Annotated in this window: 100 protein-coding genes and 1 pseudogene (2 of these 101 running past the window's edge); 58 read left to right on the top strand and 43 right to left on the bottom strand. The window is 72.1% G+C overall.

Features of this window, described 5'->3' with window-relative positions:
- Positions 1–861: the 3' portion of a hydroxyacid dehydrogenase gene (locus OG897_RS28680; protein ID WP_266661187.1), read on the top strand. 150 nt of this gene lie to the left of the window's left edge; 861 of the gene's 1,011 nt are visible here — the last part of the coding sequence; its start codon lies off the left edge, out of view; the stop codon is at positions 859–861.
- Positions 862–869: 8 nt separating this feature from the next.
- On the opposite strand, the gene OG897_RS28675 is transcribed toward OG897_RS28680, so the two are convergent.
- From OG897_RS28675 to OG897_RS28660, 4 genes are read right to left on the bottom strand one after another with little or no spacing between them, the layout of a single operon-like run.
- The gene (locus OG897_RS28675; RefSeq protein WP_266661185.1) at positions 870–2,357 is read right to left on the bottom strand and encodes an aldehyde dehydrogenase (NADP(+)); all 1,488 of its coding nucleotides are present in this window, start codon (positions 2,355–2,357) and stop codon (positions 870–872) included.
- Positions 2,354–3,520 (bottom strand): hypothetical protein, encoded by a 1,167-nt coding sequence (locus tag OG897_RS28670; RefSeq protein ID WP_266661184.1) that lies wholly within the window; start codon positions 3,518–3,520, stop codon positions 2,354–2,356. The genes OG897_RS28675 and OG897_RS28670 overlap by 4 nt, the downstream gene beginning before the upstream one ends.
- Positions 3,521–3,524: 4 nt before the next feature.
- A complete protein-coding gene (locus OG897_RS28665) occupies positions 3,525–4,781 on the bottom strand; it encodes a glucarate dehydratase family protein (protein ID WP_266661182.1) in 1,257 nt (418 codons plus the stop codon).
- The gene (locus OG897_RS28660) at positions 4,778–5,827 is read right to left on the bottom strand and encodes a 5-dehydro-4-deoxyglucarate dehydratase (RefSeq protein ID WP_266661180.1); all 1,050 of its coding nucleotides are present in this window, start codon (positions 5,825–5,827) and stop codon (positions 4,778–4,780) included. The genes OG897_RS28665 and OG897_RS28660 overlap by 4 nt, the downstream gene beginning before the upstream one ends.
- A gap of 151 nt (positions 5,828–5,978) precedes the next feature.
- On the opposite strand from OG897_RS28660, the gene OG897_RS28655 reads away from it, so the two are divergent.
- From OG897_RS28655 to OG897_RS28625, 7 genes are all read left to right on the top strand, one after another.
- Positions 5,979–6,782 (top strand): IclR family transcriptional regulator, encoded by an 804-nt coding sequence (locus OG897_RS28655; protein ID WP_266661178.1) that lies wholly within the window; start codon positions 5,979–5,981, stop codon positions 6,780–6,782.
- Positions 6,783–6,875: 93 nt separating this feature from the next.
- Positions 6,876–7,691, top strand: a complete 816-nt coding sequence (locus tag OG897_RS28650; RefSeq protein WP_266661176.1) for an NAD(P)-dependent oxidoreductase — start codon at positions 6,876–6,878, stop codon at positions 7,689–7,691.
- Between the two features lie 66 nt (positions 7,692–7,757).
- Entirely contained in the window at positions 7,758–8,582 is an 825-nt protein-coding gene (locus OG897_RS28645) for a hypothetical protein (RefSeq protein ID WP_266661174.1), read from the top strand.
- A 107-nt stretch (positions 8,583–8,689) separates the two neighbouring features.
- Positions 8,690–16,933 carry a type I polyketide synthase gene (locus tag OG897_RS28640; protein WP_266661172.1) on the top strand — a complete coding sequence of 2,748 codons (8,244 nt, stop codon included), beginning with the start codon at positions 8,690–8,692 and terminating at the stop codon, positions 16,931–16,933.
- 74 nt (positions 16,934–17,007) lie between these two features.
- Positions 17,008–17,538: a DUF6314 family protein gene (locus OG897_RS28635; protein ID WP_266661170.1), complete on the top strand. Its 531-nt coding sequence runs from the start codon at positions 17,008–17,010 to the stop codon at positions 17,536–17,538.
- A gap of 28 nt (positions 17,539–17,566) precedes the next feature.
- Positions 17,567–18,262, top strand: coding sequence for a response regulator transcription factor (locus tag OG897_RS28630; protein ID WP_266661168.1), 696 nt, complete (start codon positions 17,567–17,569; stop codon positions 18,260–18,262).
- Positions 18,263–18,267: 5 nt separating this feature from the next.
- Positions 18,268–19,404, top strand: a complete 1,137-nt coding sequence (locus tag OG897_RS28625; protein ID WP_266661166.1) for a sensor histidine kinase KdpD — start codon at positions 18,268–18,270, stop codon at positions 19,402–19,404.
- Positions 19,405–19,423: 19 nt separating this feature from the next.
- Here the strand turns inward: OG897_RS28625 and OG897_RS28620 are convergent, their stop codons facing one another.
- Both OG897_RS28620 and OG897_RS28615 read right to left on the bottom strand, forming a co-directional pair.
- Positions 19,424–19,963 carry a DM13 domain-containing protein gene (locus OG897_RS28620; protein WP_266661164.1) on the bottom strand — a complete coding sequence of 180 codons (540 nt, stop codon included), beginning with the start codon at positions 19,961–19,963 and terminating at the stop codon, positions 19,424–19,426.
- Between the two features lie 144 nt (positions 19,964–20,107).
- A complete protein-coding gene (locus OG897_RS28615; protein WP_266661162.1) occupies positions 20,108–21,037 on the bottom strand; it encodes an AraC family transcriptional regulator in 930 nt (309 codons plus the stop codon).
- A 100-nt stretch (positions 21,038–21,137) separates the two neighbouring features.
- Here OG897_RS28615 and OG897_RS28610 point away from each other — a divergent pair, with 100 nt between their 5' ends.
- Complete coding sequence (locus OG897_RS28610; protein WP_266661160.1) at positions 21,138–22,052, top strand: MBL fold metallo-hydrolase; 915 nt, start codon at positions 21,138–21,140, stop codon at positions 22,050–22,052.
- A 59-nt stretch (positions 22,053–22,111) separates the two neighbouring features.
- Here OG897_RS28610 and OG897_RS28605 read toward each other — a convergent pair whose 3' ends face one another.
- Entirely contained in the window at positions 22,112–23,560 is a 1,449-nt protein-coding gene (locus tag OG897_RS28605; protein ID WP_266661158.1) for a cytosine permease, read from the bottom strand.
- A gap of 68 nt (positions 23,561–23,628) precedes the next feature.
- On the opposite strand from OG897_RS28605, the gene OG897_RS28600 reads away from it, so the two are divergent.
- Complete coding sequence (locus OG897_RS28600) at positions 23,629–24,273, top strand: TetR/AcrR family transcriptional regulator (RefSeq protein ID WP_266661156.1); 645 nt, start codon at positions 23,629–23,631, stop codon at positions 24,271–24,273.
- Between the two features lie 71 nt (positions 24,274–24,344).
- Positions 24,345–25,970 (top strand): amidohydrolase, encoded by a 1,626-nt coding sequence (locus OG897_RS28595; protein ID WP_266661154.1) that lies wholly within the window; start codon positions 24,345–24,347, stop codon positions 25,968–25,970.
- A 62-nt stretch (positions 25,971–26,032) separates the two neighbouring features.
- Here the strand turns inward: OG897_RS28595 and OG897_RS28590 are convergent, their stop codons facing one another.
- From OG897_RS28590 to OG897_RS28580, 3 genes are all read right to left on the bottom strand, one after another.
- Positions 26,033–27,016: a GNAT family N-acetyltransferase gene (locus OG897_RS28590; RefSeq protein WP_266661152.1), complete on the bottom strand. Its 984-nt coding sequence runs from the start codon at positions 27,014–27,016 to the stop codon at positions 26,033–26,035.
- Positions 27,017–27,329: 313 nt separating this feature from the next.
- Complete coding sequence (locus OG897_RS28585; protein ID WP_266661150.1) at positions 27,330–27,503, bottom strand: hypothetical protein; 174 nt, start codon at positions 27,501–27,503, stop codon at positions 27,330–27,332.
- Between the two features lie 93 nt (positions 27,504–27,596).
- Positions 27,597–28,592: an alpha/beta fold hydrolase gene (locus tag OG897_RS28580; protein WP_266661148.1), complete on the bottom strand. Its 996-nt coding sequence runs from the start codon at positions 28,590–28,592 to the stop codon at positions 27,597–27,599.
- 320 nt (positions 28,593–28,912) lie between these two features.
- On the opposite strand from OG897_RS28580, the gene OG897_RS28575 reads away from it, so the two are divergent.
- From OG897_RS28575 to OG897_RS28555, 5 genes are all read left to right on the top strand, one after another.
- Positions 28,913–29,380: a DedA family protein gene (locus tag OG897_RS28575; protein WP_266661146.1), complete on the top strand. Its 468-nt coding sequence runs from the start codon at positions 28,913–28,915 to the stop codon at positions 29,378–29,380.
- A gap of 65 nt (positions 29,381–29,445) precedes the next feature.
- The gene (locus tag OG897_RS28570) at positions 29,446–29,889 is read left to right on the top strand and encodes a VOC family protein (RefSeq protein ID WP_266661144.1); all 444 of its coding nucleotides are present in this window, start codon (positions 29,446–29,448) and stop codon (positions 29,887–29,889) included.
- A 32-nt stretch (positions 29,890–29,921) separates the two neighbouring features.
- Entirely contained in the window at positions 29,922–31,166 is a 1,245-nt protein-coding gene (locus OG897_RS28565) for a hypothetical protein (RefSeq protein WP_266661142.1), read from the top strand.
- The gene (locus tag OG897_RS28560) at positions 31,150–31,935 is read left to right on the top strand and encodes a hypothetical protein (protein ID WP_266661140.1); all 786 of its coding nucleotides are present in this window, start codon (positions 31,150–31,152) and stop codon (positions 31,933–31,935) included. Before OG897_RS28565 ends, OG897_RS28560 begins: the two co-directional genes overlap by 17 nt.
- A 78-nt stretch (positions 31,936–32,013) precedes the next feature.
- Complete coding sequence (locus tag OG897_RS28555; protein WP_266661138.1) at positions 32,014–32,850, top strand: enoyl-CoA hydratase/isomerase family protein; 837 nt, start codon at positions 32,014–32,016, stop codon at positions 32,848–32,850.
- A 70-nt stretch (positions 32,851–32,920) separates the two neighbouring features.
- On the opposite strand, the gene OG897_RS28550 is transcribed toward OG897_RS28555, so the two are convergent.
- Positions 32,921–33,865, bottom strand: a complete 945-nt coding sequence (locus tag OG897_RS28550) for an SDR family oxidoreductase (protein WP_266661136.1) — start codon at positions 33,863–33,865, stop codon at positions 32,921–32,923.
- 360 nt (positions 33,866–34,225) lie between these two features.
- On the opposite strand from OG897_RS28550, the gene OG897_RS28545 reads away from it, so the two are divergent.
- Positions 34,226–35,239 carry an LPXTG cell wall anchor domain-containing protein gene (locus tag OG897_RS28545; RefSeq protein WP_266661134.1) on the top strand — a complete coding sequence of 338 codons (1,014 nt, stop codon included), beginning with the start codon at positions 34,226–34,228 and terminating at the stop codon, positions 35,237–35,239.
- A gap of 324 nt (positions 35,240–35,563) precedes the next feature.
- Here the strand turns inward: OG897_RS28545 and OG897_RS28540 are convergent, their stop codons facing one another.
- Complete coding sequence (locus OG897_RS28540; RefSeq protein ID WP_266661132.1) at positions 35,564–36,817, bottom strand: phospholipase D-like domain-containing protein; 1,254 nt, start codon at positions 36,815–36,817, stop codon at positions 35,564–35,566.
- Between the two features lie 318 nt (positions 36,818–37,135).
- Between OG897_RS28540 and OG897_RS28535 the strand changes: the two genes are divergently transcribed.
- Entirely contained in the window at positions 37,136–37,609 is a 474-nt protein-coding gene (locus tag OG897_RS28535) for a phospholipase (RefSeq protein WP_266661130.1), read from the top strand.
- Positions 37,610–37,651: 42 nt separating this feature from the next.
- Here OG897_RS28535 and OG897_RS28530 read toward each other — a convergent pair whose 3' ends face one another.
- A complete protein-coding gene (locus OG897_RS28530; protein ID WP_266661128.1) occupies positions 37,652–38,437 on the bottom strand; it encodes a GPP34 family phosphoprotein in 786 nt (261 codons plus the stop codon).
- A gap of 673 nt (positions 38,438–39,110) precedes the next feature.
- On the opposite strand from OG897_RS28530, the gene OG897_RS28525 reads away from it, so the two are divergent.
- Positions 39,111–39,332, top strand: a complete 222-nt coding sequence (locus tag OG897_RS28525; protein ID WP_266661126.1) for a hypothetical protein — start codon at positions 39,111–39,113, stop codon at positions 39,330–39,332.
- Positions 39,333–39,380: 48 nt separating this feature from the next.
- On the opposite strand, the gene OG897_RS28520 is transcribed toward OG897_RS28525, so the two are convergent.
- The 3 genes from OG897_RS28520 to OG897_RS28510 form a co-directional block, all read right to left on the bottom strand.
- Positions 39,381–40,292, bottom strand: a complete 912-nt coding sequence (locus OG897_RS28520) for a phosphatidylinositol-specific phospholipase C (protein WP_266661124.1) — start codon at positions 40,290–40,292, stop codon at positions 39,381–39,383.
- A gap of 123 nt (positions 40,293–40,415) precedes the next feature.
- Positions 40,416–40,979 carry a DoxX family protein gene (locus OG897_RS28515; protein ID WP_266661122.1) on the bottom strand — a complete coding sequence of 188 codons (564 nt, stop codon included), beginning with the start codon at positions 40,977–40,979 and terminating at the stop codon, positions 40,416–40,418.
- 202 nt (positions 40,980–41,181) lie between these two features.
- Positions 41,182–41,961 carry an NAD(P)H-dependent oxidoreductase gene (locus OG897_RS28510; protein WP_266661120.1) on the bottom strand — a complete coding sequence of 260 codons (780 nt, stop codon included), beginning with the start codon at positions 41,959–41,961 and terminating at the stop codon, positions 41,182–41,184.
- Positions 41,962–42,131: 170 nt separating this feature from the next.
- Between OG897_RS28510 and OG897_RS28505 the strand changes: the two genes are divergently transcribed.
- Complete coding sequence (locus OG897_RS28505; RefSeq protein WP_266661118.1) at positions 42,132–43,028, top strand: helix-turn-helix transcriptional regulator; 897 nt, start codon at positions 42,132–42,134, stop codon at positions 43,026–43,028.
- A gap of 66 nt (positions 43,029–43,094) precedes the next feature.
- Here OG897_RS28505 and OG897_RS28500 read toward each other — a convergent pair whose 3' ends face one another.
- Positions 43,095–43,724, bottom strand: a complete 630-nt coding sequence (locus tag OG897_RS28500; protein WP_266661116.1) for a TetR/AcrR family transcriptional regulator — start codon at positions 43,722–43,724, stop codon at positions 43,095–43,097.
- Positions 43,725–44,115: 391 nt separating this feature from the next.
- On the opposite strand from OG897_RS28500, the gene OG897_RS28495 reads away from it, so the two are divergent.
- The 21 genes and pseudogenes from OG897_RS28495 to OG897_RS28395 all read left to right on the top strand — a co-directional run bounded on the left by OG897_RS28495 (position 44,116) and on the right by OG897_RS28395 (position 70,617).
- Entirely contained in the window at positions 44,116–44,286 is a 171-nt protein-coding gene (locus OG897_RS28495; protein ID WP_266661114.1) for a hypothetical protein, read from the top strand.
- Positions 44,287–44,413: 127 nt separating this feature from the next.
- Positions 44,414–47,329 carry an AAA family ATPase gene (locus OG897_RS28490; protein ID WP_266661112.1) on the top strand — a complete coding sequence of 972 codons (2,916 nt, stop codon included), beginning with the start codon at positions 44,414–44,416 and terminating at the stop codon, positions 47,327–47,329.
- Positions 47,330–47,438: 109 nt separating this feature from the next.
- Positions 47,439–48,227 carry a bacterial transcriptional activator domain-containing protein gene (locus OG897_RS28485; RefSeq protein ID WP_266661110.1) on the top strand — a complete coding sequence of 263 codons (789 nt, stop codon included), beginning with the start codon at positions 47,439–47,441 and terminating at the stop codon, positions 48,225–48,227.
- A 191-nt stretch (positions 48,228–48,418) separates the two neighbouring features.
- Positions 48,419–49,702, top strand: coding sequence for a DUF4255 domain-containing protein (locus tag OG897_RS28480; protein ID WP_266661108.1), 1,284 nt, complete (start codon positions 48,419–48,421; stop codon positions 49,700–49,702).
- Positions 49,699–51,675, top strand: a complete 1,977-nt coding sequence (locus OG897_RS28475) for an ATP-binding protein (RefSeq protein WP_266661106.1) — start codon at positions 49,699–49,701, stop codon at positions 51,673–51,675. Before OG897_RS28480 ends, OG897_RS28475 begins: the two co-directional genes overlap by 4 nt.
- 371 nt (positions 51,676–52,046) lie before the next feature.
- Positions 52,047–52,238: pseudogene (locus tag OG897_RS28470) on the top strand (DUF4157 domain-containing protein); the annotation flags it as partial.
- 1,196 nt (positions 52,239–53,434) lie between these two features.
- Entirely contained in the window at positions 53,435–55,027 is a 1,593-nt protein-coding gene (locus OG897_RS28465) for a phage tail sheath C-terminal domain-containing protein (protein ID WP_266661104.1), read from the top strand.
- Between the two features lie 9 nt (positions 55,028–55,036).
- Entirely contained in the window at positions 55,037–55,561 is a 525-nt protein-coding gene (locus OG897_RS28460) for a phage tail protein (RefSeq protein ID WP_266661102.1), read from the top strand.
- On the top strand, positions 55,561–56,307 hold the full coding sequence (locus OG897_RS28455; protein WP_266661100.1) for a hypothetical protein: 747 nt from the start codon (positions 55,561–55,563) through the stop codon (positions 56,305–56,307). Before OG897_RS28460 ends, OG897_RS28455 begins: the two co-directional genes overlap by 1 nt.
- Positions 56,308–57,119: 812 nt before the next feature.
- Positions 57,120–57,407, top strand: a complete 288-nt coding sequence (locus OG897_RS28450; RefSeq protein ID WP_266661098.1) for a hypothetical protein — start codon at positions 57,120–57,122, stop codon at positions 57,405–57,407.
- 1 nt (position 57,408) lies between these two features.
- Positions 57,409–57,645, top strand: coding sequence for a hypothetical protein (locus OG897_RS28445; protein WP_266661096.1), 237 nt, complete (start codon positions 57,409–57,411; stop codon positions 57,643–57,645).
- Positions 57,642–58,304, top strand: coding sequence for a hypothetical protein (locus OG897_RS28440; RefSeq protein ID WP_266661094.1), 663 nt, complete (start codon positions 57,642–57,644; stop codon positions 58,302–58,304). The genes OG897_RS28445 and OG897_RS28440 overlap by 4 nt, the downstream gene beginning before the upstream one ends.
- Positions 58,305–58,312: 8 nt before the next feature.
- The gene (locus OG897_RS28435; protein WP_266661092.1) at positions 58,313–58,609 is read left to right on the top strand and encodes a hypothetical protein; all 297 of its coding nucleotides are present in this window, start codon (positions 58,313–58,315) and stop codon (positions 58,607–58,609) included.
- Entirely contained in the window at positions 58,609–59,718 is a 1,110-nt protein-coding gene (locus OG897_RS28430) for a hypothetical protein (RefSeq protein WP_266661090.1), read from the top strand. Before OG897_RS28435 ends, OG897_RS28430 begins: the two co-directional genes overlap by 1 nt.
- 48 nt (positions 59,719–59,766) lie before the next feature.
- Positions 59,767–60,267, top strand: coding sequence for a phage baseplate assembly protein V (locus OG897_RS28425; RefSeq protein WP_266661088.1), 501 nt, complete (start codon positions 59,767–59,769; stop codon positions 60,265–60,267).
- Positions 60,267–60,596 (top strand): hypothetical protein, encoded by a 330-nt coding sequence (locus OG897_RS28420; RefSeq protein WP_266661086.1) that lies wholly within the window; start codon positions 60,267–60,269, stop codon positions 60,594–60,596. Before OG897_RS28425 ends, OG897_RS28420 begins: the two co-directional genes overlap by 1 nt.
- Entirely contained in the window at positions 60,596–61,015 is a 420-nt protein-coding gene (locus OG897_RS28415; RefSeq protein WP_266661084.1) for a GPW/gp25 family protein, read from the top strand. The genes OG897_RS28420 and OG897_RS28415 overlap by 1 nt, the downstream gene beginning before the upstream one ends.
- Positions 61,012–63,555: a putative baseplate assembly protein gene (locus OG897_RS28410; protein WP_266661083.1), complete on the top strand. Its 2,544-nt coding sequence runs from the start codon at positions 61,012–61,014 to the stop codon at positions 63,553–63,555. Before OG897_RS28415 ends, OG897_RS28410 begins: the two co-directional genes overlap by 4 nt.
- Complete coding sequence (locus OG897_RS28405) at positions 63,552–67,094, top strand: putative baseplate assembly protein (RefSeq protein WP_266661081.1); 3,543 nt, start codon at positions 63,552–63,554, stop codon at positions 67,092–67,094. The genes OG897_RS28410 and OG897_RS28405 overlap by 4 nt, the downstream gene beginning before the upstream one ends.
- A gap of 40 nt (positions 67,095–67,134) precedes the next feature.
- Positions 67,135–69,246 (top strand): hypothetical protein, encoded by a 2,112-nt coding sequence (locus OG897_RS28400; RefSeq protein ID WP_266661079.1) that lies wholly within the window; start codon positions 67,135–67,137, stop codon positions 69,244–69,246.
- Between the two features lie 42 nt (positions 69,247–69,288).
- The gene (locus tag OG897_RS28395; RefSeq protein WP_266661077.1) at positions 69,289–70,617 is read left to right on the top strand and encodes a DUF6519 domain-containing protein; all 1,329 of its coding nucleotides are present in this window, start codon (positions 69,289–69,291) and stop codon (positions 70,615–70,617) included.
- Here the strand turns inward: OG897_RS28395 and OG897_RS28390 are convergent.
- The 3 genes from OG897_RS28390 to ureA all read right to left on the bottom strand — a co-directional run bounded on the left by OG897_RS28390 (position 70,607) and on the right by ureA (position 74,239).
- A complete protein-coding gene (locus OG897_RS28390; protein ID WP_266661075.1) occupies positions 70,607–71,635 on the bottom strand; it encodes an agmatine/peptidylarginine deiminase in 1,029 nt (342 codons plus the stop codon). The genes OG897_RS28395 and OG897_RS28390 overlap by 11 nt on opposite strands.
- Before the next feature lie 56 nt (positions 71,636–71,691).
- Complete coding sequence (locus tag OG897_RS28385) at positions 71,692–73,386, bottom strand: urease subunit alpha (RefSeq protein WP_266661073.1); 1,695 nt, start codon at positions 73,384–73,386, stop codon at positions 71,692–71,694.
- Between the two features lie 169 nt (positions 73,387–73,555).
- Positions 73,556–74,239, bottom strand: a complete 684-nt coding sequence (ureA, locus tag OG897_RS28380) for an urease subunit gamma (RefSeq protein ID WP_266661071.1) — start codon at positions 74,237–74,239, stop codon at positions 73,556–73,558.
- Between the two features lie 284 nt (positions 74,240–74,523).
- Here ureA and OG897_RS28375 point away from each other — a divergent pair, with 284 nt between their 5' ends.
- Both OG897_RS28375 and OG897_RS28370 read left to right on the top strand, forming a co-directional pair.
- The gene (locus tag OG897_RS28375; RefSeq protein WP_266661069.1) at positions 74,524–75,072 is read left to right on the top strand and encodes a TetR/AcrR family transcriptional regulator; all 549 of its coding nucleotides are present in this window, start codon (positions 74,524–74,526) and stop codon (positions 75,070–75,072) included.
- Positions 75,073–75,216: 144 nt separating this feature from the next.
- Positions 75,217–77,409, top strand: coding sequence for an MMPL family transporter (locus tag OG897_RS28370; protein ID WP_266661067.1), 2,193 nt, complete (start codon positions 75,217–75,219; stop codon positions 77,407–77,409).
- Positions 77,410–77,530: 121 nt separating this feature from the next.
- On the opposite strand, the gene OG897_RS28365 is transcribed toward OG897_RS28370, so the two are convergent.
- From OG897_RS28365 to OG897_RS28355, 3 genes are all read right to left on the bottom strand, one after another.
- Positions 77,531–77,782 carry a hypothetical protein gene (locus tag OG897_RS28365; protein ID WP_266661065.1) on the bottom strand — a complete coding sequence of 84 codons (252 nt, stop codon included), beginning with the start codon at positions 77,780–77,782 and terminating at the stop codon, positions 77,531–77,533.
- 81 nt (positions 77,783–77,863) lie between these two features.
- Positions 77,864–79,438 (bottom strand): CdaR family transcriptional regulator, encoded by a 1,575-nt coding sequence (locus OG897_RS28360; protein WP_266661063.1) that lies wholly within the window; start codon positions 79,436–79,438, stop codon positions 77,864–77,866.
- A 154-nt stretch (positions 79,439–79,592) separates the two neighbouring features.
- The gene (locus OG897_RS28355) at positions 79,593–79,874 is read right to left on the bottom strand and encodes a hypothetical protein (RefSeq protein WP_266661061.1); all 282 of its coding nucleotides are present in this window, start codon (positions 79,872–79,874) and stop codon (positions 79,593–79,595) included.
- 404 nt (positions 79,875–80,278) lie between these two features.
- Between OG897_RS28355 and OG897_RS28350 the strand changes: the two genes are divergently transcribed.
- Positions 80,279–81,589 carry a serine hydrolase gene (locus OG897_RS28350; RefSeq protein ID WP_266661059.1) on the top strand — a complete coding sequence of 437 codons (1,311 nt, stop codon included), beginning with the start codon at positions 80,279–80,281 and terminating at the stop codon, positions 81,587–81,589.
- A gap of 11 nt (positions 81,590–81,600) precedes the next feature.
- Here the strand turns inward: OG897_RS28350 and OG897_RS28345 are convergent, their stop codons facing one another.
- From OG897_RS28345 to OG897_RS28330, 4 genes are all read right to left on the bottom strand, one after another.
- Positions 81,601–83,244: an amidohydrolase gene (locus OG897_RS28345; protein ID WP_266661057.1), complete on the bottom strand. Its 1,644-nt coding sequence runs from the start codon at positions 83,242–83,244 to the stop codon at positions 81,601–81,603.
- 91 nt (positions 83,245–83,335) lie between these two features.
- Entirely contained in the window at positions 83,336–84,178 is an 843-nt protein-coding gene (locus OG897_RS28340) for a mycofactocin-coupled SDR family oxidoreductase (RefSeq protein WP_266661055.1), read from the bottom strand.
- Between the two features lie 133 nt (positions 84,179–84,311).
- The gene (locus OG897_RS28335) at positions 84,312–85,310 is read right to left on the bottom strand and encodes a hypothetical protein (RefSeq protein ID WP_266661054.1); all 999 of its coding nucleotides are present in this window, start codon (positions 85,308–85,310) and stop codon (positions 84,312–84,314) included.
- Positions 85,307–87,058 carry a CotH kinase family protein gene (locus OG897_RS28330; protein ID WP_266661053.1) on the bottom strand — a complete coding sequence of 584 codons (1,752 nt, stop codon included), beginning with the start codon at positions 87,056–87,058 and terminating at the stop codon, positions 85,307–85,309. The genes OG897_RS28335 and OG897_RS28330 overlap by 4 nt, the downstream gene beginning before the upstream one ends.
- A gap of 166 nt (positions 87,059–87,224) precedes the next feature.
- On the opposite strand from OG897_RS28330, the gene OG897_RS28325 reads away from it, so the two are divergent.
- The gene (locus OG897_RS28325; RefSeq protein WP_266661052.1) at positions 87,225–88,652 is read left to right on the top strand and encodes a tetratricopeptide repeat protein; all 1,428 of its coding nucleotides are present in this window, start codon (positions 87,225–87,227) and stop codon (positions 88,650–88,652) included.
- A 59-nt stretch (positions 88,653–88,711) separates the two neighbouring features.
- Here OG897_RS28325 and OG897_RS28320 read toward each other — a convergent pair whose 3' ends face one another.
- The 3 genes from OG897_RS28320 to OG897_RS28310 all read right to left on the bottom strand — a co-directional run bounded on the left by OG897_RS28320 (position 88,712) and on the right by OG897_RS28310 (position 91,841).
- Positions 88,712–89,476 (bottom strand): polysaccharide deacetylase family protein, encoded by a 765-nt coding sequence (locus tag OG897_RS28320; protein ID WP_266661050.1) that lies wholly within the window; start codon positions 89,474–89,476, stop codon positions 88,712–88,714.
- A gap of 405 nt (positions 89,477–89,881) precedes the next feature.
- A complete protein-coding gene (locus OG897_RS28315) occupies positions 89,882–90,655 on the bottom strand; it encodes a MerR family transcriptional regulator (protein ID WP_266661048.1) in 774 nt (257 codons plus the stop codon).
- 67 nt (positions 90,656–90,722) lie between these two features.
- Positions 90,723–91,841: a serine hydrolase gene (locus OG897_RS28310; RefSeq protein WP_266661047.1), complete on the bottom strand. Its 1,119-nt coding sequence runs from the start codon at positions 91,839–91,841 to the stop codon at positions 90,723–90,725.
- Between the two features lie 438 nt (positions 91,842–92,279).
- On the opposite strand from OG897_RS28310, the gene OG897_RS28305 reads away from it, so the two are divergent.
- Positions 92,280–92,411, top strand: coding sequence for a hypothetical protein (locus OG897_RS28305; RefSeq protein WP_266661045.1), 132 nt, complete (start codon positions 92,280–92,282; stop codon positions 92,409–92,411).
- A gap of 126 nt (positions 92,412–92,537) precedes the next feature.
- Here OG897_RS28305 and OG897_RS28300 read toward each other — a convergent pair whose 3' ends face one another.
- From OG897_RS28300 to OG897_RS28290, 3 genes are all read right to left on the bottom strand, one after another.
- Positions 92,538–92,693: a hypothetical protein gene (locus OG897_RS28300; RefSeq protein WP_266661043.1), complete on the bottom strand. Its 156-nt coding sequence runs from the start codon at positions 92,691–92,693 to the stop codon at positions 92,538–92,540.
- 200 nt (positions 92,694–92,893) lie between these two features.
- A complete protein-coding gene (locus OG897_RS28295) occupies positions 92,894–93,748 on the bottom strand; it encodes a hypothetical protein (RefSeq protein WP_266661041.1) in 855 nt (284 codons plus the stop codon).
- A gap of 73 nt (positions 93,749–93,821) precedes the next feature.
- On the bottom strand, positions 93,822–94,541 hold the full coding sequence (locus tag OG897_RS28290; RefSeq protein WP_266661039.1) for a class I SAM-dependent methyltransferase: 720 nt from the start codon (positions 94,539–94,541) through the stop codon (positions 93,822–93,824).
- Positions 94,542–94,984: 443 nt separating this feature from the next.
- Between OG897_RS28290 and rho the strand changes: the two genes are divergently transcribed.
- Positions 94,985–96,130 carry a transcription termination factor Rho gene (gene rho / locus OG897_RS28285; RefSeq protein WP_266661037.1) on the top strand — a complete coding sequence of 382 codons (1,146 nt, stop codon included), beginning with the start codon at positions 94,985–94,987 and terminating at the stop codon, positions 96,128–96,130.
- Between the two features lie 178 nt (positions 96,131–96,308).
- Here the strand turns inward: rho and OG897_RS28280 are convergent, their stop codons facing one another.
- Positions 96,309–96,683 (bottom strand): SdpI family protein, encoded by a 375-nt coding sequence (locus tag OG897_RS28280; RefSeq protein ID WP_266661035.1) that lies wholly within the window; start codon positions 96,681–96,683, stop codon positions 96,309–96,311.
- Positions 96,684–96,807: 124 nt separating this feature from the next.
- On the bottom strand, positions 96,808–97,065 hold the full coding sequence (locus OG897_RS28275; protein WP_266661033.1) for a hypothetical protein: 258 nt from the start codon (positions 97,063–97,065) through the stop codon (positions 96,808–96,810).
- A gap of 121 nt (positions 97,066–97,186) precedes the next feature.
- On the opposite strand from OG897_RS28275, the gene OG897_RS28270 reads away from it, so the two are divergent.
- The 3 genes from OG897_RS28270 to OG897_RS28260 all read left to right on the top strand — a co-directional run bounded on the left by OG897_RS28270 (position 97,187) and on the right by OG897_RS28260 (position 99,823).
- Complete coding sequence (locus tag OG897_RS28270) at positions 97,187–97,684, top strand: hemerythrin domain-containing protein (protein WP_266661031.1); 498 nt, start codon at positions 97,187–97,189, stop codon at positions 97,682–97,684.
- 289 nt (positions 97,685–97,973) lie between these two features.
- Positions 97,974–99,047, top strand: coding sequence for an ABC transporter substrate-binding protein (locus tag OG897_RS28265; protein WP_266661029.1), 1,074 nt, complete (start codon positions 97,974–97,976; stop codon positions 99,045–99,047).
- Positions 99,048–99,157: 110 nt separating this feature from the next.
- The gene (locus OG897_RS28260; RefSeq protein WP_266661027.1) at positions 99,158–99,823 is read left to right on the top strand and encodes a maleylpyruvate isomerase family mycothiol-dependent enzyme; all 666 of its coding nucleotides are present in this window, start codon (positions 99,158–99,160) and stop codon (positions 99,821–99,823) included.
- Between the two features lie 25 nt (positions 99,824–99,848).
- Here OG897_RS28260 and OG897_RS28255 read toward each other — a convergent pair whose 3' ends face one another.
- A complete protein-coding gene (locus OG897_RS28255; RefSeq protein ID WP_266661025.1) occupies positions 99,849–100,259 on the bottom strand; it encodes a Fur family transcriptional regulator in 411 nt (136 codons plus the stop codon).
- Between the two features lie 268 nt (positions 100,260–100,527).
- Between OG897_RS28255 and katG the strand changes: the two genes are divergently transcribed.
- The 4 genes from katG (at position 100,528) to OG897_RS28235 (ending at position 107,074) form a co-directional block, all read left to right on the top strand.
- Entirely contained in the window at positions 100,528–102,750 is a 2,223-nt protein-coding gene (gene katG, locus OG897_RS28250; RefSeq protein ID WP_266661023.1) for a catalase/peroxidase HPI, read from the top strand.
- Between the two features lie 523 nt (positions 102,751–103,273).
- Entirely contained in the window at positions 103,274–104,008 is a 735-nt protein-coding gene (locus OG897_RS28245; RefSeq protein WP_266661021.1) for a trypsin-like serine protease, read from the top strand.
- Positions 104,009–104,170: 162 nt separating this feature from the next.
- Positions 104,171–105,589, top strand: coding sequence for a carotenoid oxygenase family protein (locus OG897_RS28240; protein ID WP_266661019.1), 1,419 nt, complete (start codon positions 104,171–104,173; stop codon positions 105,587–105,589).
- Between the two features lie 168 nt (positions 105,590–105,757).
- Entirely contained in the window at positions 105,758–107,074 is a 1,317-nt protein-coding gene (locus tag OG897_RS28235; protein ID WP_266661017.1) for an NAD(P)/FAD-dependent oxidoreductase, read from the top strand.
- Here OG897_RS28235 and OG897_RS28230 read toward each other — a convergent pair.
- Positions 107,038–107,691, bottom strand: coding sequence for a TetR/AcrR family transcriptional regulator (locus OG897_RS28230; protein ID WP_266661015.1), 654 nt, complete (start codon positions 107,689–107,691; stop codon positions 107,038–107,040). The genes OG897_RS28235 and OG897_RS28230 overlap by 37 nt on opposite strands.
- A gap of 186 nt (positions 107,692–107,877) precedes the next feature.
- Here OG897_RS28230 and OG897_RS28225 point away from each other — a divergent pair, with 186 nt between their 5' ends.
- Positions 107,878–108,528 (top strand): SRPBCC family protein, encoded by a 651-nt coding sequence (locus OG897_RS28225; protein WP_266661013.1) that lies wholly within the window; start codon positions 107,878–107,880, stop codon positions 108,526–108,528.
- A gap of 21 nt (positions 108,529–108,549) precedes the next feature.
- On the opposite strand, the gene OG897_RS28220 is transcribed toward OG897_RS28225, so the two are convergent.
- The 3 genes from OG897_RS28220 to OG897_RS28210 all read right to left on the bottom strand — a co-directional run bounded on the left by OG897_RS28220 (position 108,550) and on the right by OG897_RS28210 (position 112,069).
- Positions 108,550–109,254 (bottom strand): 1,4-alpha-glucan branching protein, encoded by a 705-nt coding sequence (locus OG897_RS28220; protein WP_266661011.1) that lies wholly within the window; start codon positions 109,252–109,254, stop codon positions 108,550–108,552.
- A 66-nt stretch (positions 109,255–109,320) separates the two neighbouring features.
- Entirely contained in the window at positions 109,321–111,042 is a 1,722-nt protein-coding gene (locus OG897_RS28215; protein WP_266661009.1) for an acyl-CoA dehydrogenase family protein, read from the bottom strand.
- A gap of 238 nt (positions 111,043–111,280) precedes the next feature.
- Entirely contained in the window at positions 111,281–112,069 is a 789-nt protein-coding gene (locus tag OG897_RS28210; RefSeq protein ID WP_266661007.1) for an SDR family NAD(P)-dependent oxidoreductase, read from the bottom strand.
- A gap of 141 nt (positions 112,070–112,210) precedes the next feature.
- On the opposite strand from OG897_RS28210, the gene OG897_RS28205 reads away from it, so the two are divergent.
- Complete coding sequence (locus OG897_RS28205; RefSeq protein ID WP_266661005.1) at positions 112,211–112,807, top strand: TetR/AcrR family transcriptional regulator; 597 nt, start codon at positions 112,211–112,213, stop codon at positions 112,805–112,807.
- Between the two features lie 97 nt (positions 112,808–112,904).
- Here the strand turns inward: OG897_RS28205 and OG897_RS28200 are convergent, their stop codons facing one another.
- Positions 112,905–113,477: a dihydrofolate reductase family protein gene (locus OG897_RS28200; protein WP_266661003.1), complete on the bottom strand. Its 573-nt coding sequence runs from the start codon at positions 113,475–113,477 to the stop codon at positions 112,905–112,907.
- 188 nt (positions 113,478–113,665) lie between these two features.
- Here OG897_RS28200 and OG897_RS28195 point away from each other — a divergent pair, with 188 nt between their 5' ends.
- Positions 113,666–114,268 (top strand): GNAT family N-acetyltransferase, encoded by a 603-nt coding sequence (locus tag OG897_RS28195; RefSeq protein ID WP_266661001.1) that lies wholly within the window; start codon positions 113,666–113,668, stop codon positions 114,266–114,268.
- 1 nt (position 114,269) lies between these two features.
- On the opposite strand, the gene OG897_RS28190 is transcribed toward OG897_RS28195, so the two are convergent.
- Both OG897_RS28190 and OG897_RS28185 read right to left on the bottom strand, forming a co-directional pair.
- Positions 114,270–114,656, bottom strand: a complete 387-nt coding sequence (locus tag OG897_RS28190) for a hypothetical protein (protein WP_266660999.1) — start codon at positions 114,654–114,656, stop codon at positions 114,270–114,272.
- A complete protein-coding gene (locus tag OG897_RS28185; protein ID WP_323188125.1) occupies positions 114,653–115,213 on the bottom strand; it encodes an RNA polymerase sigma factor in 561 nt (186 codons plus the stop codon). The genes OG897_RS28190 and OG897_RS28185 overlap by 4 nt, the downstream gene beginning before the upstream one ends.
- A 128-nt stretch (positions 115,214–115,341) precedes the next feature.
- Here OG897_RS28185 and OG897_RS28180 point away from each other — a divergent pair, with 128 nt between their 5' ends.
- Positions 115,342–115,343 carry a 2-nt sliver of a hypothetical protein gene (locus OG897_RS28180; protein WP_266662541.1) on the top strand. 505 nt of this gene lie beyond the right edge of the window, so a 2-nt sliver of its 507-nt coding sequence is all that appears in the window; the start codon is cut by the window's right edge — 2 of its three bases fall inside, at positions 115,342–115,343; its stop codon lies beyond the right edge, outside the window.

Raw genomic sequence — 115,343 nt, 5'->3', positions numbered from 1 at the left:
CCTTCCGTGCTCAACCGGGTCGACGTCCTGCTCACGGGGTGGGGCGCGCCCGTCCTGGACGCCGCCCTCCTGGCACACGCCCCTCGGCTGCGGGCCGTCCTCGTCGCGGCGGGATCCGTACGGCACCTGACCACGCCCGCCTTCTGGGAGCGCGGCATACCGATCGTCTCCGCGGCCTCGGCCAACGCCGTCCCGGTGGCGGAGTTCGCCCTCGCCCACATCCTCCTCGGGCTGAAGCAGGTGCACCGCATCGCGCGGGACACGGCGAGCAGCCGCCGCTTCGCACACGACCCCGCGGTGCCGGGCGCCTACCGGTCGCGGGTGGGCCTGTTGGGGCTCGGGCACATCGGGCGGCTCGTCGCGGCCCACCTCGCCCGCTTCGACGTCGAGGTCTGGGCCACGGACCCCGTCGCCTCCCCGGAGTCCGCCCGGCAGGCGGGTGTGCGGCTCATCGGTATCGAGGAACTCTTCGCCACCTGCCACGTCGTCAGCCTCCACGCACCGCTGCTGCCCGAGACCAGGGGCACGGTCGGGGCACGGCTGCTGAACTCCCTCGGTCCTGGTGCGACTCTGATCAACACCGCGCGGGGCGCCCTCGTCGACGAGACGGCCGCGGTGGAGGTGCTGCGCGCCAGGCCCGACCTCACCGCCGTACTCGATGTCACCCACCCGGAGCCTCCGGCCCACGACTCGCCACTCTTCGACCTTCCCAACGTCGTCCTGACGCCCCACATCGGCGGCGCCATGGGCGCCGAACGCAACCGCCTCGGCCTGCTCGTGCTCGACGAACTGAGCCGCCTCGTCCGGGGCCTGCCGCTCCAGCACGCCATCGACCCTGCCCACGCCGCCTCACTGGCCTGAGCCGCAGGTCACTCCGTACGACCTGATCCGCAGGACAGGCCCTGGCGGCGACCGTCCGTACGGCGCGGAAGCTGCCACGGGTTGTCGTCGCGCAGGGCGTCCGGGAGCAGCGCGTCCGGGAAGCCCTGCCAGGCGACGGGCCGCAGGAAGCGCCCGACGGCGGCGGTGCCCACGGAGGTCGACGTCGGCGCGGTGGTCGCCGGGTACGGCCCGCCGTGCTGCTGCGCCCAGCTGACGGTGACTCCGGTCGGCCACTCGTTCCACAGCAGCCGGCCCGCCCGCCCGACGAGCGGGGGCAGCACGGAGCGCACCAGCTCGGCCTCGCTCTCCTCGCCCTGCACGGTCGCGGTGAGTCCCGGCTCCAGAACGTCGAGCAGGCGCACCAGCTCGGCCGGGTCGGCGTAGCTGACCACCAGAGACGCAGGGCCGAAGCATTCCTGGCGCACTTCCTCGCCCGCCGCCAGGAACTGCTTGCCGCTGATGCTCAGCAGGGCCGGAGTGCACCCCCTGCCGTCCTGTACGGACTCCACCAGCGTCTCGACACCCGGCACCGCACGGATCCCGGAGAGCACGCGGGTGTAGCCCTCCGCGACGCGCTCGTTCAGCATCGGCTGGGCGGCTACGGCCGAGACGGCCGCCTTCAGCGTGCCGTCGAGGCCGTGGCCCTCCGGCAGGAAGAGCAGGCCGGGCTTGGTGCAGAACTGACCGGCGCCCAGGGTGAACGAGCCCACGTACGCCTTCGCGACGGCCTCACCGCGCGCGGCGAGGGCACCCGGTGTGACGACGACCGGGTTGACGCTGCCGAGTTCGCCGTAGAACGGGATCGGGTACGGGCGGCTGTTCGCGATGTCGAACAGGGCGCGCCCGCCCGGCACCGAGCCGGTGAACGAAGCCGCCGCGATCCGCTCGTCACGCAGTGCCGTGACACCGACGTCGACTCCGTGGACGACCGCGAAGATCCCCTCCGGCGCTCCGGCGGCGACCAGCGCCTCGTACACCAACGAACCTGTCCGGTCGGACAGTCGCGGATGCCCCGGGTGTGCCTTGAGTACGACCGGGCAGCCTGCGGCCAGCGCGGACGCCGTGTCCCCGCCCGCGACGCTGAAGGCGAACGGGAAGTTTCCCGCTGCGAACACCAGCACCGGGCCGATCGGGACGAGGAGCCGTCGGATGTCGGGGCGCGGGCCCATCGGCCACGCGGCGTCCGCGTGGTCGATCGTCGCTCCGAGGACGTGCCCGTCGTCGAGCTCACCGGCGAACAGGCGCAGTTGGAACGTCGTCCTGGCGAGCTCGCCCGTCAGGCGCGGGGCGGACGGCAGGTGCGTCTCGGCGGCCGCCAGCGCGACGAGTTCCCCGGTCGCGTCGTCGAGTGCGTCGGCCACGGCGGTCAGCCAGGCCGCACGCTCGGCGGGGGTCGAGGCGGCTGCCGGTCGGGCCGCCGCCGCAGCACCGGTCAGCACGCGTTCCAAGGTGGCGGAATCGGTGTCCTGGGTCATGGGTCCTTCCTTCGCGAAGCGTGCGCCGCGCCCGTCGCGGCGCACATGTCCTGATGGCGGCCGGGACCGGCCAGCCCGAGGTGGTAGAGGTGCAGCTCACCGGCACCGGCCTCGGCCAGTTCCGTGACGTGGGCGGACAGGTCGGGAACCGGGCTCGCCGCCACCGCGGTCACGTAGCTGCCGACGTCCACGGTGTGCGGGAGCTGCCGTCGGGCCTGTGTGACGGCGTCGGCACCGGCTTTGCCGGGCGCCCAGTTCGGCAGCACCACGGCGTCGACGTCGGCGGCCGTGGCAGGGGTCAGCCCGGGGAGGGCCCCGGTCGCCCAGGGGTCGGGCGAGCCGTGCAGGACGACCCTGGTGCCGGGTCCGATCGCGGCGAGCACACCGCGCCGGAGCCGGTCGGTGCCCCGCTGCCGGGTTTCGAGGATCGTGGTCCTCAGCCTGTCGGGCAGTGCGTCCCCGGTGGCGGAGGGACCGGCGCTGTCCATCAGGCGGCGGACCTCGGTCCGCAGGGCGTCGCGGACGTCTTCGGGAAGCGCACCGGACGCGGCCCAGCCGTCGGCGCAGGCCGTACAGCAGCACACCGACAGCAGCCGTGCGACGGCGGGAGACCAGACCCCGTCGGTCTTCTCGTGCTGGTGCTGGTGCACCGCGCCGAGTTGGCCACAGGCTTCGAGGACCACCGATGCGAGGTCGAGCCCCGCCAGGCACTCCTCGGTCAGCGTCGCCGCGTACGACCGGACCGCCGGCTGCGACGGGCACAGGGCCCAGGGGTAGCTCTCGCCGAAACAGTTGCGTACGGCGTACTGCGGGAACTCCGCGCCCAGCCGGGAGTTGTGGGTGAGCACGATCCACGCGGCGGCGGGCACCCCGGCCGCGTTCAGCACGCGGACGGCGTCTCCGGCACTGTCGTGAGCCGGAGCCCAGTCCGGTACGGCCGGACGCAACGCGGCGGCGCGCCAGGCTCGCTCCCGTACCGGACGGTAGAGCGCGGCGTGCCGGGCGAGCACCGACGTTCCCGTACGGGACCAGGGGGTGGCGGCGCGGGCGCTGTGGTAGGCCACGGCGACGGCCACTTCGTCGATCCGGAGGTCCCGTACCCGGTCCACGAAACCGGGTGCGTCGAGGACGTCCCACGGATAGGCGTAACCGACTACGCGCACCGCTTCACCACCGTGCCGTGTTCGGTTCGAACGAGGGGACGAAGGTGCGCATGTAGGTCACGTCGTCCCGCTTGGTCCTTCCGCACCGGACGTAGTCCTCGTGTGCCCTGGCCAGCGCGTCCGGGTCCAGCTCGATGCCCAGGCCCGGCCCGTCCGGCACGGTCACCGCGCCGCCTCGGAACTCCAGCGCGCCCGGTGCGACGACGTCGACGTCGCGCCACGGCCAGTGGGTGTCGCAGGCGTACGTCAGATGCGGGGTCGCCGCGGCGACGTGCACCATCGCGGCGAGACTGATGCCGAGGTGGCTGTTGGAGTGCATCGAGAGGCCGACGCCGAAGGACTCGCAGGTCTTCGACAGGGCCTGGGTGTCGCGCAGGCCGCCCCAGAAGTGGTGGTCGGAGAGGACGACGCCGACGGCCCCGGCCCGGAACGCCGGTTCGAGGTCCTCGAAGCGCACCACGCACATGTTGGTGGCCAGCGGCATGCTCGCCTGCTCGGCGACCTTCGCCATGCCTTCGATGCCCGGGGTCGGGTCCTCCAGGTATTCGAGGACGCCGTCCAGTTCGCGCGCGACGCGCAGGGAAGTCTCCACCGTCCAGGCCGCGTTCGGGTCGATGCGCAGCGGGTGGCCGGGGAAGGCTTCGGCCAGCGCGCGGATGCCGTCCATCTCCTCGTCGGGGGGCAGCACGCCGCCCTTGAGCTTGATCGACTTGAAACCGTACTGGTCGATCATCCGGCGCGCCTCGCCGACCAGGGCCTGTGGGGTGAGCACCTCGCCCCAGACGTCCTGTTCGGCGCCCGTGTGCGCTCCGTACTTGTAGAAGAGGTACGCGGAGAAGTCGACCTCGTCGCGCACCCGTCCGCCGAGCAGGTCGACCACCGGGCGGCCCAGGCGGTGCCCCTGGGCGTCCAGGCACGCGACCTCGAACAGCGCGTACACGCTGGCGATGGTCTTGCTCACCGAGAAGCCGCCGGTGAGGCCGTGCTCGTCGGCGAACACCGCGCCGCCCAGGACCCGCGTCACGGTGCGGCGCAGTCCCGGCAGGTCGAACACGTCGTGCCCGGTCAGTTCCGGCAGCACCTTCCGCACCTGGTCGAGGAAGGCCAGGTCGCCGTAGGACTCGCCGAGACCGACCACTCCGTCCTCGCAGCGCAGCTCGATCACACCGCGCAACGCGAACGGCTCGTGCACGCCCATCGCGTTGAGCAGCGGCGGGTCCCGGAACGCGACCGGGGTGAGGACGACGTCGACTATCCTCATCGGCGAACACCGTCCAGTGCGTTCGCTGCGCCCGCTGCGTTCGCTGCGCCTGCTGCTTGCGTCGCGCCCGCTGCTTGCGTCGCGCCCGCTGCTTGCGTCGCGTCGATCGCGTCCAGCGCGGTCAGCAGCGCGTAGCCGTCCTTGACGATCTTCTTCAGGCGTTCGACCTGTTCCGCCCCGGGTTCGACGAGTGGTGGCCGGACGCCGCCGACCCTGTCGCCCCGCAGCCGTGCGGCGGCCTTCACCAGCGAGACCGCGAAGCCCGGGGTTTCGTCCCGCAGCGCCACCAGCGGCAGGTAGAACCCCGCGAGCAGCGCGTCGACGACGTGGTCGTCCCCGGCCGCGAGTGCGCCGTGGAAGCGGACAGCGATCTCCGGCGCGAAGCAGTGGACCGCCGACGAATAGCGGCTCACCCCGATCGCCCGGTACGCGCGGGCGGAGACCTCGGCCGTCGGCAGGCCGTTGAAGAACAGGAAGTCCTCGGCCCGAGGCGCATGCGAGCTGCGGATCGAGGTGACGATCCTGGTCATCAGCTCGACGTCGCCGACGCCGTCCTTGAGACCGGCCACGGACGGGATGTCGAGCAGCGCCACCGCGGACCTCGGGGTGAACGCGCCGTTGGAGCGGTGGTAGACGACGACCGGGACGGATGAGTCGTTCACCGCGTAGCGCACGTGGTCGACGAGGCCGGACGGTGATCCGGACACGAGGTAGGGGGGCAGCAGGAGGACGCCGTCGGCGTTCCCTTCCTGTGCCGCCGCGATCCCGGCCCGTGCCGTCGCCGCGCCGCCCCCGGCGCCCACCCAGACCGGCACCCGGCCCGCGACCACGTCGCGTGCCCTGCGCAGGAGTGCGGCCTGTTCGTCGGCCGCCAGCGCGCTGAACTCGCCGGTCCCACAGGCGATGAACAGCGCTCCGGCACCGGCCGCCACATGTCCCTCGACCGTTTCGGCGAACGCGTCCAGGTCCAGGTCCAGTTCGTGGGTGAAGGGGGTGAGGGGAAACGCGAGGAGGCCGTCGAGCTGGATGGGGGTGTGTGCCGTCAACGTGTCGCTCTTTCGCTTTGAAGGGCCGCCGACTCGTTCATATACATGAACGGAGTTCGTCATCACGTGAAAGATTCATGTAGGGGAATGCTGTTCCGGGACGCTAATGTGGTGGGACGTACGTGTCAACGGCTGGATGGAGGAGCGTCTCGTGCCGCAGAAGGTGGGAACCCCCGCCGGGGGGAAGGCAGTTGAACCCGCGGGAGTGAAGTCGGCGCGGCGCGCCATCGATCTGCTGGAGACCTTCGCGGCCAACGGCGCCTGGCTGTCGCTGGCCGATCTCCAGCTGAGTACCGGATTCCCCAGGTCGAGCCTGCACGGGCTGCTCCGCACGCTGCTCGACGCCGGGTGGCTGGAGGTGGACTCCCCCACCGGGCGATACCGCCTGGGGGTCCGGGCGTTGATCTGCGGCACCGCGTATCTCGACCGTGACCCGGTGGTCCCGTACGCGACGGAAGCACTCGAACGCGTCCGCGAGAAGACCGGGTTCACCGCGCACTACGCCCGCCGCGACGGCGCGCAGGTGGTGTATCTGGAGACCCGGGAGTCGGTCAGGTCCACCCATCTGGTGTCCCGGGTCGGCCGGACCCTTCCCGCGCACGCCACCGCCCTCGGGAAGGCGCTGCTCGCCGAGCTGACGCACGACGAGATCGAAGCCCTGCTGCGCGACCCGCTGACCGCACTGACCCCGAACACGATCACCTCGGTCGAAGCCCTCCACGCCGAATGCGCCCTGACGCGGGAACGCGGCTACGGCGCCGAGGTCGAGGAAGGCGGCCTCGGGGTGCGGTGCGTCGCCTCGGTGATCCCCTACCGGATCCCCGCCACCGACGCGATGAGCTGCTCCATGCCCCTCCACCAGGTCACCGACGACGACGCCCGGCGCGTCGGCGAACTGCTCGCCGAGACCACCGCGGAGCTCGGGCAGCGCCTGCGCCGCGCGGGAATCCGCTGATTCCCCAGCCGATTCCCCGAGTGACTCCCGAGTCACTTCCGAGTCGCTCCCGGGTGATTTCTCAGATGACTTCTCAGAGGAGAGGGAACACCGATGGCAGAACAGCGCGTCCTCATCACCGGCTCAGGGGGCATGGTCGGCGGCCTGATGCGCTCGCGGCTCCGCCGTGACGGCCGGATCCTGCGCCTGCTGGACCTGTCCGACCAACCGGCCGCACAGGCCGGTGAAGCGGTCGAGCTGGTCTCCGCCTCGGTCACCGACCCGGCCGCGATGGCCGAGGCGTGCACCGCTGTCGACGCGGTCATCCATCTCGGCGGGCACAGCCGCGAGGCGTCGTGGGAAGAGATCCTCGACGTCAACGTCCACGGCACCAGAACGGTCCTGGAAGCCGCCCGCGCGGCCGGTGTCCCGCGCGTGATCCTGGCATCCAGCAACCACGCCGTCGGTTTCCGGCGGAACGACGAAGCGGGCGACACGGGCCTGGCCGCCGACTCCACCGCCCGCCCCGACACCTTCTACGGCGTGAGCAAGGCTGCCGTCGAAGCACTCGGAAGCCTCTACCACTCGCGCTACGGCATGGACGTCATCGTCGTCCGCATCGGCTCCTGCTACCCGAGCCCGGTCGCCCTCGGGCCGCGCGGCCTGGCCACCTGGCTCTCCCCCGGCGACGCCGCGCGCCTGTTCGAAGCCTGTCTGGCCACCCCGTCGCCCGGCTACCGCCTGATCTGGGGCGTCTCCGACAATACCCGCCGTATCTACTCCCTCGCCGAAGCGGAGGCCCTGGGCTACACGTCCCGGGACGACGCCGAGACGTTCGCGGACCGGATCACCGCCCCCGCCCCCACCGGCCCCGCAGCGGAGTACATCGGCGGCCCCTTCGTCACGACCCCCCTGGGCGAACCCAACTGACCCCCGCAGGGGCGCGAAGACGTCCATTCCGTGGCGGCCCGGCCTCGTGTCGGACATCCTCGGGGGATGGGTGATCGTGCGAACTTCGTCGTCGTCCGCGAGAGCGGTGAGTTCGAGCTGTACCTGTCGCGGTACGGGGCGGTGGGGATGGACCTCGACCTGCTGGCGGGACCGGCGGAGACGCTCGCGATGGTCAGGCGTCTGCGGGTCGACGACTGGTGGCTGGACGACGTGCACTGCCAGGGGGCGGCGCTGATCGACCTCGGCCGGAGGGTGCTGATGCTGTTCGCCTGGGAGGGGCCGAGCACCGTCATGCGGTACCGGGCGGCGACTCTCGCGTTGTTGCGGGAGGTCTGGGCGGGGTGGGAGGTGCGGTGGCTGTACGACGGCCCGGCCGAACTGCGCGGCTACCTGGGGCTGGACCCCGGAAACGTCCGTCTTCGCGAGGGCGGGCTCGCGGTGGGGGAGGTGATCGAGCCCGGTGACGAGGAGTTGGCCGAACCGGAGCCGATGGTGGCGGTGGTGACGGTCGGCACGGACCGCTGCTACCTGGTGGCGAACGCCGGCGACCATCCGGTCTGCGAGGGGCCTGCCCTGCTCGCCCGGCTGGCGGGCGGGCCGGAGCACGGGGTGTGCCGGGTGTCGGCCGAGGCCGGTGTCCATGTCGATCCGGTACGGCGCCGGATGGGCTGGTGGGTGCTCGGGGCGTCGGCGGAGGCGTACGAGATGCCGCAGCGGTGGCCCGGCTGGACGGTGGAGTTCTGGCAGGACCGCTGGGAGGAGCACGTGCGGGTGGCGGGCGGGCGGTTCCAGCCGCCGCCGGTCGATCACGAGCGCGCGGTGGCGGACGTCCGGGTCGCGGTCGCACTCCGGCGGGAGGCAAGGGGCTGAGAGACCCCCGGGTCCGCGTTTCCCCGAGGTGGATACGGTGTCGGAGTGGGGGCGTGCCGTGGTGCGTTCCGCGGCAAGGCGCTGTGTTCCGTGGCGAAGGGGTGGGGATGGCCGAGGTACGTGACGATCTGATCCGTGCGGTGCCCGGGGTGCTGAAGGCCCACGCGGAGCGCCGGGGGGACAGGACCGCCTTCGCGGACGCCCGGCGGGTCGTGACGTACCGGGAGTTGGAGAGCCGGACCGCGCGGCTCGCGGGTCATCTGGCGGGGCTGGGAGTGCGGCCCGGGGAACGGGTGGCGCTCCATCTGGGCAACCGCGTGGAGTGGGTGGAGAGTTGCCTGGCGGTCCTGCGGGCGGGAGCGGTGGGCGTGGCCCTCGACCCCGGTGCCGCCGAGGCCGAGCTGGCGTACTTCCTCGACGACTGCGGCGCGGTCGCGATCGTCACCGAGGAGGCGTCGCTGCCGAGGGTCGCCCGACTGGCCGCCGGGCGGCCCCGGTTGCGTGTGGTCGTGGTGGGCGGGGCCGGTGGGGGGCTTGCGGGCTCGGTCGCGTACGAGGAGCTGATGCGGACGGAACCCGGCCTTCCGGCCCGTGACGACCTCGGTCTGGACGACCCCGCCTGGATCCACTACACGTCGGGCACCACGGGCACCGGCAAGGGCGTCGTCTCCAGCCAGCGCGCCTGGCTGTGGTCGGTGGCCTCGGCGTACGTACCGCTGTGGGGGCTGGGGCCCGAAGACCAACTGCTGTGTCCGCTGCCGTTGTTCCACGCGTACGCGCACTCGCTGTGCGTGCTGGGCGTGGTCGCGGTGGGGGCGGGTGCCTACCTCCTGGAGCGGGGGGCGAGTGTCGCGGAGGCGGTCGCCGAGGGGGAGTTCAGCGTCCTGGCCGGAGTGCCCGCCACGTATCACCTGCTGGTGGACTCGGTGGGCGAGGGCCGACGGCCGTCGGGGCTGCGGCTGTGCGTGACCGCCGGGGCGCCGTGTCCCCCGGCGCTGCGTACGGCCGTGGAAGAGGTGACCGGCGTGCCGTTGCTCGACGGCTACGGCTCCACCGAGACGTGCGGGAAGATCGCGGTCAGGCCCTTCGAGCACCCCGGGAACGACGACTTGGGCAGGCTGCCGGTGCCCGGGGTCGAGATCCGGCTGGCCGATCCCGTGAGCGGCGGGACGGTCGAGGGCGAGGGGGAGATCTGGGTGCGCGGGCCGAGCCTGATGATCGGCTACCACCGTCGGCCCGAGGAGACCGCGCGGGCGTTCCGGGACGGCTGGTACCGCACGGGCGACCTCGGCCGCCGCCTGGACAGCGGCCGTCTGCACGTCACCGGCCGGGTCAAGGAACTGATCATCCGAGGGGGCGAGAACATCAACCCAGTCGAGGTCGAGCAGGTGCTGCTCGGCTTCCCCGGCGTCTCGGACGCGGCCGTCGTCGCCCGGCCGCACGACGCGCTGGGCGAGGTGCCCGTCGCGTTCGTGGTGGCGGGCCCGGACGGGGTCGACACCGCTGGGCTGCGCACGTACTGCCAGGAACGGTTGTCGGGCTTCAAGGTGCCCGACGAGGTGTACGAGGTGGGCGTCGTGCCGCGCACGGCCACCGGGAAGACCGACCGCCCGGCTCTCGTAAGGGAGTTGGCGGACCGGCTGGCCACGGACCGGACGGCCGCCGCGTCCGCGCTGCGCGAGCGGCTGCTGGAGCTGGCGCCGTCCCTGCGGTACGCCGCCGTGCTGCGCGTCGTCCTCGACTGCACGGAGCGGACCTGCGACGGGGGCGCGCTGCCGCTGGAGCCCCGGCTGCCCTTCACCGCGTTCGGGCTCACCTCGCTCGGGGGCGTCCTGCTGCGCGACCGGCTCGGTGCGGCGACCGGTCTCGCCCTGCCCGCGACCCTGGTCTTCGACCGCCCGACGCCTGCCGCCGTGGCCGACTTCCTGGCCGCCGAGCTGTTCGAGAACCCGGAGCAGTCGCCCCGTACGAGCAGCAGCCGAACCATTCCTGACGAGCCGTCGGACGACCCGGTGGCCATCGTCGCCATGGCGTGCCGCTATCCGGGCGGCGGACCGGACGTGACCTCCCCCGAGGAGCTGTGGCGGCTGGTCAACGACGGCGTCGACGCGACCTCCGGCTTCCCCACGGACCGGGGCTGGGCACCGGTGGGGCTCTTCGACCCCGACCCGGACCGGCTCGGCACCTCCGTCACCCGCCGGGGCGGATTCCTGCGCGGCGCGGCCGACTTCGACGCGGCCTTCTTCGGCATGTCCCCGCGCGAGGCGCTGGCCACCGATCCGCAGCAGCGGCTGCTCCTGGAGACCTCCTGGGAGGTCTGCGAGCGGGCGGGCATCGACCCGGCGGCCCTGCGCGGCAGCGACACCGGCGTGTTCGTCGGCATGATGCACGCCGACTACGGCGCGCGCTTCCTGCACCAGGGGGCGCACGAGCTGGAGGCGCACCTCGCACTGGGCTCGGCGGGCAGCGTCGCCTCGGGGCGCATCGCGTACGCCCTGGGCCTGCACGGACCCGCCGTCACGGTCGACACCGCCTGCTCGTCGTCGCTGGTGGCGATGGACGCGGCGGCGCGGGCGCTGCGGTCGGGCACGTGCTCGCTGGCCGTGGCCGGAGGGGTCACGGTGATGTCCACCCCGGCGCCCTTCGTCGCGTTCAGCAGGCTGCGCGGGGTGGCCCCGGACGGGCGGTGCAAGTCGTTCTCCGCATCGGCCGACGGCGCTGCCTGGTCGGAGGGTGTGGGCCTGGTCCTGCTGGAGCGGCTGTCCGACGCCCGGCGCAACGGCCACCCGGTGCTGGCGCTGCTGCGCGGCTCGGCCGTCAACTCCGACGGCGCATCCAACGGGCTGACCGCGCCCAGCGGTCCCGCCCAGCAGGAGGTGATCCGTCAGGCGCTGGCCGACGCCGGTCTCTCCCCCACGGACATCGACGCGGTCGAGACGCACGGCACCGGCACCGCGCTCGGCGACCCCATCGAGGCGCAGGCGCTCCAGGCGGTGTACGGGCGCGAGCGACCCGCCGACCGGCCGTTGTGGCTCGGCGCGCTGAAGTCCAACATCGGGCACACCCAGGCCGCCGCCGGGGTCGGCGGCGTCATCAAGACCGTCCTGGCCATGCGGCACGGGCAGCACGCCCGCATCCTGCACTGCGAGGAGCCTTCGCCCCAGGTGGACTGGTCGTCGGCCGCCGTACGGCTCCTGACGCGGGAGCGGGAGTGGCTCCCGGCGCCCGGCAGCCCGCGCCGGGCCGGGGTCTCCGCGTTCGGCATCGGCGGGACCAACGCCCACGTCATCCTGGAGCAGGCCCCGCCCGGGGAGCCGGTGGTGCCCGCTGCGCGGCAGGACGCCGGGCGGTGGCAGTGGACGCCGCCCCTGCTGCTGTCCGGTGCGGACACCGGGGCCCTGCGCGCACAGGCCCGGCTGATCGCCTCCCTGCTGCGCGAGCGGCCCGAACTGTCCCCCCTGGACGTCGCGTTCTCACTGGCCACGACCCGTGCCGCGCTCCCCCACCGGGCGGCGTTGCCCGGCTCCGACCGCGCGTCGCTGCTGACCGCGCTGGATTCCTGGGCGGGGACCGGCACCGACGGCCCGGCTCCGACCGGTCGGGCGGCCTCGACCGCCGGTCGGCTCGCGCTGCTGTTCTCCGGCCAGGGAGCGCAACGGCCCGGCATGGGACGCGAGTTGCACGGGGCCTTCCCCGTCTTCGCGGCCGTCTTCGACGCCTTGTGCGACCGGTTGGACGCGTACGACGGATGCGGCGGCAGCCGACTGGACCATCCGTTGCGTACGGTGCTGTGGGCGCGGGAGGGCACCCGTGAGGCGGCCCTGCTGGACCGGACGGACGTGGCGCAGGCGGGCCTGTTCGCCTTCGAGGTCGCGCTGTTCCGGCTGCTGGAGTCGTGGGGTGTACGGCCGGACGTCCTGGCCGGACACTCGGTCGGCGAACTGGCGGCGGCCCACGCGGCGGGCATCCTGTCGGAACGGGACGCGGTGGAACTGGTGGCGGCCCGAGGCCGCCTGATGCGCCAACTGCCGGGAACCGGGGCCATGGTGGCGCTGGACGCCACGGAGAACGAGGTGGCGAGGGTGCTGGCGGAGCTTTCCGGCGCGGGGGGCGACGCGAGTCCGGGCGGCGACTCCGGTCCGGCGGGCGTCTCGGATGTACCGGGCGACTCCGGTCCACCGAGCGGTTCCGGGCTTGTGGGCCGTGTTGCCGTCGCCGCCGTGAACGGGCCGCGCTCCGTCGTCGTCTCCGGGGACGAGGCGGCCGTCCTCGCCGTCGCGGACCGGTTCGCCCGGCTCGGTCGCCGCACCACGCGGCTGCGGGTCGGCCATGCCTTCCACTCCCCCTTGATGGAGCCGATGCTTGAGGAATTCGGCCGCGTCGCCCAGCGGTTGGAGTACCGGGCACCCCGCGTCCCGGTGGTGTCGGGCCTCACCGGCCGGCCGGCCGTCGGGGACGAGCTGCGCTCGGCCGCCTACTGGGTGCGTCACGTCCGCGAAACCGTGCGCTTCGGCGACGCGCTGCACCGGCTGGCCCACGACGAGCAGGTCACCGCCTTCGCGGAGATCGGGCCCGGGGCGCCGCTGACCGCGGCGGCCGCCGCCGACACCGGCCTGGTCGACGGCGAGAAGCGGCCGCTGCTCACGGCCTTCGTACGGGCCAAGGAGCCGGAGGCCGCGACTGTTCTGGCCGCTCTCGCCCGGCTCCACGTGCACGGGCTGCCGGTGGACTGGCGGCGGGTGTACGCGGACAGCGGAGCCCGCCGGGTGGAGCTGCCGACCTACCCCTTCCAGCGGCAGCACTCCTGGCTGACCCAGACCGCCGCCGCCCCGGCCGGGGACGACCGCGCCCACCCTCTGCTGGCCCGCCCGACGACCGTGCCCGGCACCCAACAGCTGCTGTGCACCGGGCACTTGTCGGCGGCGTCCCAGCCGTGGCTGCGCGACCACGTCGTCTCCGGGCTGCCGCTCGTGCCCGGTGCCGCGCTGGCCGAGATGGTGCTGTACGCGGGTGAGGCGTGCGGGCTCGACGTCCTGGAGGACCTCGCCCTGCTCGCCCCGCTGGTCCTGCCGCCCGAGGCCGGTGACCGTATCCAGGTCCAAGTGGTCCTCGGCGAGCCGGACGCTTCCGGCCGACGCGCGGCCGACGTCCACTCCCGCCCGGAGGAGACGGGCTCCCTCGGCCCCTGGACGCACCACGCGACCGGACGCCTCGGTCCTGCCGCCGCCCGCCCCGGCCGGGACGCCGACGCCGGTTCGTGGCCGCCCCCGGGCGCGGATCCCGTGGACCTCGACGGGGCCTACGCACGCCTGGCCGCCGCCGGTTACGCGTACGGCCCGGCGTTCCAGGGCGTCACCGCCGCCTGGCGGCGGGACGAGGAACTGTTCGCCGACGTACGGCTGCCCGAGCCGCTGACGGCCGATGCCGGGCGGTACGCCCTCCACCCCGCGCTCCTGGACGCGGCCCTGCACGCCGGAGTCCTCACCGCCCCGCCCGCCGGTACCGCCCGGCTGCCCTTCGCCTGGCGCGGTACGACGGTGTACGCCACCGGCGCGACCGCGTTGCGCGTACGGCTGCGCACCACCGGCCCCGACACGGTCACGGTGGACCTCGCCGACCACACCGGCACACCGGTGGCCCGGGTGGAATCACTGACCACCCGGCCCGTCCCGGAGTCCGCCGACGCCTCGGCCGTGGGACTGGGCGCGGCCGCCGGGCTGTACCGGCTGCGCTGGTCTTCCGTCGCGACAGCGGGGGACGGCCCTGGACCGGTGCCGACCGTGGCCGAGCCGGACGACCTGGGCCTGCGGGCCGAACTGCCCCCTCCGCCCGCCACCCCGCAGGCCGGTCCCGCGACGGTCGTCGTCTCCCTCGCCGCCCCCTCCGAGGCCACCGATCCCGTGGCGGCCACCCGTGCCCTGACCACGCGCGCCCTGGAGTTGTTGCAGGCCGGTCAGACGGCCCCCGGAGCCCGGCTGGTCGTGGTGACCCGCGATGCCCACGCCCCCGTACCCGACCTGCCCGCCGCAGCGGTGTGGGGTCTGCTGCGCGCCGCGCAGGCGGAGTACCCCGGCCGCCTGACGCTCGTCGACACGGACGGCGACCCCGCGTCCCTGCGCCTGCTGCCCGCCGCCCTGGCCACGGGCGAACCCCAACTCGCCCTGGTGGAAGGCGCGGTACGCATCCCCCGCCTCGCCGTCGCCGTCCGTGGTGCCGACAACCGCATCGGTGACGGCTTCGCGGGCGGCACCGTCCTGATCACCGGTGGCACCGGCGCCCTCGGCTCCCTGCTGGCCCTCCATCTGGTGCGCGGGCACAACGTCCGCCACCTCGTCCTCACCGGCCGCCGGGGCCCGCACGCCCCGGGGGCCGGGCGGCTGCGGTCCGCGCTGGAGCGGGCGGGGGCCCGCGTGGACGTGGTCGCGTGCGACGCGGCCGACCGTACTCGACTGGCCGCCGTCACCAAGGAGTACGCACCCCGCCTGACCGCCGTCGTCCATGCCGCCGGAGTCCTGGACGACGGCGTGCTGGAGTCGCTGACGCCCGCACGGCTCGCCACGGTCCTGCGGCCGAAGGCCGACGCGGCCTGGAATCTGCACGAACTGACGAAGGACCTTCCCCTCGCGCGGTTCGTCCTGTTCTCCTCGGCGGCCGCAGTGCTCGGCCAGCCCGGCCAGGCCAACTACGCAGCCGCCAACGCCTTCCTGGACGCCCTCGCGCACCACCGCGCGGCCCTCGGCCTGCCCGCGCTCTCCCTCGCCTGGGGGCCGTGGGAGGACGGGGACGGGATGGCGGCCCGCACCCGGCGCGCCGCCGGGCTCCGGGGCGGCCTTGTGCGGCCGGTCTCCCCCGAACAGGGCCTGGCGATGTTCGACGCCGCGTTGGAGAGCGGCGAGCCGGTGCTCGCCCCGCTGCTGCTCGACCGTTCCCGGCCGCCCGGTCCGGCGGGGCCGCCGATCCCCCCGCCGTTGCGCGCCCTGGTGCGCCCGGCCCGCCCGGCCGTCGGCGGCGCGGCAGCGGGAAGCGGGGGCGACCGGGCCGGGAGCGCGGCCGTGGCCTGGCGGGACCGGCTCGCGGCACTGCCGGAGCCCGATCGTGCGCCCGCCGCGGGGGAGTTGGTCCGTACGGAGATCGCCGTGGTGCTCGGGCACCCGAACGCGGCCGCCGTCGCCGCCGACGCCCCCCTGACCTCGCTGGGGTTCGACTCCCTGACCGGTGTGCTGCTGCGCAACCGGCTGAGCGAGCTCACCGGGCTGCCCCTGCCCCCGACCCTCGTGTTCGACCACCCCAGCGCCGAGCGGCTGGCCGCCCATCTGTACGAGGAGCTGAGCACCGCGCTTCCCGGCCGCGCCCCCGCCGTACCGGGGCCAGGGCCGACGCCCGTACACACGCCGCAGTCCACGCCCGAACCCGCTCCGCACGGCGCGGTACGGCCGCCGCAGACCCTGGCGTCGCTCTACCGGCGCGTGTGCGAGACGGGTGACGTCGTTTCGGCGATGCATCTGCTCGTGACCGCCTCGCTCGCCCTGCCCGCCTTCGACCGCGCTGACAGCGCCCGGCACGCGCTCGCACCTCTGCACCTGGCCGAAGGCGCCGACGCTCCCGCACTCGTGTGCTTCCCCGGCTTCGCCACCCACCTGGGCAGGCCCTGGTACGCGGCGCTCGCCTCCTTCTTCGACGGCGAGCGGGACGTCTTCGAGATCCGGCACCCCGGTGTCGACCGGGGAGACAGCGTCCCGCGCGACTGGGAGACGCTGGTGGAGCTGCACGCCGCCACCCTGCGCGAGCACCTCGGCGGACGACCGTACGTCGTCCTGGGCTATTCGATGGGCGGCTGCCCCGCGCACGCGGTGGCCGTCCGGCTCGCGGAGACCGGCACGCCGCCGTCCGCGCTCGTCCTCGTCGACACCCACCACGTCACCCCGGACCGCGAGGACGAGCCGTGGCTGCTCGCCCTGCCCGCCCGGGCGGCCCTGCGGATGGGCGAGCGGTTCGACGGGGCGGTGGACGACGTCTCCATGGCCGCGCTGGGGGCGTACACCCGGATGGCGCGCGGCTGGCAGCCCGCCCCAACAGGCTTTCCCACCCTGCTGGTTCGGGCCACGGAACCGGTTTCGGTGCCGCGGGCCCCGGGCGGACACGAGGCCCGGGACGGGGGCTGGCGGGCCTCCTGGCCGCAGTCGCACGACGTCGTGGACGTCCCCGGAGACCACTGGAGCGTCAACGAGGAGCACGCGGGTACGACGGCGAGCGCGATCCGCACGTGGCTCGGCACGCGCACGGAGAGCACGGAGCACACGGAGCGCGCGGGCCGCGCGAGCTCTCGCGTGCCGGACCCCGGAGGCGGCTGAGGCGGCTGAGAGGCCGCGTCTGCGGGTGGAGGGGGGCCGGTCGGCCGGGCCGGGGCTCGCGGGACAATGGGCGCATGTCCCGTGAGCACCCGCCCGAGTCCCCTCCGAGTCCGTACCGCGTCGCCGACACGGCCGGGTACCTCGCCGGTCACTGGGCTGTCGAGCGCACCGTCCAGGACCGGCTGCTCGGCATGACGGGCGGGTTCGTGGGGACGGCCTGCTTCCGGAGCGCCGAGGCAGCGGTCGACGGGTCGCCGCCCCACGGGCCCGGCGGGCTGCTGCTGCACGCGCCCGGCGGATTGCTGCTGCACGAGGAGGAGGGCACGCTCCGGTGGGACGGCGGGACGTTCCCTTCGAGCCGCACGCTGCGGCTGCTCCCCCGGGGCGACGGGACGGCGGACGTCGAGTTCGCCGACGGGCGCCCCTTCCACGCCCTCGACCTGCGCGGGGGCTGGTGGAACGCCGTCCACCCGTGTGCCGCGGACCGGTACGAGGGAACCTACGCGGTGCGCTCGGCGGACGAGTGGCACCTGGAGTGGCGGGTCACGGGACCGGCCAAGGAGCACGTGCTGCGGTCGGTCTACCGGCGGCTCGGCGACCGCTGAAGCCGCGCACTGATGCGAGGCTAGGGGCATGGGGAACGTACAGAGAGTGCTGGTCGTGGACGACGACCCGACCGTGTCCGAGGTGGTCACCGGCTATCTGGAGAGGGCCGGGTTCGCGGTGGAACGCGCCGCCGACGGTCCCGGAGCACTGGCCTCGGCCGAGCGGCACCGGCCCGACCTGGTGGTCCTCGACCTGATGCTGCCCGGCATGGACGGCCTCCAGGTCTGCCGGGAGCTGCGGGCCCGAGGGCCCGTTCCGGTGATCATGCTGACTGCCCGCAGCGGCGAGGAGGACCGGATCCTCGGCCTGGAGGTGGGGGCCGACGACTACGTCACGAAGCCGTTCAGCCCCCGTGAACTGGTTCTGCGGGTGACATCGGTGCTGCGTCGTGCCGCCCGCACGCCGCCGCCGGGACCTGCCCTGCGGGCAGCGGGCCTGGAGGTGGATCCGACGGCCCGGCGCGCCGTCAAGGACGGTCGCGAACTGGGCCTCACCCTCAGGGAGTTCGACCTGCTCGCCCACTTCCTGAGGCATCCGGGGCAGGTGTGCGGCCGGGAACTGCTGATGCGTGAGGTGTGGGGGTGGGAGTTCGGCGACCTCTCCACGGTCACCGTCCACGTCCGTCGCCTGCGCAGCAAGATCGAGGAGGATCCCGCCCGGCCCCGGCTCATCCAGACGGTCTGGGGCGCCGGGTACCGCTTCGACCCGCCGACCGAAAGCTGAGATCCGTGCGAGACATCCTGCTCATCGCCCTGTACGCCTTCCTGGGCGCGGCCGGTGCCGGGCTGCTGGGCGCCGCCGTCCTGCACCTGCTGCGGCGTCGCTCGATCGCGGTGTCGCTCACCGTGATGACCGCGGTCGCGGTGTCCGCGATGCTCGCGGGAACCCTCGCCGTCGCCCAGGCCATGTTCCTGTCCGCCCACGACCTCTCCGTGGTCACCCTGGTCGTCGGCATGGCCGCCGTCGTCTCGCTCGTCACCGCGCTTCTGCTCGGCCGCCGCGTCGTCGTCAGCACCCGGCAACTGGCCCTGGCGGCAAGGAGGTTCGGGGACGGCGGCACCTTCACCCCGCCGCCTTCGGACGCCGTGCCCGCCGAACTGGCCGCGCTCAGCGGCGAACTCGCCGCCACGGCCGAGCGGTTGGCCGCGTCGCGGGAGCGCGAACGCGCGCTGGAGGCGTCCCGGCGCGAACTGGTGGCGTGGATCTCGCACGACCTGCGCACACCGCTGGCCGGACTGCGCGCCATGTCCGAGGCCCTGGAGGACGGGGTCGTGCGGGACACCGCCCGCTACCACCGGCAGATCCGCACCGAGGTGGACCGGCTCAACTCCATGGTCGGCGACCTGTTCGAGCTCTCCCGCATCCATGCCGGGGCGCTCACCCTCCAGACGGCCCGGATGTCGGTGTACGACCTCGTCGGCGAAGTCCTCGACGGGGCGAACCCGCTCGCCCGGGAGCACGGGGTGCACCTCGTCGGGGAGCGGGTCGACCCGGTCCCCGTGGAGGTGGACGGCAGGGAAATGACCAGGGTGCTGGCGAACCTCCTGGTCAACGCGATCCGCCACACCCCGGCCGACGGTACGGTCGCGGTCGCCGCCGAGCAGCGGGCCGCTTCCGTGGTCCTGTCCGTCACGGACGGCTGCGGCGGCATCCCGGCGGAGGACCTGCCCCGGGTCTTCGACACCGGCTGGCGCGGCACGGCGGCCAGGACCCCGCCGGCCGGAGCGGGCCTCGGCCTGGCCATCGTGCGCGGCATCGTCGAGGCCCACGCCGGACGCGCGGAGGTCCGCAACGTGCCCGGCGGCTGCCGCTTCGAGGTCACCCTCCCGGCCGCTCCGGCGCAGACCCGGCCCGCTCCCGCCTGAGCGGGCCCGCCCACCGTGCTCAGGCAGGGGTCAGGTCGGCGGCGCCGAAGGAGACGGAGAAGCGCTCGCACCAGATCACCGCGCTGCGGAACGCGGACAGGTCGGTGCCCGCCGGGACGCTGTAGTTCTGGTTGCCCCGGTTGCCCTTGAGCTTGCCCAGCTGCACGGCACCCTCGCCGAGACCCTTCTCCGCGGACCGGGCGTCACGGGGCGACAGGTAGACCCGTACGTCCGGACCCTCCGACGTCGCGAGGTCTTCGAGCCGCAGTACGGACTGCTTGCCGTCGGCGAGGCGGACCGTGCGCGCGGTGCCGCTGGTGGCGTGCTCGTGGCTGACGAAGCTGCCCCGGGCGAGGTCGACCGGTCCTGCGGCACCCGGGGGCGGCGTGCTCGGTGTCCCGGGGGTGGCGGGGGCGCTGGCGGAGGGGAGGGTTTCGTCCACCGTGGTCGTGGTGAACGCCTTCCAGGGCTGAAATGCGTAGAGGGCACCTCCCGCGACCACCACCAGGGCGACGAGGAGGATGACGATCGTGCGGCGGGACAGACCGAGTGCGGGCATGGCTACTCCACGGGACTGTGATGTTCCGGCCGTGAAGGGGCCGGGCCTTCTTCGCCCCCAGTAGACCCGTGGCGGCACCCGGTCGGCGACCCTCGGGGGCCTGCCGTAAGAGACCGGTAACACCTTCGCGCCATCGGCCGGGGCTCACGCGGACGCAGTTCGCGACGCCGCCTCCGCCCGGTACTGCCCCGGGGTGGTGCCGAATTCCCGGCTGAAGGCGTGGGAGAGGGCGTACGGGGTGCCGTAGCCGACGCGGCGGGCGACGGTGGCCAGGGGGTCCGGGGTGTCGCGGAGCAGGGTGGCGGCGAACGTCAGGCGCCACCAGGTGAGGTAGGCCATCGGCGGGCGGCCGACCAGGGCGGTGAAGCGGCGGGCCAGGGTCGCGCGGGAGACGCCCGCCTCGGCGGCCAGGCGGTCGTTGGTCCAGGGGGCGGCCGGGTCCGAGTGCAGTGCTCGCAGGGCGGCGGCGGTCACCGGGTCGCCCAGTACGGCCGGCCAGGTGCCGCCCGTGTCCTGGGCCGCCCAGGAGCGGATCATGTAGACGAGGAGGAGGTCGAGCAGGCTGGGCACCGCGATGCACGAGCCGGGTCCCTGGACGGCCAGCTCGTGGCCCAACAGGTCGACGGCCGCGCGCAGTTCGGGGTGGGTGCCCACGCGGTTCGGCAGGTGGACGACCTCCGGCAGTTCCGCCATGAGCGGGTGTGTGCGACTGCGGTCGAGCCGGTACTTGCCGCACAGCATGTGCACCTCGCCGGAGGCGGCCGGGGAGCGGCGCGCCTCGTCCCCTTCGAACCACCGCTCGAACGGCACCGCCTGTTCCACGGTCGCCGCGTCGACGGGGGCGTCGGCGATCACGTGTCCCGTGCCGTGCGGCAGCAGCACCACGTCGCCCACGCCGAGCGGGAGGGGCGTGCCGCCGTCGGCCAGCAGCCAGCAACTCCCCTCCAGCACCACGTGAAAGCCCGCCCCGTCGTACGGGGCCAGCCGCGTGCACCAGCTTCCGCTCACCCGCACCCGGTTCGAGGAGGGCCGTCCGATGCGTACCGCCGCGACCGCGTCGCTCACCACGTCCATCGGGCGAGAGTATCCGTAGCGCCAATGGTGAGACGCATACGTATTCAGGTGAGCCGATCAGGCATTGAGCAGCTCATCGGGCCCTCCTAGAGTCGAGGGCATGAAGAGCGAGAGCGGTCAGAGCATCATGCTCGGCGAGGTCGAGGTCGTCCGGGTCGTCGAGTGGCAGGGGGCGTTCGCGCCCGCACGCGGTCTGGTCCCCGGGTCCGGCGCCGAGCTGTGGAAGGCCAACGAGGAATGGCTGGCGCCCGGTCACTGGGAACCGGACGACGACAGGGCGGTGATGGCGCTACAGACCTGGGTGCTGCGCAGCGGCGGCCGGACCGTCCTGGTCGACACCGGAGTGGGGAACGGGCGCGAGCGGCCCGGCTCGCCGCAGTTCCACCACTGGCAGGGCGACTTCCTGGGCGGGCTGGCGCGGGCCGGTGTCCGGCCGGAGGACGTCGACGTCGTCGTCAACACCCATGTCCACGCCGACCACGTCGGCTGGAACACCGTGGGTGCCGACGGAGGGTGGGAGCCCACGTTTCCCAACGCCCAGTACCTCGTCCCCGCCGCCGACGACTTCCACTTCGGCCCGGACAACGCGTACGGCAACGGCCGCCAGGAGGCCGACCGGCTGATGTACGAGGACAGCGTCGCGCCCGTCCACCGGGCCGGGCAGGCCGTCCTGTGGGACGGCACCCACCGCATCGACGAGCACCTCACCCTGGAGTCCGCGCCGGGCCACACGCCCGGCTCGTCGGTCCTGCGGCTCGCCTCCGGGAGCGACCGGGCGGTCTTTGTCGGCGATCTTCTGCACAGCCCGGTGCAGATCCTCGCCCCCTCCTGCAACAGTTGCTTCTGCCTGGACGCGGAACAGGCGGCGGCCAGCCGCCACCGGATTCTCGAACGGGCCGCCACGGAGCGGGAGTTGGTCGTCCCCGCGCACTTCGGCGGCGCGGGCGCCGTGGAAGTCCGGCACGAGGGCGGCGGATTCGCCCTCGGCCGATGGGCGGCCTTCGGTACGGAATAGATGGAGGGAGTAGATAGGGAGCAGATCCCGCCGGGGAGGCTGGAGGGTGGGGGCGCCGGTCAGACAGCGGGGGTGCGTGCTGCCGGGCGGCGGCCCAGGGCCGTGTAGATCAGCGCGGCGACGACCATGCCGACCGGCAGGGCGAGGTCGACGCCGCCCAGGGCACGGGCGATCGGTCCCGTGTAGAGGGTGTTGACGCAGAGGGCCGCCGAGGTGAAACCGCCCGCGAGGGCCAGCGTGCCCGCCGGGCTGAATCCGGCGGTGTACCAGTAGGGGCCTTCGCGGGATTCGTCCGTCAGCGACCGGCCGTCGTAGCGGTTGCGCCGCAGCACGATGTCCGTGGCGTAGACGGCCATGGCGGGGCCGAGGAGCACGACGGTGAGCTGGAGGACGTTGCTGACCGTGTCCAGGAATCCGGACGCGAAGAGCCCGTACAGGGTGAGGGCGACGGCCACGACGCCGTCGACGATCACGCTGCGGGCGCGGGGGATGCGGATGCCGACGGCCTGGAGGGCGAGACCCGCGCTGTAGGAGGTCAGGGCGTTGATGGCGATGGTTCCCAGGACCAGGGCGAGCAGGAGGACCGGGCCGAACCAGCCGGGCAGGAGCTGCCGCAGTCCCGCCTGAGGGTCCGTCATGTCGACGGCGGTCGCGGCGAGCGCGCCGAGGGAGCCGACGGCCGCGCCGGGCAGGAAGCCGCCCAGCGCGGTCCAGCCGATGACCGCCTTGGCGGAGGTCGTGCGGGGCAGGTAGCGGGAGAAGTCGGCGCTGGTGGTGTAGGAGAGCGGGGCGGACGCGATGAGGGTGACACCCGCGACCAGGACGGGCCACCGGTCGGCGCCGGTGAGCGGTTCGGCGGGTACGTACGCGAAGTCCGTGTGCCGGAGGACGCCGATCGCGACGACGGCGAAGACGACGGTCAGGGCGAGCGTGATCGGCAGGTACAGCTTCATGATCATGCCGTGGCCGTAGACGCCGATGGTCAGGGTGAGGGCGGCGACGACGACCACCACGACGACCTTGACGGCGGTGTTCGCCGTGATGCCGACCATCTCGACCAGGGCGAAGGCGGCGGTCGCGGCGGCGGCCAGGTTGAGGGCGAAGTAGCAGACGGAGATCAACCAGCCGACGATCGCGTTGTTCACGCGGTTGCCGCGCACTCCGTACATCGCCCGCGTGATGACTTCGCTCGGCGCGCCCGCCACCGGGCCGGATATCGCGAGCAGGCCGGTGAGCAGCCAGAACACGTTGCCCACCACGATCACGGCCAGGGCCTGCCACAGGGCGAGACCCATGAGGACCAGGGCGCCGCCAGTCACCAGGTTCAGATACGTGACGTTGGCCGCGGCCCAGACGGAGAAGAGCCGGCGGGGGTGGCCGTGGCGTTCGTGGTCCGGGACGTGGTCGATGCCGTGGGCCTCGACACGGGCCGCCCGGCCGGGCTGCGGAGGGGCCCCCGGACTCTCGCTGAGGGTGCCGGATTGCGGGTCGGGAATCGTGGACGCCATGGGGCCCCTCCGGTGTGCTGTTATCCCACTGCTTGCTTGTTGGTCGCACACTCAATAGCATCGATTCCATGCCGTCAAGCATCACGAACAAGCGAATCCGCAAGTCTCCAGCGTCCAGACGTACGGAAATCGTTGCGGCGGCCTCCGTCGTCGCACTGGCCGAAGGGCTGGAGCGGATCACGCTCCGGCGGATCGCCGACGAGCTGGCCGTCCGGCCGGGTCTGATCAGCCACTACTTCCCCGTGGTGGAGGACCTGGTGGCCGAGGCGTTCGGCAACGCCGCGGGCTCGGAGCTCGACGAACTCCTGCCCGCCGACCCGGCGGACGCCGCCGCCCCGACGCGGCGGCTGGCCCGGTTCCTGGAGCGGACGGCCGGGGAGGCGTACGACGACGTCAGTCGGCTGTGGCTCAACGCCCGGCACCTCAGCCGCTATCGGCCCACGCTGCGCGAGCGGGTCGCCGTGCAGGAGGACACCTGGCGCGAGCGGCTCGTGGGGGTCGTCCGCGACGGCGTCGCGGCGGGCGAGTTCCGCGCCGAGGACCCGGTGGCGGCCGCCATCCAGATCCTCGTCGTCCTGGACGGCCTCGGGATGCTCGTCAACGGTTCCTCCACCGACCACGACCCGCCCGAGATCGCGCGCCTGCCCATGACGACGGCGGAGCGCGTGCTCGGCCTGCCGGTGGGCGCCCTGTCGGCCGCCGCCTCGGACTGACTGCCCCGCCACCCCCTGGAATCGACCGCCCCGCCGCCCCACGAACCGACCGCCTCCAAGGAGCCCTTGTCGTGCGCACCTCCCTCGTCCTGCTCTCGGCCCGTCTGCTCGACCCGGCCTCGGGCGCGTTCCTGCCGCACACCGCGCTCGCCTCGGCGGACGGACGGATCACCGCCCTCGGGGACGACCGGGACGTCCGCGCCCTGGCCGACGCCTCGACCACGGTGATCGACCTGGGGGGCGCGGTCGTGACGCCCGGTCTGGTCGACGGGCACATCCACCCGGTGTCCGGCGCGGAACTGACCGGTGGCCTGGACCTGTCGGGCTGCGCCGACCTGGAGCAGGTGCGCGAAGCACTCGCGGGCGCGGTACGGGACCTCTCCCCCGGCGCCTGGCTGCACGCCTGGGGGCTCGACCCCAACGTCTTCGGCGAACGCCCCGTCGGCATCACGCCGTTCGACGCGGTGCTCGGCGGCGTCCCCGCGTACCTGCTGCTCTTCGACGCGCACTCCGCACTGGCCAGCCGTCGCGCGCTGGAGCTCGCCGGGGTCGACGGGCCCCGCACCTTCGACCAGGCCACCGCCGCCGTGGTCTGCGACGCCGACGGCAGGCCCACCGGACTGCTCCTTGAGGACGCCGCCTGCGAACTCGTCGAGCGCGTCGCCCCGCAGCCCACGCGCGAGGAGCGCCGCGACCGGCTCGCGGCCGCCCTGCGCGCGATGGCCGCCACCGGACTGACCGGCGGGCACGCGATGGACGCGAACGGCGACAGCCTCGCCTTCTACGCCGAGCTGGACGCAGCGGGTCAACTGCCGCTGCGGCTGCGGGTGGCCCCCTGGTGCCAGCCCGGCACCGACGCGGAGGCGGTACGTGAGCTGATCGGGCGGCAGGGGGCCGGCGGGCGGCTGTGGCGGACCGCTGGTGTCAAGATCTTCATGGACGGCACCATCGACAACGGCACCGCCTGGCTGGAACAGCCGGACTGTCACGGCGAGTCCCGGCACGCCTTCTGGCCGGACCCCGAGGAGTACACCCGGATCGTCGCGGAGCTGCACCGGGCGGGTGTTTCCGTCGCCACCCACGCCATCGGTGACGCGGCCGTACGCCATGTGCTCGACGCCGTCGAGAAGGCGCAGGCCCTGGGCGGCCGTGGGGTACGACACCGGGTCGAGCACATCGAGACCGTCCCGGACGACACCCTGCGCCGGTTCGCCGAGCTGGGGGTCGTGGCGTCCATGCAGCCCACCCACTGCTGCGACTTCACCCGGGCCGACCACACCGACAACTGGTCCCGCCGCCTGGGCGAGCCGCGTGCCTCGGACGCCTGGCGCTGCCGCGACCTGCACGACTCGGGTGCCGTCGTGGTCCTCGGCTCCGACTGGCCCATCGCCCCGTACCCGCCGCTCGGCGTCATGGCCGGGGCCCGCCACCGCAGGCCGACCCGCGACCTCAGCCAGGATCCGCACGGTCCGCAGCAGGCGCTGACCGCGCTGGAGGCGCTGCGCGGCATGACGGTCAACGCGGCGTACGCGGCGGGCGAGGAGAGCGTGGCCGGACGGATCGCCGTCGGGCACCGCGCCGACCTGACGGTCCTCGCCGCCGACCCGCTCACCGTTCCCGCCACCGAACTGGCCGACGTAGACGTGCTGTTGACCGTCCTCGACGGCGTCCCGACGCACCGCGCCGCACATCTGTGACGCGACGGGCGACGGCCCGCACCGCACGGTGCGGGCCGTCGCCCCGCTGCACGAACGGGTGCCTAGAGGCGTGCCGACAGGACCAGACGGCGGCGGAAGTTCCGGTAGCCCGCGCGCTCGAAGGCGGCGGCCATCGGGCGGTTCGCCAGGTCGGTGTCGGCGCGGATCCGCGACGTGTCGGGCTCCGCCGCGAGGATCGCGGTGATCTCGGCGAGGATCTCGTCCACGTGACCGAGGCCCCGGTGCCCGGGGAGGACGCCGAGGTATCCGACCACCGGGCCCGCGAGGTTGCGCGAGGGCAGACCGAACCCGACCGCCTCGCCCGCCGCGTTGCGGGCCACCCGCCACCAGGACCGCTCGCCGGCCATCTGCTCCTGGTAGAACGCCACGTCGTTACGGGCCTGCGCCTCGGCCCCGATCTGCTCGGCCTCCGCCCGGGTGCTCGCGTCGAGGGTGTCCTGGAGCACCTGCCGGAAGAGCTCGACGAAGACCTCGTCGTCGGGCTCGGCCGCGAAGACCAACTGCGGGGAGGCCGCCTCCCGCAGCCCGCCCTGCGGCGTCCACTCGTACCCCAGGCGCTCCACGAACCCCACGAGCCCGGCGGCCCTGGCCGCCTCCTGCCGCCAGGCCAGCGCCTCGGCCACCTCGGGCCTGTCCCGGTAGTCCCCGGGGACGAAGATGTGGAACGCGGGAGCCTCGGCGGCCCCCGCCTCCTTGAACGCCGCATGCGCGGCGGCGAGCAACTCGGCCGCCAGCGCGACCCGTTGCCCGGTCGGGACGCGCGCCTCGTCGACGTACACCGCATCGAGCGCACCGGGCGTGGCCTCCGACGGGAGCCCCCACCACACGGCGACCGCGAGCGGCGCGGTGTCACCGCCGGACGGGTCCTCGGCGATCCAGGTCCACGCGTGACGGTACTGACCGTCGGCGAGCTTGCTCAGATACGTGTGGGCCGACAGGGAGCTGGCCGGATCCGCCACGAGGAGCGGAAGAAGTCGGTCGAGGTCGGCCTCGACGGTGGAACGGAAAGTCGTACGGAACGTCACTGTGCCTCCACGGCGGTCAAGCTGGAGGCGCCACCAGATCAGGTGGGTGGGTCAGTTGATGTCCTGGCGGGCCCGGCAGCTGAACACGGGAGCGGCAGGAACGATCTGGAGCGCCGGATTCGGGGTGTACATCGCGGCCTCCCTTCTCTTGCGTCTGTCCACGTCGGTCGGCCTGTCGGCCGACGCAGGCCACCCTAAACACGCCCCCGATCGAGCGGCAAGCTCTTTTCCGGGGGCGTCCGCTGCCGGAGCGCCGCCCGGCACCGACAGGCGCGGGCGGCGCTGTCACCGCGTCCGGCGGTGTCCGGCACCGCTACTTGATGACCTCGACCTTCTTGTCACCGGCGGAAGCCTCGACCACCGACTTCACCGTGCCCGCCTGCCTGTCGCTCGCCGTGGAGGCGTCGCTGTCGGAGGGGACCACGGCGAAGGCGACCGCGACGGCTGCCACTGCGGCAAGAGCGGCGGCGGCGACGACGTTCTTCATGGGTGTCCTCCCGAAGGTGGTGGCGCGTGGTGAAGGTGTGGTGAATCTATCGCGCAACCCCCTTCCGGGGAATGGGTGTTGGATCACTCGGGACTACTTCTGAAGGGTGGCGAGCCATTCGGTCAGCAGGTGGTTGACCTTCTCGGGGCGTTCCTGCTGGATCCAGTGGCCGCAGCCGTCCAGGAGGTGGGAGGCGGTCAGCGCGGGCAGGGTGGTGGGGTACGCCTGGATGGCGTCGGCCATCCACGTGGTGGAGGCGTCCCTCGTGCCGCCGATGAAAAGGGCGGGCAGCTCGACGGGTGCGTCGCGGTACGGAGCGAGGTCCTCCCAGTCGCGGTCCATGTTGCGGTAGCGGTTGAGGGCGCCGGTGATTCCGGTGCGCTCGAACTCTCCGGCATAGACGTCGAGATCCTCCTCGGTCAGCCAGGCCGGGAGCGGGCCGTTGGGGAAGCGGTCGCGCAACCGGCCGCCCGGGGCGACGAAGTGCGGGTCGGGTTCGTCATCGGCGGGCATCGTGTCGGCGGACAGCGCGGCGTAGAAGCCGGAGAGCCAGCCCCGTACGTCGGGCTCGATCTCCCGCTCGGCGCGGCCCGGCTCCTGGAAGTACGAGACGTAGAACTCCTGCCCGGGTCCGCCGATCCGGTCGAAGACGTCGGTGGGCCGGGGGCCGCCGGGAGGCGCGTACGGGACGCTCAGCAGGGCGACGGCGCGGAACACCTCCGGGTGGAGCAGGGCGGAGACGGAGGCGATGTTGGAGCCCCAGTCGTGGCCGACGACCACCGCGCTCTCCTCGCCGAGGGCGCGCACGACGGCGACGTTGTCCGCCACCAGGTCGAGCATCCGGTAGGCGTCGGTCGCGGCGGGGCGGGAGGAGCGGCCGTAGCCGCGCACGTCGATGGCCACCGCCCGGTACCCGGCTGCGGCGAGGGCCGGAAGCTGGTGACGCCAGGAGTACCAGGACTCGGGGAAGCCGTGCACGAGCAGGACCAGCGGGCCGGTGCCCTGCTCGACCAGGTGCAGGCGCCCGGCCGGGGCCTCGACGGTGCGGTGGCGGAGTTCGGCGGGCGGTGCGGGCGGTGCGGGCTGCATGGGCTTCTCCTCGGTTCGCGGGCGGAAGCGGCTACCCGTCGATCATGACGAGCGACACCCGTCCGGCGCGATCGGCGTTGCCGTTCCGGCAAGCTCGTGGGACGGGGGTGTCGTGGGGCGGGGCACGGAGTGGCGGGCCGCGCTCGCCGTCAGCGCCTGCCGAACAGGAAGCGGGTCGCCCGGGTGCGGCGGACCCCTGGCGATCGAGGCACAGGCGTTCGCTTAACCTTGGACTGTCATCTGACGATGACGACGAACCGCACAACCGAGGACGTGGCAGCAGCGCCATGACCAGGATCCAGCCCTGAGGGGGTCTCGTCGTGGGTCACGTCGTACTCACGGCGCTCGGGCTCTACGCGATCGTCCTGCTGCGCGCCGGGGGGACCTTCGCCGTCGGACGGCTCGCCGGTGCGGGCGCCAGGCGCAGCAGGTTCGCCGACCGGCTGTCCACGCCGAAGTTCCAGCGTGCCGAACGGGCGATTCAGCGGTGGGGCTCACCCGTGGTGGCCGTCTCGTTCCTCACCGTCGGTTTCCAGACCGCCGCCAACTTCCTCGCGGGCACCATGCGCATGCCGCTGACCCGCTACCTTCCGGCGCTCTTCGTGGGCGGAGCGGCCTGGGCTCTGGTGTACGCGTGGGTGGGGATCGGCGCACTGAAGCTGCTGGCGGAGCTGTTCGCCGACAACACGGCCCTCGCCGTGGGCGTGGTCGCCGCCGTCCTCCTCGCGGTGGGAGGCGTCGTGGTGCACCGGCGCCGGGCGCTGCGCGGAACGACTGATGACACGTGAGAGCCGTACGCTGAATCACGTCGTGCGAGCGGGCAGCCGCGTGGGGGCTCGGTAGCATGCCGCGCATGGGCATCAAACTTGAGAACGTCGGCATCGCCGTCCGCGACCTCGAAGCAGCGATCTCCTTCTTCACCGACCTCGGTCTCACGGTCCTCGGCCGTGACACGGTCAGCGGTGCGTGGGCCGACACGGCCGTCGGCCTCGACGGCAATCACGCGAAGATCGCGATGCTTCAGACGCCGGACGGCAACGGCCGCCTTGAGCTCTTCGAGTACATCCACCCCGAAGCGATCGAGACGGAGCCCACGCGTCCCCACGAGATCGGCATGCACCGCGTCGCCTTCTCGGTCGACGACATCGACACGGCCCTCGCGGCAGCCGCGAAGCACGGATGCCGTCCGCTGCGCGGCGTGGCGACCTACGAGGACGTCTACAAGCTCACGTACCTCCGCGGTCCCAGCGGCATCCTCGTGATGCTCGCCGAGGAGCTGAAGAAGACCGACAGCTGAAAGACGGGCACCCCTTGACGTACGCGAGAGACATGACGGAAGCCCGTATCGAGGATGCGGACAACGTCCTGGTCGCGCCTTCGGTGCTGGCGGACGACGACGGGGTCAGGGACTTCTTCGGGTCCGCCGTCACGCCGGAGGAACTGGCCTCCGGCTCGACCGACCTCGCGCGGAAGACCGTCTATCTGTGCGGCGACGTCTCCGGGATCAACCGCCGCCAACTGCGAGCGGCAGCGCGGGTGTTCGTCGTCCGGGAGCTGTCGCACGGTTACCACGAGGGTGTGGACGGACAGTCCTGGCCCTTCGTCGGCGTCGGCCGGATTCCCCTCCGTGTGCACGGCGTCGGCGTGTACTACCGCCGCTTCTTCGGCCTGGACGCCGATTACTTCGGACGCATACGTACGGAGCACACGTTCCAGTCCCTGACGGAGTCCACCAAGCCCGGCACGGCCCGTCGCAGCGGCATCTATCTGACGCCCGTCACCCAGAACGGTGACGAACTGCATTTCCGCCTGCTCCGGTGCTCCACGAATCTCTCGGGGCCGACCGAGGGCTTCGGCCCGACCGACACCCGCATCGTCGCGGACCTCAATCGCGAGGCCGCCGCCGTCTTCAGGGATCAGGCGCCGCTCAATCACGTCCTCGCGCAGATCTACCACAACACCGGTGCCACGGCCGAGCGCAAGCAGACCAAGGCCAGGATCTCGGCGCACGCCGACAAGACCAAGGACATGCCCGGCAACGGCATCATGGCCTTCTGCACCTTCTACGACCGGCTCGACAAGCTCCAGCCACTGGCCGACGACGCCTTCGACTACGGCATGAAGGGGGTCAGCGGCCTGACCAGACTCCACTTTCGCCTCAAAGAACCGACCGGCGAACGGGACCTCAAGCAGGCGACCGGCGAACGGGAAGGGGCCGCGCTTCCCGCGCAGTTCACGGTGACCCTCCACCCCGGCTCCGTGTTCTTCATGCCGCTATCCACCAACCGCCTGTACACGCACGAAATCCGGCCCTCGGCATTGAACGCCGAGTCGCTGCCGACCCGCTTGGGATACGTGGTGCGCTGTTCGAGCGCCGAAGCCGTCCACACGAACGGCCGCACCTTCCTCAAGTCGGCCGGAAAACTGGTGGAGTTGGGGCCACCCACCCAGGACGGCATGGACGAACTGCGCAGGCTGTACGCCGAGGAGAACCGGACCTCGGCGTTCATCGACTACGGCGACGCCTTCCCCTTCAGCATGAACACCGGAGATTACGATGCCCCCCGAATCTAGGCTTCCCGCATCCAGGACGGCGGACGAGGTCCTCTCGTGCGCTCTGCCCATCGAGGGGAATCTCTTTCCGGAGCTTTCCGCTTCGGCTCGTTGGGAGGACGTGGGGAAGGGGCGGCGCGGGGCCACGCTCACCAGGAGCGACGAGGCGGGTGGAGTGCCCCTCGTGCGCACGACCACGCGATACGGCGACCCGGCACAGCGTTTCCGGGCGGTGCACGAACGGCTGGCGCGGCAGATTCAGGAACGTACGGCGGTCTCGGCCGACTTCAACAACGCCCTCATCGAGACCTACACGCAGGCGTACACCACCATGGGCAGTCATTCCGACCAGGCCCTCGATCTGGCGGACGAGTCGTCCATCGCCGTGTTCTCCTGCTACGAGCACCCGGAAGCGAGCCCGCCGAGGAAGCTGGTCTTCGAGTCGAAGGAGCCCGGTGGCGAGAGGTGGGAGATCCCGCTCGCCCACCATGGTGCCGTCGTGTTCTCCGTCGCCTCGAACCGGCGGCTCAGGCACAAGATCGTGCTGGACGGGCCCGGGCGGGCGGTCGACAACCGATGGCTCGGCGTGACCTTCCGGACGTCGAAGACCCTCGTCCGGTTTCGCGACGGACTGGCCCACCTCCCGCAGGGTGCGCGCCTCACGTTGGCAAACGAGGAACAGAGGCAGGAGTTCTACCGGCTGCGGCGCCGCGAGAACCTGGAAAAGGACTTCAGCTATCCCCCGCTGACGTACACGGTCAGCGAAAGCGATCTACTGCCGCCCGTCTGACGACCTCGCACGTGTTCAACTTGCTTACTGCTGACGTAATCTGATGGACAGTCAGGTCAGGTGGCGGAGGGGCGACGGATGTTCGACACCATCGGTACGGACGTCCCCGAGGGGCAGGAGAGGCTGCGCCTGGAGGTCGGGGAGCACGGTCTCGGCACCATCACGCTCTGCCGCCCCGGCAAGCTCAACGCCTGGAGTTGGGAGTCCACCCGTCAACTGGGGCTGCTGGCGGACCGGATCAGGTTCGACGACCGCATTCGTGTGGTGCTGCTGCGCGCCGAGGGGCGGGCCTTCTGTGCGGGCATCGACGTCACGGCGCCCGGCGGTGCGATCACCGGGCGCTCGGCCGCGCAGCGGACCCGCAACTACGCCGAGGGCATCCGGTGGGCGCACGAACGGTTCGCGGCGTTCGCGCGGCTTCCGCAGCCCGTGGTCGCGGCCGTCCAGGGTTACTGCCTGGGCTTCGGGTTCGAGCTGGCGCTGATGGCCGACGTCCGGATCGCCTCGGACGACGCCGTCTTCGCGCTGCCCGAGGCCCGGCTCGGTGTCGCGGTCGACGCGGGCGGCGACCTGCGCATCGCGCGGGACGCGGGAGCGGGCTGGGCGAAGCTGCTCGCACTGACCGGCCGCCGCATCGACGCGGCCACGGCGCAGCGGCTGGGGCTTCTCCAAGAGGTCGTGGGGCAGGGCGAGTTGGAGAATGTGGCGCGCGCCGTGGCCGCCGAGATCGCGGCCAACGCACCGCTGGCCGTGCAGTCCGTGAAGCGCTCCATCGACGCCTACGCGGACGCGGCGATGGCCTCCGCCCTGGACCGGGCCGCCCTGGCCGCCGCCCTCACTCTCACCTCCGAGGACGCGGGCGAGGGATATGCGGCGGGGGCGGCGCGGCGGGCGCCCCGGTTCGAAGGGGCCTGAGCCGCCGGGGCGTCAACCGGGGCGTCAATCGGGGCGTCAATCGGACCTTCCGGACCGGAGCCGCGAGCCCTCACGCCGACCCTTCGTACCGGAACGGGCCGCGTCCGAGCTGCTCGCGCACCGTGACCACGGGCGGGCCGACCACGCCGCGCCGCTGCCAGTTCGCCCCGTCGACGACGAGGGTGTGCCCGGTGATGTAGCGGGCGTACGGGGAGGCGAGGAAGGCCGCCGCCCAGCCCAGCTCGCGCGGCAGCCCGACCCGCAGCGCGGGCTGCCGCGCGCCCAGATCGGGGAGCGCGTCCGGGACCGCGCCAAACTCTGCCGCGCGCAGTCCTTCGCGGATGTCCGCCGTCATGTCCCCGTGCGGCATCAGGCCGGGGACGAGCCCGTTGATCTGGATGCCGTACGGCCCCCACTCGACGGCCAGCGTCTCCACCAGGTTCTTCACCCCGGCCTTGGCCGCCGAGCTGTGCGCGAATCCCGGGCCGCCGGTCCACGCGTACGACGCACCGACGCAGATCACCGACCCCGGCGTCCCGGCCGCCAGGTGCCTCCGCCCGAACTCGCGGGTCATGAACCAGGTCCCGGTCAGCGTGATGTCGACGACCGCCCGCCAGGCGTTCGGCGACATGTCCTCGGCCGGTACGGGGAAGTTGGCGGCCGCACTGTTCACCAGGACGTCCGGAGTGCCGTGCCCGGCGAAGACCTCCGCGATCCGCTCCGGGTCGCGGATGTCGCAGGCCGCCGCCCGCACCGTCCCGCCCAACGGGGCCAACTCCGCCCGCGCACCAGCGAGATGACCCTCGTCGCGGCTGACGAGCAGCAGATCCGCGCCGAGCCGGGCGAACTCCGCCGCGATCGCCTTGCCGAGGCCCGTCCCGCCCCCGGTGACGAGCACGGTCCTTCCCTCGTACGTCGCCGGGGGCAGTGCGCTCGCGCCCTCCGGCGGCGGGGCGGGCAGGCCCTGCCGCGTCGGGCCGCGTCCGGGGACTCCTGGCTCCCTCGCTTCGCTCATTGCGGTATCCGAGCCCATGGCCCGCGAAAAGGGAAGACGCCGGGGCCGCTCCCTTCGTCCTCGGCGACTCCGGGACGCGGCGGCCCCGGCACTCGGTGGCCCCGGCACTCGGTGGTCCCGGCCGTGCCCCGGCAGTCCCGGGCCGTATCGAGGGACCTTCTTCCCTAGTTTTATGCAAAGTCCGAGCAATGAGCTGTGCGGAATTCATCAAAGGCCCGAGAACCGGCAAGGAATGCGGCACGGGACCTTTGGATTCGCCCTCTCCGGGAGAAATGCGCGACGTTCCCCGGCGGATGCACCATGGATTTCGGAAAGACCGCGCCAGGGAAAAGTCCCTGACCGTGCAAGGAGGATCCGTTCATGCGCAAGGCATTCACCGCCTCGGCCGTCGCCGTCGTCACGGCTGCGGCACTCGCCGGGCCCGTCGCCGCGTTCGCCGACGCACCGTCCCCTTCCCCGGCCGTCACCGTGTCGTCACAGCAGGGCGACGACCAGCAGGACGGGCAGAGCCAGCAGGGCCAGCAGGGCTTCGCGTCCGACAAGGCGCAGGTGTCCGTCCAGCTGTCGTCGCCCGGGGACCCGGCCGGATTCCACGCCGGGGAAACCGTCAGCTTGACGGCGAAGACCTCCGGCAATGCCCTGGGCGGCGTCATCGCGAAGTCCCCCGCCTTCGGCAGCACCCACCTCGCGCCGACCGACGCGTCGGGCACCACCTGGACCGGCACGGCGGTCATTTCCCAGAACGCCGGAATAGGCACCCTTCCGGTGCGGGTCGTGGCGAATTTCGGCGACACCGGCGCGGAGACCTCCGCGACCGTGCTCGTCAACACGGAGACGACTCCCGCACCCGACCCCTCTCCCTCCCCCACCCCTCAGCAGACCTCCCTGACCCTGTCGACGGACGGGGCCAGGCCCGGCGACAAGGTCCAGGTGACCATCGACAGCGGCGACCTCCGGGGCGACGCCCGCATCGAGTCCGGCGCCTTCGGCGGCACCGTGGACCTCTCTCCCGAGCCCGGTTCCTCGGGCTGGCACGGTACGGCCACCGTCGCCGCGAACGCCCGGCCCGGCTACTACCGGGTGGACGGTTACGTCGGCAGCCAGAAGATCGACTCCGTGAAGTTCGGGATCGCCGACACCGTCACCGGCCACCGCCAGGCGCACAAGAACCAGCACCAGCACCAGAGCAAGCACCACGCCGTGACGCCCATCCGTGTCGACGGCCGCACGGTTCCGAGGGGCGCCGTCAACGCGGGCGCGTCCGGCGCCCCCGACACCGGTCCCGACGCGGGACTCCTCGCGGGTGCGGCGGGCCTCTCGGCAGCCGTACTGCTCGGCGGCACGGTCCTGTGGCGCCGCCGTCATCACAGCTGACCTCTCGCCGGGTGTCGCTTGCGGGGTCCGCCGTCCGACGCCTGTGCGGGCGTACTCCCCGACGGTCGCGGTCGCCCGGGCGGCCTCGGCCCCTCGCGACCGGCCGCAGGGTGCGGTGGAGCGGCGGGGGGCGACCGTGCTGGACGGGCCCCGGCTGCCGCACGGTCGCTCTGCTGGGTGGCCGTGACAGGACCCGGCCTGTGAACGCTGCCGCCTCAACCGGGTAGTCGCGGTGGGCAGGGCGCACGGGCCCGCAGCCGGGCTCGCCGTCGTCGACGTACTGGCGGAGGGGCGGCTTCCGGACCCCTCCGCGCCGTCACGGGCCTATCGGCAGACGGCCACGTCGTCCGCCGTGCCCGGGAAGGCCGCCGTGCGGGTGTCGTTGAAGTTGGTGACGAAGGCGTCGTGGACGGAGTCCGAGGTGATGCGGACCATCGATTCGTCGTTGTCGCGCAGGGCGGGACCGCTCCAGTTGTGGCTGCCGGTGAAGACGAGCTTCTCGCGGGCGCCCGCGTACATGCCGTCGATCATCAGGTTCTTGGAGTGGACGATGCGGTTCGGGGAGTCCGTCGCGTCACGGGCGTCCTGGTAGCAGCGGGTGGTCAGGCGGGGCTGTCCGTGCAGGGCGTTCCAGGTGCCGGTGTCGGTCTCGCTGTAGACGAGGTCGACCGTGCATCCGGCTGCGGCCAGGGCGCGCAGCTTGTCGGCGACGCCCTGCCGGGTGATCTTGAGCATGGCGGCGCGGATGGCCGTGCGGTGGGTGCCGGTCGAGTCGGTCCACGTACAGGCGACGTTGTCGAGGGTGTTGATGACGGTGTCGCTGTCGTTCGTGGTGCCCGCGCGGGGGAAGAAGTACGCCTTGTAGTCGCCCGCGTTGGCGGTCGTGTAGTCCCAGTTGGCGCGGTCCTGCTTGCCGAGCTTGGTGAAGTAGTCGCTGTACGCGGTGTAGAGGGCCGTGTTGCCCGCGACGCCGACCGCGCTGTTCCAATAGCGGGAGTAGTTGGAGGGGGTGAGGTTGGAGGTCGTCTGGAGGACGACCTGTTGGGCGGTGCCGCCGCCGAGGCTGCTGAAGAGGAGGAACTTGTTGTGGTTGATGCCCGCTCCTGCGGTCGGGCCGAGGCAGGAGCGGCCCTGTGCGCACAGTTTCACGTACGACGGCTTGCTGATGTCGGTGCCGAGCGCCGTCTTGAGCGTGGTGTACGGAACGGTGTCGATGTCCGGGGTACTGAACGACGTCTCGCCGAGGACGACTTGGACGTTGACGCCGCGTACGGTGTGGGCGGCGGCGAGTTCCTGGGCGACGGTCCTGTCCCAGAAGTGGTAAAGCGTCATCCGGATCGTCGAGCCGCTGTCGGCCGAGGCGATCATCGCGCGGGCGCGGTCGCGGATGGCGTTCTGCTGGGCGGCGTCGCCGGTGGGCCGGTTGAAGACGGGTCCCATGGCGGGAACCGCCGCGCCCGCCGCGCCCGCCTGGGAGGCGGGCCCCAGGACGAGCGCGGAGGCGGCGACCGCGAGGGCGGTGGTGAAGGTGGACAGGCGCCGGTGGAGCCGGAGTTGACGGTGGAGACGGGTGCGCACGGGTGTTCCCCCTGGAGACCGTAGGCGTCAGGCATGTGCATGCCATTCTTGGTACGCCACCTTAGGGCCTGGTGCGGCCGGGTTGCCTGGCAGTCCGCAGCTCCACCGGGCGGAGAGCGGCCGCCCGAAGAGCTCGGGCTGAGCGCGTCATGGCTTACGGCAGGGTGAACCCGGGGGGTGCGGCGGGCCCCGTTCATGAGGGTTCTCCGTGGGCTCGGTGATGCTTTTGGGTATCAACTCTTCACCGCTGCCAGTTCCTCGCAGGCTGTGGCCCACCGCACCCGTACAGATCCGGTGCCCGCCGAACGGACAACCTCCATGCATCGTCTTGTTGCTGCCGGACTCACCACTGCCGCCGCCGCAGTGCTCGCCCTCGCCACTCCGGCCTCCGCCGCCCCGGCGGACAAGCCGCAGGTGCTGAGCAGTTGGACGCAGACCAGCGCGTCCAGCTACCAGTCCTGGGCCTCGGCCCGTGCCAACCAGGGGAGTTGGTCGGCGTACGGCTTCGACTGGTCGACCGACTACTGCTCTTCCTCGCCCGACAACCCGTTCGGCTTCCCGTTCCAGAACTCGTGCGCCCGGCACGACTTCGGCTACCGCAACTACAAGGCGGCCGGGACGTTCAGTGCCAACAAGGCACGGCTCGACGATGCCTTCTACGCCGACCTCAAGCGGGTCTGCTCCACGTACTCGGGCGCGAAGAAGGTCTCGTGCGACTCCACGGCCTGGACCTACTACCAGGCCGTCAAGGTCTTCGGCGTGAGCACCGCCGAAAGATCGCTGGTGGGCTGAACCGGGCGCCGGTCCCGCCACGGAACGGGGCGGGACCGTGCGTCAGTCGTTGCCGCCGTCGGAGCCGCCGCCGGACCAGCCGCCCGAGTCCAGGCCGTGGGCCAGCCCGCTGTCGCCGGTGGTGACGTCGGAGTAGAGCTTGGTCAGCTGCTTCGCGAGCTGACGGCCGGGCATGACGCTCTGGACGGCAGAAGGCAGCCCGGCACTTCCTCCGGCGCGCGGAGCCACGGCCTGCGCGGAGGCGAGAAGGGCCGTGCCTTCGCTCGTGGTCAGGGCGGCCAGACGACGACGTGCCGAGGAGCCCCGCACCCCGGGGTACACGGCAGGGGCGATGTCCGCCACCCCCACCAGCACGGCCAGCGCGAGGTCGCGCGGGTCGGCGGGCGGCGTCCCGGGCCCCGAGCGGGCCACCGCGTCGAGACGGTCCAGCACGCCTTGCCTGCGGGCCGCGTCGACGGAGACGACCTCGTGCCGGGTGTACCCGGCCGGGTCGCGACGGCGGCGGGACCTCAGCACCTTCTGGTCGTCCAGCCGGGAGAAGTACTCGGTGACGACGGACTGCGGGGTCAGGCGCAGCCAGTCGTGGAAGGAGGGCGGCGGGGCGGTCCGGGCGAGATCGCGCAGGACGTTGTTGAGGCGGCGGTCCTCGACGGGCCCGGAGTCGAGGATCTCGATGTGGCGGACGCCGAGGGCGATCCGGCCGACCAGGCACAGTTCGGCCAACTCGGCGGCGCGCAGGGCGATCCGGAGTCGGTTATCCGACCGGATCCGCGGATGCCGCCGACCGGTCCCCACCGCGAGCAGAAAGAGTTCGTCCCCCATGGTCATGCGGGTCACCGTAGACGTGGAGGCGCTACGGACGGGAGGCTTCCGCCACGGTTATTCCTTCCCGGACCGGGTTACCACCGTTCTTCGGCGTCGGCCGGGCGCGGCCACGGAGTGGTCTGGCCCGGCGTCCGCGGCTGGGGCCAACGCTGCGTCACTGCCGAGCGCTTCGGGGTCGGCGTCGGCTTCACCGCGGTGAATCGGGCGAAGTCGGTATAGGCACTGATGCCGAAGCTTCGCATGTCGGAGAATACTCGTCGCACACCGGGGCGAGGTCGATGTAGATGCGCCAGCCGGGCACGGTATCTCACGACCGGCCACGACGCGTCCGGCCGCGACACGTCCGCCCACGACGCGTCCGGCCGCCCTGAACTGTCCGGCCACGAACCGTCCGCCTCCGAGAACGTGTCCCCCCTCGTCGCGGAGTGGCGAGGTCGGTCAGGGTGCAGCGGCGGACGTGGACGCGGGCGGTGTCCGTGCTCCCGTTCCGTCCGGGCCCTCGTAGGCCGTACCGGCGGCTCCGCGCCTGCCGGAAGTACGGAGCAGCGGTGTCGCCGTGGCGGCCGGGGCGAGCATCGCGGGAACGGCGGCCGTCGCGATCCAGGAGAGGCCCTGGGCGTAGGACTCCCCTGCCGCGTACAGGAGTTGGGCGGCTTTGTCCTCAGGGAGCCGGCCGGTGGTCTCCAGTGCGGCGGGCAGGTTGTCGGTCGCCGGGTCGCGGACACACCGGCATCAGTCCGGCGAAGAGCGGCGACCTGCCCGTGACGACGACCGTTCCGATGGACGAGTGGACGACGGCTCGGCGGTCGAGATGGAGATCAAGGACCGTCGTGCCGCCCGCGCCCAGGCATGGCAGCGTGGCCTGACCGAGGTGACCACCTGCTGGGTGCGGACATGACGGACTGGGGACGTGACGACTGAAGTCCTCGGAGGTGCGCTACCGACGTCAGTTGTGCCGGATCAGTGACTCCACCAGGCCCGCCCTGGTCTGGGAGTAGTCCAGCACCACGATGCCCAGGCCCCGCCAGCTCTCGGCTTCCGGGCTGTCCACCAGGGCGTGCACCTTCGGGTTCAGGCGGTCGGCGTTCCAGCGGGGCGGCAGACCTGCGGCCGTGCTCACGAAGTTGATGTACTGCTTGCCCGGCTGGGCGGCGGCCTTCCTGAACTGGGCCTCGATCTTGGGGTACTTGGCGAACGGTTCCGCCTGGTAGTCGTCCTGGATGTCGAAGACCGAGGAGTCGCCCCAGCGGAGTCCACCCGGCAGCCCTCCGTTGTCCGCGAGCAGGACGACACGGCCGCGCGCCTGCCCCAGCGAGGGCAGCGAGTCGGCGATCAGGAAGAGGGAGCGCCAGCCCCTGCGGTCGAGGTAGTCCGTGAACCGTTCCCCGAACGCCGCGTCCGAGACTTCCGAGTACTCCTGCTTCACCCGCATCAGCACCGTCTCCGAGGGGTGCGCGGTGAGGAAGTCACGGCAGGCGGTCAGTACGTCGTCGAAGTTGAGGCGCTGGTAGAACGCGCCGTGATGGATCGTGAACGACCCTTCGAAGGCCCTGCACCGGATGTCCAGGAAACGTATCCCCGAGGTCAACTGCTGGGCGATGGTGGTGTTCTGGCACTCCACCCACAGCCCGCCGAACCGCGCGCCCGAGTCGTGCGTGCCGGGAACCGTCAGCGTGCGCAGCGACCGGGCGGAATCGAGTCCGGCCATCCAGTCCTGCGTTCCGAGGACACGGGCCCCGGCGGGCAAGCGGGTCCCACGGGCCCGTACGTCGGCGTGGGCAGGTGCCGCACCCGCGTGGGCCAGGAGCCCGGCGGCGGAGAGGGCGACCGTGCCCTTGAGGAACCCTCGTCGGTCCATGCGCAACTCGTCTCCCTGATGTCGCATCAGCCACAGAGGTGCATCGAAGCACGTCAGACGCTGCGTCAGCCAGGGTGCGATGGACGGAACTTGGAGAGAAGTACCGGCCGTCGGACAATTGCGTCAGTGCGCGTCGGCCCCGCCGTCCTCACTCCTGGCCGATCCCCCGCTCTCACCCCCCGTACGCCTCTGCCTCCTGCCGACCACCACCGTCGCCGCGACCGCGCTGGCCACGAAGGCGACCGCCACCGTCCAGGGCTGGTCGAAGCGGTGGCCGCTGGCGTGGTCGAGTGAGAGCCTGCCGGGCCCCGCGAGCCCGATCGCCGCAGCGGTGAAGCCGAGGAAGGCGGGGTACTCGTAGCCGCCCGACTGTGCGAAGAACCCGGCGGGGGCGTGCACGGCCACCGCTCCGGCCATGGCGCCCGCAGCGGCGGCGCCCGCCGCCGGGGTCGCGAGACCGAGCGCGAGGAGTACGCCGCCGCCCGCCTCGCCGAGCCCGGCGGCGACCGCGCTCTGCCTGCCCGGCGTGAACCCCATGGACTCCATGGCCGCGCCGGTTCCCTTCACCCCGCCTCCGCCGAACCAGCCGAACAGCTTCTGCGTGCCGTGCGCGGTGAGCGCCGCTCCGGTGCCCACACGCAGGGCGAGCAGACCGAGGTCACGGCGGGGGCTCAGGCAGGGGGTCATGGACTCTCCCGGGGAAGGTGGGGCAGCGAGTACGGGCAGCGTGTCCACTCTGTGCCGGGTGCCGCTTCCCGGGGCTGCGGTATTAGGCCAGACGGTTCACCGCCCGTCCCCGGGCCCGGGAGGTCCGGGCAGGGGCCCAGGGAGGTCCGCGCGGGGGCCCGGGAGGTCCGTGGCCGGGGGCCCGGGAGGTCCGGCAGGGGTGTCAGCCGCGTACGTGCAGTCCGAAGCCCGTACGGCCCTCGGGCTCCAGCCCCTCCTTCAGCTGCATCGAGGGAATCTCGTAGTCGCCGAAGTTCTGCCGCCGGAACGCGATCGGCTCGGTCGACTCCAGGGTGAGCAGGCGCTGCTGCCATGCCTTGGCGACGTCCGGGTAGTCCTCGGCGGTCAGCCGGTCGGCGCCGTGCAGCACGAACGGCGCCAGCACCTCGATGCCCGTGTAGTAGAGGATGCCGTGCTGGATGGGGAACAGCAGGTCGTCGATCGGGCCGTTGATCCCGCGCTCCGCGTAGTGCGACTCCGGGCCGCCGATCGTCACCGACAACAGGGCCCGCTTGCCCATGAGGGTGCCCTCGCCGAAGCGCTCGCCGTACTTGGTGGCGCTGTGCTCGCCGACCCCGTACGCGAAGTGGAACGTGAACACCCGGTCCACCCAGCCCTTGAGGATCGCGGGCATCGAGTACCACCACAGCGGGAACTGGAAGATGACCGTGTCCGCCCACAGCAGCTTCTCCTGCTCCGCGCGGACGTCCGCCGTGAGCTCCCCGGCGTCGAAGGCCCGGCCCGAGTCGCGGGCGACCTGAAGCGGCTGCGAGGCGTGCGGGCCGTAGTCCGAGGCGTCCACGACCGCCTTGAAGCCCATGGCGTGCAGGTCGCTCACCCGCACCTCGTGCCCGGCGGCCTCCAGGGTGGTCACGGCGAGGTCCTTCAGCGAGCCGTTGAGCGACTGCGGCTCGGGGTGGGCGTGGACGATGAGCGTCTTCATGGGGACTCCTGTGGTTCGCATGCCGTCGGACGGCTTCGGATGCCTTGGAGTCTGGGCGTTCGGGCGCCCGTTGTTCAGGGGCTCCCCTTCCGTAGGACCGGGCTTCCTGGTATTGGCAGGACCACCCTCGCGGCCTTCGCCGTGGCTGCCGTCGCGGTGATACTGGGGGAATGGACGATCTTGCGGGTTTCCTGCGGACACGGCGTTCCCGGATCGATCCGGCGGCCGTCGGCATATCCACCGACAGTCGCCGCCGGGTCGCGGGGCTGCGCCGCGAAGAGGTCGCGCACCTGTCGGGGGTCAGCGTCGACTATTACGTACGGCTGGAACAGGGGCGCGCGACGCAGCCCTCCGAACAGGTGCTGGACGCGCTCGCCCGCGTGCTCGACCTCGACGAGACCGAGCACGAGCACCTCCACCGGCTCGCCCGGCAGCCCCGGCACCGCGCGAAAGTGCCGGGCGGCCGGGTGCGTCCCGAGGTGCGGCGGACACTCGACCTGGTCGTCGACGCACCCGCGCTGATCATGGACCACCGCCTGGACGTGCTCGCCGGGAACCGTCTCGCCGGACTCCTCTACGGGCGGCCGGTGCAGGGACTGAACACCGCGCGGCACATCTTCCTGGAGGAGGCCGATCGCGGTCTCTACGCGGACTGGGAGAAGTGCACGCTGGATGTCGTCGGGCATCTGCGGCTCGCCGTGGGCAAGTATCCCGACGATCCCCGACTGGCCTCTCTCATCGGCGAGTTGGCGATGGGAAGCGAGCGCTTCCGCCGCCTCTGGGCACGCGCCGACGTACGCGCCCGTACGCACGGGCGCAAGACGTACCGGCATCCGCTGGTCGGTCTGCTGGAGCTGCACCAGGAGAACTTCGCGCTGCCGGACGGGTCGGGGATGGAAATGCTGGTGCTGTCCGCGGCTCCCGGCACCCCCGCGGAGGACGGGCTGCGGCTGCTGGCGGGGCTGGGGGCGGACGTCGCGAACGGTGCTGACCGTACGAACCTCGGTGACGGTGCGGGCAGCGGCGACCCGCGTCCTACGCGGAACTCCCCGGCCCGCCCGCAGTAGTTCACAGGACGGGGACGGGCAGGCCGCGGGCCGGGTCCTTGTCCGCCGCCCCCTCACAGCCCCTGCTCACGCACTCAGCGTCTCGTCGAAGAAGTCGCCGATGTGGACGAGGACCTGCTCCCGGTCCGAACCGGGCAGGCCCATCGCCACATGCGTGCTGAAACCGTCGAGGAGCGCCCTGATCCGGGTGGCGATGCGTTCCGCGTCGACGGCGCGGAGCTCACCACGGGACGCACCCTCGACGAGGAGCGCCACGAGGTCGCGGTGCCAGGACAGTTCGATGTCCAGGAGGCGGCCCCTGGCCTCGTCGTCGAGGGAGCGCGCGCGGTTCCACAGCTCCAGCCAGAGCGTCCAGTGCGGGTCGCGGGGCGCCTGGGGAACGTACAGCCGTACGAAGGCATCGAGCCGGTCCCGTACGGGGACCTGGCGGGCCAGCGCGTGGCGGCGTTCCACGCCGAGTTGTTCCTCGCTCCATTCCAGGGTGCGCAGCAGGAGCTCGTCCTTGGAGCGGAAGTAGTAGAGGAGGTGGCCGCTGCTCATGCCGACCTCCCGCCCGAGACCGGCCATGGTCAGCCGGTCCAGGCCGCCGTCGGCGATGGCGGCCATGGCGGCGGCGAACACCGTCTCGCGCGGCGGCGCGGCCTTGCGGCGGCGCGGGGCGGGTGTGTCCGGTCGGGTGGCAGGGTCGTTCTTCACTCGTACGTTCTACCTGATGGACGCCCGCACGGGTTCTACGACCGGTGGTGGAGCCCGGTCGAGAGCCGGGCCGACACGCTGGAGGCATCTGGAGGCGTGGCGGTCGGAGTCGCCTGGTGCGGCAGCGGCGGGTGGCCCGGGGCGTTGTGGTGCTCACGTTCGACACCGACGGGCACCGGTGGCACGACCGGTTCTGGCTCACCGCACGGGACGGGAAGAGGACCCGCCCCACCCCGGGGTCTTCCCCGGGTCGAGCACCGAAGCGCCGGGCCCCGCTCGTTCGTACCGTTGGGCACAAGCCCGTAGCGCGGAGATCGATCGCCCGGCCTCGACATCGCCACCGTCGCCGGGTGTCGCGGCTCCGGGCCTGGGCGGGACCCCGGGAGGCGTCATGCGCTACGTCATCGAGCTCTACGGCACCTCCGAAAGCGTCCACGGAAGCGTCGCGCGGGAGGGCTGCGAGACCGATCGGGAGTTCCACGGGTGGCTGGAGCTGCTGGCTCTCCTCGAACCGCCTCCGGAGCCGTCGCCCGAAACCGGAGACGGGTCGTCGAGGACCTGAACCCCGGCGGCACCCCTCGCCTGCCGACGTCCGGGATTCGGCTTGCGCCGGGAGCGGCTCCGCCACCATCGTGGGCGTCGAGGCATATGCGGACAGCGCCCGTGCGTACCGGCCCTTGGGGGCGGCGATGACTTCCAGCGACGCGGTGCCCGGCCGCCACCGCTTGCGCACGCCGGACGCTTTCGCCGGTCGCGCGAGTGAACTCGCTCTGCTTCAGGAGGAGTTACGGCGGGCGAGCGAGGGTGAGCCCCGGCTGGTTCTGGTCGACGGGCCGGGCGGCATCGGCAAGACGGCCCTCATCCGCCGCTTTTTAGGCACAGTGACCGGCGGGTGCGTGCTCCGGGCCAGCGGCGCGGAGGGCGAGAGCACGTTGCCGTACGGAGTGCTCGCCCAGTGGGTGGAGCAGGTTCCGCGCCCGCTCCCGGATTCGCTCGGCCCGCTCGCCCGCACCCCCGGATGCCTGCCCACGAGCCCCGAGCCGGTCGCCGCCGGTTTCGGTCTGCTCGATCTGCTCGGCGAGGTGGGTGGGGTTCAGGGACAGAAGCAGGGGCAGGGGCAGGGGTCGGGGCAGAGGTCGGAGTCGGGGCCGGTCGTGCTGGTGCTCGACGACGCCCACTGGGCGGATCAGCCCTCCATGAACGCGCTGGCCTTCGCCCTGCGTCGGCTGCGCTGCGAAAGGGTGCTGACGATCGTCGCCCTGCCCGACCCGGACGTCCCTCAACTTCCGGGTGGGACAAGGCGGTTGCTTGCCGACGTCCGCACCCTGCGGGTCTCGCTGGACGGGCTCAGTCCCGACGAAGTGAGCCTGCTCAGCGCGGAGCTCGGCAGCCAACGGCTCTCTCCTGCCGCGTCCGTACGGCTCCGCGCCCACACCCGGGGCAGCCCCCTGCACGTCCGGGCGCTGCTCGAACAGGTCCCGGCCCCTGTCCTCATGGACGTCACCACCTCGCTGCCCGCGCCCCATTCCTACGCCCTGCTCGTGCTGGCCGGGCTCGCGGGCTGCGGAGCCCCGGCGCGGCGTCTCGTGCAGGCGGTCAGCGTGCTGGGTACGTCCTGCCTGCTGAGCAGCGCCGCCCGGCTGGGCCGCGTACCGCAGCCGCTGCCCGCACTCCAGCGGGCCGTACGGGCCGGACTGCTGCACGAGTCGGCCGTCAGCACGGCTCCGGAAGTCGCCTTCCCGCACCCGCTCGTCCACGCGGCCGTCTACCAGGACCTCGGCCCCGCCCACCGGGCCGCCCTGCACGCACGCGCCGCCGACCTGGTCGGCGACGAGTACGCCCGGCTGCGCCACCGGGTGCTCGCCGCCACGGGCCCGGACGAACACCTCACGGCGGCCCTCGCCGCGTGCGCCCGCCGGGAGGCCGCCGCCGGGCAGTGGGCGGTCGCGGGAACGCACTTGCGCCACGCCTCCCGGCTCTCCACCACCGCCGAGGAGCGCGACCGGCTGGCCGTCGAAGCGGTCGAGGCGCTGCTCCTCGACGGCCGGGTGCGGGAGGCCGCGGATCTCGCCGACGGGTTCCCGGACTCCTCGGACCCCGCCCTGCGCGGCTACGCCCGAGGGTACGTGGCCCGCGTCCAAGGGCACACCTCGCGCGCGCAGGCGCTGCTGGCCGACGCCTGGGAGCAGTGCGAGCGCGACCCCTCCCTGGCCGCCCGCACGGCCGAGCAGCTGAGCCACACCCTGATCACGGCGGGCCGTGCCGCCGACGCCGCCCGGTGGGCGGAGCGCGCCCGGCGGTCGTCCACCGCGCGGGGCCCCGGCGGGATGCTGCGCTACTGCCGCCTCACGGCACTCGGGCTGACCGGGGCCTTCGAGGAGGGCATGGCGTGCTCGGCGGCGCTGCCCGACCCCGCTCTCGTACCTCCGGCCGATGTGGACCTGCTGCTGGGGCGCGGGCAGCTGCACCTGTGGTCGGGCGAACTCGTCGAAGCCCAAAGGGACTTGGCCGGGGCCGTCGCCAACAGCCGTACCGTTCCTGTCCCCTTGCAATTGCTCTCGGCCGCCGGGCTCGCCCAGACCCTGCATCTGCTCGGGGACTGGGACCGGGCGCTGACGCACGCCGAGGCGTCCGCCTCGATCGCCGACGACACCGGGCAGGCATGGCTGGGGCCCGTGCCGCACACGCTCGCCGCGCAGATCCTGGCGGCCCGGGGCGACTGGGACCGGGCGCAGGGGCACGTCAGGTTCGCCTCCGCTGCTCCGGGATGCGCCGAGAGCACCCCGGAATCCGTGTACGCCGCCGTGGCAAGGGGGCACGTGGCCGACGCCAGGGCGGAGCCCCAGTGCGTCGTCGACGCCCTGCGCCCGCTGCTGCGCCTCGCCGGGCACGACGTGGTCAACGAGCCCGGAGTGGTGGTCTGGCAGGAGCTGCTCGCCGACGCGCTGGTCCAGCTCGGCGCGTACGCCGAGGCGGCGGAGGTGCTGGCCGCGTTCGAGGAGCGGGCCCGGGCACGGGGACGCCATGCGGCGCTGTCCGGGGCCGCACGGGTGCGCGGCAATCTGCACGCCGCCCGGCGGGAGCCGCGCCTGGCCGAGGCCGCATTCCTCAGCGCCCACGACCATGCGGCCCGGGTGCCCATTCCGTTCGGCCTCGCCCGCGTGCGGCTCGACCACGGCTCGTTCCTGCGCCGTACCGGCCGCCGCACCGTCGCGGTGGACCGGCTCCAGGCCGCGTACGACACGATGTACGGCCTCCGGGCGCTGCCGTACTGGGCCCGGTGCGTCCGGGAACTCAACGCCTGCGGGCGGACGGTGCCCGAGCACCCCGCGCAACAGCCGTCGGCGGCGGGCGACGGCGTCACCGGCGCTCTCACCCCGCAGGAGCTGGCGGTGGCCCGGCTGGCGTCGCAGGGCCTCACCAATCGCCGGATCGCCAGCGAACTCGCCCTGAGCGTCAAGACCGTCGAGTACCACCTGGGCCACACCTACACGAAGCTCGGCATCGCCTCCCGCATCGGTCTCGTCGGCAAACTCGCGCCGCCCGTTTCTGCGCCCAATCACCTGCCCCCTCCCCCGCATCCCTCGTTCCTGCCGGGCCGCTGAGGTGCGCCAGGGTTTTCCCCGGCCCGGCCCCGGAGGCGCGCGCCTTTGCTCACCCCGTACGGTCGTGCCGGACATCAGGGCGTGACGGGGTTCACCGGGGGGTGGGCAGATGGCTACAACGACATCGCCGGAGGCTACGGAAGGTACGGAAGGTACGGCAGCCGAACTGCCCACGCTGCACCTGAAGTTGCTGGGCGGTTTCGTGCTCACGCACGACGGACACAACGGACCCGACGAAGAGGACGGAGAGGACGACAGGGCGGTCGACGTCCCCGCCAGCGCACAGCAGTTGCTGGCTCTGCTGGGCCTGCGCGGGGCTGCCACCCGTTCCGCCGTCGCGGGAACCCTGTGGCCCGACGTCACCGAGGACCGCGCCCGAGCCTGTCTGCGCACCGCCATGTGGCGGCTCAACGGAGCGGGCGCGGCCCTCTCCGACGCCCGTCCCGGCATGCTCTCCCTCAGCCGTCTCGTACGCATCGACGTCCATGACCTCACCGCCACGGCGCACCACGTCCTGACGGTCTCCGAAGGGCGGGACGGGGCTGCCTGCGAGGCGCTCCTCGGCAGTGGTGAGCTCCTGCCCGGCTGGTGTCAGGACTGGGTGGTCTTCGAGCGCGAGCGGCTGCACCAGCTCCGTCTGCACGCACTCGAAGCCCTGTCCGCCCGGCTGGTGGCCGAGGGGGAGTACGCCCCGGCCCTGGAGGCGGCGTTGGAGAGCATCCGGGTCGACCCGTTGCGGGAGAGCGCCCACCGTGCGGCGGTGTCCGTACACCTCGCCGAGAACAACCTGGCCGAGGCGGTACGGCACTACGAAGCCTTCCGGGTTCTGCTGCGCAGGGAGTTGGGTCTTGAGCCCTCGGGGCAGTTCTTCACGATGGTGCGCAGTGCGATGGAGTGAGGAGGCGGCGGAGAGTCCCGTGGTGACCAGGCGTGACGACCAAGCGTGACGACCAGACGTGACGACCAGAGACGACCAGACGTGACGGCCAAGCGTGGTGACGCACCGGTGACGCACCCGTCACGCGCCTGCGCGAAGGTGGACACGTCCCGTCCACGAGCCGGGAACATCGGGGAGAGGGGCAGCCCGTCATGAGCAACGCCCTGGCCGTCGCCACGGTCACCTCGACGCTCGCCCACGTCCTCGACGAGGCGCTGGCGGCCCCGGACGCGGGGAACGTGCCGGGCGTCCACACGACCACCGTCCGCCCGGACCTCCCGGGGCCTTCGGCCCGTGGCGTCAACGTGTTCCTCTATCAAGTGACGCCCAACGCGGCCTGGGCGGGCGACGCACTGCCCGCCCGGCGCTCGGACGGCACCGCGCTGCTTCCCCCGCAACAGGCCCTGGACCTGCACTATCTGCTGACGTTCTACGGTGACGAGACCGCGCTCGAACCCCAGCGGCTCCTGGGCACCGTGGTACGCACCCTCAGCGCGCGCCCCGTCCTCACCCGTCAGGTCGTACGCCGGGCGGTCCAGCACGCGGTCACTCTCGACCCGGCCTCCTACCTGAAGTTCGCCGACCTGGACGAGCAGGTGGACGTCGTCCGCTTCACCATGCTCCCGCTGAACCTGGAGGAACTCTCCCGGCTCTGGTCGACGTTCTTCCAGGTCTCCTACCGCCTCACGGTCGCCTACCGGGCCTCCGTGGTCCTGCTGACCGGCTCGGTCGACGCGCGCACCGCGTTGCCGGTCAGGGCGCGCAGGGTGGACGTCGCCCCGTTCGGCGCACTGCGGATCTCCCGGGTGGGGGCGGACTCGGGCCCCGACGATCCGGTCACGGCGGGTACGACGCTCCGGGTCGAGGGGGCGCGGCTGCGGGGTGAGCGGGTCACTCGGATTCGTATGTCCGGAAGCATGTCGGGAAGCAGGTCCGGAATCGAGGCGGACGTCCCCGCCGACCAGGTGACGGACGACCGGCTCACGATCGCCCTGCCCGGCGGTGTACGCGCGGGGCTGCGGGGGCTCCAGGTCCTTCACCCCCGGCTGGTCGGCGATCCGCCCGAGGAGAGGGGCTCCGTCGAGTCGAACGTCGCGCCCGTTCTCGTACGTCCTGCCATCGGGCCGGGGGGTGTGACGACGGCGCCCGGTGCGGGAGGGACGACCGTCCTGACTGTGCCGCTCGATCCGCCGGTGGGGCGGCGCCAGCGCGTCGCCCTGCTGCTCGACGGGCTCGGGGCGCAGGCGGGGCGGGCGCACACGTTCGTCGTGCCGTCGCGGCCGGGGCCCCAGGAGGAAGACTCCTCGGTCCAGGTGGTGGCCAAGGGGGTGGCGAGTGGCGACTATCTCGTACGGGTGCAGGTGGACGGGGCGGAGAGCGTGCTCGGTGTCGACGCGGGAGGGGTCTACGACCGGCCCCGGGTGACGTTACCGTGAGGGGGACGGACGCTCCGCTCGGCTGGGTCGAGGCCAACCAGGCGTACCTGGTCGCGGCGCTGAACGTACTGCGGCGGCGGATGCTCGGGGGCGACGACGGCGACGGCAACGGGGGCAACGTCGACGGCCTCGCGGGGCTGGAGGAACTGGAGGATCGGTGCGCGGCGGCCCGCGCGGAGATGCCCGCGCCGCCCGTGCTCGACGACATCGCCACCTCGTTCGACCTCTCGGACTTCGAGCGTGACGTCCTGCTGATGTGCGCGGGAGTGGAACTGGACTCCGCCTTCGCCGGGGCGTGCGCCACGGCACACGGTGATCCCGCACGGCGGTACGTCACCTTCGGCCTCGCCCTGGCCACGCTCCCCGAGGCCCACTGGAGCGCCCTCACGCCCTCCTCGCCCCTGCGCCGCTGGCACCTGGCAGACCTCGTACACCCCGAAGTACCCACCACCAGCCCCCTCCGCGTCGACGAACGCGTACTGCACGCCCTCGCCGGTATGTCCTGCCTCGACGCCCGCCTGACTCCCCTGGTCAGGCCGGTGCACCTCCCTCCGGCTCTGCCGGCCGCGCTCGGGGACGCGGTCGGCAGACTGACCTCGCTGTGGTCGGCGCAGGGGTCCCGTCCGCACGCCCTGCTGTACGGGCCACAGCGCTCCCACCTCCTGGCGGTCGCGGCCACCGCGTGTGCGGCAGGCGGGCTGCGTCCGCTCCGGGTACGGGCCGCAGACCTGCCCACCGCCGCCGCCGAACGGGAACTCCTCTCCCGGCTGCTGGAACGGGAGGCCGCCCTGGGCGGCGTGGCGTGGCTCATCGACCTGGCCGACGCGGACGGGTCCGCCGCCTCCACCGCCTTCGACCTGGCCACGGCGACGGACTCGCCGACCGTCCTCATCGCCCGCGAGCCCCTCGCCGGACCGGACGGACACCTCCCGTCGATCGGCGTGCCGACGCTCGCCGCCCCGGAGGCACGCGCTCTGTGGACGCGGGAGCTCGGTCCCCGCGCCGACCACCTGGACGGCTGGCTCGACCGGGTCGTCGGCCAGTTCGACCTCGGCCTCGACGCGATACGTGCCGCCGCTCTCGCGGTGCCGCCGGAGGCGCCCGACGCCGTCGCGGGCCCGCTCCTGTGGGAGGCGTGCGCCGCCCAGGCCCGGCCCGCGCTCGACGCCCTCACCCAGCGGGTTCCGCCGCGCGCGGGCTGGGACGACCTCGTACTCCCTGCTCCCCAGGAGGAGGTCCTGCGACAGTTGTCCGCCCACGTACGCCACCGCCTGCGGGTCCTGGGCGACTGGGGGTTCGGCGACCGAGGCGGGCGGGGCCTGGGCACCAACGCCCTGTTCGCCGGACCGAGCGGAACGGGCAAGACCCTCGCCGCCGAGGTCCTGGCGCACTCCCTCAGCCTCGACCTGTACCGCATCGACCTGAGCCAGGTCGTCAGCAAGTACATCGGCGAGACCGAGAAGAACCTCCGCTCCGTCTTCGACGCCGCCGAAGCGGGGGGCGCGGTACTGCTCTTCGACGAGGCGGACGCCCTCTTCGGCCGGCGCAGCGAGGTCAAGGACAGCCACGACCGCTACGCCAACATCGAAGTCAGTTACCTGCTCCAGCGCATGGAGACGTACCGGGGCCTCGCGATCCTCACCACGAACCTCAAGGACGCCATCGACCCGGCCTTCCTGCGGCGGCTGCGGTTCGTGGTCCACTTCCCGTTCCCGGGCGAGGAGTTGCGGGCGGCGATCTGGCAACGCGCCTTCCCCCCTTCGACCCCGCTCAAGGACCTCGCCTTCGACCGCCTCGCCGCGCTCACCGTGACCGGCGGCTCCATCGCGAACATCGCCCTGTCGGCGGCCTTCCTCGCCGCTGAGGACGGCTCTCCGGTACGAATGCGCCACATCTTGGCGGCAGCCCGCACGGAGTACGCGAAACTGGAACGGCCGCTCACCGATGCGGAGGTATCCGGATGGACAGACTGAGGACACCGGCCACGACGGCACGGACAACTCCCGCTCCCCCGGCTCCCGTTGGGGTCCTTCAGAGGTGCGGCGGCGTCACGTGCCCGCCGGGAACCTGCGACCACGACGAGCTGCGACGCTCGGCCGACGGTACGGCGCCCGGCGCCGTACCCCCGATCGTGCCCGAGGTACTGCGGTCTCCCGGTATGCCTCTGGACGCCTCGACCCGGGCCTATATGGAGCCGCGCTTCACTCACGACTTCAGCCGGGTACGGGTCGCGCCTTCCTCGTTTGCGGCGCTGTCCATTGCGCCGACGCACAGTCCGTCGGAGAGAGAGGCCGAACGCGTCGCGGCCGACATCACGGCCCGGCCTGTGGGCAATCCTGCGTACGGCCACGATTTCAGCGCCGTACGAGTCCATACGGACAGCAAGGCCGCAGCATCCGCGCGGGCGGTCGGTGCGCGCGCCTACACAGTCGGCAACCATGTCGTGTTCGCCAGCAACCAGTACGCGCCGGGCAGTCCAGGCAGCACACGGTTGCTCGCCCACGAGCTGACACACGTGGTCCAGCAGAGGCACGGCACCTCTCAGCCCCCCGTACAACGCCAGCCCGACCCGTCGGCATCCACCCCGGAGCCGATCGGGACCAGCAGCCCGCCCCTCAACGTGCCGCCGGAGAAGTGGTCGGAGCAGATCGAGATCCAGTACCGCCGACGCGCGGACACCAAGCGGGCCGAGGCTGTTCGGCGGTGCCGCGAAGAGGGCGGCTTTGCGTGCTCGCGGATCTTGACCATCGAGGAGGTACAGACACTCTACGAGCTCGCGCAGTCCGCCGACGCAGACCCGGACAAGGTCCGCTCCCAGATGGGTGCGGCGCTGCCCGCGCTGTCGGGTCCCGCTCGGGAAGTCCTCAAGGGAGCGCGTCATCTGCGTCTGGTCCCCACCCCGGCACCGGCTCCGGCTCGGCCTCCGGGCGCTTGGGTCGGCCCGGCGGCGCTACTCGCGGTATCTGTCATCGCCGTACGCCAGCTCTGGGCTCTCGGGAGGTTCCAGGACGAGCTGCGCTCTCGCGGGTTCATCATCCTTGAGTCGGCACAGGGGATCTGCACCGGCGGCTGTCACCTCCCGGACCCGCACCGGCGCCCCTCACCCGATTTCACACCCCTGCCCGCTTCCCCGGGGTATCCGGGATATCCGGGGTGGGAGAAGTTCCGCCGGTGGCTGCCGCCACACGCCGACTCCGGTGGCACACCGTGGCCCGCAGCCGGTCAACAGGCTGAGCCCACACCGCTTCCCGACCCGGCGACAGAGCGTCGGCGGCGGAACAAGAAATGCTTCGACGACCACCCAGGGGCTTTGTTCTGCGAGGAGCCACCACGGAGCGGCATCGACATGCGCGATGAGATCCTCCAGTCCTTCCTCCAGGACTGGGGCTTCCCCATGGATGCCCTCGGTGAGTGCGCGCCGTTCGGCAAACTCTTCGAAACGGGTGTGATCAACGATTGCGGCCAGGCCCCGGGACGCCGGTATCACTGTGCCGTTTCCGGAGCCTCGCGCCCCGTGACCATCTTCGAGTGCCTGTGCTGCGACCAGGAGGGCATGTCGCACTACCAGTGGAGCGAGCCCCACTGGTCCCTTCGCAGCCTTGACGCAAGGTAGGGGCCAGGAGGGCACCCCGGTCGGGAGCGGGTGACGGTCCGGTGACGTGCGCGTGATGCGGCCCGAGGAACATCGTCCCTGTCCGGCAGCTCCACACACCGGAGAGAGGACGGTCCGCCGTGCCCAGTGCGCTGACATACCCCGGGGTCTACGTCGAGGAGATCCCCAGCGGGGTCCGGACCGTCGTCGGCGTCGCCACGTCGATCACCGCCTTCGTCGGGCGGGCCTCCCGGGGACCCTTGAACGAGCCGGCCACGATCTTCGGGTTCGCCGACTTCGAGCGGCAGTTCGGCGGGCTCGCCGCCGACAGCACGATGAGTTACGCGGTACGGGACTTCTATCTCAACGGCGGGAGTCAGGCGGTCATCGTCCGGGTGGGGCACGTGCGGGCCGCGAATCCGCCGGTGCAGAAGTTCCCCGAGGCGGCCGAGATCTCCCTGTCCACCGGGGCTCCCGCCCCCGACAAAAAGCTGGTCCTGGTCGCCGCCAGCCCCGGGGCCTGGGGCAACAACCTCAAGGTCGTTGTCACCCACCCTCTTCCGGACGACGACCCCAAGGCATTCAACCTCACGGTCGTGGAGACCGATCCGGCGGACCCACAGACCGTCGTCGCCAGCGAGAGCTTCCTGGGCGTGTCCATCGACCCCGCGAGTCCGCGGTTCGTGCCCCACGTCCTGGCGGAGACGTCGCTGCTGGTCCGGGTGCAGAAGGTGAACGACAAGTGGAAGGTCCCGGAGGCCGCCCGTCCTTCGGTCAAGGAGAAGAAGGCGACGGAGGGCAGCGGAGCCGACGGCGATCCGTTGAACGACGACGATCTCAAGGGGAAGCAGGCCGCCGGGACCGGGATCTACGCCCTCGACAAGACCGACCTGTTCAACCTGCTCTGCATCCCGCCGCCGGTCCGTGACGGCAGTACCGGCAAGTCCGTGTACCAGGAGGCGATGCCCTACTGCGTCCGCCGCCGTGCCCTCCTGCTCGTGGACCCGCCCGCCGACTGGACCACGGCGACAGCGGACGAGGCCCGTACCCGGCTGGGCACGCTCGGCCTGACCGGCAGGGCCGCCCGCAACGCCGCCCTCTACTTCCCCCGCCTCCTGGTGGCCGACCCCCTCCGCGACAACCAGACGGTCTCCGTCGTGCCGTGCGGTGCCGTCGCCGGGGTGATGGCCAGGACCGACACCGAGCGCGGCGTGTGGAAGGCCCCGGCCGGGCTGGACGCCGCCGTCGGCGCGGTGCGCGGGCTCACGGTCGAGATGACCGACGACCAGAACGGCCAGCTCAATCCGCTGGGCGTCAACTGCCTGCGTACGTTCCCGCTGTTCGGGCGCGTGGTGTGGGGGGCGCGGACACTGCGCGGGGCGGACCAGGCGGCCGACGAGTACAAGTACGTGCCGGTGCGGCGACTTGCCCTGTACATCGAGGAAACCCTCTTCCGGAACACCAAATGGGTCGTCTTCGAGCCCAACGACGAGCCCCTGTGGTCACAGATCCGGCTGAACGTCGGCGCGTTCCTGCACGACCTCTTCGTCCAGGGCGCGTTCCAGGGAAACACCCCTGCCAAGGCTTACTTCGTCCGGTGCGACAGCCAGACCACCCCACAGAACGACATCGACCGGGGCATCGTGAACATCCTCGTCGGATTCGCGCCGCTGAAGCCCGCCGAGTTCGTGGTCGTCAAGCTCCAGCAGATCGCCGGTCAGATCCAGACGTAGGGAAGTGACATGGCCCAATTCACCGTGAACGAGCGGCGGTTCGACCCGTACAAGAATTTCAAGTTCCGGGTCAAGTGGGACGGCCAGTACGTCGCCGGGGTCAGCAAGGTCAGTCCCCTGAAGCGCACCACCGAGGTGGTGACGCACCGTCAGGGCGGAGACCCGAGCAGCAGCCGCAAGTCCCCCGGGCGGACCGAGTTCGAGGCGATCACCCTGGAGCGCGGCATCAGCCACGACCCCGCCTTCGAGCGGTGGGCCAACAAGGTGTGGAACTTCGGGTCAGGTCTCGGTGCCGAGGTGTCGCTGCTGGACTTCCGCAAGGACATCATCATCGAGGTCTACAACGAAGCGGGTCAGGTCGCCCTCGCGTACAGGGTGTACCGGTGCTGGGTGTCCGAGTTCCAGGCGGTGCCCGATCTCGACGCCAACGCCAACGCCGTGGCCATCCAGCACCTCAAGCTGGAGAACGAGGGCTGGGAGCGCGACTACGAGGTGCCGGAGCCCAGCGAACCCACCTTCACCGAGCCGGGCTGATGAGCACCTCTACGGGCGCCGTCACAGCACGTCTCCTCGACGTCTGGGAGCTCGGCGCGACGCGGCCCGTCACCGGCCGGGCGCTGGCGCTGCTCACCGCGGCGCGGCCCGAAGCGAGCCCGGCCGAACTCGCGGCCCTGAGCATCGGGCGCCGCGACGCCCTGCTGCTGGAGTTGCGTACGCGGGTCTTCGGGGACAGGGTCGTCGGGCTGGCGGGCTGCACCTCGTGCGGGGAACTGCTCGAAGTCGAGTTCTCGGGTTCGGACATCACGATCGCCGAGCCGCCCCCTGGCCCGGCCGAGGGATGTGTGCTGCGGGCCGAACCGTACGAGGTGCGAGTGCGGCTGCTCGACAGCCGCGACCTGGCGGGCATCGCCCACGAGAGCGCCGTCCCCGCCGCCCGGGACGCCCTCCTGCGTGGTTGCGTACTCAGTGCCTCGCTCGACGGCAGGGAGGTACCGACCTCCCAACTACCGGACGGTGTAATGGACTTGGTCGAGCAATGGCTGGCCGCCGCCGACCCCCAGGCCGACATCCGGATCTCGTTGCGCTGCCCCGCCTGTGCGACGGCCTGGCAGCAGAGCTTCGACATCGTCTCCTTCCTCTGGGCGGAGATCGACGCGCTGGCGCGGCGCACTCTGTACGACGTCCATCGCCTCGCCACGGCGTACGGCTGGCGGGAGAGCGACATCCTCGCCATGAGCGAGCCCCGCCGCCGGGTCTATCTGGAACTGGTGGAGACATGAGTGGGGACATGAACGGCTTCGCGGAGCATCAGGCGGCGCGCGTCCTCGATCCGGGCGGATCGATCCGGCCTCGGCTGGCATCGCTGTACGAACCGTTGGCGCACGAACCTCTTTTCGCCGCAGACGAGTTGGCTACCGAGGTCTTCGCATGGTCGGGCCCCGACGGTCGTACGACGACGGAGACGGAAGCGACAGCGCAACCGGGCCCGCCTCGTCCGCGCCCCGCGCGGGCGGCTGCGGACGAACCCATTCCGCGGGATCCGCGAGTTCCGCCCGTGCCGCAAGTCTTTCGGGCCCCTGGGGAAGGCAGGCAGCCCACCGCATACGCAGAAGACTCCGTACGCGCGCCCCTGGCATCGAGGGCCCACGCCCCGGAGCCCGTCCAGCGGAACGCCGCGCCCCGATCAGGCGCGCACGCGGCAACCGCTCCCTCCGACGGCAACCGGCCCGTCGGGCACAGCCGCCGTTCCCCGGGCCGTCCGCCGAGTACGGTCGCGGACGTCCGCGCCCCCGCCCCCGCAGCGGCAGCGGCCGACCGGCCGCCATCACCCTCGTCCGAGGAGGTCGTGGCAAGGGTGACCGCCTCCGGCCCGGACCGCCTCCCCGGCCCCGGCACCGCCCACAGCCCTGCCCCTGCCCCTGCCCCTGCCCCTGCCCCTGCCCCACCGCACGCCCCAACCGGTCACGCGCTGCCACCCCTCACTGGACGTACTGTCGCCCACGGCACCGGCCTCGCGCGGCCCACACCCGACAGCGGGGGCACGGGCGCGGCCACCCGACGCCCAACTCCCCACTCGCTCAAGCCCGTTCCCGTGACCGTCACGCTCGCTACGCACGCGACGCACGCCGCGCACCTCGCGGGCCGCCCCACCCCAGGCCCCGCCACCACCAGCGTCGAGCCCCAACAGCCCGCGCGCCCACCGCGATCCCCACAACCCCCGCAGCCCCCGACGATCAACGTGACCATCGACCACGTCGACGTACGAGCAGCCCCTCCCCCCGCCCCACCCCCGAAGCGGTCCGCACCCGCTGCGGCAGGAGCGCCGGTCATGACCATGAACGACTACCTCACTCGGCGCCGCGAACACGGAGGGCAGTGACGTGACCGAGCCGAACATCGACGTACGCATCGGAGTACGCATCGGACACCTCGTGCTGGACGGCCTGCCGACCGGCCCGGACGGCAGGCCCGACCCGGCGGCGCTCGCGGCAGCCGTCGAGTCCGCCGTGTCCCGGCGTCTCGGCAGCGCGCTCCCGGCGGACGTCGACTCCGCCCTCGTGAGCCACCGGATCGCCCGCTCCGTGCAGAGCGCCGTACGCGAAGGGGGCGGCCGGTGAGCGCCTTCCCCGGGTCTCCCCGGTTGCAGAAGGGCGCGCTCGTCGGCATGGACCCGGCGAATCCCCTGTCCGGCGTGATCGTGTTCCAGTACAACCCGGAGCGGATGACGCGCCGTCTCGCCGCACGGACGGTCGGCGGAGGCGAGGACGCCGGAGGGCGTGCGGAGCCGTTCCGGGTGACAGGACCGCCGGAGGAGGACATCGATCTGAGCGTGGAGATCGACGCCGCCGACCAACTGGAGACGGCCGATCCGCTCGCCGTCTCGTCCGGGATCACCCCGGTCCTGGCGTCCCTGGAGATGCTGCTCTACCCGAAGAGCGCACTGGTGATCGCGAACGCGGTCCTGGCCGCGCTCGGCAACATCGAGATCGTGCCCATGCAGGCCCCGTTGACCGTGTTCGTGTGGGGACCGCAGCGCGTGCTGCCCGTGCGCCTGACCGGGTTCACCATCACCGAGGAGGCGTACGACGCGCGTCTCAACCCGATTCTCGCCAAGGTCGATCTCAGTCTCCACGTCCTCAGTTACGCCGACCTCAAGCGGTCCGATCCCGGCTACTCGATGTTCCTCGCCCACCAGGTGGTCAAGGAGCTCCAGGCCACGGCCCAGGGGGTCCTGGGCGCCTCCGGGCTCCGCGACACGGCCCTGAACCCCCTCTAGAGGCCGCCATGTTCTCCACGACCAGCCGCTATTACGGCATCGAAACCGCCCGCCTCACCCGTCCCGACGGACGGGAGACCGCCTATGCACGCCGACGCTTCCTGCCGCCAGGTCTCCCTGCGACGGCCGGTGCCGAGCACACCGTCACCCAGGGCGAACGTCTCGACAACATCGCCGCCCGCCGTCTCGGTGACCCCGAGCGCTTCTGGCAGCTCTGCGACGCCAACGGAGCGATGCGGCCCGCCGAGTTGACCGCTGAGCCGGGCCGCCGTCTGGTGGTCCCGCTGCCCCTGGGAGCGATCTGATGGCCGACTTCGGGGTGCGGTTGCAGCTGCTGCTCGGGCCCACCGTCGTCCGGCCCGCGCCGTACGAGGTCGTGAACTCCCTGATCGACGTGCAGGTACTGAACTCCAGTGAGCGCGCGGACGCGTTCCGGCTGACCTTCGCTCTCGGCAAGGACGGGTTCTCCGAGTACGGGCTGCTGCGGGAGGGGTACTTCGACCCGCCCGCGCGCGTGAGCGTCGCGGTCCTCATGGCGGGCTCGTTCACCGTGCTCATCAACGGCATCGTCACCGACAACCAGGTCGCGCCGAGCGGTCGGCCCGGCGGGTCCACCCTGGTCGTCACCGGCGACGACCTCAGCTTCGACCTCACCCTCACCGAGCGCAGCAGCACGTTCCCCGACCAGAGCGACTCCGACATCGTCAAGAAGATCCTCGCGGACCACGGCCTGCGGCCCGAGGTCACCACGACCACGGACAAGCCGTCCGAACAGGAAGGGCTGCCGACCTGGCAGGGCAACGACCTGAGCTGCGTCCGGGGTCTCGCCCGCCGCAACGGGTTCGTCTTCTTCGTCGAGCCGACCGTGGTTCCCGGCATCAGCACCGCCTACTGGGGACCGCAGCCGCGCGGCGGCGGGAGCCAGCCCGCGCTCACCACGGGGATGGGACCGGACTCGAACGTCGACGGGGTGATCAGCTTCGACTTCAACGCGGCCGGTCCCGCCACCCCCCAGGTGACGATCCTCGACCCGCGAACCGGTCTGACGATCGACATCCCGGTGCCCTCCGGACTGCTCGCCGCCCTCAGCGGCAGGCCCGCCGCCGCGCTGCGCACCGTGGTCGCCCGGGACGTGGCAGGACTCGATCCCGTACGGGCGGCGCTGCGTGCGCTGACGACGGCGGGCGAGTCGTCCGACGCCGTGACCGGGCAGGGCGAACTGGACGCCGTGCGCTACGGCGGTGTGCTGCGCGCACGCCGTCGGGTGGGCGTGCGCGGTGCGGGCCTCGGCTACGACGGCGAGTACTACGTGAAGGAGGTCACCCATCTGCTCCAGGTGGGTTCCTACCGGCAGGGCTTCGTCCTCACCCGTGAAGGGCTCGGTGCGGCGTTCCCCCGGGTGACGGTGTCATGAACCACAAGCGGGGGGCGATGTCATGAACCACGAATGGGGGGCGATGTCATGAGCGGTGAACGGCCCGCCTACTACGGCAAGTTCCGTGGCGTCGTCACCCACAACGACGGCCCCGAGGGACGGATCCGGGCCACCGTCCCGGATGTGTACGGCAGTGAGGTGAGCCCCTTCGCGCTGCCCTCGGTTCCGTACGCGGGCGACGGCGTGGGGCTCCACCTCATGCCGCCGGTGGGCGCCTCGGTGTGGTTCGAGTTCGAGCAGGGGGACGCGGACCGCCCCGTGTGGAGCGGCTGTTTCTGGGGTCCCGGACAGGCACCGGCGGCGACCCCGGACCACAAGGTCCTCAAGACCGCCCTCGCCACGGTGACGTTCGACGACTCGACGGCCGAGCCGGGCGCCCCGGACACCTCGGGCATCACCATCACGGTGAAAGGGCTGACGATCACCCTCGACAAGGACGGGATCGAGATCAACGCCGGTACGCACGGGGTGATCACCCTCGCGGACGACAAGGTGACGATCAACGGCGACGGATTGGAGGTGACGTGATGGCCGGTTTCCTGTTGCCCGCCGACGCGACCGTGCAGTGCGCCCACGCGGGCGGGGCGTCGCCGGACGCGACCAACCCACGGGTCAAGGTGGCGGGCGCGGCCACCGTCGTCCTGCCCGCCTCCTACAGCGTCAGCCCCGACTGCAAGGCACCACGACCCAACGCTGGCAACGGGCCTTGCGTGAAGGGGAGTTGGACATCGGGCGGGGCGACCCGGGTGAAGTCCACCGGGCGTCCGCTGCTGCTCGACAACGGCTCCGCGACGTGCGTGCCGACCGGGACCGGGCTGACCGTCGTCGCCGTCCAGCGCCGGGTCAGGGGGACGTGATGCGCGACGTCGACCGGGCGTTCCACGCCACCCCTCCCTTCCCGATCGACCCTCCCTTCCACATCGGCCATCCCTTCCGCCTCGACGCCCGTGGCCGCACGGCGGGCGCGAGCGACGCCGAGCACGTGCGGAACCTGATCGCCCAGTTCCTGTTCACCGGCCCCGGCGAGCGCGTCAACCGCCCGGACTTCGGCAGCGGCCTGCTGCGCAGGGCCTTCGAGCCCAACAGCCCCGAGCTGGCGACCGCCGTGCGGTTCACCGCCCAGGCGGGCCTGATGCAGTGGCTGGGCGATCTGATCGAGGTACGGTCCGTCGAGGTGTCGGGCCTGGAATCCGAGTTGCGCGTAGTCGTCGTGTACGCGCTGCGCGACGGCGGAGAGGTCCGCCGCGAGACCCTCGTCCTGGGCGGAACGCCGTGATCCGCCCCCTCGGCCGTGGCGGGGGCCGCCGCGCCGACGTCCGTGCCGCAGGTCTCAACGGGCTCGACTACGTCGAGGTCGGCACGGACCAGCGCACCCTGACCGTCTTCTTCCTCGGCAGGGCCCCGGACCCCATCTCCGAGAACAACGTGCGCATCGCCCACTCGCCGCACTCCGTCCCCGTACACGTCGACGGCATCACCGTCCACCGCAGCGAACTCCCCGACCTCGACGACCACATGGAGGTCCGGGTCACCTCGCCCGGCGACTGGGCGACGTACACCCTGCGTCTCGTCGCGACCGACGAGCAGGACCGGCCCACGGACCGGCCGCTGCCCGGCTTCGATCTCCGCTTCGCCAGCCTGGAGTTCACCTTCAAAGCCTCCTGCCCGAGCGAACTCGACTGCGCGGCACACCCGTTCACCCCTCCCCCCGCGAGCACCGGGCCGGAGATCGACTACCTGGCGAAGGACTACGCGAGCTTCCGGCGGTTGATCCTGGACCGGCTCTCGCTCGTCATGCCCGACTGGCAGGAACGGCACGTTCCCGATGTCGGCATCGTGCTGGCCGAGATCCTGGCGTACGTCGGTGATCACCTCAGCTACTTCCAGGACGCGGTCGCCACCGAGGCGTACCTGGACACCGCGCGGCAGCGCGTCTCGGTGCGCCGCCACGCCAAGCTCGTCGACTACGCACTGCACGAGGGGTGCAACGCCCGCGTTTTCGTCTGTCTGCACACCGAGGTGGACCGGTCGCTCAACCCGAGGCACCTCCAGTTCCTGGCGCTGCGCGACCCCGAACCGTCGATCCCCGATCTGCTCGCGCCGCAGGACGTTCAGCGGCTGCCCGTCGGCGGGTACGAGGTCTTCGAGCCGATGGGGTCAGGCCCCGTCGACGTACGCGTCGCGCACAACGAAATCCCCCTCTACACCTGGGGGGACGAGGACTGCCGCCTGCCCGAAGGAGCCACCGGGGCAACCCTGCTCGACGCGTGGGCCGTCGACGGTTCGTACGTCGCCCCGGACGCGACGCGCGAGCGGCGGCTCGCGCTGCGGGTGGGAGACGTCCTGGTGTTCGAGGAGGTGAAGGGGCCGCACAGCGGCGATCCGGCCGACGCCGACCGTGCGCACCGCCATGCCGTACGGCTCACCGCCGTGGACGCGAGCGTCGTCGACGTGCTGTACGACAGGCCCGTCGTGGAGGTCGCGTGGGCGGCCGAGGACGCGCTGCCCTTTCCGCTGTGCCTGTCGGCACTCGGACGGCCGCCCACGTGCGCGCTCGTCGAGGGCATCGTCGTGGCCCGGGGAAACGTCGTCACCGCCGACCACGGTCGAACGGTGCACCGGGAGGCGCTCGGCACGGTGGCGGCCGAGGAGGAAGAAGCCCGGTGCGAGGGCGTGGGACGGATCGCGGAATCCGCCGTGCGCGCCCGTCCGTTCACACCGTCACTGCGGTCGCTCCCTCTGACGTTCCGTCAGGAGCCCTCTTCGTACGCTCCCGCCGCGCGGCTGGCCGTACAGGATCCGCGAGGTGCCGGGCCGCAGGTCTCGCTCGTCCAGCGCGGTGACGGTGCGCCTCCCGGCGGTTGGCGCTGGACCCCGCGCCCCGACCTGCTGGACAGCGGGCCCCTCGACCGCCATTTCGTCGTGGAGACCGACAACGCGGGGCGTGCGCGGCTGCGGTTCGGCGACGACCACGACGGGCGGCGGCCGGAGGCGGGCACGCGTTTCGTGGCGGGCTACCGGATCGGCAACGGCCCTTCGGGCAACGTGGGCGCCGAGTCGATCTCGCGGCTGCTGCTGCGCGACGGGCGGGCCGAGGACCCGCTCGTCAGGCCCCGCAATCCGCTGCCCGCGAGCGGCGGGACGGCGGCCGAGCCGCTGGACGAGGCGAAGTCCCGCGCGCCCACGGCGTTCCGGTCCCGGCTGCGGCGGGCCGTGACCGCCGACGACTACGCGGCGCTCGCCGCGCTGGAGGACGACACCGGCCGCTCCTCGCAAGTGCAGCGGGCAGCGGCCTCGCTGCGCTGGACCGGCAGCTGGTACGAGGTGCTCACCACCGTCGATCCCATGGGACGGGTCGAGGCCGACGAGGAGCTGCTGCGGCTGGTCGCACGCCGTCTGCGTCCCTTTCGCAGGATCGGCCACGACCTGGTCGTCGCTCCGGCCGTGTACGTGCCGGTGTACCTGGAGCTGAGCGTCTGCGTACGACCCGGGTTCCTCAGCGGTCACGTGCGGGCGGACCTCCTGGACGCGTTCAGCAACCGGGTACTGCCCGGCGGGCGACGGGGCTTCTTCCATCCGGACAGCCTGACCTTCGGGCAGGGGGTGTCGGTGAGCCGTCTGACGTCGGTGGCGCAGGGCGTGAGCGGCGTGGAGAGCGCCGAGGTGTCCCGTCTGGAGGTCCAGTCCGACGGGCCGAACGGGGCCATCGAGGACGGTGTTCTGCGGATGGGCCCCTGCGAGGTGGCCCGGCTCGACAACGATCCGAACGCGCCGGACCGGGGCCGGCTCGTGCTACGGCTGGGAGGCGGACGATGAGCGCACCGTACCGGGCTTCGGACGACTGCTGCGGTGGCTGCGGGGGCTGCCGGGACACCTGCGCGGCACGGCAGCACTCCTCGCCGCCCCACCCGAACCAGCCGGGGCTCGACGCGCTCACGTACCGCGTCGGCACCCACCCGGACTTCTTCGCGACGATGCGCAACCGGCTGGGCGAACTGCTGCCCGCCCTGCGCACCCGCGACCTCGACGACCCGGCGGTCGCGTTCCTGGACGCCTGGGCGGTCGTCGCCGACGTGCTGACCTTCTACCAGGAGCGCATCGCCAACGAGGGCTATCTGCGCACCGCCACCGAGCGGCGCTCACTCCTGGAACTGGCCCGCCTGGTGGGCTACCGGCCGCGCCCGGGAGTCGCCGCCGACGCGTTCCTCGCGTTCACCCTCGAAGCGGGCTACCGGGGGGAGGTCCCGGCGGGCACCCGGGCGCAGAGCAGGCCGACGGGGGGCGGGCCCCCGCAGCCGTACGAGACCGGGAGCCCGCTGCCCGCCCGCGCGGAGTGGAACCTGCTGGCCCCCCGCCTCACCCGCCCCCAGGTCCTGTCGGGGACGGACCGTGGCGACGGCACCTCGGGGCCGTTCCACCTGGACGGCGTCAGGACCGGGCTGCGGCCGAACGATCCGCTGCTGCTCGACCTGGGCGGCAGCGACCAGCGGCTCTACCGCGTGCTCGCGGTGACACCCGATCCGGCCGCCGGACGCACCCGGGCGGACGTCGAGCGATGGATCAGGGACCGGACCCCGGCCGCGCGGCGGCCCAGCGCCGCCGCACTCCTCCAGCACACCCGCCACGCCGTACGCGACGCACTGGAGCGGGGCGAGAAGCAGCCTCGGCCCGGGGTGACGTGGCAGAAGGCGCTCGCGCTGCTGCGCGTTGCCCAAACCCAGGCCGACGTGCCCGTACCGGACGAGTTCCTGACCGGACGCGTGCTGTCCGGACTGCGGTCCGAGCTGGACCGCGCGGCCCAGCGCCGGCACGTACGGCTGCGGGCCTGGCTGGAGGGGTTCGTACCGGAGCTGGAACGTCTGACGTCCGAACTGGACGCCGTACGGGACGAGTTGGCCGATCCGGCAGCCGTGCCGGGCCGGGTGCCGGGCTTCTTCGGTGTGGCGAGGCTGGCCGACGCCCTGGCGAAGCCCCCTTCCCGGCCGCCCGCCGATCCGAGCCGCATGCCGCGTGCACCGCGCGAGAGCTACGCCGCCACCGGTGACGCGCTGCCCCGACTGCTGTCGGCGGTACGCCCGGATCTCGGTGCGGTCCTGTACGGCGCGTGGCGGAAGCTGCCGCGTGGCGAGCCGGTGGGGCAGCGGTTGTTCGCCCTGCGCGTCAGGGCCCGGCTGTTCGGGCACAACGCCCCGCCCCGTACGGCCGAGAAGTTCACCGTCGCCGTACCCCGCACCGACGGGACCGAGCGTCTCCTCACGTACACGGTCAGCATCGGCGGGCACTCCGTGACCGTGCGCGCCAGGACCAACGACACGACCGTCACCCCCTTCGACGCCGTCGCGGAGACGGTGGAGACGACCCTGTCGGGGTTCGGGGAGAGTGTCCGCCCCGTCGCGGTCATCGTCCTCAAGCGGCGGCGGGTGACGGTGACGGCCCGTCTGCGGCCCGGGGACCCGATGGGGGTGGAGTGCGTCGGCAGCGATCCGACGACCGTCGTACGCGTCATCGACGACCCCTCGCCAGAAGCGGTCGCGGGCCGCTCGCCGGAAGTGATCGCGAACCCTTCGACAGAAGCGGTCGCGGACCCCTCGCCCGGCGCGGTCGCCGACCGGCCCGACCTCACGGTCTCCGGGGAGGTCCAGGGGGACTTCCCGCTGCGGGAAGAACCTCGGGTGCTCACGCTCGACGCGGTGTATCCGCAGATACTGCCCGGGAGTTGGGTCGCGGTGCAGCGGGCGGGCGGCGGCGACAGCGGCAGGCCGCCGGAGCCGCTGCTCGCCAAGGTGCTCACCGTCCACGAGGTCACCAGGTCCAACTACGGGGTCGCGTCGGGCGGCACCCAACTGCTGCTCGACCGTGCGTGGACCGGCGGCATCGACTCCCTGGCCGCGCTGCGCGAGGTGACCGTGCACGCGCAGAGCGAGCCGCTCGCTCTCTCCCCCGCACCGCTCGACCCCGTGCGCGAGGCGATCTGCGGCGACCTGATCGAACTGGACGGCCTGTACGACGGGCTGGAGCCGGGACGGCGCGTCATCGTCTCCGGCGAGCGGACCGACGTCCCTGGAGTGGCGGGCCTCCAGGCGGCCGAACTGGCGATGACGGCGGGGGTGGAACAGGTCGTGCCGAGCGATCCGCCCGGCGACTTCACCCGCACCGTGCTGCGGCTCGCCGAACCCCTGGCGTACTGCTACCGGCGCGACACCGCGAAGATCTACGGCAACGTCGCCCACGCCACCCACGGCGAGACCCGTACCGAGGTGCTCGGCAGCGGCGACGCGGGCAGCGCGGGCCAGCGGTTCGCACTGCGGCACGCGCCGCTCACCCATGTGCCCGCCCCGACGGCCACCGGGACCGAGAGCACGCTGCGGACCCGGGTGGCCGAGATCCTGTGGCACGAGGCGGCGGACCTGGCAGGAGCCGGTCCCACCGACCACGGCTACCGCACCGCCACCGACGACGAGCAGCGCACCACCCTGTTGTTCGGCGACGGCCGCCACGGGGCGCGGCTGCCCACGGGCGTCGAGAACGTCTCCGCCCAGTACCGCACCGGAATCGGCCGCGCGGGAAACACGGAGGCCGGGCGCATCAGCCTCCTCGCCACGCGCCCGCTGGGGGTGCGCGAGGTCGTCAATCCGCTGCCCGCCACCGGGGGCGCGGACCGCGAAGGACACGACCAGCTACGGCGCAACGCCCCGCTGGGCGTGACGGCCCTCGACCGGCTGGTCTCCGTACGCGACCACGCGGATTTCGCCCGTACGTTCGCCGGTATCGGCAAGGCTGCTGCCGTACGGCTCTCGGACGGCAGCCGGGAACTGGTGCACGTCACCGTCGCCGGGGTGGACGACATCCCGATCTCCGCGACGTCGGGCCTGTACGGGAGCCTGGTGCGGGCCCTGCACCGGTTCGGCGATCCCGGGGTCGCGGTCCAGGTCGGCGTGCGGGAGCTCCGGCTCCTCGTCATCACCGGTCAGGTGCGCGTCACGGCGGACCACCGGTGGAAGTCCGTCGAGCCGCGCGTACGGGCCGCCCTGCTGCGGACCTTCGGCTTCGAGCGGCGGGAGCTTGCTCAAGACGCCCTGCTCAGCGAGGCGTTGACGGCGATCCAGGCCGTCGAGGGTGTCGACCACGCCGACGTCGACCTCTTCACCGGGGTCGACGAGACCGCTCTCCTGGCGGCTCTCGCCGAGCCCGAGGGGCTGTTCGCAACGCTGACCCGTGAGCAGCGGGTCCGCGCGGCGCCCGCCCGGAGGGACCGCCGTGCCACCGGCCCGGCCTCGCGCATCCGCCCGGCGCAACTGGTCGTGCTCGACCCCCGGGTGCCGGACGCCCTGATCCTCACGGAGCGGACGACATGAGCCTGACGGAGCGGACCAAGAGCCTCAGGGAGCGGACGCCATGACGGAAGACCGCCGTACCGCCGACGAGCTGTACGCCCTGCTGCCCGCCCTCTACCGCGTCGCGGACGCGGAACGCGGCGGTCCGCTGCGCGCGCTGCTCCAGGTCATCGGCGAGCAGGTCCACATCGTCGACGAGGACATCGCCCGGCTCTACGAGAACTGGTTCATCGAGACCTGCGAGCCGTGGGTGGTTCCTTACCTCGGCGACCTGGTCGGCCACCGCCACACGGACGCACCCGGCACGGCTGCCGATCCGGGCACCACCGCGCTCCTCGTGCCGCGCCGCGCGGTCGCCCACGTCGTACGCGACCGCCGCCGCAAGGGCACCCTCGCCCTGCTCGCATCGCTGGCGCGGGACGTCATGGAACGCCCCGCCAGGGCCGTGGAGTTCTACCGGCTGCTGTCGCTCACCCAACCGGTCCACCTGCTCGGGACCAGTGCCGCCGTCCCCGGGACCTGGCTGTCGCGCGGGCGCACCGCCGATCTGCGGCAGGGTGCGGCGCTGGAGCTGCTCGGCGGCCCGTTCGACTCGCTCGCGCACGGGGTGGACGTACGCCGCAGCACCTCGCGCAGGACTCCGGGGCGTTACAACATCCCGGAGACCGGGGTGTTCCTGTGGCGTCTGCGCGCCTTCACGGTGACCGGGACGCCCGCGCTGTGCCTGGAGCGCGAGGACCTGCACCGCTATACCTTCAGCGTGCTCGGGAACGACGCGCCCCTGTTCACCGGCTCCCAGGGCGCGGGCCCCGATCCGATCGGCCGCCGGGCCCTGGAGCGGGACACGGCGGCGTACTACGGGCCGGGCAAGGACTTCGTGATCCGTCTTGGCGACCCCCCGGTGCCGGTCGCCGTCCGCGATGTCACGGCCGCCGATCTGTCCGGGTGGCGCTACCGTCCGCGTCCGGGGACCGTCGCGGTCGACCCCCGGCTGGGGCGGTTCGCCATCGCCCCCGACCTGCGCCGCGCCGCCGACGCGGGAGTGGTGGTCTCCTACCGGTACGGGTTCAGCGCCGACATCGGCGGCGGCGAGTACCACCGCCCCCTGGCGCAGCACCCCGGCGGCGTCACCCACCGCGTCCGGGGCACGGCGGAGCTGCTCCGCCGCCTCGCGCCCTGGCAGGATCCCGCCCAGCGGGACCGGCAGCCGCCGCACGCCGTCGTCGAGATCGACGACAGCCACGTCCACGACCTGCCCCTGCTGCGGATCGGCCTCCGGGCCGGGCACAGCCTGCAACTGCGCGCCGTGAACCGGCGACGCCCGGTGCTCCGCCTCGGTGACCCGACGCCGGGTCCCGACGGGCTGCGGGTCCAGGGGGGCGCGGGCAGCAGCCTCACTCTCGACGGGCTCCTCGTCACCGGCAACTCCGTACGGGTGGAAGGCGAGTTGGCGGAGCTGACGATCCGTCACTGCACGCTGGTGCCCGGCTGGTCCCTCGATCCGGACTGCGAGCCCTGCCGCCCGGCGACACCGAGCCTGACGCTCCTGGACACCGATGCGCGGGTGACGATCGAGCACAGCATCGTCGGCTCGGTCCGGGTGACGCGTGACGCCGTACGGCGAGAGCCGGAACGGTTGTGCGTCAGCGACAGCATCCTTGACGCCACGGCCCCCACGCGCACCGCGCTCAGCGACTTCGCGGACGGGTCCGCGCACGTCACGGCGGTGCTGCGCCGCGTCACCGTCATCGGCGAACTGCACGCGCACACCATCGAACTGGCCGAGGACAGCATCCTCGACGGCCGGGTCCGCGTGGCCCGGCATCAGTCGGGCTGCCTGCGCTTCTGCTCCCTCGTGCCGGAGTCACGGACGCCCCGGCGTCACGCCTGCCAGCCGGACCTGGTGGACGCCGCGACCCAGGGCGATCCGAGCGAACGGGACCGCGAACGGCTGCGCGTCCGCCCCGCCTTCGACAGCAGCCGCTACGGCACACCCGCGTACGCCCGGCTCTCCGCCGCATGCGCCCGCGAGATCACCGAAGGTGCCGAAGACGCCTCGGAGATGGGCGCCTTCCACCACCTCCGTACGGCGCAGCGGACCGCGCTCCTGCGTTCCGGGCTGGACGAGTACACACCGTCCGGCGGCAACACCGGTCTCTTCCGTGCCACGTGACCGAGGCCCTTCAGGACAGCGGAACACCCGAGGAGAGCAACCATGGCAGGCGACTACTCCCAGACCGGATTCGACGCGTTCAAGCACTTCAGCGGCGTGCTCATGCAGCAGGGCCGGGTACAGCTCGACCGCGACTGGAACGAGCAGTCGCTCATCGTCCGGCATCTGCTGCGGTCCCTCGCCCGCGATCTGATCGGACCGCACGGAGGCCCCGGTACCGGATTCGCCGTCGATGTCGCCCGGGACAAGAACGACGACCCGCTGCCCCTCGACTTCACCATCGCACCCGGCCACTACTACGTCGACGGCATCCTCTGCGAGAACGAAGGACCGCGCCCGCCCGAACCGCTGCCGTGCCGGTACTCCACCCAGCCCGACCTGACCACGCCCGCCGGGCTCCAGGCGAACCACAGCTACCTCGTACACCTGGACGTCTGGGAGCGCGAGGTCGTCGCCCTCCAGGACCACGACCTCCGGGACGTGGCACTGGGCGGTGCCGACACGACCGCCAGGAGCCGGGTCGTGTGGCAGGTCCGGGCGCTCGACGTCACGGGCGACGCGGAGTTCCCCAAGAAGTCGGCCGAGGACTACCTGAACGGCAAGCGCCCCGGCCTGAGCACCGGACGCCTCCACGCCACGGCACTCCAGGAGATGGTCTCGCAGGATCCGTGCACGGTGTCCCCGGACGCCCGCTACCGGGGCCCGGAGAACCAGCTGTACCGGGTGGAGATCCACCGCCCCGGAACGGCGTACCCGGCCGGAACGGCGACGTTCAAGTGGTCCCGCGACAACGCCGCCGCGGTGCTCGCCGTGGTCCGCACCGCCGACCGCACGGTGACCGTGGAGAGCCTCGGCCGCGACGACCGGCTGAGCGTCACGGTCGGCGACTGGGTGGAGCTGCTCGACGACGACGCCGTCCTTCGGCGGGCCTCAGAACCCCTGCTGCGCGTCGAGGACGTCGACCCCGTGGACCTCCGGGTGGTGCTCGGCGCGAGCCCCTCCCCCCTCACGCTCACCCGCCACCCGCTGCTGCTCCGCTGGGACCACCGCAAGGCGTCGGGCGTGGAGCTCAGCGACGGCGCCGTACCCCTGCGCGAGGACACCTGGCTCGATCTGGAGGACGGCGTACGGATCCGCTTCGAGGCGGGCGGCACGTACCGCACCGGCGACCACTGGCTGATCCCCGCCCGCACGGCCACTGGCGACGTCATCTGGCCGGGCCCTCCCGACGCGCCCGCCTGGCAGCCTCCGCAAGGGACCCGGCACCACTACGCCCCCTTGCAGCTGATCGCCCTCGACGGCAACGGTCAGCTCGACCCGAACCGGGGGACGTCGTACCGGCGCACGATCGCTCCCGCCGCTAAGGCGTGACGGGCTGCTGCTGGGTGACGCAGTGGATGCCGCCGCCGCCCGCGAAGATCGTACGGGCGTCGACGAGGACGACTTCCCGGTCGGGGAAGAGGCGGCGGAAGAGCGCGGCGGCCTCCTCGTCGCGGGGGTCGTCGAAGGCGCAGAGCACGACGCCGCCGTTGCAGAGGTAGTGGTTGATGTAGGAGTGGTCGAGCCAGTGGCCCTCCTCGTCCTTCAGTCCTGCGGGGGCCGGGACCTCGATCACGGTCAGGGGGCGGCCCTTGGCGTCCGTCTCCGCGCGCAGGAGGTCGGCGATGTGCTCGCACAGCTCGTGGTCGGGGTGGGCGGGGTCGGGCTGGGCGTGCACGAGGACCACGCCGGGGGCGGCGAACGCGGCGACGATGTCGACATGGCCGAGGGTGCCGTAGCCATGGGGAGGGTAATCGGCGGTGAGGCCCCGGGGCAGCCAGATGGCCTTGGTGGTGCCGAGTCGGGCGTGGATCTCCGCCTCGACCTGTTCGCGGGTCCAGCCGGGGTTGCGCTCGGGGCCGAGCTGGACGGTTTCGGTGAGCAGGACGGTGCCCTCTCCGTCGACCTGGAGGCCGCCGCCCTCGTTGACGAGGCGGGAGGGGTGCAGGGGCACGGAAGCGAGGTCGGCGACGTGCGCGGCGATCTGGGAGTCGTGTTCCCAGGAGGCCCACTCCTGCGCGCCCCAGCCGTTGAACACCCAGTCGACGGCTGCCAGTTGACCCGACTCGTCGTCCATGACGAAGGTGGGGCCGATGTCGCGCATCCAGGCGTCGTCGAGTGCGTGCTCGACGAGGTCGACGTCCGGACCGAGCAGGGCGGCGGCGCTGGCGGCCTGGCCGGGGGCCACGACCATGGTGACGGGTTCGAAACGGCGGACCGCGCGGGCCACGGCGGCCCATGCCGCGCGGGACTCGGCGAGTTCGGCGGGGTCGGAGAAGGTGGTGTTGGGGCCGGGCCAGGCCATCCAGGTGCGCTCGTGCGGTTGCCACTCGGCGGGCATACGGAACATGGTCGGGTCCTTATGGGGGAGGTCACTGATGACGAAGGTCAGAGGAAGTACAGGGGTCAGAGGAAGTACAGGCGGTTGAGCGGGACGGAGTCCGAGGGCGCGGAGCGCAGCGGGTCGCCGTCGAGGGTGACCAGACCCGTGCGGTTGTCGACGTCGACGGATCCCGTACGGGAGTTGAGGAGGAGGTCGGCGGGGCCGATGCCCCGGGTGTTCCTGACCGCGACCCTGCGGCGGCGGGTGGGCATGGTGTCGTTGCCCTGGTCGAGGGCCGCCCGGGCGACGAAGGCCACCGAGAGGTCGGCGGGAGCGGCTCCGTGCGCGCCGAACAGCGGGCCGAGCACGAGGGGTTCGCAGGTGTCGGTGGCGGCGTTCGGATCACCCGTGACCCCGTACGCCGGAAAGCCCGACTTCAGCACCAGCTGCGGCTTCGCGCCGAAGGAGTCGGGCCGCCACAGCACCAGGTCGGCCATCTTCCCGACCTCCACGGAGCCGACCTCGTGGGCGAGGCCGTGGGCGATGGCCGGGTTGATGGTGAGCTTGGCCAGGTAGCGCAGGACGCGGGCGTTGTCGTCGTCGCCCTCCGCACCGCGCTCCGCCTTCATCTTGCCGGCGAGCTGGAAGGTACGGCGTACGGTCTCCCCCGCCCGGCCCATGCCCTGAGCGTCGGACGAGGTGATCCCGATGGCCCCGAGGTCGTGCAGGACGTCCTCGGCGCCCATCGTCCCGGCGCGGATCCGGTCGCGGGCCATGGCGGCGTCGCCGGGGAGGTCGGTCTTCAGGTCGTGGACGGAGACGATCATGCCGTAGTGCTCGGCGACGGCGTCGCGGCCGAAGGGGAGGGTGGGGTTGGTGGAGGAGCCGATGACGTTCGGCACGCCCGCCATCTTCAGGACGTTCGGTACGTGTCCGCCGCCGCAGCCCTCGATGTGGAAGGCGTGGATCGTACGGCCTTCCAGGACGCGGAGGGTGTCCTCGACCGACAGGCACTCGTTCAACCCGTCGCTGTGCAGGGCGACTTGGACGTCGTGTTCGTCGGCGACGCGCAGGGCGGTGTCCAGGGCGCGGGTGTGTGCGCCCATGTCCTCGTGGACCTTGAACCCGGACGCTCCGCCTTCGGCGAGGGCCTCGACCAGGGGCGCGCCGTGCGAGGACGAGCCCCGGGCGAGGAAGCCGATGTTGACCGGCCACGCGTCGAAGGCGCTGAAGGCGTGGCGCAGCGCCCAGGGCGAGTTGACGCCGACGCCCCATACCGGGCCGAACTCCTGCCCGATGATCGTGGTCACACCGCTCGCGAGCGACGCCTCCATGATCCGGGGCGAGAGCAGATGCACATGCGTGTCGACGGCCCCCGCGGTGGCGATGAGCCCTTCGCCCGACACGATGGTGGTCCCGGTCCCGACGACGACGTCGACGCCGTCGAGGGTGTCGGGGTTCCCGGCCCTGCCGACGCCGCTGATCCGCCCCTCCCGGATCCCGATCGAGACCTTGCGGATCCCCTGCACGGCATCGATGAGCAGCACGTTGCTGATCACCACGTCACAGGTGTCGCGCACGGCGGCGGCCTTGAGGTGGAGTCCGTCGCGCGCGGTCTTGCCGAACCCGGCGAGGAACTCGTCGCCGGGCAGTTGGGAGTCGGACTCCACGCGCACGACGAGCCCGGAGTCCCCGAGCCGCACCCGGTCCCCGGCCCGGGGGCCGTGCACGGCGGCGTACTCGTAGGGGGTGATGGCGGGAGTGATGGCGGGGGTCATCGGATCGCCTCCGTCGGGTGCGGGGTGGGGTGGGGCGGGTGCGGGGCGGGGTGACTCGGGTGCGGGGCGGGGTGACTCGGGTGCGGGGCGGGGTGACTCGGATGCGTTGTGGGGTGGCTCGGTTGCGCCGCGGGATGGCTCGGATGCGCTGCGGGGAGCGTGGCGCGCCTCATGCCGCCGCCCCGAGGTAGCCGCAGGCCGCCGCCCGGCGCAGCGCCTCCTCCTTCGCCCCCGGTGCGTCGAGCGGCCCGTCCACCAGCCCGGCGAATCCGATCGCGACCCGGTCCCCGCCGATCGGTACGAGACCCACTTCGGCGCTCTCGCCGGGGCCGAAGCGGAAGGAGGACCCGGCGGGAACGGCGAGCCGCATCCCGTACGCGGCGGCCCGGGGGAAGTCGAGCCGGGGGTTCGCCTCGAAGAAGTGGAAGTGGGAGGTGACCGATACCGGCACTGCGGCGGTGTTGCGCACGGTGATCCGCACGACCGGTGCGGGCTCCTCGTACCCCGGCCCCGGCAGCAGCGCTCCGGGGGCCTCGTCGCCGAGCGTCCCGCCGCCGAAGGGATCGCTCACCACGGCGAACCGGGAGCCGTCGTCGAAGACCGCCTCGACGTGGACCTCGGTGACCACGTCGGCGACCCCGGGCAGGACGTCGTCCGGACCGAGCACACTGCGGGCCGCGTCGATCGCCTCCGCGAGCCGCCGCCCGTCGCGCGCGGCCTCGCAGACGGTGTCGGCGACGAGGGCGGTCGCCTCGGGGACGTTGAGCCGCAGCCCACGCGCCCTGCGGGCGCGCGCCAGTTCCGCGGCTCCGAAGAGCAGCAGTCGGTCGCGTTCGGTGGGGGTCAGTCGCACGCCTTCACTCCTCCATGCAGCTATTAGAGCGACACTCTAAGCATGGAAAGCTTCGAGGAAAAGCTTTACTGCCTACCCATGGGGATACATTTTGAGCGGTGCTCAAATAATTGCGGCGGTGGAACGAGGTCGACCGCAGGCCCTCAGTTCCACCGGTACGCGCACATCGGCAGCAGCCGCACCCGGCCTCCGCCGACCCGCACGGCGGCACACGATGGCGCACCTCACACCCCTTCCCTGTCCGATCGGTCAGTTCTGACCGATCGGACAGTTACGGTGGTGGCATGGCACGCCCCGCCTCCGCCATGCGCGGACACATCCTCGACTCCGCCCTGCGCCTGTTCGCCACGAACGGGTTCGGCGGCACGTCCCTGCACGCCATCGCGGCCGACGCCAGCTGCTCCAAGGCGTCGCTGATCTACCACTTCAGTACGAAGGAAGCGATCCTCACCGAGCTCCTGACACCTGCGGGCGAGGGGCTCGCCGCCCTCGACGGACAGCTGAACACCCTGCCCGACGAGGAACGCGTGGCGGCGGCCGTCACCGGATACGTGGACCTCGCCCTGCGCTACCGGCGCGAGGTGAAGATCCTCTTCGAGGACACCCCCGCGATGATCTGCAACCCGGCACTGGGCGACATCGAGGCCCTCGCGGCACGCCTCGCCACCGCGATGAGCGGCGGCTCCGCGGACCCCAGACGCGTCGTCAGCGCGCACATGGTCCTCGGCGCGGTGTTCATCACCTGTGCCAGCGAACTCGACGTGCCCGACGAGGTGCTGCGCGACGAACTGGTCGCCGGCGCCCTGCGGACCCTCGGCCACCGAGCCGGATAGCCGCGTCCGCGCCCGTCGCACGCCGTGCCGGGCGCACCCCCACGTCCGTCCGGCACCGCCCCGCACCCCCTGCGAAGCCCCCCGGCCCCCCGCCGGGCCGAACGCCGTCCGCACCCCGAACGAACCAGGAGTCACACCCTCCGCATGGCATCCCTGCTCTACCGGCTCGGCCGGTTCTCCTTCCGCCGCCGGGGCCGCATAGCCGCCGGCTGGCTGGTCCTGCTCGCCCTGCTCGGCACGCTCGCCCTCGTCTTCCAGGGGCCGACGACCGACAAGTTCACCATGCCCGGCACCGAGTCACAGCGTGCCCTGACCTCGCTCAAGGAGGAGTTCCCCGAGGCCAGCGGCACCACCGGCACGATCGTCGTCGCCGCGCCCAAGGGTGAGCAGCTCACTCCGGCCCGCCTCGCCCCGATCGTGCGGGACGCGGCGGACGTGCCCGGTGTGCTCGGTGCGATCGACCCCTTCCAGGCCAAGTCCCTCTCCCCCGACCTCCGCTACGCCCTGGTCCAGGTGCAGTTCGACAAGGGCACCGAGGAGGTCACCGACGCCGAGCGCGCCGCCTTCGAGAAGGCGGGTGCCTCCGCGAAGGGGCTGACCGTCGAGCACGGCGGCGAGGTGATGACCGCGAAGGTCGTGGTGGGCTCCACCGAGGCGATCGGCGTCGCCGTCGCCGCCGTCGTCCTCGTCGTCACCTTCGGGTCGCTGGTGGCCGCCGGAATGACCCTGCTGAACGCCCTGATCGGCGTCGGCGCCGGCATGGCGGGCCTCTTCGCGCTCAGCAGTGCCGTCGAGCTGACCAGCACCGCGCCCGTCCTCGCGCTGATGCTGGGCCTGGCCGTCGGCATCGACTACTCACTCTTCATCACCTCCCGCTACCGCCAGTACCTCGCCGAGGGCATGGACGGGGAGGAGGCCGTCGGCCGGGCGACCGGTACGGCGGGGTCCGCCGTCGTCTTCGCCGGGGCCACCGTCGTCATCGCGCTGGTCGGCCTCTCCGTCGTCGGCATTCCGTTCCTGAGCGTCATGGGCCTGGCCGCCGCCGGAACCGTACTGATCTCCGTACTCGTCGCGCTCACCCTGCTGCCCGCCGCCCTCGGCTTCATGGGCGAGCGGGTGCTGCCGCGTCGGCTGCGCAAGGGGCGCGCAGCCGCTCCCGGAAGGGAGAAGGCCCAGGAGGAGCCCTTCGGCTTCCGCTGGGGCCGTCTGGTCGCCAAGCTGCGCGTTCCACTCCTGGTCGTCGGCATCGCCGGGCTCGGCGCGCTCGCCCTGCCGGTGCAGGACATGCGGCTCGCGCTGCCCGACGCGGGCACGGCCGCCGTGGACTCCCCCGCCCGCAAGGCGTACGACCTGACGAGCGAGGGGTTCGGCCCCGGGTTCAACGGGCGGCTGCTCGCCGTCGTCTCCTCCGACGACCCGACGCAGACCAAGGAGGCGACCGCGCAGGCCGCCGGGCTGATGCAGAAGACCACGGGCGTACTCGCCGTCGCCCCGCCGCAGTTCAACAAGGACGGCACCACCGCCCTGCTGGCCGTCATCCCGAAGGCCGGTCCGACCGCCGAGGCCACCGAGAACGCGGTGCACGCCGTCCGCGACAAGGTCGAGCAGGTGAAGGGCGCGGACATCGCGCTGACCGGCGTCACCGCGCTGGGCATCGACGTCTCGGAGAAGCTGTCCGACGCGATGCCGGTCTACCTGGGTCTCGTCGTCGGTCTGTCGGTGCTGCTGCTGATGCTGGTGTTCCGCTCGGTGCTGGTGCCGCTGAAGGCCGCGCTGGGCTTCCTGCTCACCGTCGGTGCGACCTTCGGCATCACGGTCGCCATCTTCCAGCAGGGCCACCTCGCGCACCTGGTCGGCATCGACACCCCGGGCCCGCTGGTCAGCTTCCTGCCCATCCTGCTCATCGGCATCCTCTTCGGCCTGGCCATGGACTACGAGGTCTTCCTCGTCTCCCGGATGCGCGAGGACTTCGTGCACGGAACGCCCGCCAGGGACGCCGTGGTGGGCGGCGTCGGCCACAACGCCCGGGTGGTGACGGCCGCCGCACTGATCATGACGGCGGTGTTCGGCGGCTTCGTGCTGCTCGACGACCCGATCATCAAGTCGATCGGCTTCGCACTGGCGGTGGGCGTCGTCGTGGACGCTTTCGTCGTCCGCATGACGCTCGTCCCGGCGGTGATGACCCTGCTCGGCCGCGCCGCCTGGTGGCTGCCGCGTCCGCTCCAGCGGGCCCTGCCCGACCTCGACATCGAGGGCGCGAGCCTGGACGCGGAGTCCGGCGGCGGCAAGCAGGGGCACGACGAGGACGGGCGGGAGCGCGACGCGGCGCGCGTCTGACCCCCGCTCCGTGCGCGTCTGATCCGTACGGTGCGCAACTGCGCCCCGGCGCCCGGTCCACGACCGGGAGCCGGGGCGTCCGCCCTCCCTGACGGAGTCACGGGACCACGGGGTCCGGGCGCTACGCGGGCCCGACCACCGCGCGCAGCCCGTAGTCCAGTTCCGAGCCGTCGACGAGCAGCGCCTCGACCGCCGGTGTGGCGGCGTCGATGTCCGCCACGAGGCCGCCGCCGGAGTAGCGGGGGTAGCCGGACGCGCCGGTCTCGCCCGTGGGTTCGACCACCTCCGACCGGAGGGCCGTCTCCTGCACGGAGAGCCTGGGGCCCTCGATGTGTTCGGGCACCAGGTAGATCGTGAAGCTCTGGGTAGCCATGCCCGCAATGTAAGCCGCCCGGGGCGTCGCGGCATCTCGACGAGTTCACCGCGTCCCGCGGGTGGACAGCCCTGCGGGTCCTCAGGGCGACGCGCTGTCGCCGGACCCCGACAGCGTCCTCAACTGGAGCCACAGCACCAGGCGTTCGTCGGGATCGTCGAGGTCGATCCCGAACTGCCGCCCGGCCTGTCGGAGGCGGTAGCGGCAGGTGTTGGGGTGCACGGAGAGCTCCTTCGCCGCCCGTGCCACGTCGCAGCCCGCGTCCAGCCAGGCCGCGAGGGTGCGGGCGTACTCGGTGCCGTGCCCCGCGTCCGCCGCCCGGACGCGCTGCCAGGATCCCCGTCGCAACTCCGGCCGTTCGCGCAGTACTTCCGCGAGCTGGAGCAGCGTCACCCGGGGGCGCACCTCGTCGACCGTGGCCACCGGCAGCCCGTCGTGCAGCAGCCGCAGCACCAGGTCGGCGTCCGCGCGCGAGTCCGTCACCCCGGCGAGGTCGGCCACCACGCCGCCGAGCGCCGCCCGTACGGGAACCCGGAGCGCGTCCCCGGCCCGGCGCACGACGTGTTCCGCCAAGGGGCGGTGCTGCTGGTCGCCGTCCCCGGCGCCCCGGCCCTCGGCCACCGGGAGCAGGGCGTACACCACCCCGTCCAGGAGCACGCAGGCGTGCCGCCCGCTGCGGGCCTCGCACTGGAGACGTACGACGTCCAGCAGTCGCAGCGCGGTCCACTCGGAGTCCGGCGCGCTTCCCGCACCGCCACCGTCCAGCCGGAACGCGGCGACCCTGAACGGGCCCGTGCCCCAGTGCCGCCTCGCGTCCGAGGGGTCGGTGGTGCCGTCGAGCAGGCGTCGCAGCAGGTCGGTGTTGCGGTGGCGGGCCAGTTCGTGGGCGGCGCGGGCGCGCAGCAGGAGCAGTGCGGCCGTGGAGGCGCCCTGTGTGAGGGTCTTGTCGGCGTCCGGGGCGAGGGCCCCGGTGTCGACGACCCAGACGGAGCCGAGGGGTTCGTCCCCGGCCCGTACCGCGACGGCGAGCCTCGGCAGGTCGTCGGGGGTGAGCGGGGGCAGCCGCACCGGCCCGGATGCGGCGAACACCGACTGGTACTGGGCCGCGTTCTCCAGGCCGCCGGGGACCTGGAGCCCGAGGATGCCCTGCCGCCGGTCCTCGTCGACCGGCTGGCCGGGCACGGTGGAGTAGGCCAGGATCCGCTGGTGCGGGTCTTCGAGCGTGGTCGCACCGCCGGTCGCCGCCGCGATGGCATCGGCCAGGGCGAACAGGTCCGCGAGACTGTCGCTCTGCTCGGGCCGGGCCCCGACCGCCGACGCCAGCGTCAGATGTACGTGGTGCCAGGCCGAGCCGTCCTCGACGGCCAGCAGCGCCGTGCCGCACGCCTCGGCCTCCTCCACCGGGGCCCCTGCGGAGCCCCGTACGACGACCCCGGCCATCCCCGCCGCCGCGGCGGCCCGGACGAGGGGCCCCGCGTCGGCGGCCCGGACGCCGACCGCGAGCAGCAGGGCGCCGGGGGCGGTGGGCAGCGGGGCGTGCGCGTCGTACAGCAGCACCTCGCCGATCCGGACGGCGGACTCCCCCGGCACGGCGAGCAGGTGCAGGGCCGGGCTGCGGACGACGTCGATCAGGTCGCCGAGCGCGATGGCGTCCATGGGAGGTGCTCCTCTTCGGCGAACGTCGCTCGTGTGCCGTCCGCGTCGGCCCAGTCTCACATTGCGGTGTCGTGGCCGACGACGCGGGTGCTGTTCCTGCCGGAGCGGCTGTGCCCGTGCTGTCCGTCCGTCCGGCCGGGGAGTCGTACGGCTGTCAGTCGCACCGCCCGCACAGGTACCCGTTCCGCACGACCGTCAGGCTGACGCCCGTCACCGAGGTGGGCGCGGGTGACCACCGGCCCCGGTGCGAGCGGCGCGACGGCGGGCCGTACGGGGACTGCCAGGCCGGGCGGTCGGCCCGCCCCGGGCCGGTCCCGGCACGGCGGCGGCGTACGGCTGCCGAGTGATGGACGAACTCGACCGTGGGGAAGGGGGAAGGGGCGTGGAGGAGGACGGGCAGGCAGATGGAGGCGACCACCCAGGTGGTTCGTGACACAGAGATACACCGGTTCCAGTGAGAAGACCGCGAAGACCGCAGCGAAAAGGGGCACGGCGCACGGAGTGCGGCGCGCGACGGTTCAGCGCTCGGGGTGTCTCACAGGGTGTACAACGGCGTGTCCTTCGCTGATGGGGCTCCGGCGGGGCGGGAGTGACGTTAACGGCACGCCGGGGTGCGGCTCCAGTGGTTTTCCCGGCGTGCCGTTCCGGCTTCCCTCACCGTCGGTGTCGCAGGGCAGTCGGGTCACCCGGATGTCGTCGTGCTGCACGGCCCGGGCCGAAACCTGACAAACGTCATCGCTTTCTGTGCGCGAGGTCGTACTCAGGGTGGACCGGCGGCCGTCGCGGCACACCGAGGATGGACACACCCGCACCGCACACCCGACACGACGGGATCCGCAGATGCGCAACGCCAGTCAACCCGCCCGCCACAGCGTCCGCCTGACAGCGGTCGCGACGACCGCCCTGCTGTCGCTGTCGCTCGGCGTCCTTCCGGCGACGGCCGCCACTCCGTTACCCGCCCCTGCCGCCGCAGCCGCCGAGGCGACCTCCCCCCTCGACCGGAAGGCCCTGCGCGCCTCCCTCGACGCGATCCACCGAGCGGGCATGTACGGGGCGTACTCCTCGGTCCGGGACGGTTCCGAGCGGTGGCGCGGGGCGACCGGCGTCGCCGACGTCGACACCCGGCGGCCGATGCGCGCGGGCTACGAGCACCGGATAGGCAGCATCACCAAGACCTTCACCTCGGTGGCCGTCCTCCAGCAGGTGGCCAAGGGGCGGGTCGACCTGGACGCCCCGATCGCCGCCCACCTCCCCGACCTGGTGACGGGCGAGCGCGGCCGGAAGGTGACCGTGCGGATGCTGCTCAACCACACGAGCGGCATCGCGGACTACGTCCTGCCCGCCTTCCCCGGGATCCTCGTGAACCCCCGAAAGGCCCTGGACGAGGGTCAGTTCCGCGAACTGGCCCCCGAGAAGCTGGTCCGCCTGGGCCTGGCGGCCCAGCCTCAGGCACCTCGCGGCACGTTCGCGTACTCGAACACGAACTACCTCCTCGCCGGACTGCTGCTGGAGAGGGTCACGGGGCAGGACCCGGAGGCGTACATCACCAAGAACGTCATCCGCAAGGCAGGACTGCGGCACACCTACTTCCCGCGCTCCGCCTACGTCTCCGGGCCGCACGCCAGGATGTACGAATCGATGTACGGCCTCATCGAACCGGCGCGCGACTACAGCGTCTATGACATGTCCTGGGCCGGTACCGCCGGGGCGATGGTCTCCACGACGGACGACCTCAACGACTTCTACCGCCTGCTGCTGAGCGGAAAGCTGCTCGGCGCGGCGGAGCTGCGGGAGATGAAGACGACGGTCGCCACGTCCCCGCCGGGCCAGGAGGAGGGGATGCGGTACGGTCTCGGGCTCTTCCGGCTCAGGATGCCGAGCGGTGGCTGGTACTGGGGCCACAACGGCTCCGTGTTCGGGGCGGAGACGTGGGCGCTGTCCACGGAGGACGGACGCCGCCAGATGTCGCTCGGCTACAACCTGACGAAGTATCAGGAGTTGGGCGACGACGGGATGCCGCTGCCGAACCCGATCGACACGGCACTGGTCGCGCACATGGACGGAGCGCTCAGCGGCGTCCCGGCCAAGCGCACCTCCGGCCCGCTGCGGACGCCTCAACACCTGCCGCTGGGCCTGCGGTTGCGCCCGTAGGGGACACCGCCCTACTCGTCCGTGTGGAAGACCGGTTCCCCTTCGACGAACGTCGTCATGACCCGGGTGGCGTGCACCCGCGTGATCGGCACGTCGAAGGGGTTCTGGTCGACGACGGCCAGGTCGGCGAGCATGCCCGGCTCGATGCGTCCGACGCGGTGGTCCATGCCCTCCTGGCGGGCGGCGTTGACCGTGAAGAGGTCGAACGCCTGCTCCAGGGTGATGGCCTGGGACGCGCCGAAGCTGTCGGCGCCGCCGCCCGGTTCCTGCCGGGTGACGAGCGTCTCGATGGCGGCCCACGGATTCACCGACGGTACGACGCACCAGTCCGACCCCGCCACGACCAGGGCCCCCGCTTCGAGCATCTCCCTTACGGGCCAAGCACGTTGGACTGCCTCCCGGCCGACGGCGGCCTCGATGTCGGAGCAGATCGGGGAGGGCCGCCACAGGTAGGGGGAGACCTCGAACGTCGCGCCGATCTGCGTGGCGCGCACGATGTCGGACTTCGCCACGAAGGTGCAGTGCCCGATGTTGTGCATGTGCGGACTGGGCCCGTTGGCCACGCGGGCGGCCTCGATCGCGCTCAGCGCCGCCCTGACCGCCGCGTCCCCGGCGGCGTGGAACTTGACCGTGATGCCCATCCGGTCGAACCGGGTGACCAGCCGGTCCAGGACGGCCGGTGCGATCGCGAGCATCCCGTACCTGTTGAACTCGGGGTCCCGTCCCGCCACGGTGTCCTTGTACGGCTCCAGCATGGCGGCCGTGTGGCTGTCGGTCGGCACCCCGTCGAGGAAGATCTTCACGCAGTCGGGCGTGAGGTGGGCGCTCGCGTAGTGGTTGCGGCGGGCTATCACGTCCTCGCAGGTCGGGTCGTGGGGCGACCACACCAGGCAGAGCCGTACCCGCTGCCTGATGGCTCCGCGTGCGGCGAGGCGGGTGTAGGCGCGCAGCTCGGCCCGCGCCCCTGCGGTGAAGCCGACCGCGGCTTCGGTGAAGGAGGTGATCCCGTACGAGAGCATCTCGCCGAGGGACCACGCCAGGGCGGACTCGACCTCCGCGTCGGAGGGTTTGGGGGCGTGGGAGGCGAGGTGTTCGGAGGCGGTCTCGCGCTGGATGCCGCTCGGTTCGCCCCGGTGGTCCCGCTCGAAGATGCCGCCCACGGGGTCGGGTGTGCCGGGGCCGACTCCGGCGGCCTGGAGTGCCGCGCTGTTCGCCCAGGTGCTGTGGCCGCTGGTGTCCTCCAGGAGGACGGGGTTGTCGGGGGCGATGGCGTCGAGCTGCTCGCGGTTCGGGGTCGTGCCGAGTGCGTACGCGTCCCACTGCCCGCCGAGCACCCAGCCGCCGGGGACGGCCCGCGCGACGTGCTCGGCGACGATGCGCAGGGTGGTCTCCAGGCTCGAACCCTGCGGGATCTTGCAGCGGCGCTCGCGGATCCCGGCGTAGATCGGGTGCACGTGCAGGTCGTGCAGGCCCGGCAGGACGGTGTCACCGCCCAGGTCGACGACCCGTGTGTCCGGACCGCGCTGGCCCAGGACGTCCGCGTCGGTGCCCACCGTGTCGATGACGCCGTCGCGCACCGCGAGGGCGTGCGCCCAGCCGGACGGTGTCCTGACGTGTCCGCCCAGCAGAATCGTGTCGGCGTACGGATCGGTCATCCCACTCCCTCTCGCTCGCTCTGCGGCTCTGCGACTCTGCGGCTCTGCGGCTCTGCGACTCAGCAACTCAATGGCTCGGCGGCTCCATGGCTCAGCGGCGGTTGATGAATCCCGCGTCCACGGGCAGCGTGACGCCGGTGATGTAGCGGGCCTCGTCCGAGGCCAGCCACAGGACGGCGTTCGACACGTCGACCGCTTCGATCATGCGTACCGGGAGGGCGTTGGGCGCCTGCCGGGCCAGCTTCGGGTCGCTGGCGACGAAGGCGACCATGGCCGGGTCGACGACCATGCGGGTGGCGACCCCTGTGGGGTGCACGGAGTTCACCCTGATGCTGTGCGGGGCGAGGTTGTTGGCGTACGAGCGCATCAGGCCGACCGCGCCGTGCTTGGAGGCGGAGTAGGCCAGCCCGCCGTTGCTGGCGCCGCCCAGGCCGACCAGTCCCGCCGTGGAGTTGACGATCACGATCGAGCCGCCCCGTCCTGCGGCCACCATCGACCGAACAGCCACTTCGATGGTGTGGAAGGTGCCGGTGAGATTGACGTCGATGGCGTCCTGCCACGCCTCGATGCGGTCCTCCACGAGCAGCGGGGCGATCCCGGCGTTGGCGACCACGACGTCGACGTGCCCGAACGCGGCGAGCCCGGCGTCGTACGCCTCCTGGAGCGCTTCACGGTCGCGTACGTCCGCCTGCCGGGCCACGACGTGGCGGCCGTACGCGTGCACTTCCGCCACCGCCTCGCGCAGGTCGTCCGGGGTCGACATCGGGTAGGGCACGGAGCCGACCGACTGGCAGATGTCCACGATGACCAGGTCGGCACCCTCCTCCGCCATCCGTCGGACGTGACTGCGGCCGAGCCCTCCGGCCGCGCCGGTCACGAAGGCCACTTTGCCGTCGAGACGCCCCTTCGGCTGCTGCGTTTTCCCGTACGGCATTCCGAGCCTCCTTCGTCGGCCGACTGCGGTCAATTTCCTTTGCGCGGAGGGGAATTGCCCTCCCCCAAGGGAGTTCCCTTTCTCGTACGCGGGTGAACTCCCCCGGGCGGTGCGCAGTCGGCGGCAGCGTGGCTCAGGCGTGCTCGCCAGGGATCAGGAACAGGTGGACCGACTGGTCCTTGGCACGGAAGCGCTCGTTCTCCGCGCCCTTCTTCGCGCGGTCGGAGACGATCACCACGTGGTCGGCCGAGACCCAGGACACGCCTTCGGGGTTGCCGTAGACCGTGCGCCCCTTGCCGTCCGTGGGGAGGCGGTGGACCGTGCCCTCGTCGACCTCCCACTTCTTGGCGGAGAGGCGGCCCACCCACAGGGCGGACGACGCCTGCGACAGGACGGCGATGCGTCCGTCGCGCACGGACACGCTGGCGTAGTCCTCGAAGGGGAGCGACGCGGGCAGGCTGATGGTGTCCGTGTGGGCCCAGCGCTTGCCCTCGCGCCGGAAGACCTGGATGCGGCCGCCGCCCGGTGTCCTGCCCTTCTTGCCGCCCAGGCAGAGGTTCCCTTCACAGAGGGCCAGCAGGTGCCCGGTGCCCGAGCGCTCCACCCACTCCAGGCCCTCCATGCCCTTGTTGGCGTCCGCGAGGTCGAAGTCGAGCTGCGCCGATCCCAGCGGGCGGAACGTGGCGTCGTACTCGTGGACGCGGGCGCGGAAGCCCTGGGGCTTGACGGGTTCGGCTTCGCTCAGGGTGAAGTAGTGGTCGTGGAGAGCGTCGTGGGCCAGGTCCTCGTAGCCGACGTTCGCCTCCTTCGCGGAACTCCCGGATTTCCGCGCCGCCTTGGGGTTGATGATCTCGTTCTCCGGCGCCTTCGGCGACAGCTCGCTGCCGACCCGGATGAGGGAGGGCAGGTTGTCGCAGACGATCAGGAAGGTGCCGTCGCGGTAGAGGACCCCGCTCGCCTCCAGGCGGGTGCCCGCGCCGTCCCCGATCAGGTCCTGGATCTTGGTTTCCTTGACCAGGCGCAACTCGCCGGGCTTGGCCGTTTCCTTGGTCGGCTTCTCGGTCGGCTTCTCGGTCTGCTTCTCGGTCGGCTTCTTGGTCTGCTTCTTGGTCTGCTTCTTGGCTGCGGTCATGAGGGAAGTACCTCCATCGCGCCCGGGAACGTCGCCCCGCTGGCACCGTTGGGATAGGTCTTGCGGAGTTCGGCGAGCTGCTGGCGTGCGTGGTCGTACCGCATGCGCGTGTAGTGGAAGATCCCGTACGTGAACTGCTTGCCCCGGCTCAGCTCCCACTGGCGGTAGCCGGCCCGGTACACCTCGTCGTTGGTGAACTGCCGCCCCGTGAAGGGCTGTCCGTGCGGACTCGTGGACTCGCCGTACACGGCGGGTGCGATGAGCTGCCACAGGCCGTCGGTACGCCCCGACCCCTCCGCGCCGAGCATCGCGGCGACCCGCTCGGGGCCGAACTCCGCGTCGAGGAGGTGTTCGAGGTGGTCGAGGTAGTACTGGCAGAAGTCGTGGTGCCGCAGCAGGTTGGTGAACAGCGGCAGGTGCGAGGTCTCGTGCGGGGCGTGGGTGATCCGGCAGTACTCGCGGCTCGTCGCGGGCCAGTCGAGCAGGTCCGTGTACTGCCACTGCGTCGCGAAGAAGTCGATGCCGGAGCTGTTGTCGTAGTCCCAGGGGACGAAGGTGAAGTACGGGCGGGCCATGAAGCCCGTCGCGTCGCCGAGCCGCCCCGCGTTGTAGAGGTAGTAGTTCGACGGCGTCGCGAAGTAGTTGTCCCAGCTGCCGAGCAGGACGTTGGCGCCCGCCCAGCGCAGGAAGGCCCGTGCGTTGAAGACCTCCTCGACCGACTCGGCGAAGACGTCGGTCGCGAACCGCCCCTCGCCGCCCGGCAGTTGGACGCCGTTGATGGTACGGATGAGCGTGGCGAGGTCGTCGTAGGTGCTCTTGGCCGGGTCGTCCTCGTTCGTCTTCAGCCGGTACGTGCGGTCGTCCTCCAGGCTGCCCGCGGTGAAGTACTGGCTGCCGCCGTCGCCGCCGTCCTCGGTGGAGCGGTGCTCCAGGGTCGCGCAGCCGACGTCACCGCAGTACGCCTTGTAGAGGTTGCCCTCGGCGTTCTTGCCGAAGTGGTCCTTCAGGAACTTCTTGTCGACCTGCTCGATGACCGAGAAGAGCCCCAGGTAGCGGTCGTTGATCTGGAACGTCGCGTACGTGTGCTGCGCCGCCGGGATGCCCGCCCGCTCCAGCAGCCGCCAGGCGACGGCCTCGCGCATCTGGGAGGGGTCGTTGTACATCGCCTTGAGGTTGACCCGCTCCATGCCGTGGAGCCGGTCCTCGCTCTCGCCGACCTCGAAGTCGATCTTCCAGGAGCGCTTGGGGGCGTGGGCCGTCAGATTGCCGCTGTTGACCATCGAGAACGACGGGGTCGCGAGGAGCACGTCGTCCGGGGCACTGCTCCGCGCCAGGGTCAGCAGGGCCCCCTTCGGCGCCTCCATGGCCTCGTCGGCCGTCAGGACGCCGGGCGGCCAGCCGGTGACCTTGACCTGATACATGTCCTGGGCGAAAAAATCGGTCTTGCTCTCCGCCGCGTCGAGGAGTTCGCCGACGATCCGCCCGATCGGGGTGGGCTTCCCCGCCGCGTCCAGGAGGACCAGGTACCCGTCCGTCAGGTCGCCCGGCGTGTCCCCCTGCTCGGCGTGGAGCAGGTCGTACAGGGAGCTGAACTCGGCCTTCGTACGCAGCGCGGCATCGGCGGGACCGGCCGTCGCGTTGGCCCGTTCGGCGAGGCGTCGGCCCGTGCCCGGCGGCAGTGCGGAGATCGCGACGGTCTGATTCTTGAACGCGTCCCGGAACGTGCCCTTGCTGATGGTCCTGTCCATCACGGCCTCCCTGGGTGAACCTCCCTGTCTACGACCGCCGCCGCAGGACCGCCAGACCTAGAACCGGCCCTTTGTCGGGATAAATCCGGCCTCCTGGTGGAGCGGCCCCGACGTGGGCAGGCTCTCCTCCGTATCCGCGCGACCGCGCGCCACCTGGGAGCTTCCGATGACAGTGGACCGGCACGACCACCCCCTGAGCGACACCGACCGCGACGGCGCTCAGCACTACGAGCAGGCCCTGGACGACCTGCTGTTCTTCCGTCCGGAGGTCGTCGACCGGGCGGCGGACGTCCTGCGCGCCTCGCCCGCCTCCCCCATGGGGCAGGCACTCGCCGCCTATCTGGCCGTACTGGGCACGGAGGAGAAGGACACGGCCGGGGCCCGGGGTCCCTTCGTCCTCTTCCGTACCGCACTCGAAGAATCGGGGACCACCCGGATCACGCCCAGGGAACGGCTGCACCTGGCCGCCGCCGGGGCCTGCCTCGACGGAGACCTGCACGGCGCGGCCCGCCTCCTCGACGAGCTGTCGATCGGCTGGCCGCGCGACGCCCTGGCCCTGCTGGCGGGCCACCAGCTCGACTTCCTGACCGGCGACGCGGGCCGTCTGCGCGACCGGATCGGCGGGGCGCTGAGTGCCTGGGACCAGGACGATCCGCACTACGGGCCGCTGCTCGGGATGTACGCCTTCGGCCTGGAGGAGTCCGGCCACTACGAGCAGGCGGAACAGGCGGGCCTGGACGCGCTCGCCCGCAACCCCCGTGACGTGTGGGGCGTGCACGGCGTGGCGCACAGCTTCGAGATGCGCGGCCGGTTCACCGACGGCATCCGCTTCCTGGACGCACGGACCGCCGACTGGGCGACCGGAAACTTCCTCACCGTGCACAACTGGTGGCACTACGCACTCTTCGCCCTGGAAACCGGTGACACCGCCCGGGTCCTGGACATCTACGACAGCGCCGTCCACCCGCCGGACGCCCCGCCCCTCGCCATGCAGCTCCTCGACGCCTCCGCCCTCCTGTGGCGGCTGTTCCTGGCGGGCCGGGACGTCTCCGCGCGCTGGGAACGGCTCGCGCGGGGCTGGGCGGGGCGGGCGGACGGCGCGCACTACGCGTTCAACGACGTGCACGCCGTGATGGCGTACGTGGGGGCGGGCCGCGTCAAGGACGCCGGGGAACTGGTCGCGGACCGGCGCCGCTGGCTGGCCTCCGCCGAGTGCGGGGACCGTACGGCGCTCTCCAACCACGCCATGACCGCCGGCATCGGCGTCCCGGTCTGCGAAGCGCTCATCGCCTACGGCACGGGCCGCGACGGGGAGGCGGTCGACCTCCTGATGCCCCTGCGGCACCGCCTCGCCGCGTTCGGCGGCAGCCACGCCCAGCGGGACGCCGTACAGAAGACCCTGCTGGAGGCGGCCCTGCGCGCCGGACGGCACGACGTGGCGCGCGCCCTGCTCAGCGAACGCATCGCCCTGCGCCCGACGTGCCCGTACAACTGGCTGGCCCAGGCGCGGCTGGCCGAGCGGCTGGGCCACCACGCGGAGGCCGCCACCGCCCGGCACCGCGCACGGCTCCAGGCGGAGGGCGGCGGCGCGTAGCCGGGACGGCGGAAGGCATGGCCGGTCAGGAAGCGCCGCCGGTCAGGAAGCGTGGCCGGTCAGGGGCGGTAGACCTCGCCCGCTTCCGGCACGGCGGGGGACATCAGCTGGGAGACCGTCACGAAGGTGTACCCCTGCTTGCGGAGTTCGCCGATGATGCCGGGGAGCGCGGGGATCGTTCCGGGGTAGCGCTCGTGCAGCAGGATGATGCCGTCGGGCTTGGTCTGTTCGAGGACGCGCTTCTTGACCACTTCGGGGTCCTTGACGCCGAAGTCCTTCGCGGTGACGCTCCACAGGATCTGGGCGAGGCCCATCTCCTTCAGGACGTCCTTCACCTCGTTGCTGGTGGCGCCGCCCGGCGGGCGCATCAGGGTGGGGGCCTTGCCGGTGGCCTCCTTGATGTCCTTCTGCACCGGCTGGATCTCCGCCCGGATCTCCTCCGGGGTGAGTTCGGTCAGGTTCTTGTGCGACCACGTGTGGTTCGCTATTTCATGGCCTTCCTTGGCCATGCGGGTCACGGTCTGGGGGTACGTGTCGGTGTGGCCCTTGCCCTGGAGGAAGAAGGTCGCCGGGACCTTCTGCTCCTTCAGTACGTCCAGTGCCTTCGGCGTGGGTGCGCTGGGGCCGCCGTCGAAGGTGAGCGCCACGCACTTCGCCTTCGTGCAGTCGACCGGCCCGCTCGCGGCCTTGCCGTCGCCCACGGCGTCGCCCCGGACCTCGGCGGGCGACATGACGCCCGTGAGGCCGCACGAGGTGAGCAGGGGCACGAGAGCGGCGGTCAGGAGCAGGCCCGTCGCGCGGGTGATGCGGGTGCGGTGGTTCATGGTGTTCATCATGGGGGTTCGAGTACGGGCGACTGGCACAGGGGTACGTGCGGCCACAGGTGCCCGGCTCCGCAGGGGGTTGTCTGCGGGCCTTCGGATCGGCCGCCCCCGCACGGCCCGGCCGTGGTCCGGGCCCTGAGGCGATGGTGTTCCGCCGGACTCTCCGACTGCCCTCAGCCCTGGTGAGACGCGGTGAGGCGGGCAAGCGCCGGAGGTCCCCCGACCTGGTGACGGATGCCCCCTTCCGCAGGGCGGGCGGCCCGGCGACGGGTGAGACGTGGTGGTGTCGGCGCACGGCCCCGTTCCGACGCCACCACCCCGCCGCCCCACCCCTTCACGGGCCGGGGGGCACCTCGCGTCCGGGGGTTCGCGTACGCGTACACCCCGGGGCTCGCGTACACATCCTCAGCCGCGCGGAATGACCACGCCCGCCGCGCGGAGCCTCGCCTCGATCAGGTCCGCCATCCGGGCCCCCGCCGGGGACTGGTTGCCGAAGCGGCTGATGAGCCGGTAGCGGGTCGCGGTCTCGGTGCGGGCCTGGAAGCTGGTCACGATCTTCAGCCGCTGGGGATCGGCGAGGTACGCGTCCGCCATCGCGTCGACGAGTTCTTCGAGGCGGGGGTCGTCCGGCTCCCAGTCCACCGCCTCGGCCCCCTGTTTGATCAGCGCGAGGAACGGCGCGTCGTCCAGAGCGAGTTCGAGCGCGTCGAGGTAGTCGTCGAGCCCGTCCGGCGCCAGCGCCCTGGCCAGCACCAGGCCCTCGCGGGACGCCGCCACCTCCTCGCGGGTGAAGCCGCGCCCGGCCATCCGCTCCAGCAGCGCCACCGCCCGGTCGGGCAGCAGGGCCCGGTCGCCCTCGGCCAGGCGGTGCAGCATGTCGCGGCGTTCGGTCAACTCAGTGATCCGCGAGGTGAGTTCCTGCTCCACGGCGACGAGCGCGGTCGCGAACTCCTCGGCGTCGGCGTCGAGCAGGGGCCCGGTCTCGGCCAGTGGCACCCCGGCGGCGGCCAGCGTGCGGACCTGGACGAGACGCAGCAACTCGGCCGATCCGTAACGCCGGTAGCCGGAGCTGTCGCGCTCCGGCTCCGCGACGAGGCCGAGCTTGTGGTAGTGCCGCACCGTCTTCACGGTGACTCCGGCGAAGGTGGCGGCCTGCCCGATCGTAAGTCCGTTGCTCATCGGGACAGCCTGCCCTGCCCACGGGCCGGACGGCCACGCACCCCCACTCGCGAGCAACCGGGTACGGTCAGCCCGCACGACGGGCAGCATCGTCCTCAGCCCCGCCGAACACCTCCGCCACGAGCCGTTCCATCGCCTTCAGGAAGGGTCCGGCCATCGACAGGGCCGCGTCGTCGACGTAGTTCAGCGCGGCCGTCAGGGTCCTGCTGCCGTCCGGTGTGCTGTACATGAGTGCCGCGTGGCCGCCCTGACCGCCGTTGTGGAAGTAGACGGTGCCGCCCCCGTCCAGCTCCTGCACGCGCAGCCCGAGCCCGAAGCCGCTGGCGGCATGGGGCGCGGTCATCTCGGCCAGCAGCGGTGCGGGCACCAACTCCCCCGCCACCAGCGCGGAGATGAAGACATGCAGGTCCCGGGGTGTGGAGATCATGTCGCCGCCCGCAGAGACCCAGGAGGGGTTCTGCCGGGTGACGTCGACCGTGTGCTCGCGGCCGTCGACGTCCTCGTACCGGTAGTAGGCGTGTGCGTACGGTGCGGGGATCTCCGGCGACGCGCCCGGCACCACCGTGCCGGTGAGTCCGAGCGGGCCCAGGATGCGTTCCTGCGTGACCTCGGCGCACGAGAGGCCGGTGAGCTTCTCGACCAGCAGCCGGAGGATGACGTAGTTGGTGTTGGAGTAGCTCCAGCCCTCGCCCGGCGCGAACCGGGGCTGCCGGGACAGCGCGAGGCGGACCAGGTCCTCGGGCGGGTAGGTGGTGAAGCGCTTGTCGACCCATTCCTGGCCGGAGATCGTGGAGGGGATGCCATGGCCGACCGTCCCGTCCTCGTACATCTCGCCGGTGAAGTTGAAGATGCCGCTGGTGTGCTGGAGCAGCATCCGTACGGTGGTCTTGGCGTCGAGGTCGAACTCGGGGAGATGGTCGGCCGCCGGGTCGTCCAGGGCGACCCTGCCCTCCGCCACCAGCTGGAGCACCAGGGCCGCGGTGAAGGTCTTGGTGTTGCTGCCGATGCGGACGTGCCCGTTCACCGGGGGCGCGGCGGGCCCGTCCAGTTCGGCCGCTCCGGCGCTGCCCGCCCAGTCGCCCCGCTCGTCGTGGACGTGCAGCGAGATGCCGGTGATGCCGGATGCGGTGATCTCCTCGATCGCCTTGCGCAGCTCCGGGCGAGTCTCGGAAGGGGTGATGCCCATGATGGTCAGCTCCTCAGCTGGGTGACGGCCGGCGCCGGGGTCGGCGCCGTCCTGCCGTTGCGATGAGCATTCACCCTGACCCGAGGTCAACCTCAAGAGTGACCTGGGTCACAAATACCCCCGCCTCGGGAGAGCTGCGAAGCCACCCTGACGGGGACCGTGGTGACGGGAGAGAGCGGGGCGGTGAGGTCCGACCTACGAGCTGGGGCCTGGGGGCGTGATCGATTCACCGGCGCCGGGCGGACGGACCGGCGGGTTCGGTCAGAAGCGCGTACGGAGCAACCACCCCCGCCCCCGCCCGCGTCCTCACCTGCACAGACGGCAAGCGAACGGGGGACGGTCGTGCGACACCGTGGCAGGAAGTGCAAGCGTTGTGGGCAGCCGGTGGCCGGACCGCTGCGCAGGGTGTGCCGGAGGCAGCCGTGCGGTGGGGACGGCGTGGCCGACGACCTCGCCGACGTCGCGGGCGAGGTGGTCATGTCGGGGCTCGCCGAGGGCGTCGTACGCATGGTGGTCGGTACGGTCGTCCGTGTCGTGCGCGGCGTGCTCCGGGTCGTACTCGACTTCTGACGGCTGGAACCCGTGCGCGCATGCGTGCGTCGTGGGCGGGCGGACCCGCATCGGGTCCGCCCGCCCACGACGGCGTTCAGTAGATGTTCCTGATCAGCACTCGGAACTCAGAATGCGGAATCCCGATCAGAAGTAGTGCTTCCGTCCGCCGAAAGCACGTCCGGTCGCCCCGAGAATCCACAGGACCGCACCGACCACGACGAGGATTCCGCCCACGGTCGTCAGAATCGAGATTCCGGCCAGCACTCCTATCAGGAGCAGGATGACACCAAGAATAATCATCGCGGTTCCCATCTCTTCTCTCTATACAGCGTGCGGCCTGCGATCGGGCGCACGGCAGTAGCCAATTCCGTCCGTTCCACTCCACGGACCGGGCCGGACGAAATACGGGCCCGCCACCGGATCTGCGACGGGTGGGCCGTTGTCCTGCAACCTCCGTGTGCCCCGCTTCTCCGCCTCAATGCACGCGCAATCGAACGGCTTTATTCCGCGAACGCGGCGGGCAGCGCGAACCGCGCTCCGTCGGGGTGCAGGCGCTCGATGCGGTCGGCGTCGTCGGTGAGGAGATCGAGGTGGCTGATGGTGAAGTCTCCGTTGATCAGTTTCTGCTCATCGCCGAAGTACCGGCCGATGACGGTGTCGGGGAGAAAGCCGCGCAGACGGTGGCGCATGTGCCCGGAGTATTCGACGGGAGAGCCCCAGTCGGCCGGGGCCTCGTCGGTGGAGAAGAGGACCCAGTGGTCCACGGGAACCTCCGCGTCGAGGTCCGGCGCCCCTCCGGTGTGGCAGTCCAGGGCGGGCACCGTCAGCCGGTCGGCGTCGAGGGGCTCGTACCAGAGGAGGAGGGGCTTGGCCCGCTTCGCGTCGGCGTTGTCGAAGCAGCAGAGGGCGACGGTGTGGTCGGGGAAGTGGTCGGCGTAGAACCGCAGGAGTTCCGGGTCGAGTACGGGACGCCGGTGCGGCGGCACGTGCCGCAGGGCGGCGGGGATCGCGTGCGGGTCGGCGGCCAGGAGCACCGTGTAGATGTCGTGCTCGAAGACCCGGACCGGCTCGGGCTCCGCGCCCATCCAGGCGATGCCGTCCGCAGCGACGGACACGGGCGCGACGGCGTCGACCATGCGGCGCAGGACGTCGCCGTCGTGCCCGGCGGGCAGGAAGTGCTCGGGTGTGAGCTGGACCGCGGGCAGGTGCAGCAGCATCGCGTTCGGGCCGCCCGCCAGGTTGACGGCGGTGTTCTGGTAACCCAGGACGTGGATGAGGCCGTGCACCGGGTGGTGCCGCCTCCCGCAGTACGTGAAGGTGCCGGAGAACACAGCCTCGCCGCTTGATATGCACATGGCCGCAACGTACCGCCCCTGAACGACGGCGGTACGGGGCCGCCCCGGAAGCCGCCGCCCCGTGCTCCGCGCCTCAGCGCCGGGTCGCGACCACCATGCGGCAGCGCGGGGATCCGTCCTCGCGGCGGCCGAGTTCCTCCAGTGCGTACGTCTCGACGCCGAAACCGGCTGCGGAGAGTTCGGCGGTGATGTCGCCGAGCCGGAAGCCTCGGTAGTACATGACGAAGGGAGGTCGCCAGAGCGCGTTGCGCACCCGCATCACGGCGTCGAAGCCCAGCATGGCGAGGTGGACGCGCGAGCCGGGCACCGCCGGGGCGGGCAGCGGGAAGGCGAACCGGCCACCGGGCCGCAGCACCGCGTGGACCTGGGAGAAGAGCGCGGGGCGCAGGGCGGGCAGGAAGTGGCCGAAGGCGCCGAAGCTCACCACCAGGTCGAAGACCGGGCCGAAGGGGAGGGCGAGCGCGTCGCCGCGAACCCAGTGGACGGGTACGGGAGCCGAGGGGCGGCGCCGGGCCACGTCGAGCATTCCGGCGCTGAGGTCGACCCCGGCCACCCGCTCGCGGCAGACCTCCTCCAGGACTCCGGCCCCCGCACCGGTGCCGCAGCACAGATCGAGTCCCGCGTCGAAGGCGCCGAGACGGCGCAGGAAGTCGGTCACCGGGGCGAGGAACGCGTCGGGCGTACGGAAGGGAGTGTGGTCGAACTTCGGGGCGAGCAGGTCGTAGCCGTGCTCGACGGAGGAGAGCGCCTGGACGGCGAGTTCTCGGAAGGTGGGGCCCTGGGGTGTGAACACCGCGCCCAGCATAGGCGGCGGGCCTCGCACCCGGCGGCGGCAACAGCACCAGCGGCAGCGGCAGCGGCACAAGCCGGTACCGGGCATCCCGCCACCCGTGGTACATTGCCGATGGCACTCGATTTTCGCCCCTCTGCGGCGACGGTGCTCCTCTTCCCGCCGGACGTTCCTTCTCCCGGCAATCGCGCACCTCCCGGATTCCGGGTGCCGCACTTCTCACAGCTCTTCCCCAGGGGTACGTTCCCCTGCCCTGCCCTGCCCCGCTCGGGCCTCTGCCGAGGGTTTCCGCGTCGACGGACCCGACGGACCCGAGCAACGGGCTTCTCACCGGCCGCGGGCCCTGCCGCCCGCCGCGCATCGGCATAGCGCCGCGCGACGTCCGCCGGACTCTCCCCCTCTCCCGTGTTCTCACCCGTAGACGTCCTCGAAAGGACCGCCCCATCATGACCACCACACTCGAAACCCCAACCACCGCTCCGTCTCCGGCCGTTCACGCCGTGGGCATCCTCGACCTCGCCGGAACCGGAGGAAGCCACGGCTTCCTGCGCGGGACGGACCTCGAACCCACCCAGCACGACGTGCAGGTTCCCGCCGCGCTCATCCGCCGACTCGGCCTGCGCAAGGGCGACTTGGTGCACGGCGTCTGCGGCAAGCCGCACACCCTCACCCAGGTCGACTTCGTCAACGACGATCCCCAGTACGCCACTCGGCGCCGTCCTCACTTCCACGACCTCACCCCGCTGCACCCGCGCGAGCGGCTGCACCTGGAGAGCGCGGCGGGCGACCTCGGTCCGCGCGTCGTCGATCTGGTCGCCCCCGTCGGCAAGGGTCAGCGCGGGCTGATCGTCGCGCCGCCGAAGACCGGCAAGACCGTACTGCTCCAGCAGTTGGCCGCGTCGGTCGCCGCCAACCACCCCGAGGCGCACCTCATGGTGGTGCTCCTGGACGAACGGCCCGAGGAGGTCACCGACATGCGCCGCAGCGTGCGCGGCGAGGTGTACGCGTCGACCTTCGACCGGCCCGCTAAGGCGCACATCGCGCTCGCGGAACTGGCCGTGGAACGCGCCAAGCGCCTCGTCGAGGACGGCCAGGACGTCGTGATCCTGCTCGACTCCCTGACCCGGCTGTGCCGGGCGCACAACAACGCCGCCTCCTCCGGCGGCCGTACGCTCAGCGGCGGCGTCGACGCGTCCGCGCTGATCGGCCCGAAGCGCTTCTTCGGCGCGGCCCGGCTCACCGAGGAGGCGGGCTCCCTGACGATCCTGGCCACGGCCCTGGTCGACACGGGTTCGCGCGCCGACGACTACTACTTCGAGGAGCTGAAGAGCACCGGCAACATGGAACTGCGTCTGGACCGCTCCCTCGCGGACCGACGCGTCTTCCCCGCGGTCGACATCACGCCCTCCGGCACCCGCCGCGAGGAACTCCTCATGCCCGCCGCCGAGTTGGCCGCTGTACGCGGTCTGCGCCGGGCCCTCCAGTCGCGCGAGGGGCAGGGCACCCTCGAAACGGTCCTCACCAAACTGCGCCACACCCCCGACAACGCGACCTTCCTCCGCCAGGTCCACGCCACCCTCCCAGCGGCCTGAGCCCCTCCCACGCGGGGGCCGGTCCGACGCAGAAGGGCGGGACCGTCGTGGCGCTCCCGCACCCAGGCCCGGTCGGCGTCCGTGATCGTGATGTCGTCGTGCGGGGGTTCAGTGGGCCGTCCACGCCCACCAGCAGGGGTCGCTCCACGGACACCAGCAGGAGTAGCTCCTCCACGGACTACGCGGTGGTGCGTGCGGCCGCGTTCGCCCTGGACGACGCCACCGAGAGCAGCATGACGACCGTGGCGAGGGCGCACAGGGGGACGGCGATGATCGCGGGCGCCCTGATGCCGCCCAGGGGCACCGCCAGGGCCAGGACGCCGGTGATCGCGCCCGTGGCGTACGCCGTCAGGTACGTCGCCCTCAGCAGGGGGATCGCCGCTGCGTGGCCCGCGTTCCACGCAGCGTCCGAGGACATCGTGGCCCTGGTCCGGATGCCGATCGCGGCGTTGCGTCCCAGGTCGCCGTTCCCCGCCTGCCGGCACAGGAAGTGGATCAGCAGGCCCAGTGTGAGGAGTCCCGCTCCGCACACCCACACCGCGACCGGTTCCACTGCTCGCCCTCCCCGACCTCGTCCCACGCCACGCTCCGCCGCGCCTCTCTCATCGGCACGTGATCATGAGCGTAGTCGCGGACCGGGAGCGTCGACAGGCCGGGGAGCCGCGCCCGGTGCGCGGTCAGTCGCCGAAGACCTCGTCCATGCTCATGGCGTCCTTCTCCGACCTGTCGTCGGCCAGCCACTTCCGGTACGCCACGGCCGCGTGCATCCGGGCCCGCGCCTCGCGGAGTTCGGGGCTGCCCGAGGCGGCGGCCTGGTCGGCCTCCAGGACGGAGGCCACGTACTCGCCGATGTTCATCCCGGCCCGGGAGGCGGAGGCGCGCACCCGCGCGGCCAGTTCCTCGGGCACGCGCGCGTTCAACTGGGTTGTCGCCATAGCGGAATCCTAGCGATCGGCTACCGGCCGGGGAACGGTTCCCGGCCGTCCGGACACCGGCGTACGGGGTATCAGAAAGGCGACCGGACGACGTTCCCGCCGATCGCACGTGGAGGCGACCGTGACACAGCACCCGCAGGACGTGGTGAAGCTCATCCTGGACGACCACCGGCGCATGGAGGAACTGCTGCGCCGCATGCGCAGCGTGGCGGAGGACCGGGCCGGGGCGCTCCGGCTGTTCGCCGCGCTGCTGATCGCGCACGGCGAGGCCGAGGAGGACGAGGTGTACCCCGCCCTCAGGACGTACCGGCGCATCGACGACGCCGAGGTCGAGCACGGCGTCCAGGAGCACAGCGAAGGCAACCGGGCGCTGCTGGCCCTCCTCGAAGTCGAGGAGGTCGGCTCCGGCGACTGGGACGAGAAGCTGGAGAGGCTCGTCGCGGCGGTGACCCATCACACGGACGAGGAGGAGCGCACCCTCCTCAACGGCGCCCGCGAGAACGTCCCCGCCTCCCGCCGCGCCGAACTCGGTGCCGCCTTCCGGCACGCCCGCACGGAACACCTCAAGGCCGACTGCGGCCGCGTGGAGAACGTACGCAAGGTGGTCCAGAACTCCTGAGAGGGGTACGCGAAGCCCCCCGCCGCACGGCAGGTGCCGAGTTCGGACGGGCCGGTGCCGATGCCGGTCTGGCGGTCGCCTACGTCGTACCGGCGTCGGCGGGCCAGGCCACGCAGGTCCTGGCCCGGCTGCTGTTCGCGCCGGACGCGGTGGGGTCGGCGTGGACGGCGGGAGCGCCGGGGCCGGGGGCCTGGGGCCTGGGGCCTGGATGTCGGTCGGCCGGTGGATAGGCTGCACGTTCGGACGATCTTGAAAGAGGTCGGCAGTCGATCCCGGGAGAGGCCCGCCCATGAATTCGCCCGTACGCATCGGCGCTCTCGCTCCCCTCACCCGACCGGGCTGGGTCGAGGCGGGTCAACACCTGCTCGCGGGGCTGGAGTTGGCGGCCCGCGAGGTCAACGCCTCGGGCGGGATCGCGGGACGCCCCCTCGAACTGCTGGTCCGGGACACGGCCGCCGATCCGCAGCAGGCGACGGCGGCCGTGTCCGAGTTGGCGGACCTGGGGGTGGCGGCCCTGACCGGCGAGTACCACAGCGTCGTCGCCCGCGCCGCCGCCACCGGGGCCGCCGCCCTCGGCCTGCCGTTCCTCTGCTCCTCCTCGGTCCTGGACGCGCTCACGGACCGGCCGACGGACCAGGTCGCGCGCCTCTCCCCGCCGCAGTCACGGGGCTGGCGGTCGTACGCGGACTTCCTGCTCGGCGCGGGCCACCGCCGCATCGCCGTGGTGACCCAGCCGAGCGTCTACTGGGCGGCGGGAACCCGCATCCTGCGCGACCGTCTCGCCCCGCACGGCGGCACCGTCACCGAACTCGACACGAGCGGGCTCTCCCCCGACGCGGTGTGCGACGCACTCGTCGAGAACGCCTCAACTGCCCTTCTCCTCCTGGTCGGTCACCCGGAACCGGCACGGGGGATCGTCACGTCCGTACGCCGCGACGCACGCCTCGCCGGGCTCCTGATCGGCGCTCCGGCCGGGCAGCCGGAGTTCGCCGAGCTGGCGGGACTGCCGGGCGGCGACGGCCTCGCGATCCCCTTCCTGCGCTACCTGCCCGAAGAGCTCACGCCACTCGGCGCCCGCGTCGAGAAGGCCCTGCGCGGGCGCTTGGCCGCAGCGCCCTCCTTCGTCGCCTTCGAGGGGTACGACTCGATCGCCGTCCTCGCCGAGGCGCTGCGCACGTACGGCACGGACCGCTCCCGCCTCTCCGCCTCCTGGCCGGCCCTCGCGGTCGAGGGCACGCGCGGGCGGATCAGTTTCTCCCGTACACCGGGCAGCCCGGTGTGGCAGTGGGCCGACGCGCCCGTCCAGATCGCCGACCGGGACCCGGCCGCCCCCGACCGCTTCCGTGTCCTGCGCTCCGGCTGAGGATCCGTACGGGAGGCTGACTCGCGGGCGATGACTTCTCCCCCGGCCGGGAGTCTCCTCTTCGAACGCGCTTGCCGGGCGGCACTTCCACGAACAGGAGCACCTCCCCCATGACCGGTCCCGAACGTACGGCGGAACACGCCCGCAAGACCCCGATCTGGCCGCTCGTCCACGCCGAGCGCGCGGCCCTGGCGGCCGATCTCGCCGACCTGAGCGACGGAGACTGGGCCACGACGTCGCTGTGCACCGAGCTCACGGTGCGCGAGGTGCTGGCCCACCTCGCCTCGGCGGCGACCCTCAACCCCGTGCGGTGGTGGTTGGGGGTGCTCCGCTGCCGGTTCGACTTCGACAAACAGGTGGCGATGCGGCTGGCGGAGCAGCTGGGCGCGACCCCGGCCGAAACCCTGGAAAGGTTCCGCCGGACGATCCCGAGCACGACCAAGCCGCCCCTTCCGGTCCTGGCCATGCTGGGCGAGACCGTCGTGCACGGGGAGGACATCCGCCGCCCGCTGGGCATCGTGCGCGGCTACCCGATCGAGACGCTCACCCTGCTGGCCGACTACTACCGGGGCTCCGACCTGGTGGTCCTCGCCAAGGGCCGCATCGACGGGCTGCGACTCGTCGCGGACGACGGCCCCTTCACGACGGGCTCAGGACCGCTCGTCTCGGGTTCGACCCTGGCCCTGCTCATGGCGATGACGGGCCGCGCACCGTACTGCGACGACCTCTCAGGCGAGGGCGTGAAGACTCTCCGCGAACGCTGCGGCGGGGCGTGAACCCGGAACCCCCGCGCCGGGTCCGTCAGGCGCACCCCGGGCACAGCCCCCGGTACGTGATCGCAGCCTCCGACACCGTGAAGCCGTAGCGCTGGTCGGCGGGAAGCGCGTGCAGGGGGTCGCCGGAGGGGTGGACGTCGCGGATGACGCCGCAGCCCGAGCACACCAAGTGCTGGTGGGGGCGGTGGGCGTTGGGGTCGTAGCGCTTGGCGCGGCCGTCGGTGGAGAGTTCGGTGACCTCGCCGAGGGAGACCATCTCGCCCAGGGTGTTGTAGACGGTGGCGCGCGAGATCTCCGGGAGGCGGCCCACCGCGAGGGCGTGCACCTCGTCGGCGGTGAGGTGGACGTGGTCGCCGTCGAGGACCTCGGCGACGACTCGCCGCTGGGAGGTCATTCTCCAGCCGCGTCCGCGCAGGCGCTGCAGCAGGTCACTCATGACGAACCATCCCGTTGGTGTTGATGAAGTCCCGTGAAGTAGGACGAGTTTAAAGGCCGTTGTCATAGTTTTGACGAAACATGGAACAGGTGAGCTTCTTGACCTGGACCGAGTCCATCATAGGATCGCTTCTTGGCGACGGCCACGGGCCAAGCGACAGGACACCAGGCAGTCCGTACCGGCCACCCGCTCAACGACTTGCTCGACCTGCTCGACTTGTTCAACAACGTGCTGAGACTTGCTGATCTGCCCAGCTTGAGAGGAACCCATGGCTGACAACCACGATGCGATCGTCACCGACCCGAAGCCCGAGGAGTCGCAGGGCGGTTGCCCCGTCGCACACGGACGGGCCGCACACCCCACGCAGGGCGGCGGGAACCGTCAGTGGTGGCCGGAGCGCCTCAACCTGAAGATCCTGGCGAAGAACCCGGCCGTGGCGAACCCGCTCGGTGCGGACTTCGACTACGCGAAGGCGTTCGAGGCGCTCGACCTCGCGGCCGTGAAGCAGGACATCGCCGAGGTGCTGACCACCTCGCAGGACTGGTGGCCCGCCGACTTCGGCAACTACGGCCCGCTGATGATCCGGATGGCCTGGCACAGCGCCGGTACGTACCGCATCAGTGACGGCCGAGGCGGCGCCGGTGCCGGTCAGCAGCGCTTCGCGCCGCTGAACAGCTGGCCGGACAACGCCAGCCTCGACAAGGCCCGCCGTCTGCTGTGGCCGGTGAAGAAGAAGTACGGCCAGTCGATCTCCTGGGCCGACCTGATGGTGCTCACCGGCAACGTCGCCCTGGAGACCATGGGCTTTACGACCTTCGGCTTCGCCGGTGGCCGCGCGGACGTGTGGGAGCCGGAGGAGGACGTCTACTGGGGTCCCGAGACCGAGTGGCTCGGCGGCGACGCCCGCTACACCGGTGACCGCAACCTGGAGAGCCCGCTCGGCGCGGTCCAGATGGGTCTGATCTACGTCAACCCCGAGGGCCCCGACGGCAACCCGGACCCGCTGGCCGCCGCCCGCGACATCCGCGAGACCTTCCGCCGCATGGCGATGAACGACGAGGAGACCGTCGCCCTCATCGCCGGTGGCCACACCTTCGGCAAGACCCACGGCGCGGGCCCCGCGGACAACGTCGGCGACGACCCCGAGGCCGCCCCGATGGAGCAGCTGGGCCTGGGCTGGAAGAGCACGTACGGCACGGGTGTGGGCAAGGACGCCATCACGTCCGGCCTGGAGGTCACCTGGACCACGACGCCCACCCAGTGGGGCAACGGCTTCTTCAAGAACCTCTTCGAGTTCGAGTACGAGCTCTCCAAGAGCCCGGCGGGCGCCCACCAGTGGGTCGCCAAGGACGCCCCGGAGATCATCCCGGACGCCTTCGACGCCGAGAAGAAGCACCGCCCGACGATGCTGACCACGGACCTGTCGCTGCGCTTCGACCCGGTGTACGCGGAGATCTCGCGCCGCTTCTACGAGAACCCGGACCAGTTCGCGGACGCCTTCGCCCGCGCCTGGTACAAGCTGACGCACCGTGACATGGGCCCGGTCTCCCGCTACCTCGGCCCAGAGGTCCCCTCCGAGGTGCTGCTGTGGCAGGACCCGCTGCCGGAGCGCACGGGCGAAATCCTCGACGCGGCCGATATCGCCGCGCTCAAGGAGCAGGTCCTCGGCTCCGGCCTCACCGTCTCGCAGCTGGTCTCCACCGCCTGGGCCTCGGCCGCCTCGTTCCGCGCCAGCGACAAGCGGGGCGGCGCGAACGGCGCCCGCGTCCGCCTGGAGCCGCAGCGCAACTGGGAGGTCAACAACCCGGACGAGCTCGCCCAGGTGCTGCGCACCCTGGAGGGCGTCCAGGAGTCCTTCAACGCCAAGGGCGGCCGTCAGGTCTCGCTGGCCGACCTGATCGTCCTCGCGGGCACCGCGGCGGTCGAGAAGGCAGCCAAGGACGGCGGCGTGGACGTCGAGGTCGGCTTCACGCCGGGCCGCGTCGACGCCTCGCAGGAGCAGACGGACGTCGAGTCGTTCGAGGCGCTTGAGCCCGTCGCCGACGGCTTCCGCAACTACGCGGGCAAGGGCAACCGCCTCCCCGCCGAGTTCCTGCTGCTCGACCGCGCGAACCTGCTCTCGCTGAGCGCCCCGGAGCTGACCGTGCTCGTCGGCGGTCTGCGCGTCCTCGGTGCGAACCAGGGCGGTTCCCAGCACGGTGTCCTCACCGAGCGCGTCGGCACGCTGACGAACGACTTCTTCGTCAACCTGCTGGACCTGGGCACCGAGTGGAAGTCGACCTCCTCCGCGCAGGACCAGTTCGAGGCCCGCGACGCGAGCGGCGCCCTCAAGTGGACCGGTACCCGCGCCGACCTGGTGTTCGGCTCGAACTCCGAGCTGCGTGCCGTGGCCGAGGTGTACGCGAGCGACGACGCGAACGCCAAGTTCGTGAAGGACTTCGCCGCGGCGTGGCAGAAGGTCATGGACCTGGACCGGTTCGACCTCGTCTGAGGCCGGGACTGACGCCGAGGCCGGGACTGACGCCGAGGCCGGGACTGACGCCGAGGCCGACGCCGAGGCCGACGTCTGATCCGTAGCGTCCGAGGGCCGGCCGACACTCCGTCGGCCGGCCCTTCGCCGTACCCCCTGCTCCGGCCCCAGCAGGCCGTACGCGGCGGCAGCGCCTCCCGGTGGGGCGAGGGGCCGGTGGTCAGTTCCCGGCACAGGGCGAGGAAGCGGTCGATGTCGTCGGCGGAGGTGGCCATGCCGGCGCAGAGCGCACCTGGTCGGCCATGACCTGGTTGAGGGCTCCGGTGGCGTTCGCGGTGAATACCACGGTGTATTCGTCGGGCGACGCGCGGAAGAATTCCCGCACGGCCCGCCGGGCTTCTTCGCTCCCGGCGGCGACAGGGCGGGCGGACCGGCGCACCGGAACTCCCTGATCTCGCGCAACCCTTCGGCCCGGCACGGCATCTGACCCTCTGTACGGCTCGTGCCCCGATGGCGCGTGCCCCGGTGAGAGGAACTGCTCCTGATGATGCGTCGCACGCGTGCCCTGATGCTGACCGCCCTGCTGGTGGTGACCGGCACGGCACTGTCGGCCGCACCGGCGTCCGCCGTGATCGGCGGCCAGAAGAGCGCGTACGGGCCGTGGGCGGTGCGCATGCTCGTCGACGGGCAGCCGGTGTGCACGGGGACCGCGGTCAGCGACCAGTGGATCCTCAGCGCCTCGCACTGCTTCTACGAACAGGCGCTGCCGATCGCCGACAAGCGGATCTCGTTCCGCGTCGGCAACCTCGACATGCGCAAGGGCACCACCGTGCGTCCGCTGCCCGGGAAGCGGGAGGGCAGCGCGCAGGCGGACATGCTGCTGATCAAGGTCGCGCCGATGAAGATCCGTACGGCGGCCCTGTCCACCGCCCCGGTCCGTCCAGGCCAGACCGTCCGGCAGTACGGCTGGGGCGCCACCTGCGAAGGCGACGAGAACGCCTGCCAGTCCCCCGTGCTCAAGCAGTCGGACCTGAAGATCGTGCGGTCGAGCGATCCCCGGTGCGCGGGCCACAACCTGCCGGACGGTCCGGACTTCTGCATGGAGAAGGTGACCGGGATTCCCGCCGGGGGCGACTCCGGGGGGCCGATCATGAGCATCGCCCCGCAGGGCAAGGAGGTCCTGCTCGGCGTCTTCAACGGTTCCGACCGGGAGAAGATCGCCGAGGCCGGGGAGGTCTCCCGGCAGCTGGCCTGGATCCGGTCGGTCGTCCGGCGGTAGGCCGTACGCGTACAGGTACCAGCCGTACGCGTACAGGTACAAGGGGGTGCGCCGGGCCCCGTAAGGCCGACGCGCCCCTGTACCTCGGCCGTGCTCTGCGGCAGGCTGGGAGCCGGGCCCGCGCCGCCCGGCTCGTCGGGCCCCCCTCCGGAGGAGGCCGCGATGACGGATCGCAACAACCCCTACCTGGAAGGTCTGTTCGCCCCCGTCAGCGAAGAGATCACGGCGCACGACCTGAACGTCACCGGCCGCATACCGGAGGCCCTGACCGGCCGCTACCTCCGCAACGGCCCCAATCCGCTGAACATCGAGGACCCGGCCGCCCACCACTGGTTCACCGGCGAGGGCATGGTGCACGGGGTGCGGCTGCGCGACGGGCGCGCCGAGTGGTACCGCAACCGGTGGGTGCGCAGCGACGCCGTGGCCGCGCGGCTCGGCGAGAAGGGGCCGCAGGGGCCGCGCCACCTGGACATGGACTCCGCGCCGAACACGCACGTCCTGCGGTTCGCGGGGCGCAATCTGGCCACCGTCGAGGGCGGGGCGCTGCCGTACGAACTGGACCAGGAGCTGAACACCCTGGGCCCGTTCGACTTCCGGGGCACCCTGCCGGGCGGGTTCGCCGCGCACTCGACCGTCGACCCGGCGACCGGCGAGCTGCACGCGGTCGCGTACTGCTGGGCGTATCCGTACGTCCAGTACCTGGTGGCGGGCCTGGACGGGCGGATCAAGCAGCGGGTGGACGTGCCGGTCGAGGGAGGGCCGATGATGCACGACTTCTCCCTCACCGCGTCGTACGTCCTGCTGTACGACCTGCCCGTGGTCTTCGACCGGGAAGGCGTCAGGGGCGGTGACAACTTCCCGTACGTGTGGGACCCGGCCCGGCCGGCGCGCCTCGGGGTACTGCCGCGCGGGGGTCCGGCGGAGGCGGTCCGCTGGCTGGAGCTCGACCCGTGCTTCGTGTTCCATCCGATGGGCGCGTACGAATCGGCCGACGGCCGCACGGTGACGGTTCACCTGGTGCGCTACGACAAGCTCTTCGACCGGAATGCGCGGTTCGGGCCGGACGAGGCTCCGCCGTGCCTGGAGCGGTGGACCGTCGACCTGACGGCCGGGACGGTGCGCCAGGAGCGACTGGACGACCGGCCGGTGGAGTTCCCGCGCATCGACCCGCGCCGTGCCACGCTGGAGCACCGGTACGGGTACGGCGTCCTCCAGCCGGGCGACGGGTACGGGGCGGAGCGCACCCGCCTGCACCTGGCGACGTCGCAGGACCTGATTCCGCAGGAGATGACCCAACTCGGCGTCGGACTGGTCAAGTTCGACCTGGCGACCGGCGCGACGCAGGTGCACACGTTCGACCCGCGTGGTGACGTGGGCGAGGGCGTTTTCGTACCGGCGGAGCGGGGCGCGGCCGAGGACGACGGCTGGCTGCTCGCGTACGTCTTCGAGCCGGAGCGAGACGCGACGGACCTGGTGGTGCTGGACTCCCGGGACCTGACGGCGGAGCCGGTGGCGCGCGTCCACCTGCCGGTACGGGTGCCGGTGGGCTTCCACGGGAACTGGCTCGCGGACGAGGACTGAGGAGCGGAGCGGGCGCAAGGGCGGAGCGGGCCGAGGAGCGGGGCGGGCTGGAGAGGGATGCAGGTCGACGTCAACGTCACGGTGTAAAGAGGCAGTTGGCGGGGAAGAGCCGGGAGGTGTCCGTACTACTCACCAGTACGGCCCGCATCCCGAGGGGGACCACCGCACATGACCCAGCCCGAGCCCGCCGAGCGCGCCGCGATACAGGACTACGACGTCGTCATCGGCGGGGCGAGCCTCGCCGGTTGTGCCGCGGCGATACTGCTCGCCCGCCGCGGCGCGCGCGTCGCCCTCCTTGAGCGCCGCTCGGACCCCGAGGCGTACAAGGTGCTGTGCACGCACTCCATCACGGCCGGAGCCCATCCGGTACTGGCTGAACTCGGCCTCCTCCCGGCGCTGGAGAAGGCGGGTGCGGTCCCCAACAAGGCACGCTGGCACACCCGTTGGGGGTGGATCGAGCCGTGGGGCGCGGAGACGGACGCCAGGCTGCCGTACGGGTACAACGTCCGGCGCAGCACCCTCGACCCGTTGATCAGAGCGCGCGCGGCCCAGACGCCCGGGGTGGATCTGCTGCTCGGCCATCAGGTGACGGGGCTGCTGCGGGAGGGCGCGGGCGGGGACGCGCGGACCGTGGGAGTGCGGGTCTCGACGCGGGACGGCGGCGAGCGGGAGCTCCGGGCCCGGCTGGTGGTCGGGGCGGACGGCAAGGACTCGGCGGTGGCGAAGTTCGCCGGGGTGCCCGCCAAGCCGTACGAGAACGGGCGGTTCGGGTATCTCGCGCACTTCCGGAACCTGCCGTTGCGCGACGGGATCAGCCACGCCTGGTTCCTCGAACCCGACATGGCGTACGCGTTCCCGAACGACGACGGGGTGACGGTCGTGGCCGTGCTCCCGGACAAGAAGCGGCTGCCCGCCTTCCGGGAGGATCTGGAGGGCAGCTTCCTCGACTTCGTGCGCGCGCTGCCCGAGGCGCCTCCCGTCGACTCCGCCGAGCGCGTCACCAAGATCATCGGCACGGTCGACTACCCGTTGCACAGCCGCAGGCCGACCGCTCCGGGGCTCGCGTTCGTCGGGGACGCCGCGCTCACGGCCGATCCCCTGTGGGGCGTGGGGTGCGGGTGGGCGCTCCAGTCCGCGCAGTGGCTGGCGGAGGCGGTCGGTCCGGCCGCCGCCGGGCGGGGCGATCTGGACAAGGCCCTCGCCGTGTACGCGCGGCGGCACGGTCGGCGGCTGCGCGGGCACCAGTTCCTGGCGGCCGACTTCGCGACGGCCCGGCCGTTCAACCCGGTGGAGCGGCTGATGTTCTCGGCCGCCGCGCGCGACACGGCGGTGGCGCGGCACATGCACCTTTTCGCGTCGCGGCTGATCGGTCCGACGCGGTTCCTGAGCCCGGTGGCCGTGGCGAAGGCTTCGGTCGTCAACCTGCGGCACCGGAGGGCCGCCCGGGGTCAGCGCGCCGCCAGGGCGTCCAGTTCGGCGGCGTAGAGCAGGGCGGGGTCGAAGCCCATGCCCGCGAAGTGACCGGCGAGCTCCAGGGACAGGACTCCGTGCATACGGGTCCAGAAGGTCACGGCGAGGTGCAGGGCCGCGGGCGGGGCGGGGTGGCCCGAGGCCCAGTGCCGGTGCTCGGCCAGGTGAGCGCTGAAGGGTGTGGCGGGACCCTTCGGCGTGCGGGCGGTGCACGTGTCGAGGAGCGTCTTCATGATCGCGTCGGAGATGCCCGTGATGTCTTCGGGAGCCTGGTAGCGGGGGACGGGGGTGCCGTAGACGAGGAGGTACCGCTGCGGGTCCGTCAAGGCCCAGTCGCGCAGGGCGTGCGCGAGGGCGGGCAGGTCGGCGCCTGACGCGGCGACCTCCTGGAGGGTGTCGGCGAGGCTGCGGTAGGCACCCCGGATGAGCTCGGTGATGAGTTCGTCGCGGCTGGCGAAGTAGCGGTAGAGGGCGGGGCCGCTCATGCCCATCTGTTTGGCGATGGCGTTGAGGGAGAGGGCCGACGCTCCCGCCGTGGCGATCTGCTGCCAGGCGTGTTCCTTGATCTCCGCGCGCACCTGGGCGCGGTAGCGCTCGCGCGGGGTCTCCGCGTCCGCGTCCGTCTTCACCACGGCCTGCCGCCCTTCTCTTCCCGCATCTCTTCGCACGTCTCTTCGCACATCCAATTTTCGTTAGAAGCTATCACGAAACTGTTGACCCATCACGCCCGGCCCAGTTATAACTTGTAACGAACGCACTGGCTTCTAGCCAACGCGGCAACTTCCTTGCCTTCCGACCGACTTGAGAAGGGGACCTCCATGTCCGCGATCCGCAGCACCCGTGCCGCACTGCTCACCGTCTCGCTCGTCGCCACGGGCGTTCTCGGCAGCGCAGCGGCTCCCGCCGGGGCCACCCCCGCCGACTCCCGTTCGCACACCCCCGCGCCGCTGACCTGCCGGGGCGCGGGCGTCGACCCCGACGCCCGCGTCCGCCACCGCACCGAGACCGTCATCCACGCGCCCCTGCACACCGTCTGGAAGCTCCAGACCGACGTGAAGCGCTGGCCCTCCTGGCAGCCCGGCATCACGGACGTGGACCGCCTCGACCACGGCCCGTTCCGCGCGGGTTCGGCGTTCCGCTGGACGACTCCCGTGCCGCCGAACCCGTCGACTCCCGCCACCAGCCTCGACATCACCTCGACGGTCGAGCAGCTCAAGCGCGGTTCCTGCATCCGCTGGACCGGCCCGGCGGTCGGCGAGGGCCTGCGCATCGACGGCGTGCACGTGTGGAAGTTCACCAAGGTCGGGGGAGGTGTGCGGGTGACCACGGAGGAGACCCACACCGGCGCCGTGGTCGACGCGAACGTTCCGGCCGCGACGGAGATCCTCCGCCAGGGCCTCGAAAAGTGGCTGCACGACCTGAAGTCCGCCGCCGAGTCCGCCGCCCACCACGGCGGCGGCACGCGCTGAGGCCGCCGCCGGGTGCTCGCGTCAGTCCGTCGCGGGGCGGAGCGCGGCGAACGTGCCCCGGAGCCTGGTCCCGTCCGGGAAGGTCCAGTCCGCGGTGACGCGGGCCCGGGTCCCCCCGGGCTCCGCCGCATCGGCGGGGGCTTCCAGGGCGTCCGGGCGGAGCACGCGCGTCACCGACAGGGTCAGCGCGCCCGGCTCACCCGACGCTGCGGACTCTCCTGGAATCCGTACGGTGACAGCGGTGTCGTGCTTGCCTTCCCGTACGTCACCCGGCACGAGTCCGTCGGGGAGGGCGGGTCCCGTGGTCTCGGCGACGACGGTCGGGTCCGGGGTGTCGCTCACGCTCTGCTGCTGGGGCTCGGCGCGGTTCTGGAGGAGGGCCAGCAGCCGGGCGGCGAGGACCGGGTCCTGCGGGCCGTCGTACATCCAGCGCGGCCCCAACACGCCGTGCTCCATCGTGCCGATGAGGGCCTGCTCGGCAGCCCCTTCGAGCGGCACGCCACGGTAGGTGACGGGCACGTGGTACGCGACGGGGCTGTCTCCGGAAGTGTCCGTGACCACCATGAACTCCATGCCGGTGGTGCCTTCGGGGTCGTCCAGCCGGAAGCCTCCCGCCTTGGCGAGCTGCGGGGTCGAAGTGCCCTGGTACCAGGGGCGGGTGGGCAGCCAGGCCGTGAGGACTTCGAGTTTGGTCGGGGTCACTGTGGTGTCGTGAATGGTCGCCATGCGGGGAAGGTACACGGCCGTCGCCTTCGCCTTCCCCGCAGGCTGTGCCCCAGGGCCCCGGGAGGGTCAGGGGGCCATCTCGTACGTGCCCGACAGGGCCTCGACCTGCTGCCAGACGCGGGACAAGCGCTCCTCGTCGACGGCGGGACGGCGGACCGCCGCGAGCGCCCACTCCTGCTGCGCCTCGGTGGCGGAGTCCTTGCCGTACAGCTCCACGGCGTGCGCGGAGAAGTCCCGTACGAGGACGGCGAAGAGCTCGTCGAGGACGTCCTCGTCGAGGCCCTTCAGCTTCGCCTGCTCCAGGATCAGCTGGCCGTGCACGACGAGCGCGAAGAGCTGGCCGACCGAGAGGAGGAGGTCGAGGTCCTTGCTCTGCTCCTTGTCGGGGGCGGCGGTGGTGACGAACTCGCAGAGGGCGTCGGCCTGTTCCCGCAGGCGGGCCACGTTGGGGAGGCTCGCGAACGCGTCGAAGGCGGGACGCCAGTCGTGGAAGCGGATGTCGCCGAGACCGCGCGCCGGGCCCTGCCGGAAGAGGAAGTCGTCGTCGGCCGCGTCGAGACGGGTCGGGACGGCCTCGTACGGGGCCGGGTCCAGCAGGTGGTTCTTCATGAACTTCAGGATCAGGGCGAGGTTGACGTGGACCGTGCCCTCCAGCTTGGGCAGGCCGCGGATCTCGACGGCCGCCTGGGCGAAGTAGTTGTCCTTCTCGAAGCCCTTGGCGGCGATGACGTCCCACATGAGGTCGATGACCTTCTCGCCCTCGGTGGTCACCTTCATCTTCGTCATGGGGTTGAAGAGGAGGTAGCGGCGGTCGTCGGGGCCCGCGGTGCGGAAGTAGTCGACGGCGCGGTCGCTGAAGAGCTTCATGCCGACGAGGCGCACGTACGCGTCGGTCAGCTCGCGGCGCACGTGCGGGAACGCGGTGACGGGGCGGCCGTAGAGGATGCGGTTCGTGGCGTGGGTGACGGCCTCGTACATCGCGTGCTCGCAGATGCCGATGGAGGCGGTGCACAGGTTGAACTTGCCGACGTTGACGGTGTTGAGCGCGGCGTCGAAGGCGGCGCGGCCGGTGTGCAGGACGTCGGCGGCGGTGACCGGGTAGTCCTCCAGGCGGAACTCGCTCACGTACTTCGAGGAGTCGACGACGTTCTTCACCAGGTGGTAGGCGTCGTGGCGGCTGTCGGCGGCGAAGAAGACGTACCCGTCGGGGCCCTCGACGTCGGTGCGCCGTCCGAAGACGGAGACGAGGCCGGCCGCGTTGCCGTTGCCGATGTAGTACTTGGAGCCGGTGGCGCGGAAGCCGCCGTCGGCGGCCGGGGTGAGCAGCATGTCCGTGTTGTAGATGTCCGCGCCGTGCGACTTCTCGGAGAGGCCGAAGGCGAACACCTCGCCCTGGTCGAGGAGCTGCGCCGCGCGGGTGCGGGCCTCGGCGTTGTCGCTCTGCCAGACCGGGCCGAGGCCGAGAACCGTCACCTGCCAGGCGTACCAGTAGTCGAGCCCGTAGAAGCCGAAGATCTCGTTGAGGGCGGCGATGCGGGCGGTGTCCCAGCGCTTGTCGGGGTTGTCCCCGGCGGCCGAGGCTGGGGTGAGGAAGGTCGCGAAGAGCCCCTCCTTCGCGGAGAAGGCGAGGAAGTCCGCCAGCCAGGCCCGGGTGCGGTAGTCCTCGATGAGCCGGCGCTTGCCGCGCGCCTCGAACCAGTCGACGGTGGCCCGCAGCAGCCTGCCGGTCTCGGCGTCGAAGCCCTGCGGGTCGTAGGTCTGCGGGTTGAAGAGGAGGGGGGCGGCCATGAGGGGTGCCTTTCGGGGAGGGCGGCTGGCTTCGTACGGCCTGCGCACGAACTTCGTACGGCCCGCGCACGAAGTCCGTACGGCCCGCGTACGTCGAGGGGCTCTCGCAGTCCGATCTTGCTATGCAACTTGTTGCACAAACAAGGCGGGGCGGCCGGTTGAGACACGGCTCACGGAAACCGCCCGGAGCGGCCGGGCCGACGCCGTACCGCAAGGCCCTCGGGTCAGGACCCTCGGCTCAGACCGTCTTGATCGCACCCCCGTCGATGATGTGGTCCGCTCCGGTGGTGCTGCCCGCGAGGGGCGAGGCGAGGTAGGCCACCAGGGCGGCGACCTCCTCGGGGCGCACCAGCCTGCCGGTGAGCATGCCCGTGGCGGCGGGGAGGGCGGCCAGGAGCTGTTCCTGCTCCAGGCCCATCGACTTGGCGAGTTCGGCTCCGTATCCGTCGGGGCTCTCCCACATGTCGGTACGGACGGGACCGGGCGAGACCGTGTTGACCCGGACGCCCTGCGGGCCGAACTCCTCGGCCAGGGCCTTGCCGAACGCCGTCAGTGCGGCCTTGGCGGTGGTGTACGGGACGGGGCCCGCGTGCGGGGTCCTGGCTCCGTTGGAGGAGATGGTGACGATCGCGCCCCGACGGGTGACGAGGTGGGGCAGTGCGGCCCGGGTGGTGCGGACCGAGGCGAGGAAGTTCAGGTCGAACGCGTCGCTCCACTGCTGGTCGGTGAAGGAGAGGAAGCCGCCCGTCTGCCCGTCCCCCGTGTCGCCGCCGCCGACGTTGTTGACCAGGAGGTCGAGTCCGCCGAGTTCGGCCTCGGCAAGGGCGACGAGACGGGCGGGGCCTTCGGGTTCGGAGAGGTCCACGGGGACGCCGATCGCGCCGGTGGCCTTGAGTTCCGGTGTGATCGTGCGCGCGGCGGCGACCACGCGGACACCCTCCCGCACCAGCGTGGAGACGACGGCGAGGCCGATCCCCCGGCTCGCACCGGTCACGACGGCGGTCTTGTCAGTGAGTTGCAGATCCATGGAGCACACCCCTACACAAAGATGGGTCTCGTTCGATGCGTGAACCATAGAACTTGCGACACTGATGTTGCAAGTATCGAATGAGTGGCGACCTTCCCGTACTCTTCTCGCAGCTCGAAGACGTCGGAGAGAGGGTGACCCGTGGAACGGAAGACTCAGCAACGGCCGTTGCGTGCGGACGCGGAGCGGACCGTACGAGCGATCCTGGAAGCGGCGGAGCGGGTCCTCAGCGCCAACCCGGCGGCCACGATGGAGCAGATCGCGGAGGCGGCGGGTGTCGCCCGGACGACCGTGCACCGCCGGTTCACCAGCCGCGAGGCCCTGGTGGACGCGCTGACGGCCTGGGCCACGCGGCAGTTCCACGAGGCCGTGACGAGCGCGCATCCCGACACCGCTCCCCCGCTCGTCGCCCTCTACCAGGCGACCGCCAACGTCCTGCGGGTCAAGATCGGGTGGGGCTTCGCCATGAGCAGGACCGCCCCGGAGGACCCCGAGGTGGCGCGGGCCCATGCCGACGTGCTGGCCCAGTGCGACCGCCTGTTCCAGCGCGCGCGGGAGGCGGGCGTACTGCGCCGGGACACGGACCTGGCCTGGGCCCGTCGGGTGTACTACGCCTTGATCCACGAGGCCGCGCAGGAGCGCTCGGAAGAGGCGGACGACGTCGACGAGTTGGCCACCCTCGTGGTCGACACGCTGCTGCGCGGCGTGGGCGGACAGGGCGGTTCGCTCAGCGCGTGAGCGAGCCGCCCCGGAAGCCGGGCGGTCAGGCGGTCAGGCGGTCAGGCGGTCAGGCGGTCAGGCGGTCAGGCGGTCAGGCGGTCAGGCGAGGTCAGCGTCAGCGGACCACGTCGAAGACGTTCTTCTGGAGACCGTTGGCGTACGCCTCGTGCTCGACCAGCTTCAGCTTCTGGGTGTCCTTGTCGGTGGTGCTGAACAGACGCTTGCCCGCGCCCAGCAGGAGGGGGAAGACGAGGAGGTGGTAGCGGTCGATCAGACCCGCGTCGGAGAGCGCCCGGTTGAGGGTGGCGCTGCCGTGCACGATGATCGGGCCGCCCTCGGTCTTCTTCAGCGCGGCGACCTCGTCGAGCGAGCGCAGGATCGTCGTCTCGCCCCAGTTCGTCACCAGGTCCTCGTCGGCGAGGGTGGTGGAGACGACGTACTTGGGCATGAGCTTGTACTCGGCGAAGTCCTCCATGTCCGGCCACACCGGGCTGAACGCCTCGTAGCTGGTTCGGCCCAGCAGCATCGCGGTGGACTCCTGCTGCTCCCGGCCCTTGATCTCGAACGCCTCGGGCAGGAACTCCACGTCCTTGAAGGTCCAGCCGGAGTTCCGGTAACCGGGCTCGCCGCCCGGAGCCTCCACCACGCCGTCGAGCGAGACGAAGGCGGTGCTGATCAGTGTGCGCATGCGATGACTCCCCTGGGCGAAGGGCACGTACGTGCCCCTGTGCACGTTGTTTCGAGCACATTGTTGCCCAGGGAACCATCACCCGGGGCGAGTCGGAGCGAACGCCCTCGGCTACTGGTCAGCACGGGTGTCCGCGCGGGCAACGGGGCGCGTGTCACCACGGATCAGGGGTGTGCAGAATGATCTTCATGCCGATAACAACCGCCCCTCAGACGGCAACGGTCGACGATGCTCCGCAGATCAGCCGGATCCTGGCCCGCGCCTTCGTCGACGACCCGATGATGCTCTCGTTCTTCACCGAGGACGCCACGCGCGAAGCGTCGCTCACCCGGTACTTCAGCACCCTCTTCACCCGGCAGTACCTCCTGCACGGCCTCTGCGAACGCACCGCGTCCGCCGCGTCGTTCTGGGTGCCGACGGAGGCCCAGGAGAAGGCGGTTCCGGACGCGGACACCATCGCGGAGCTCCGGAACATCCTCGGCGACCGGGCCGAGGCGTTCGGGGCCGCCGTCGAGACGGCGGCCCGGCTCGCCCCGCAGGAGCCGCACTGGTCCCTCTCGCTCGTCGGGGCCGACCCGGACGCCCGGGGGCAGGGCCACGGGGCGGCGTTGCTGCGCTCGGGCCTGGCGCAGGCGGACGCCGCCGGGCAGCCCGTCTACCTGGAGTCCTCCAAGCCGTCGAACGTGCCCTTCTACGAGCACTTCGGCTTCACCGTGCGCGAGGAGTTCCCGCTGCCGGGCGGCGGCCCGACCCTGTGGGGGATGTGGCGCGAGCCGCACCCGGTGCGGTAGTTCACCTGGCGGAGGTCGCGGCCGTGGTCGTCGTGGTCGTGGCCTCCGCCATGGGCGCCGTGGCCGGAGGCGCCGTGGCCGTACGCGCCTCGGCCGAAGGTGCCTTGGCGAGGGTGCAGACGCCGTCCGCGCACTGGCGTTCCAGCCGCCCCCGCGACACCGACTGTGCCAGGCCGACCAGCCAGCAGGTGGGGCAGCCCCGGAAGGCGATCAGCGCCAGCGGGGCCGCCAGCAGCGCGACCATCCCGACGACGGGCACCAGGGCGATCGAACCGACGATCAGCCCCAGCCCGATCGCACCACGCGCCAGATGGCGGGGTACGGACGCGCTGGCGAAGTCCGGCCCGGACGCGACGGCCCGGGTCTGCGGAAGTTTCCCGGTACTCATGGTCGTACCTCTCCTTCGGGTCGTACCTCTCCTTCGGGTCGTACCTCTCCTTCGGGTCGTACGTCTCCTTCGGTCGCGGCCAGCGAGTGGCGCAGCGCCGCGCGGGCCCGGTGCAGCCGGGACTTCATCGCCGCGCTGCTCAGACCGAGCGCGTGCGCCACGGTCCTGCCCGGCAGCCCCTGGATGTCCCGCATGACCAGGACCTGCCGCTGGTCGAGCGGAAGTTCACCGACCGCTGCCGCGATCCGCGCCACCTCCAGGCGGTGCAGTACGGCGTCCTCGGCGGACGACGCAGCGGGCGCGCCCTCCTGGGCCTCGGCCCGCGCCTCCTCGCTCCGCGAGGCGAGCGTCCGTACGTGCCTGAGGCATTCGTTGCGCACGATCCGGAACATCCACGAGGCGAGCGCACCCGTGGCCCGCAGGGTGCCGATCTTCCGGTACAGGATGATCAGCGCCTCCTGCGCCGCGTCCTCCGCGTCCTGCGGCGAGGCGCACAGTGTCAGCGCGAACTTGCGCACATGGGGCTGCGACTCCAGGACGACGGTGGTGAGTGACATGACGTCGCCGTCCTGGGCGGCCTTGATCAACTGGTCGTCGGGCCAGGCGAAGCGCGGCTTCACGGGCTGCTCCTCATAAAGATGGCGGGCACGGCTGCTCATCCCCGGCTCCTGTAGCGCCGCAGCAGAT

The sequence above is a fragment of the Streptomyces sp. NBC_00237 genome (assembly GCF_026342435.1).
Classification (GTDB): Bacteria; Actinomycetota; Actinomycetes; order Streptomycetales; family Streptomycetaceae; genus Streptomyces.
This window is presented reverse-complemented; position numbering and strand designations above follow the sequence as displayed.

Coding starts and splice junctions, on each gene's coding strand:
- OG897_RS28675 (WP_266661185.1), bottom strand. CDS start 2,357: ATGACCCAGGACACCGATTCCGCCACCTTGGAACGCGTGCTGACCGGT.
- OG897_RS28665 (WP_266661182.1), bottom strand. CDS start 4,781: ATGAGGATAGTCGACGTCGTCCTCACCCCGGTCGCGTTCCGGGACCCG.
- OG897_RS28650 (WP_266661176.1), top strand. CDS start 6,876: ATGGCAGAACAGCGCGTCCTCATCACCGGCTCAGGGGGCATGGTCGGC.
- OG897_RS28645 (WP_266661174.1), top strand. CDS start 7,758: ATGGGTGATCGTGCGAACTTCGTCGTCGTCCGCGAGAGCGGTGAGTTC.
- OG897_RS28640 (WP_266661172.1), top strand. CDS start 8,690: ATGGCCGAGGTACGTGACGATCTGATCCGTGCGGTGCCCGGGGTGCTG.
- OG897_RS28635 (WP_266661170.1), top strand. CDS start 17,008: ATGTCCCGTGAGCACCCGCCCGAGTCCCCTCCGAGTCCGTACCGCGTC.
- OG897_RS28630 (WP_266661168.1), top strand. CDS start 17,567: ATGGGGAACGTACAGAGAGTGCTGGTCGTGGACGACGACCCGACCGTG.
- OG897_RS28620 (WP_266661164.1), bottom strand. CDS start 19,963: ATGCCCGCACTCGGTCTGTCCCGCCGCACGATCGTCATCCTCCTCGTC.
- OG897_RS28615 (WP_266661162.1), bottom strand. CDS start 21,037: ATGGACGTGGTGAGCGACGCGGTCGCGGCGGTACGCATCGGACGGCCC.
- OG897_RS28610 (WP_266661160.1), top strand. CDS start 21,138: ATGAAGAGCGAGAGCGGTCAGAGCATCATGCTCGGCGAGGTCGAGGTC.
- OG897_RS28605 (WP_266661158.1), bottom strand. CDS start 23,560: ATGGCGTCCACGATTCCCGACCCGCAATCCGGCACCCTCAGCGAGAGT.
- OG897_RS28600 (WP_266661156.1), top strand. CDS start 23,629: ATGCCGTCAAGCATCACGAACAAGCGAATCCGCAAGTCTCCAGCGTCC.
- OG897_RS28585 (WP_266661150.1), bottom strand. CDS start 27,503: ATGAAGAACGTCGTCGCCGCCGCCGCTCTTGCCGCAGTGGCAGCCGTC.
- OG897_RS28580 (WP_266661148.1), bottom strand. CDS start 28,592: ATGCAGCCCGCACCGCCCGCACCGCCCGCCGAACTCCGCCACCGCACC.
- OG897_RS28570 (WP_266661144.1), top strand. CDS start 29,446: ATGGGCATCAAACTTGAGAACGTCGGCATCGCCGTCCGCGACCTCGAA.
- OG897_RS28565 (WP_266661142.1), top strand. CDS start 29,922: ATGACGGAAGCCCGTATCGAGGATGCGGACAACGTCCTGGTCGCGCCT.
- OG897_RS28560 (WP_266661140.1), top strand. CDS start 31,150: ATGCCCCCCGAATCTAGGCTTCCCGCATCCAGGACGGCGGACGAGGTC.
- OG897_RS28555 (WP_266661138.1), top strand. CDS start 32,014: ATGTTCGACACCATCGGTACGGACGTCCCCGAGGGGCAGGAGAGGCTG.
- OG897_RS28550 (WP_266661136.1), bottom strand. CDS start 33,865: ATGAGCGAAGCGAGGGAGCCAGGAGTCCCCGGACGCGGCCCGACGCGG.
- OG897_RS28545 (WP_266661134.1), top strand. CDS start 34,226: ATGCGCAAGGCATTCACCGCCTCGGCCGTCGCCGTCGTCACGGCTGCG.
- OG897_RS28535 (WP_266661130.1), top strand. CDS start 37,136: ATGCATCGTCTTGTTGCTGCCGGACTCACCACTGCCGCCGCCGCAGTG.
- OG897_RS28530 (WP_266661128.1), bottom strand. CDS start 38,437: ATGACCATGGGGGACGAACTCTTTCTGCTCGCGGTGGGGACCGGTCGG.
- OG897_RS28520 (WP_266661124.1), bottom strand. CDS start 40,292: ATGGACCGACGAGGGTTCCTCAAGGGCACGGTCGCCCTCTCCGCCGCC.
- OG897_RS28515 (WP_266661122.1), bottom strand. CDS start 40,979: ATGACCCCCTGCCTGAGCCCCCGCCGTGACCTCGGTCTGCTCGCCCTG.
- OG897_RS28510 (WP_266661120.1), bottom strand. CDS start 41,961: ATGAAGACGCTCATCGTCCACGCCCACCCCGAGCCGCAGTCGCTCAAC.
- OG897_RS28505 (WP_266661118.1), top strand. CDS start 42,132: ATGGACGATCTTGCGGGTTTCCTGCGGACACGGCGTTCCCGGATCGAT.
- OG897_RS28495 (WP_266661114.1), top strand. CDS start 44,116: ATGCGCTACGTCATCGAGCTCTACGGCACCTCCGAAAGCGTCCACGGA.
- OG897_RS28490 (WP_266661112.1), top strand. CDS start 44,414: ATGACTTCCAGCGACGCGGTGCCCGGCCGCCACCGCTTGCGCACGCCG.
- OG897_RS28485 (WP_266661110.1), top strand. CDS start 47,439: ATGGCTACAACGACATCGCCGGAGGCTACGGAAGGTACGGAAGGTACG.
- OG897_RS28480 (WP_266661108.1), top strand. CDS start 48,419: ATGAGCAACGCCCTGGCCGTCGCCACGGTCACCTCGACGCTCGCCCAC.
- OG897_RS28460 (WP_266661102.1), top strand. CDS start 55,037: ATGGCCCAATTCACCGTGAACGAGCGGCGGTTCGACCCGTACAAGAAT.
- OG897_RS28455 (WP_266661100.1), top strand. CDS start 55,561: ATGAGCACCTCTACGGGCGCCGTCACAGCACGTCTCCTCGACGTCTGG.
- OG897_RS28435 (WP_266661092.1), top strand. CDS start 58,313: ATGTTCTCCACGACCAGCCGCTATTACGGCATCGAAACCGCCCGCCTC.
- OG897_RS28430 (WP_266661090.1), top strand. CDS start 58,609: ATGGCCGACTTCGGGGTGCGGTTGCAGCTGCTGCTCGGGCCCACCGTC.
- OG897_RS28425 (WP_266661088.1), top strand. CDS start 59,767: ATGAGCGGTGAACGGCCCGCCTACTACGGCAAGTTCCGTGGCGTCGTC.
- OG897_RS28420 (WP_266661086.1), top strand. CDS start 60,267: ATGGCCGGTTTCCTGTTGCCCGCCGACGCGACCGTGCAGTGCGCCCAC.
- OG897_RS28415 (WP_266661084.1), top strand. CDS start 60,596: ATGCGCGACGTCGACCGGGCGTTCCACGCCACCCCTCCCTTCCCGATC.
- OG897_RS28405 (WP_266661081.1), top strand. CDS start 63,552: ATGAGCGCACCGTACCGGGCTTCGGACGACTGCTGCGGTGGCTGCGGG.
- OG897_RS28400 (WP_266661079.1), top strand. CDS start 67,135: ATGACGGAAGACCGCCGTACCGCCGACGAGCTGTACGCCCTGCTGCCC.
- OG897_RS28395 (WP_266661077.1), top strand. CDS start 69,289: ATGGCAGGCGACTACTCCCAGACCGGATTCGACGCGTTCAAGCACTTC.
- OG897_RS28390 (WP_266661075.1), bottom strand. CDS start 71,635: ATGTTCCGTATGCCCGCCGAGTGGCAACCGCACGAGCGCACCTGGATG.
- OG897_RS28385 (WP_266661073.1), bottom strand. CDS start 73,386: ATGACCCCCGCCATCACTCCCGCCATCACCCCCTACGAGTACGCCGCC.
- OG897_RS28375 (WP_266661069.1), top strand. CDS start 74,524: ATGGCACGCCCCGCCTCCGCCATGCGCGGACACATCCTCGACTCCGCC.
- OG897_RS28370 (WP_266661067.1), top strand. CDS start 75,217: ATGGCATCCCTGCTCTACCGGCTCGGCCGGTTCTCCTTCCGCCGCCGG.
- OG897_RS28365 (WP_266661065.1), bottom strand. CDS start 77,782: ATGGCTACCCAGAGCTTCACGATCTACCTGGTGCCCGAACACATCGAG.
- OG897_RS28360 (WP_266661063.1), bottom strand. CDS start 79,438: ATGGACGCCATCGCGCTCGGCGACCTGATCGACGTCGTCCGCAGCCCG.
- OG897_RS28350 (WP_266661059.1), top strand. CDS start 80,279: ATGCGCAACGCCAGTCAACCCGCCCGCCACAGCGTCCGCCTGACAGCG.
- OG897_RS28345 (WP_266661057.1), bottom strand. CDS start 83,244: ATGACCGATCCGTACGCCGACACGATTCTGCTGGGCGGACACGTCAGG.
- OG897_RS28340 (WP_266661055.1), bottom strand. CDS start 84,178: ATGCCGTACGGGAAAACGCAGCAGCCGAAGGGGCGTCTCGACGGCAAA.
- OG897_RS28335 (WP_266661054.1), bottom strand. CDS start 85,310: ATGACCGCAGCCAAGAAGCAGACCAAGAAGCAGACCAAGAAGCCGACC.
- OG897_RS28330 (WP_266661053.1), bottom strand. CDS start 87,058: ATGGACAGGACCATCAGCAAGGGCACGTTCCGGGACGCGTTCAAGAAT.
- OG897_RS28325 (WP_266661052.1), top strand. CDS start 87,225: ATGACAGTGGACCGGCACGACCACCCCCTGAGCGACACCGACCGCGAC.
- OG897_RS28320 (WP_266661050.1), bottom strand. CDS start 89,476: ATGAACCACCGCACCCGCATCACCCGCGCGACGGGCCTGCTCCTGACC.
- OG897_RS28315 (WP_266661048.1), bottom strand. CDS start 90,655: ATGAGCAACGGACTTACGATCGGGCAGGCCGCCACCTTCGCCGGAGTC.
- OG897_RS28310 (WP_266661047.1), bottom strand. CDS start 91,841: ATGGGCATCACCCCTTCCGAGACTCGCCCGGAGCTGCGCAAGGCGATC.
- OG897_RS28300 (WP_266661043.1), bottom strand. CDS start 92,693: ATGATTATTCTTGGTGTCATCCTGCTCCTGATAGGAGTGCTGGCCGGA.
- OG897_RS28295 (WP_266661041.1), bottom strand. CDS start 93,748: ATGTGCATATCAAGCGGCGAGGCTGTGTTCTCCGGCACCTTCACGTAC.
- rho (WP_266661037.1), top strand. CDS start 94,985: ATGACCACCACACTCGAAACCCCAACCACCGCTCCGTCTCCGGCCGTT.
- OG897_RS28275 (WP_266661033.1), bottom strand. CDS start 97,065: ATGGCGACAACCCAGTTGAACGCGCGCGTGCCCGAGGAACTGGCCGCG.
- OG897_RS28265 (WP_266661029.1), top strand. CDS start 97,974: ATGAATTCGCCCGTACGCATCGGCGCTCTCGCTCCCCTCACCCGACCG.
- OG897_RS28260 (WP_266661027.1), top strand. CDS start 99,158: ATGACCGGTCCCGAACGTACGGCGGAACACGCCCGCAAGACCCCGATC.
- OG897_RS28255 (WP_266661025.1), bottom strand. CDS start 100,259: ATGAGTGACCTGCTGCAGCGCCTGCGCGGACGCGGCTGGAGAATGACC.
- katG (WP_266661023.1), top strand. CDS start 100,528: ATGGCTGACAACCACGATGCGATCGTCACCGACCCGAAGCCCGAGGAG.
- OG897_RS28245 (WP_266661021.1), top strand. CDS start 103,274: ATGATGCGTCGCACGCGTGCCCTGATGCTGACCGCCCTGCTGGTGGTG.
- OG897_RS28240 (WP_266661019.1), top strand. CDS start 104,171: ATGACGGATCGCAACAACCCCTACCTGGAAGGTCTGTTCGCCCCCGTC.
- OG897_RS28235 (WP_266661017.1), top strand. CDS start 105,758: ATGACCCAGCCCGAGCCCGCCGAGCGCGCCGCGATACAGGACTACGAC.
- OG897_RS28225 (WP_266661013.1), top strand. CDS start 107,878: ATGTCCGCGATCCGCAGCACCCGTGCCGCACTGCTCACCGTCTCGCTC.
- OG897_RS28220 (WP_266661011.1), bottom strand. CDS start 109,254: ATGGCGACCATTCACGACACCACAGTGACCCCGACCAAACTCGAAGTC.
- OG897_RS28215 (WP_266661009.1), bottom strand. CDS start 111,042: ATGGCCGCCCCCCTCCTCTTCAACCCGCAGACCTACGACCCGCAGGGC.
- OG897_RS28210 (WP_266661007.1), bottom strand. CDS start 112,069: ATGGATCTGCAACTCACTGACAAGACCGCCGTCGTGACCGGTGCGAGC.
- OG897_RS28200 (WP_266661003.1), bottom strand. CDS start 113,477: ATGCGCACACTGATCAGCACCGCCTTCGTCTCGCTCGACGGCGTGGTG.
- OG897_RS28195 (WP_266661001.1), top strand. CDS start 113,666: ATGCCGATAACAACCGCCCCTCAGACGGCAACGGTCGACGATGCTCCG.
- OG897_RS28190 (WP_266660999.1), bottom strand. CDS start 114,656: ATGAGTACCGGGAAACTTCCGCAGACCCGGGCCGTCGCGTCCGGGCCG.
- OG897_RS28185 (WP_323188125.1), bottom strand. CDS start 115,213: ATGTCACTCACCACCGTCGTCCTGGAGTCGCAGCCCCATGTGCGCAAG.